The 109,846-nt window shown below is 68.2% G+C and carries 115 protein-coding genes, 4 tRNA genes and 1 other RNA gene (2 of these 120 running past the window's edge); 66 read left to right on the plus strand and 54 right to left on the minus strand.

The features are described 5' to 3' along the window. From gatA to clpX, 8 genes are all read left to right on the plus strand, one after another. Window positions 1–107, plus strand: partial view of an Asp-tRNA(Asn)/Glu-tRNA(Gln) amidotransferase subunit GatA gene (gene gatA, locus E4A53_RS02345; RefSeq protein ID WP_136161514.1) — the 3' portion only. 1,375 nt of this gene lie to the left of the window's left edge; 107 of the gene's 1,482 nt are visible here — the last part of the coding sequence; its start codon lies off the left edge, out of view; the stop codon is at window positions 105–107. 96 nt (window positions 108–203) lie between these two features. Continuing rightward, window positions 204–1,364, plus strand: a complete 1,161-nt coding sequence (locus E4A53_RS02350) for an acyltransferase family protein (protein WP_168694293.1) — start codon at window positions 204–206, stop codon at window positions 1,362–1,364. Window positions 1,365–1,402: 38 nt separating this feature from the next. Next, a complete protein-coding gene (gatB, locus tag E4A53_RS02355; RefSeq protein WP_136161516.1) occupies window positions 1,403–2,875 on the plus strand; it encodes an Asp-tRNA(Asn)/Glu-tRNA(Gln) amidotransferase subunit GatB in 1,473 nt (490 codons plus the stop codon). A gap of 162 nt (window positions 2,876–3,037) precedes the next feature. Next, window positions 3,038–3,122: transfer RNA gene (locus E4A53_RS02360), tRNA-Leu, on the plus strand. 59 nt (window positions 3,123–3,181) lie between these two features. Further along, entirely contained in the window at window positions 3,182–4,813 is a 1,632-nt protein-coding gene (tig, locus tag E4A53_RS02365) for a trigger factor (protein WP_136161517.1), read from the plus strand. A gap of 65 nt (window positions 4,814–4,878) precedes the next feature. Next, the gene (locus tag E4A53_RS02370; RefSeq protein WP_136161518.1) at window positions 4,879–5,853 is read left to right on the plus strand and encodes a glycosyltransferase family 2 protein; all 975 of its coding nucleotides are present in this window, start codon (window positions 4,879–4,881) and stop codon (window positions 5,851–5,853) included. Window positions 5,854–5,891: 38 nt separating this feature from the next. Continuing rightward, the gene (clpP, locus tag E4A53_RS02375) at window positions 5,892–6,542 is read left to right on the plus strand and encodes an ATP-dependent Clp endopeptidase proteolytic subunit ClpP (protein WP_136161519.1); all 651 of its coding nucleotides are present in this window, start codon (window positions 5,892–5,894) and stop codon (window positions 6,540–6,542) included. Window positions 6,543–6,650: 108 nt separating this feature from the next. Beyond that, window positions 6,651–7,922, plus strand: coding sequence for an ATP-dependent Clp protease ATP-binding subunit ClpX (clpX, locus tag E4A53_RS02380; RefSeq protein WP_136161520.1), 1,272 nt, complete (start codon window positions 6,651–6,653; stop codon window positions 7,920–7,922). Between the two features lie 1,303 nt (window positions 7,923–9,225). Here clpX and E4A53_RS02385 read toward each other — a convergent pair. Next, window positions 9,226–9,315: transfer RNA gene (locus tag E4A53_RS02385), tRNA-Ser, on the minus strand. 349 nt (window positions 9,316–9,664) lie between these two features. Between E4A53_RS02385 and E4A53_RS02390 the strand changes: the two genes are divergently transcribed. The 10 genes from E4A53_RS02390 to mazG are packed head-to-tail and all read left to right on the plus strand — an operon-like array spanning window position 9,665 to window position 18,824. Then, complete coding sequence (locus E4A53_RS02390; RefSeq protein ID WP_136161521.1) at window positions 9,665–10,687, plus strand: lytic murein transglycosylase; 1,023 nt, start codon at window positions 9,665–9,667, stop codon at window positions 10,685–10,687. Continuing rightward, window positions 10,671–11,486 (plus strand): septal ring lytic transglycosylase RlpA family protein, encoded by an 816-nt coding sequence (locus E4A53_RS02395; RefSeq protein ID WP_136161522.1) that lies wholly within the window; start codon window positions 10,671–10,673, stop codon window positions 11,484–11,486. The genes E4A53_RS02390 and E4A53_RS02395 overlap by 17 nt, the downstream gene beginning before the upstream one ends. Window positions 11,487–11,539: 53 nt before the next feature. Continuing rightward, on the plus strand, window positions 11,540–12,679 hold the full coding sequence (locus E4A53_RS02400; RefSeq protein WP_420822594.1) for a D-alanyl-D-alanine carboxypeptidase family protein: 1,140 nt from the start codon (window positions 11,540–11,542) through the stop codon (window positions 12,677–12,679). After that, a complete protein-coding gene (gene tmk / locus E4A53_RS02405; RefSeq protein WP_136161524.1) occupies window positions 12,676–13,302 on the plus strand; it encodes a dTMP kinase in 627 nt (208 codons plus the stop codon). Before E4A53_RS02400 ends, tmk begins: the two co-directional genes overlap by 4 nt. Beyond that, a complete protein-coding gene (locus tag E4A53_RS02410) occupies window positions 13,299–14,300 on the plus strand; it encodes an AAA family ATPase (RefSeq protein ID WP_136161525.1) in 1,002 nt (333 codons plus the stop codon). The genes tmk and E4A53_RS02410 overlap by 4 nt, the downstream gene beginning before the upstream one ends. Before the next feature lie 4 nt (window positions 14,301–14,304). Further along, window positions 14,305–15,870, plus strand: a complete 1,566-nt coding sequence (metG, locus tag E4A53_RS02415; RefSeq protein ID WP_136161526.1) for a methionine--tRNA ligase — start codon at window positions 14,305–14,307, stop codon at window positions 15,868–15,870. Continuing rightward, entirely contained in the window at window positions 15,870–16,646 is a 777-nt protein-coding gene (locus E4A53_RS02420; RefSeq protein ID WP_136161527.1) for a TatD family hydrolase, read from the plus strand. The genes metG and E4A53_RS02420 overlap by 1 nt, the downstream gene beginning before the upstream one ends. Continuing rightward, window positions 16,643–17,407 (plus strand): MBL fold metallo-hydrolase, encoded by a 765-nt coding sequence (locus tag E4A53_RS02425; RefSeq protein WP_136161528.1) that lies wholly within the window; start codon window positions 16,643–16,645, stop codon window positions 17,405–17,407. The genes E4A53_RS02420 and E4A53_RS02425 overlap by 4 nt, the downstream gene beginning before the upstream one ends. Further along, window positions 17,404–18,003: a retropepsin-like aspartic protease family protein gene (locus tag E4A53_RS02430; protein WP_136161529.1), complete on the plus strand. Its 600-nt coding sequence runs from the start codon at window positions 17,404–17,406 to the stop codon at window positions 18,001–18,003. The genes E4A53_RS02425 and E4A53_RS02430 overlap by 4 nt, the downstream gene beginning before the upstream one ends. Window positions 18,004–18,050: 47 nt before the next feature. Next, a complete protein-coding gene (gene mazG / locus E4A53_RS02435; RefSeq protein WP_136161530.1) occupies window positions 18,051–18,824 on the plus strand; it encodes a nucleoside triphosphate pyrophosphohydrolase in 774 nt (257 codons plus the stop codon). A gap of 85 nt (window positions 18,825–18,909) precedes the next feature. Here mazG and hflX read toward each other — a convergent pair whose 3' ends face one another. The 7 genes from hflX to dusB form a co-directional block, all read right to left on the minus strand. After that, complete coding sequence (gene hflX, locus E4A53_RS02440) at window positions 18,910–20,220, minus strand: GTPase HflX (RefSeq protein ID WP_136161531.1); 1,311 nt, start codon at window positions 20,218–20,220, stop codon at window positions 18,910–18,912. Next, window positions 20,217–20,702, minus strand: coding sequence for an RNA chaperone Hfq (gene hfq / locus E4A53_RS02445; RefSeq protein WP_136161532.1), 486 nt, complete (start codon window positions 20,700–20,702; stop codon window positions 20,217–20,219). Before hfq ends, hflX begins: the two co-directional genes overlap by 4 nt. A 140-nt stretch (window positions 20,703–20,842) precedes the next feature. Next, window positions 20,843–22,225, minus strand: a complete 1,383-nt coding sequence (gene ntrX, locus E4A53_RS02450; RefSeq protein WP_136161533.1) for a nitrogen assimilation response regulator NtrX — start codon at window positions 22,223–22,225, stop codon at window positions 20,843–20,845. A gap of 15 nt (window positions 22,226–22,240) precedes the next feature. Continuing rightward, window positions 22,241–24,490: a sensor histidine kinase gene (locus E4A53_RS02455; RefSeq protein ID WP_420822595.1), complete on the minus strand. Its 2,250-nt coding sequence runs from the start codon at window positions 24,488–24,490 to the stop codon at window positions 22,241–22,243. 69 nt (window positions 24,491–24,559) lie between these two features. Next, window positions 24,560–25,990: a nitrogen regulation protein NR(I) gene (gene ntrC, locus E4A53_RS02460; RefSeq protein WP_136161534.1), complete on the minus strand. Its 1,431-nt coding sequence runs from the start codon at window positions 25,988–25,990 to the stop codon at window positions 24,560–24,562. Between the two features lie 2 nt (window positions 25,991–25,992). Beyond that, window positions 25,993–27,087, minus strand: a complete 1,095-nt coding sequence (locus tag E4A53_RS02465) for a two-component system sensor histidine kinase NtrB (protein WP_136161535.1) — start codon at window positions 27,085–27,087, stop codon at window positions 25,993–25,995. Continuing rightward, window positions 27,063–28,061 (minus strand): tRNA dihydrouridine synthase DusB, encoded by a 999-nt coding sequence (dusB, locus tag E4A53_RS02470; RefSeq protein ID WP_136161536.1) that lies wholly within the window; start codon window positions 28,059–28,061, stop codon window positions 27,063–27,065. Before dusB ends, E4A53_RS02465 begins: the two co-directional genes overlap by 25 nt. 83 nt (window positions 28,062–28,144) lie before the next feature. Between dusB and E4A53_RS02475 the strand changes: the two genes are divergently transcribed. Together E4A53_RS02475 and E4A53_RS02480 are read left to right on the plus strand one after the other, a co-directional pair. Next, window positions 28,145–29,296, plus strand: a complete 1,152-nt coding sequence (locus tag E4A53_RS02475; protein ID WP_136161537.1) for a bifunctional 2-C-methyl-D-erythritol 4-phosphate cytidylyltransferase/2-C-methyl-D-erythritol 2,4-cyclodiphosphate synthase — start codon at window positions 28,145–28,147, stop codon at window positions 29,294–29,296. After that, window positions 29,293–29,820, plus strand: a complete 528-nt coding sequence (locus tag E4A53_RS02480) for a CinA family protein (RefSeq protein ID WP_136161538.1) — start codon at window positions 29,293–29,295, stop codon at window positions 29,818–29,820. The genes E4A53_RS02475 and E4A53_RS02480 overlap by 4 nt, the downstream gene beginning before the upstream one ends. Here E4A53_RS02480 and E4A53_RS02485 read toward each other — a convergent pair. Together E4A53_RS02485 and lipA are read right to left on the minus strand one after the other, a co-directional pair. Next, the gene (locus E4A53_RS02485) at window positions 29,766–30,242 is read right to left on the minus strand and encodes a type II toxin-antitoxin system RatA family toxin (protein ID WP_136161539.1); all 477 of its coding nucleotides are present in this window, start codon (window positions 30,240–30,242) and stop codon (window positions 29,766–29,768) included. The genes E4A53_RS02480 and E4A53_RS02485 overlap by 55 nt on opposite strands. 1 nt (window position 30,243) lies before the next feature. Beyond that, a complete protein-coding gene (gene lipA, locus E4A53_RS02490; protein ID WP_136161540.1) occupies window positions 30,244–31,161 on the minus strand; it encodes a lipoyl synthase in 918 nt (305 codons plus the stop codon). Window positions 31,162–31,258: 97 nt separating this feature from the next. On the opposite strand from lipA, the gene E4A53_RS02495 reads away from it, so the two are divergent. The 3 genes from E4A53_RS02495 to E4A53_RS02505 are packed head-to-tail and all read left to right on the plus strand — an operon-like array spanning window position 31,259 to window position 33,069. Continuing rightward, window positions 31,259–31,897 carry a carbonic anhydrase gene (locus E4A53_RS02495; RefSeq protein ID WP_136161541.1) on the plus strand — a complete coding sequence of 213 codons (639 nt, stop codon included), beginning with the start codon at window positions 31,259–31,261 and terminating at the stop codon, window positions 31,895–31,897. A gap of 27 nt (window positions 31,898–31,924) precedes the next feature. Continuing rightward, window positions 31,925–32,317 carry a DoxX family protein gene (locus E4A53_RS02500; protein WP_136161542.1) on the plus strand — a complete coding sequence of 131 codons (393 nt, stop codon included), beginning with the start codon at window positions 31,925–31,927 and terminating at the stop codon, window positions 32,315–32,317. Then, a complete protein-coding gene (locus E4A53_RS02505; protein WP_136161543.1) occupies window positions 32,314–33,069 on the plus strand; it encodes an NYN domain-containing protein in 756 nt (251 codons plus the stop codon). Before E4A53_RS02500 ends, E4A53_RS02505 begins: the two co-directional genes overlap by 4 nt. A 104-nt stretch (window positions 33,070–33,173) precedes the next feature. Here E4A53_RS02505 and ettA read toward each other — a convergent pair whose 3' ends face one another. Next, window positions 33,174–34,853: an energy-dependent translational throttle protein EttA gene (gene ettA / locus E4A53_RS02510; RefSeq protein WP_136161544.1), complete on the minus strand. Its 1,680-nt coding sequence runs from the start codon at window positions 34,851–34,853 to the stop codon at window positions 33,174–33,176. A 396-nt stretch (window positions 34,854–35,249) separates the two neighbouring features. Between ettA and E4A53_RS02515 the strand changes: the two genes are divergently transcribed. The 3 genes from E4A53_RS02515 to E4A53_RS02525 all read left to right on the plus strand — a co-directional run bounded on the left by E4A53_RS02515 (window position 35,250) and on the right by E4A53_RS02525 (window position 35,839). Then, window positions 35,250–35,522, plus strand: a complete 273-nt coding sequence (locus E4A53_RS02515) for a hypothetical protein (protein ID WP_136161545.1) — start codon at window positions 35,250–35,252, stop codon at window positions 35,520–35,522. 125 nt (window positions 35,523–35,647) lie between these two features. Then, a tRNA-Ile gene (locus E4A53_RS02520) sits at window positions 35,648–35,722 on the plus strand. Between the two features lie 40 nt (window positions 35,723–35,762). Next, window positions 35,763–35,839: transfer RNA gene (locus E4A53_RS02525), tRNA-Pro, on the plus strand. On the opposite strand, the gene E4A53_RS02530 is transcribed toward E4A53_RS02525, so the two are convergent. After that, complete coding sequence (locus E4A53_RS02530) at window positions 35,840–36,862, minus strand: polysaccharide deacetylase family protein (RefSeq protein ID WP_136161546.1); 1,023 nt, start codon at window positions 36,860–36,862, stop codon at window positions 35,840–35,842. It lies immediately after the preceding tRNA gene. A gap of 8 nt (window positions 36,863–36,870) precedes the next feature. Beyond that, window positions 36,871–38,505: a sensor histidine kinase gene (locus E4A53_RS02535; protein WP_239018095.1), complete on the minus strand. Its 1,635-nt coding sequence runs from the start codon at window positions 38,503–38,505 to the stop codon at window positions 36,871–36,873. 209 nt (window positions 38,506–38,714) lie between these two features. On the opposite strand from E4A53_RS02535, the gene E4A53_RS02540 reads away from it, so the two are divergent. Beyond that, entirely contained in the window at window positions 38,715–39,194 is a 480-nt protein-coding gene (locus E4A53_RS02540) for an Lrp/AsnC family transcriptional regulator (protein WP_136161548.1), read from the plus strand. A 36-nt stretch (window positions 39,195–39,230) separates the two neighbouring features. Here the strand turns inward: E4A53_RS02540 and E4A53_RS02545 are convergent, their stop codons facing one another. Continuing rightward, the gene (locus tag E4A53_RS02545) at window positions 39,231–40,493 is read right to left on the minus strand and encodes a tetratricopeptide repeat protein (RefSeq protein WP_136161549.1); all 1,263 of its coding nucleotides are present in this window, start codon (window positions 40,491–40,493) and stop codon (window positions 39,231–39,233) included. A gap of 349 nt (window positions 40,494–40,842) precedes the next feature. On the opposite strand from E4A53_RS02545, the gene gyrA reads away from it, so the two are divergent. Beyond that, window positions 40,843–43,557, plus strand: coding sequence for a DNA gyrase subunit A (gene gyrA / locus E4A53_RS02550; RefSeq protein ID WP_136161550.1), 2,715 nt, complete (start codon window positions 40,843–40,845; stop codon window positions 43,555–43,557). Window positions 43,558–43,569: 12 nt separating this feature from the next. Here the strand turns inward: gyrA and E4A53_RS02555 are convergent, their stop codons facing one another. Continuing rightward, complete coding sequence (locus E4A53_RS02555) at window positions 43,570–44,217, minus strand: lysoplasmalogenase family protein (protein ID WP_136161551.1); 648 nt, start codon at window positions 44,215–44,217, stop codon at window positions 43,570–43,572. Continuing rightward, window positions 44,214–44,651, minus strand: coding sequence for a DUF488 domain-containing protein (locus E4A53_RS02560; RefSeq protein ID WP_239018096.1), 438 nt, complete (start codon window positions 44,649–44,651; stop codon window positions 44,214–44,216). The genes E4A53_RS02555 and E4A53_RS02560 overlap by 4 nt, the downstream gene beginning before the upstream one ends. Window positions 44,652–44,694: 43 nt before the next feature. On the opposite strand from E4A53_RS02560, the gene trmFO reads away from it, so the two are divergent. Then, a complete protein-coding gene (trmFO, locus tag E4A53_RS02565) occupies window positions 44,695–46,005 on the plus strand; it encodes a methylenetetrahydrofolate--tRNA-(uracil(54)-C(5))-methyltransferase (FADH(2)-oxidizing) TrmFO (RefSeq protein ID WP_136161553.1) in 1,311 nt (436 codons plus the stop codon). A gap of 43 nt (window positions 46,006–46,048) precedes the next feature. On the opposite strand, the gene E4A53_RS02570 is transcribed toward trmFO, so the two are convergent. Together E4A53_RS02570 and E4A53_RS02575 are read right to left on the minus strand one after the other, a co-directional pair. After that, entirely contained in the window at window positions 46,049–46,507 is a 459-nt protein-coding gene (locus E4A53_RS02570; RefSeq protein ID WP_136161554.1) for an EF-hand domain-containing protein, read from the minus strand. Window positions 46,508–46,533: 26 nt separating this feature from the next. Then, window positions 46,534–47,211, minus strand: a complete 678-nt coding sequence (locus E4A53_RS02575) for a squalene/phytoene synthase family protein (protein ID WP_136161555.1) — start codon at window positions 47,209–47,211, stop codon at window positions 46,534–46,536. Between the two features lie 126 nt (window positions 47,212–47,337). Between E4A53_RS02575 and E4A53_RS02580 the strand changes: the two genes are divergently transcribed. From E4A53_RS02580 to E4A53_RS02590, 3 genes are read left to right on the plus strand one after another with little or no spacing between them, the layout of a single operon-like run. Next, window positions 47,338–49,254 carry a TadE/TadG family type IV pilus assembly protein gene (locus E4A53_RS02580; RefSeq protein ID WP_168694294.1) on the plus strand — a complete coding sequence of 639 codons (1,917 nt, stop codon included), beginning with the start codon at window positions 47,338–47,340 and terminating at the stop codon, window positions 49,252–49,254. Next, window positions 49,251–49,847, plus strand: a complete 597-nt coding sequence (locus E4A53_RS02585; RefSeq protein WP_168694295.1) for a TadE/TadG family type IV pilus assembly protein — start codon at window positions 49,251–49,253, stop codon at window positions 49,845–49,847. The genes E4A53_RS02580 and E4A53_RS02585 overlap by 4 nt, the downstream gene beginning before the upstream one ends. Continuing rightward, a complete protein-coding gene (locus E4A53_RS02590; protein ID WP_239018097.1) occupies window positions 49,844–50,515 on the plus strand; it encodes a TadE/TadG family type IV pilus assembly protein in 672 nt (223 codons plus the stop codon). Before E4A53_RS02585 ends, E4A53_RS02590 begins: the two co-directional genes overlap by 4 nt. Window positions 50,516–50,542: 27 nt before the next feature. On the opposite strand, the gene E4A53_RS02595 is transcribed toward E4A53_RS02590, so the two are convergent. The 4 genes from E4A53_RS02595 to eno all read right to left on the minus strand — a co-directional run bounded on the left by E4A53_RS02595 (window position 50,543) and on the right by eno (window position 54,702). Continuing rightward, window positions 50,543–51,913: a pyruvate dehydrogenase complex E1 component subunit beta gene (locus E4A53_RS02595; RefSeq protein WP_136161559.1), complete on the minus strand. Its 1,371-nt coding sequence runs from the start codon at window positions 51,911–51,913 to the stop codon at window positions 50,543–50,545. Then, window positions 51,913–52,971 (minus strand): pyruvate dehydrogenase (acetyl-transferring) E1 component subunit alpha, encoded by a 1,059-nt coding sequence (gene pdhA, locus E4A53_RS02600; protein WP_136161560.1) that lies wholly within the window; start codon window positions 52,969–52,971, stop codon window positions 51,913–51,915. Before pdhA ends, E4A53_RS02595 begins: the two co-directional genes overlap by 1 nt. 102 nt (window positions 52,972–53,073) lie before the next feature. Further along, entirely contained in the window at window positions 53,074–53,385 is a 312-nt protein-coding gene (locus tag E4A53_RS02605) for an FtsB family cell division protein (RefSeq protein WP_136161561.1), read from the minus strand. Window positions 53,386–53,415: 30 nt separating this feature from the next. Beyond that, window positions 53,416–54,702 (minus strand): phosphopyruvate hydratase, encoded by a 1,287-nt coding sequence (gene eno, locus E4A53_RS02610; protein ID WP_136161562.1) that lies wholly within the window; start codon window positions 54,700–54,702, stop codon window positions 53,416–53,418. Window positions 54,703–54,832: 130 nt separating this feature from the next. On the opposite strand from eno, the gene E4A53_RS02615 reads away from it, so the two are divergent. The 5 genes from E4A53_RS02615 to E4A53_RS02635 are packed head-to-tail and all read left to right on the plus strand — an operon-like array spanning window position 54,833 to window position 56,863. Then, entirely contained in the window at window positions 54,833–55,357 is a 525-nt protein-coding gene (locus E4A53_RS02615) for a hypothetical protein (protein ID WP_136161563.1), read from the plus strand. Window positions 55,358–55,374: 17 nt separating this feature from the next. After that, window positions 55,375–55,728, plus strand: a complete 354-nt coding sequence (locus E4A53_RS02620) for a phage holin family protein (RefSeq protein ID WP_168694296.1) — start codon at window positions 55,375–55,377, stop codon at window positions 55,726–55,728. Further along, the gene (locus tag E4A53_RS02625; RefSeq protein ID WP_136161565.1) at window positions 55,725–56,183 is read left to right on the plus strand and encodes a hypothetical protein; all 459 of its coding nucleotides are present in this window, start codon (window positions 55,725–55,727) and stop codon (window positions 56,181–56,183) included. The genes E4A53_RS02620 and E4A53_RS02625 overlap by 4 nt, the downstream gene beginning before the upstream one ends. Further along, window positions 56,104–56,589: a hypothetical protein gene (locus E4A53_RS02630; protein ID WP_136161566.1), complete on the plus strand. Its 486-nt coding sequence runs from the start codon at window positions 56,104–56,106 to the stop codon at window positions 56,587–56,589. Before E4A53_RS02625 ends, E4A53_RS02630 begins: the two co-directional genes overlap by 80 nt. 31 nt (window positions 56,590–56,620) lie before the next feature. Next, window positions 56,621–56,863: a DUF4170 domain-containing protein gene (locus E4A53_RS02635; RefSeq protein ID WP_136161567.1), complete on the plus strand. Its 243-nt coding sequence runs from the start codon at window positions 56,621–56,623 to the stop codon at window positions 56,861–56,863. 34 nt (window positions 56,864–56,897) lie between these two features. On the opposite strand, the gene proS is transcribed toward E4A53_RS02635, so the two are convergent. After that, entirely contained in the window at window positions 56,898–58,427 is a 1,530-nt protein-coding gene (proS, locus tag E4A53_RS02640) for a proline--tRNA ligase (RefSeq protein ID WP_136161568.1), read from the minus strand. Window positions 58,428–58,641: 214 nt separating this feature from the next. Here proS and E4A53_RS02645 point away from each other — a divergent pair, with 214 nt between their 5' ends. After that, window positions 58,642–59,541, plus strand: coding sequence for a DMT family transporter (locus tag E4A53_RS02645; RefSeq protein WP_136161569.1), 900 nt, complete (start codon window positions 58,642–58,644; stop codon window positions 59,539–59,541). 3 nt (window positions 59,542–59,544) lie between these two features. On the opposite strand, the gene E4A53_RS02650 is transcribed toward E4A53_RS02645, so the two are convergent. The 7 genes from E4A53_RS02650 to ffh form a co-directional block, all read right to left on the minus strand. Continuing rightward, a complete protein-coding gene (locus E4A53_RS02650; protein WP_136161570.1) occupies window positions 59,545–61,749 on the minus strand; it encodes a S9 family peptidase in 2,205 nt (734 codons plus the stop codon). Between the two features lie 30 nt (window positions 61,750–61,779). Then, the gene (locus E4A53_RS02655; protein ID WP_136161571.1) at window positions 61,780–62,463 is read right to left on the minus strand and encodes a GNAT family N-acetyltransferase; all 684 of its coding nucleotides are present in this window, start codon (window positions 62,461–62,463) and stop codon (window positions 61,780–61,782) included. Between the two features lie 110 nt (window positions 62,464–62,573). Then, window positions 62,574–62,954: a 50S ribosomal protein L19 gene (rplS, locus tag E4A53_RS02660; RefSeq protein ID WP_136161572.1), complete on the minus strand. Its 381-nt coding sequence runs from the start codon at window positions 62,952–62,954 to the stop codon at window positions 62,574–62,576. Next, window positions 62,954–63,688 (minus strand): tRNA (guanosine(37)-N1)-methyltransferase TrmD, encoded by a 735-nt coding sequence (gene trmD / locus E4A53_RS02665; protein ID WP_136161573.1) that lies wholly within the window; start codon window positions 63,686–63,688, stop codon window positions 62,954–62,956. Before trmD ends, rplS begins: the two co-directional genes overlap by 1 nt. Continuing rightward, a complete protein-coding gene (gene rimM / locus E4A53_RS02670) occupies window positions 63,685–64,197 on the minus strand; it encodes a ribosome maturation factor RimM (RefSeq protein ID WP_136161574.1) in 513 nt (170 codons plus the stop codon). Before rimM ends, trmD begins: the two co-directional genes overlap by 4 nt. Window positions 64,198–64,199: 2 nt before the next feature. Continuing rightward, on the minus strand, window positions 64,200–64,769 hold the full coding sequence (rpsP, locus tag E4A53_RS02675; RefSeq protein ID WP_136161575.1) for a 30S ribosomal protein S16: 570 nt from the start codon (window positions 64,767–64,769) through the stop codon (window positions 64,200–64,202). A 21-nt stretch (window positions 64,770–64,790) separates the two neighbouring features. Then, the gene (gene ffh / locus E4A53_RS02680) at window positions 64,791–66,257 is read right to left on the minus strand and encodes a signal recognition particle protein (protein ID WP_136161576.1); all 1,467 of its coding nucleotides are present in this window, start codon (window positions 66,255–66,257) and stop codon (window positions 64,791–64,793) included. Window positions 66,258–66,497: 240 nt separating this feature from the next. Here ffh and E4A53_RS02685 point away from each other — a divergent pair, with 240 nt between their 5' ends. The 5 genes from E4A53_RS02685 to E4A53_RS02705 all read left to right on the plus strand — a co-directional run bounded on the left by E4A53_RS02685 (window position 66,498) and on the right by E4A53_RS02705 (window position 71,872). Next, window positions 66,498–68,159 (plus strand): putative bifunctional diguanylate cyclase/phosphodiesterase, encoded by a 1,662-nt coding sequence (locus tag E4A53_RS02685; protein ID WP_136161577.1) that lies wholly within the window; start codon window positions 66,498–66,500, stop codon window positions 68,157–68,159. A 66-nt stretch (window positions 68,160–68,225) separates the two neighbouring features. Further along, window positions 68,226–69,032 carry a diaminopimelate epimerase gene (gene dapF / locus E4A53_RS02690; protein WP_136161578.1) on the plus strand — a complete coding sequence of 269 codons (807 nt, stop codon included), beginning with the start codon at window positions 68,226–68,228 and terminating at the stop codon, window positions 69,030–69,032. Next, window positions 69,029–70,237: a tRNA (N(6)-L-threonylcarbamoyladenosine(37)-C(2))-methylthiotransferase MtaB gene (gene mtaB / locus E4A53_RS02695; RefSeq protein ID WP_136161579.1), complete on the plus strand. Its 1,209-nt coding sequence runs from the start codon at window positions 69,029–69,031 to the stop codon at window positions 70,235–70,237. The genes dapF and mtaB overlap by 4 nt, the downstream gene beginning before the upstream one ends. Continuing rightward, window positions 70,234–71,184 (plus strand): signal recognition particle-docking protein FtsY, encoded by a 951-nt coding sequence (gene ftsY / locus E4A53_RS02700; protein ID WP_136161580.1) that lies wholly within the window; start codon window positions 70,234–70,236, stop codon window positions 71,182–71,184. The genes mtaB and ftsY overlap by 4 nt, the downstream gene beginning before the upstream one ends. 64 nt (window positions 71,185–71,248) lie before the next feature. Next, entirely contained in the window at window positions 71,249–71,872 is a 624-nt protein-coding gene (locus E4A53_RS02705; RefSeq protein ID WP_275401791.1) for a septation protein A, read from the plus strand. A gap of 59 nt (window positions 71,873–71,931) precedes the next feature. On the opposite strand, the gene E4A53_RS02710 is transcribed toward E4A53_RS02705, so the two are convergent. Both E4A53_RS02710 and pspF read right to left on the minus strand, forming a co-directional pair. Next, entirely contained in the window at window positions 71,932–72,552 is a 621-nt protein-coding gene (locus E4A53_RS02710; RefSeq protein WP_136161581.1) for a superoxide dismutase, read from the minus strand. A 117-nt stretch (window positions 72,553–72,669) separates the two neighbouring features. Then, entirely contained in the window at window positions 72,670–73,710 is a 1,041-nt protein-coding gene (pspF, locus tag E4A53_RS02715) for a phage shock protein operon transcriptional activator (protein ID WP_136161582.1), read from the minus strand. A gap of 173 nt (window positions 73,711–73,883) precedes the next feature. On the opposite strand from pspF, the gene E4A53_RS14585 reads away from it, so the two are divergent. The 9 genes from E4A53_RS14585 (at window position 73,884) to E4A53_RS02755 (ending at window position 77,615) form a co-directional block, all read left to right on the plus strand. Further along, window positions 73,884–74,045, plus strand: coding sequence for a hypothetical protein (locus E4A53_RS14585; protein WP_168694297.1), 162 nt, complete (start codon window positions 73,884–73,886; stop codon window positions 74,043–74,045). Between the two features lie 119 nt (window positions 74,046–74,164). Further along, window positions 74,165–74,842, plus strand: coding sequence for a phage shock protein PspA (gene pspA, locus E4A53_RS02720; RefSeq protein ID WP_136161583.1), 678 nt, complete (start codon window positions 74,165–74,167; stop codon window positions 74,840–74,842). A 4-nt stretch (window positions 74,843–74,846) separates the two neighbouring features. Continuing rightward, window positions 74,847–75,116 (plus strand): envelope stress response membrane protein PspB, encoded by a 270-nt coding sequence (pspB, locus tag E4A53_RS02725; RefSeq protein WP_136161584.1) that lies wholly within the window; start codon window positions 74,847–74,849, stop codon window positions 75,114–75,116. Further along, window positions 75,116–75,496 carry an envelope stress response membrane protein PspC gene (gene pspC / locus E4A53_RS02730; RefSeq protein ID WP_136161585.1) on the plus strand — a complete coding sequence of 127 codons (381 nt, stop codon included), beginning with the start codon at window positions 75,116–75,118 and terminating at the stop codon, window positions 75,494–75,496. Before pspB ends, pspC begins: the two co-directional genes overlap by 1 nt. 74 nt (window positions 75,497–75,570) lie before the next feature. Continuing rightward, window positions 75,571–75,912, plus strand: a complete 342-nt coding sequence (locus E4A53_RS02735; protein ID WP_136161586.1) for a hypothetical protein — start codon at window positions 75,571–75,573, stop codon at window positions 75,910–75,912. A 26-nt stretch (window positions 75,913–75,938) separates the two neighbouring features. Continuing rightward, the gene (locus tag E4A53_RS02740) at window positions 75,939–76,187 is read left to right on the plus strand and encodes a hypothetical protein (protein ID WP_136161587.1); all 249 of its coding nucleotides are present in this window, start codon (window positions 75,939–75,941) and stop codon (window positions 76,185–76,187) included. Between the two features lie 36 nt (window positions 76,188–76,223). Next, entirely contained in the window at window positions 76,224–76,457 is a 234-nt protein-coding gene (locus tag E4A53_RS02745) for a hypothetical protein (RefSeq protein ID WP_136161588.1), read from the plus strand. Window positions 76,458–76,533: 76 nt separating this feature from the next. Continuing rightward, complete coding sequence (locus E4A53_RS02750; RefSeq protein WP_239018098.1) at window positions 76,534–77,157, plus strand: YdeI/OmpD-associated family protein; 624 nt, start codon at window positions 76,534–76,536, stop codon at window positions 77,155–77,157. A 53-nt stretch (window positions 77,158–77,210) separates the two neighbouring features. After that, the gene (locus E4A53_RS02755; protein ID WP_136161589.1) at window positions 77,211–77,615 is read left to right on the plus strand and encodes a SufE family protein; all 405 of its coding nucleotides are present in this window, start codon (window positions 77,211–77,213) and stop codon (window positions 77,613–77,615) included. On the opposite strand, the gene E4A53_RS02760 is transcribed toward E4A53_RS02755, so the two are convergent. Genes E4A53_RS02760 through E4A53_RS02770 form a run of 3 tightly spaced genes read right to left on the minus strand, consistent with a single transcriptional unit; the run spans window position 77,606 to window position 79,294 of the window. Next, window positions 77,606–77,905 carry a hypothetical protein gene (locus E4A53_RS02760; protein WP_136161590.1) on the minus strand — a complete coding sequence of 100 codons (300 nt, stop codon included), beginning with the start codon at window positions 77,903–77,905 and terminating at the stop codon, window positions 77,606–77,608. The genes E4A53_RS02755 and E4A53_RS02760 overlap by 10 nt on opposite strands. After that, window positions 77,902–78,438, minus strand: coding sequence for a J domain-containing protein (locus E4A53_RS02765; protein ID WP_136161591.1), 537 nt, complete (start codon window positions 78,436–78,438; stop codon window positions 77,902–77,904). The genes E4A53_RS02760 and E4A53_RS02765 overlap by 4 nt, the downstream gene beginning before the upstream one ends. A 58-nt stretch (window positions 78,439–78,496) precedes the next feature. Then, window positions 78,497–79,294 (minus strand): LD-carboxypeptidase, encoded by a 798-nt coding sequence (locus E4A53_RS02770; RefSeq protein WP_136161592.1) that lies wholly within the window; start codon window positions 79,292–79,294, stop codon window positions 78,497–78,499. Window positions 79,295–79,343: 49 nt separating this feature from the next. Here E4A53_RS02770 and E4A53_RS02775 point away from each other — a divergent pair, with 49 nt between their 5' ends. Next, the gene (locus E4A53_RS02775) at window positions 79,344–80,753 is read left to right on the plus strand and encodes a glutamate ligase domain-containing protein (RefSeq protein WP_136161593.1); all 1,410 of its coding nucleotides are present in this window, start codon (window positions 79,344–79,346) and stop codon (window positions 80,751–80,753) included. Here E4A53_RS02775 and rnpB read toward each other — a convergent pair. From rnpB to E4A53_RS02820, 10 genes are all read right to left on the minus strand, one after another. Then, an RNA gene (gene rnpB / locus E4A53_RS02780) (RNase P RNA component class A) lies at window positions 80,751–81,117 on the minus strand. The two genes, E4A53_RS02775 and rnpB, sit on opposite strands and share 3 nt — an antisense overlap. Window positions 81,118–81,127: 10 nt before the next feature. Then, entirely contained in the window at window positions 81,128–81,760 is a 633-nt protein-coding gene (locus tag E4A53_RS02785; RefSeq protein ID WP_136161763.1) for an N-acetylmuramoyl-L-alanine amidase, read from the minus strand. A gap of 143 nt (window positions 81,761–81,903) precedes the next feature. Further along, the gene (locus tag E4A53_RS02790; RefSeq protein ID WP_136161594.1) at window positions 81,904–82,746 is read right to left on the minus strand and encodes a CheR family methyltransferase; all 843 of its coding nucleotides are present in this window, start codon (window positions 82,744–82,746) and stop codon (window positions 81,904–81,906) included. Continuing rightward, window positions 82,743–83,816: a chemotaxis-specific protein-glutamate methyltransferase CheB gene (cheB, locus tag E4A53_RS02795; RefSeq protein WP_239018099.1), complete on the minus strand. Its 1,074-nt coding sequence runs from the start codon at window positions 83,814–83,816 to the stop codon at window positions 82,743–82,745. Before cheB ends, E4A53_RS02790 begins: the two co-directional genes overlap by 4 nt. A gap of 46 nt (window positions 83,817–83,862) precedes the next feature. Then, window positions 83,863–84,231 (minus strand): response regulator, encoded by a 369-nt coding sequence (locus E4A53_RS02800; protein ID WP_136161596.1) that lies wholly within the window; start codon window positions 84,229–84,231, stop codon window positions 83,863–83,865. Window positions 84,232–84,294: 63 nt separating this feature from the next. After that, complete coding sequence (locus tag E4A53_RS02805) at window positions 84,295–84,738, minus strand: chemotaxis protein CheW (protein ID WP_136161597.1); 444 nt, start codon at window positions 84,736–84,738, stop codon at window positions 84,295–84,297. Then, the gene (locus tag E4A53_RS02810; protein ID WP_136161598.1) at window positions 84,738–87,083 is read right to left on the minus strand and encodes a chemotaxis protein CheA; all 2,346 of its coding nucleotides are present in this window, start codon (window positions 87,081–87,083) and stop codon (window positions 84,738–84,740) included. Before E4A53_RS02810 ends, E4A53_RS02805 begins: the two co-directional genes overlap by 1 nt. A 55-nt stretch (window positions 87,084–87,138) precedes the next feature. Next, window positions 87,139–87,798, minus strand: coding sequence for a histidine phosphotransferase family protein (locus E4A53_RS02815; protein ID WP_136161599.1), 660 nt, complete (start codon window positions 87,796–87,798; stop codon window positions 87,139–87,141). A gap of 72 nt (window positions 87,799–87,870) precedes the next feature. Then, a complete protein-coding gene (locus E4A53_RS14590) occupies window positions 87,871–88,017 on the minus strand; it encodes a hypothetical protein (RefSeq protein WP_168694284.1) in 147 nt (48 codons plus the stop codon). A gap of 41 nt (window positions 88,018–88,058) precedes the next feature. Continuing rightward, window positions 88,059–88,445: a M67 family metallopeptidase gene (locus E4A53_RS02820; RefSeq protein ID WP_136161600.1), complete on the minus strand. Its 387-nt coding sequence runs from the start codon at window positions 88,443–88,445 to the stop codon at window positions 88,059–88,061. Between the two features lie 17 nt (window positions 88,446–88,462). Here E4A53_RS02820 and E4A53_RS02825 point away from each other — a divergent pair, with 17 nt between their 5' ends. After that, on the plus strand, window positions 88,463–89,419 hold the full coding sequence (locus E4A53_RS02825; protein ID WP_136161601.1) for an RluA family pseudouridine synthase: 957 nt from the start codon (window positions 88,463–88,465) through the stop codon (window positions 89,417–89,419). A 55-nt stretch (window positions 89,420–89,474) separates the two neighbouring features. Beyond that, window positions 89,475–90,383: an RNA polymerase sigma factor RpoH gene (gene rpoH / locus E4A53_RS02830; protein ID WP_136161602.1), complete on the plus strand. Its 909-nt coding sequence runs from the start codon at window positions 89,475–89,477 to the stop codon at window positions 90,381–90,383. 49 nt (window positions 90,384–90,432) lie between these two features. On the opposite strand, the gene E4A53_RS02835 is transcribed toward rpoH, so the two are convergent. Genes E4A53_RS02835 through E4A53_RS14595 form a run of 4 tightly spaced genes read right to left on the minus strand, consistent with a single transcriptional unit; the run spans window position 90,433 to window position 94,223 of the window. Further along, entirely contained in the window at window positions 90,433–91,380 is a 948-nt protein-coding gene (locus E4A53_RS02835; protein WP_136161603.1) for an acetyl-CoA carboxylase carboxyltransferase subunit alpha, read from the minus strand. 14 nt (window positions 91,381–91,394) lie between these two features. Next, window positions 91,395–92,294 carry a tyrosine-type recombinase/integrase gene (locus E4A53_RS02840; protein WP_136161604.1) on the minus strand — a complete coding sequence of 300 codons (900 nt, stop codon included), beginning with the start codon at window positions 92,292–92,294 and terminating at the stop codon, window positions 91,395–91,397. Further along, entirely contained in the window at window positions 92,291–94,105 is a 1,815-nt protein-coding gene (locus E4A53_RS02845; protein ID WP_136161605.1) for a hypothetical protein, read from the minus strand. Before E4A53_RS02845 ends, E4A53_RS02840 begins: the two co-directional genes overlap by 4 nt. Then, window positions 94,086–94,223: a hypothetical protein gene (locus E4A53_RS14595; RefSeq protein WP_168694298.1), complete on the minus strand. Its 138-nt coding sequence runs from the start codon at window positions 94,221–94,223 to the stop codon at window positions 94,086–94,088. Before E4A53_RS14595 ends, E4A53_RS02845 begins: the two co-directional genes overlap by 20 nt. 94 nt (window positions 94,224–94,317) lie before the next feature. Between E4A53_RS14595 and E4A53_RS02850 the strand changes: the two genes are divergently transcribed. After that, on the plus strand, window positions 94,318–94,860 hold the full coding sequence (locus tag E4A53_RS02850) for a shikimate kinase (RefSeq protein ID WP_136161606.1): 543 nt from the start codon (window positions 94,318–94,320) through the stop codon (window positions 94,858–94,860). Further along, entirely contained in the window at window positions 94,857–95,936 is a 1,080-nt protein-coding gene (gene aroB / locus E4A53_RS02855; protein ID WP_136161607.1) for a 3-dehydroquinate synthase, read from the plus strand. Before E4A53_RS02850 ends, aroB begins: the two co-directional genes overlap by 4 nt. An 11-nt stretch (window positions 95,937–95,947) precedes the next feature. Here aroB and E4A53_RS02860 read toward each other — a convergent pair whose 3' ends face one another. The 5 genes from E4A53_RS02860 to radA form a co-directional block, all read right to left on the minus strand. Next, a complete protein-coding gene (locus tag E4A53_RS02860) occupies window positions 95,948–96,283 on the minus strand; it encodes a DUF423 domain-containing protein (RefSeq protein WP_136161608.1) in 336 nt (111 codons plus the stop codon). After that, window positions 96,280–98,016 (minus strand): cation:proton antiporter domain-containing protein, encoded by a 1,737-nt coding sequence (locus E4A53_RS02865; RefSeq protein ID WP_168694299.1) that lies wholly within the window; start codon window positions 98,014–98,016, stop codon window positions 96,280–96,282. Before E4A53_RS02865 ends, E4A53_RS02860 begins: the two co-directional genes overlap by 4 nt. Beyond that, entirely contained in the window at window positions 98,016–98,447 is a 432-nt protein-coding gene (locus E4A53_RS02870) for an iron-sulfur cluster assembly scaffold protein (protein ID WP_136161609.1), read from the minus strand. Before E4A53_RS02870 ends, E4A53_RS02865 begins: the two co-directional genes overlap by 1 nt. After that, a complete protein-coding gene (locus E4A53_RS02875; protein WP_136161610.1) occupies window positions 98,444–98,968 on the minus strand; it encodes a CvpA family protein in 525 nt (174 codons plus the stop codon). Before E4A53_RS02875 ends, E4A53_RS02870 begins: the two co-directional genes overlap by 4 nt. Window positions 98,969–99,048: 80 nt before the next feature. Continuing rightward, the gene (gene radA / locus E4A53_RS02880; protein WP_136161611.1) at window positions 99,049–100,422 is read right to left on the minus strand and encodes a DNA repair protein RadA; all 1,374 of its coding nucleotides are present in this window, start codon (window positions 100,420–100,422) and stop codon (window positions 99,049–99,051) included. Window positions 100,423–100,534: 112 nt separating this feature from the next. Between radA and E4A53_RS02885 the strand changes: the two genes are divergently transcribed. The 9 genes from E4A53_RS02885 to E4A53_RS02925 form a co-directional block, all read left to right on the plus strand. Further along, a complete protein-coding gene (locus E4A53_RS02885; RefSeq protein ID WP_136161612.1) occupies window positions 100,535–101,230 on the plus strand; it encodes an endonuclease/exonuclease/phosphatase family protein in 696 nt (231 codons plus the stop codon). Beyond that, the gene (locus E4A53_RS02890; protein ID WP_206366218.1) at window positions 101,230–103,506 is read left to right on the plus strand and encodes a patatin-like protein; all 2,277 of its coding nucleotides are present in this window, start codon (window positions 101,230–101,232) and stop codon (window positions 103,504–103,506) included. Before E4A53_RS02885 ends, E4A53_RS02890 begins: the two co-directional genes overlap by 1 nt. 74 nt (window positions 103,507–103,580) lie before the next feature. Further along, window positions 103,581–103,910, plus strand: a complete 330-nt coding sequence (locus E4A53_RS02895) for a lipopolysaccharide assembly protein LapA domain-containing protein (protein WP_136161614.1) — start codon at window positions 103,581–103,583, stop codon at window positions 103,908–103,910. Beyond that, complete coding sequence (gene pyrF / locus E4A53_RS02900) at window positions 103,907–104,581, plus strand: orotidine-5'-phosphate decarboxylase (protein ID WP_136161615.1); 675 nt, start codon at window positions 103,907–103,909, stop codon at window positions 104,579–104,581. Before E4A53_RS02895 ends, pyrF begins: the two co-directional genes overlap by 4 nt. Before the next feature lie 154 nt (window positions 104,582–104,735). Continuing rightward, the gene (locus E4A53_RS02905) at window positions 104,736–105,377 is read left to right on the plus strand and encodes a phosphoribosylanthranilate isomerase (RefSeq protein WP_136161616.1); all 642 of its coding nucleotides are present in this window, start codon (window positions 104,736–104,738) and stop codon (window positions 105,375–105,377) included. Further along, window positions 105,374–106,585 (plus strand): tryptophan synthase subunit beta, encoded by a 1,212-nt coding sequence (gene trpB, locus E4A53_RS02910; RefSeq protein ID WP_136161617.1) that lies wholly within the window; start codon window positions 105,374–105,376, stop codon window positions 106,583–106,585. Before E4A53_RS02905 ends, trpB begins: the two co-directional genes overlap by 4 nt. Further along, window positions 106,582–107,373 carry a tryptophan synthase subunit alpha gene (trpA, locus tag E4A53_RS02915; protein WP_136161618.1) on the plus strand — a complete coding sequence of 264 codons (792 nt, stop codon included), beginning with the start codon at window positions 106,582–106,584 and terminating at the stop codon, window positions 107,371–107,373. The genes trpB and trpA overlap by 4 nt, the downstream gene beginning before the upstream one ends. Before the next feature lie 12 nt (window positions 107,374–107,385). Further along, complete coding sequence (gene accD, locus E4A53_RS02920) at window positions 107,386–108,234, plus strand: acetyl-CoA carboxylase, carboxyltransferase subunit beta (protein WP_136161619.1); 849 nt, start codon at window positions 107,386–107,388, stop codon at window positions 108,232–108,234. A gap of 173 nt (window positions 108,235–108,407) precedes the next feature. Further along, a protein-coding gene (locus tag E4A53_RS02925; protein ID WP_136161620.1) for a bifunctional folylpolyglutamate synthase/dihydrofolate synthase crosses the window boundary here: on the plus strand, window positions 108,408–109,846 show its 5' portion. Its footprint extends 61 nt past the window's final position; 1,439 of the gene's 1,500 nt are visible here — the first part of the coding sequence; its start codon is at window positions 108,408–108,410; its stop codon lies beyond the right edge, outside the window.

Consider the following 109,846-nt stretch of genomic DNA (forward strand, 5'->3'; position numbering starts at 1 on the left):
GCCTGCAACTGATCGGCCGGCCGCTGGACGAGCAGACCGTGCTGAACGCCGGCCTGGCGATCGAGGCGCGGGCCGGCTTTGGTGAACGCCCTAGCGACTGGTGGTGACGAAATAGCGCCGTATTGCGGGAAAACATGCTAAATGCTCTCGCGCGGCCGTCGAAAAGCTGGGAGAAGCGCCGCCGGTTAGCAAGGGGACGCGTTTTGTCGCATCGTTTCGAGGTGCTCGACAGCCTTCGAGGACTTTGCGCCTGCGCCGTCGTGCTGTTCCATTTCCACACCAACGGCGTGCTGTGCAACCTGAGTATCGTCCGGCATAGCTGGCTGTTCGTCGATTTTTTCTTCGTTCTCAGTGGCTTCGTTATAGCCAATGCCTATCTGGGGCGCTTGCAGGCCGGTTTTTCGGGCTGGCGTTTCCTTGGCCTCCGGATGGGGCGGATCTATCCGTTGCACCTGTTCGTGCTGCTGGTGATGCTGGCAGTGGAATTGGTGCTGCTGCTGTGCGGTGCCGGCGGATTGTCGACCCGGGTGCCGTTCACCAACGGCCGCAGCCCGTTCGAATTTGTCGCGTCGCTGCTGCTGCTCAACACCTTCGGACTGACCGACACCCTGCAATGGAACGGCCCGGCGTGGAGCATCGCCGCCGAGATGTGGGCGTACGCACTGTTCGCTGTCGTCGTGCTTGTCGGCGGGCGGCGCGCTCTGCCGCTGTTCGGGCTGATCGCGGTCGCGGCGCTGACCGGGTTGTGGCTGTGGTCCGACCGTGGGCTGGATGCGACTTATGAGCTGGGCTGGCTGCGCTGCTTCTACGGGTTCAGCCTGGGCGTGCTGCTGCACAGCGCACTTGGCGTGGTGCGCTGGCGGCCGGCGACAGCCGGGGCCGCGACGCTGGCCGAGGCCGCCGTCGTTGCCGCCTGCATCGCCTTCGTCACGCTGATCGGGACCGGGCCGGCGACCTTCGCGGCACCGCTGCTGTTCGCGCTCACGATTTTCGTCTTTGCCGGGGAAGGGGGCGCGATCAGCAGCGCGCTCCGCCGGCCGCTGCCCCGGCTGCTCGGTACGCTGTCCTATTCGATCTACATGATCCACGTCTTCGTGCAGGCGCGGCTGATCGACGGATTGCAACTGATCGGCGGCGAGCGGTTCGCCCGACCCAACCCGGTGCTGGGCGGCGCCGACTGGATCGCGCTGCCCGCACCGTGGAGCGATGCGGTGACCGTGGCGATGGTGGTCATCGTCGTCGGCTGTTCCTGGCTGACCTATCGCTGGGTCGAGCAGCCGGCGCGGGTCTGGTCGCGACGGTTGCTGGCCGACGGGCGCAAGGCGGAGGTCCGCCGCGCTGAAAGCGAAGCGCCGACCTTCTGACGCTTGCGATAGCCGCCGATCCGATTAGAGACGGTGCGATGACGACCAGCAGCTACCGAATCCAGGGCGCCACCGGCGAATGGGAGGTGGTGATCGGGCTTGAGGTCCACGCCCAGATCACCTCAAACGCCAAGTTGTTTTCCGGCGCGGCCACCGCGTTCGGCGCGGAGCCGAACACGCAGGTGTCGTTGGTCGACGCGGCGATGCCGGGCATGCTGCCGGTGCCGAACCGCGAATGCATTCGCCAGGCGGTGCGCACCGGCATGGCGATCGAGGCGGAGATCAACCGCTGGTCACGGTTCGACCGCAAGAATTACTTCTATGCCGACTTGCCGCAGGGTTACCAGATTTCGCAGCTCTACCACCCGCTGGTCGGCGAGGGCTCGATCGCGATCGAGCCGGCCGAGGGTGAGGAGAAGGTCGTCGGGATCGAGCGCATCCATGTCGAGCAGGATGCCGGCAAGCTGATGCACGACCAGCACCCGACCCGGTCCTATGTCGACCTGAACCGGTCCGGCGTCGCGCTAATGGAAATCGTGTCGCGGCCGGACATGCGCTCCCCGGCGGAAGCGGGGGCCTATGTCCGCAAGCTGCGCTCCATCCTGCGCTATGTCGGGTCGTGCGACGGCAATATGGAAGAAGGGTCGATGCGTGCCGACGTCAACGTCAGCGTACGCCGCCCGGGCGAGGAATTCGGCACCCGGACGGAGACCAAGAACGTCAATTCCGTCCGCTTCGTGATGGCGGCGATCGAGCATGAGGCGCGGCGCCAGGTCGACGTGCTGGAAAGCGGCGGCCGCATCGTCCAGGAAACCCGCCTGTTCGACCCGGACCGGGGCGAGACGCGATCGATGCGCTCCAAGGAGGACGCGCACGATTATCGCTATTTCCCCGATCCCGACCTGCTGCCGCTGGAGCTGGACGAGGCGTTCATCGCCGAATGCCGCGCCAGCCTGCCGGAGCTGCCGGACACCAAGCGCGCGCGCTATCGCGACGTGCTGGGCATCACCGCCTACAACGCGGCGGTGCTGACCGCCGAGGTGGAGACGGCGCGCTGGTTCGAGCGGCTGCTCGCGGCGTGCGGCGACCGGGTGACGCCGAAGGCGGCGTCCAACTGGGTGATTTCCGACCTGTTCGGCGCCCTCCACCGGATCGGCAAGGATATCGACGCCAGCCCGGTCGGCCCGGAGCAGGGCGCCGAGCTGCTCGCGCTGGTTGCCGATGGCACCCTGTCCGGCACGCTGGCCAAGCAGGTGTTCGAGATCATGCTGGAAACCGGTGACGACCCCGCGAAGATCGTCGCGGAACGCGGGATGAAGCAGACCAGCGATACCGGCGCGATCGACGCGGTGATCGCCGATGTGCTGACCGCCAATGCCGACAAGGTCGCCCAGTACAGGGACGGCAAGGAAGCGCTGTTCGGCTTCTTCGTCGGCCAGACGATGAAGGCGATGGCCGGCAAGGCGAATCCGCAGGTGGTGAACGCGCAACTGAAGAAGGCGCTCGGCTAGAAATCTGTCCTGTTCAGGCGGCACCGCCCTCCAGCGCCATTCCAACGATGTTGCGCATCACCTGAAGCGGACGGGCTCCAGGCTTTTGGGGCGGCTGGTCGCCCGATCCGCTTGCTCTGGAGTGCCCTCCTGTTATAGACGCCGCCGACCGGCGGTCCTGACGCGGGCGTGGCGGAACTGGTAGACGCGCTGGATTTAGGTTCCAGTATCGCAAGATGTGGGGGTTCGAATCCCTTCGCCCGCACCAGTTTCGCCCATGCACGCTGCCGCCATCGCCATTCAGCTTGAAAAGGCATGTTGACCGAAATGCAGACTGTCGAGACGTTGAACGAAGGCCTGAAGCGCGCCTACACGCTCACCATCACCGCCAAGGACATCGACAAGCGCGTCGAGGCGGAGTTGAAGACGGTGGCCCCGCAGGTGCGGATGCCGGGGTTCCGCCCGGGCAAGGTGCCGGCCAACCTGGTCCGCAAGATGCACGGCCCGGCGTTGCAGCAGGATGCGCTGAACAGCTCGATCCAGGAAGGCGTGCAGAAGATCCTCGCCGACAACAAGCTGCGCCCGGCGATGCAGCCGGCGGTGGAACTGGCCGAAGGCTATGAGCCGGGCAAGGACGCCGAGATCACCGTCTCGCTCGAGGTGCTGCCGCAGGTGCCGACGCCGCAGATCGACGGGCTGAAGCTGGAGCGGCTGACCGCGCCGGTGACCGACGCCCAGATCGACGAGGCGGTGGCCCGTATCGCCGCGCAGAACAAGAGCTGGGACGACGCCAAACCGACCTACAAGGCGAAGACCGGCGACCTGGTGACGATGGATTTCGTCGGCAAGGTCGGCGGCGAGGAGTTCGCCGGGGGCAAGGGCGAGGGCATGGCGATCGAGATCGGTTCGGGGCAGTTGATCCCCGGTTTCGAGGACCAGCTTGTCGGCGTGAAGGCCAATGACGAGAAGACGATCGAGGTCGCCTTCCCCGAAAACTACAACGCCAAGCATCTGGCGGGGAAGCCGGCGACGTTCGACCTGGTGATCACCGCGGTCAAGACGCCGAAGGAAACCGTCGCCGACGAGGAATTCGCCAAGGCGCTGGGCCTGGAAGGGCTGGACCAGCTTCGCGAGCTGTTCAAGGGACAGATCGAGCAGGAGCACAACGGCCTGACCCGCACCCATATGAAGCGCCGGCTGCTCGACCAGCTGGCCGCCGCGCACGACTTCGACGTGCCGCCGTCGATGGTCGAGGCCGAGTTCAACCAGATCTGGGCGCAGCTTGAGCACGAGGCAAGCCACGAGGAGGACCCGGAGGCCGCGCGCGCCGAGATGGAGAAGGACCGCGAGGATTACCGCGCGATCGCCGTGCGCCGCGTCCGCCTGGGCCTGCTGCTGTCCGAGATCGGCCAGGCCAACGGCGTCGAGGTGACCCAGCAGGAGATGAACCGCCTCGTCCAACAGGCGGCGCAGCAGTACAACCCGCAGGACCGCGAGCGCTTCGTCCAGTATATCCAGCAGGAACCGATGGCCGCCGCCCAGCTGCGCGCGCCGCTCTATGAGGACAAGGTCGTCGACTTCCTGTTCTCCAAGGCGGAGATCAGCGAGCGTGAGGTCAGCCGTGCCGAGATCGAGGCGGAGATCGAGTCCGAGGACGATGCCGGCCATGTCCACGGCCCCGGTTGCGGCCATGACCACCACGATCACGACCATGCCAAGCCGAAGGCCGCCAAGAAGGCCGCGCCGAAAAAGGTGGTGAGCGAGGAGGCCAAGGCCGAGGACGCCGCCGCCAAGCCCGCGGCGAAGAAGGCAGCCCCGAAGAAGACCGCTGCTGCCGAGGAAGCGCCGGCCCCGGCCAAGAAGCCGGCGGCGAAGAAGGTCGCGGCGGCGAAGGACGAGGCCCCGGCCAAGCCGAAGCCGGTGGCGAAGAAGCCGGCCGCCAAGAAGGCGGAAGGCTGAGCATCGCCAAGGCCCGCCATTCCGGCCTTCGCCGGCGTGGCGGAACCGGCTAAGGGAAGGCGATGATGACCGATCCCGCTCGGTTGCCGCGAATCGCGGTGCTGTTGCCCTGCTATAACGAGGAGGCGGCGATCGGCCCGACCGTCGCCGCCTTTCGCGCCGCGCTGCCGCAGGCGGCGATCTACGTCTACGACAACAACAGCAGCGACCGCACCGCCGACGCCGCGCGCAAGGCCGGCGCCACCGTTCGTGACGAGCGGATGCAGGGCAAGGGCCATGTCGTCCGCCGGATGTTCGCCGACATCGAGGCCGACATCTACGTGATGGCCGACGGCGATGCGACTTACGACGCCGCCGCCGCCCCGGCGATGGTGCGGATGCTGGCCGAGGAACGGCTCGACATGGTCGTCGGCGCCCGGCAGAGCGAGGTGGAGGCGGCCTATCGCCGCGGCCACCGGCTGGGCAACCGGCTGTTCACCGGCATCCTCGCCTGGCTGTTCGGCCGCAGCTTCAGCGACATATTTTCCGGCTACCGCGTGTTTTCCCGCCGGTTCGTAAAGAGCTTTCCGGTGCTGTCGTCCGGCTTCGAGATCGAGACCGAGATCAGTGTCCACGCGCTCGAACTGCGGATGCCGGTGGCGGAGAAGCTGACATCCTATGCCGCCCGCCCGGAAGGATCGGCGTCGAAGCTGTCGACCTGGCGCGACGGCTGGCGCATCTTGCGCACGATCGCCACGCTGTTCCGCATCGAACGGCCGGTGCTGTTCTTCGGCGGGGTCGGCGCACTGCTGGCGCTGGCGGCGCTGGTCCTCGCCGCGCCGCTGGCCGTCACCTACAGCCAGACCGGGCTTGTCCCGCGCCTGCCGACGGCGGTGCTGGCGACCGGGCTGATGATCCTCGCCATCCTGAACGGGCTGTGCGGGTTGATCCTCGATACGGTGGTGCGCGGGCGGCTGGAAGTGCGGCGGCTGGCCTACCTGGCGCATCCGGCGCCGGGTGGGGTTGAACCCGGCTTGCCTTCACCCGATCTTAGCGCCTAGGCATTACCCCCCGACGAGCAGGAAATCAGGGATTCTTCATGAATAATCCGTTCGAAAACGGCCAGATCCACGACGCGCTGGTCCCGATTGTCATCGAGCAATCGAACCGCGGCGAGCGCAGCTTCGACATCTATTCGCGGCTGTTGCGCGAACGGATCATCTTCGTCACCGGGCAGGTGGAGGATCATATGGCCTCGCTGATCACCGCCCAGCTGCTCTTCCTCGAGTCCGAGAACCCGAAGAAGGACATCTACATGTACATCAACTCGCCGGGCGGGGTGGTGACGTCCGGCATGGCGATCCACGACACGATGCAGTATATCCGCCCGCGCGTCGGCACGGTGTGCATCGGCCAGGCGGCGTCGATGGGCAGCTTCCTGCTGGCCGCCGGCGAGCCGGGGATGCGCGTGGCGCTGACCAACGCGCGGATCATGATCCACCAGCCGTCGGGCGGCGCCCAGGGGCAGGCGACGGACATCGAGATCCAGGCCAAGGAAATCCTGCGCATCCGCCACCGGATGAACGAACTCTACGCCAAATATACCGGCCAGCCGATCGAGACGATCGAAAGCTCCATGGAACGCGACAAGTTCCTGAGCGCCGACGAGGCGAAGACGTTCGGCCTGATCGACGAGGTGTTCGACAAGCGCCCGCAGCCGGTGGAGGAACCGGCGGCGCCCGCCGCCTGACCGGCGCGGCGCGGCGAAACGGAAAATTCGGCATTGTCGGATAGAATGGGCGCGGTCTAGGATGCCCCGCCCGAACGGGCCCGCACGGCGGGCCGAAGGAAGGAACGGATGACCAAGTTGAGTGGCGGCGATTCGAAGAGCACGCTCTACTGCTCCTTCTGCGGCAAGTCGCAGCATGAGGTTCGCAAGCTGATTGCCGGGCCGACGGTGTTCATCTGCGATGAATGCGTCGAGCTGTGCAACGACATCATCCGCGAGGAAACCAAGTCGGCGCTGGTGTCGAAGCGCGACGGCGGCGTGCCGACCCCGCACGAGATCTGCGAGCATCTCGACCAGTATGTGATCGGCCAGACCCAGGCGAAGCGGGTCCTCTCCGTTGCGGTGCACAACCACTACAAGCGGCTGAACCACGGCGCCAAGGGCGGCGATGTCGAGCTGGCCAAGTCCAACATCCTGCTGATCGGGCCGACCGGTTCGGGCAAGACGCTGCTCGCCCAGACTATGGCGCGGCTGCTCGACGTGCCGTTCACCATGGCGGACGCGACGACGCTGACCGAGGCCGGCTATGTCGGCGAGGATGTCGAGAACATTATCCTGAAGCTGCTCCAGGCGTCCGACTATAATGTCGAGCGGGCGCAGCGCGGCATCGTCTACATCGACGAGATCGACAAGATCAGCCGCAAGGCCGAAAATCCGTCGATCACTCGAGACGTGTCCGGCGAGGGGGTGCAGCAGGCGTTGTTGAAGCTGATGGAGGGGACCACCGCCTCCGTGCCGCCGCAGGGCGGCCGCAAGCACCCGCAGCAGGAATTCCTGCAGGTCGACACCACCAATATCCTGTTCGTCTGCGGCGGCGCCTTTTCCGGCCTGGAAAAGATCATCGCCGACCGGTTGCAGGGCAAGTCGATCGGCTTCGGCGCCTATGTCGCCGCGCCCGAGGAGCGGCGCACCGGCGAGGTGCTGCGCCAGAGCGAGCCGGCGGACCTGCTGAAATTCGGCCTGATCCCCGAATTCGTCGGCCGGCTGCCGGTGATCGCGACGCTGGAGGACCTGGACGTCGACGCGCTGGTCAAGATCTTGTCCGAGCCGAAGAACGCGCTGGTCAAGCAGTATCAGAAGCTGTTCGAGATGGAGGCGGTGACCCTGTCCTTCACCGAGGACGCGCTGGTCGCGATCGCCAAGAAGGCGATCGAGCGCAAGACCGGCGCGCGCGGCCTGCGTTCGATCCTGGAGGGCATCTTGCTCGACACCATGTTCGACCTGCCGTCGATGGACGGCGTTGACGAGGTGATGATCGACCGCGACGTAGTGGAAGGCCGCAAGGAACCGATCCGCGTCTACGCCAAGAAGGAAAAGGAAAAGGCCGGCGACGCCGCCTGAGCGCGGGATCGCTGAATCATGAGGCGCGGGCGGGCAGCGATGCCTGCCCGCGTTTTTATTAGTGCGCGGTCTTTCCGATGCGGCGGAAGAATAGCGTTTCAGCTTTGGCAGGCCATGTGCGCCGAACACCTTTGCGAAGGTGAACAGGCCGACGCCATCGCCATTTGTGCAGCGGTAGACGTTTGACGCATCGACTGAGCAGGCAGCTTTGGAATCCGGGAAGGGCGCGGCGGACATTGAGGTGAGCAAGGCGCTCACCAGGAAGGGCTGACCGTAGTGTCGAGCCTCCGGGCACTTCAGCGCCGCGTGGTGAAGCTGGAGACCGCTCAAAAGCCGCGACCGTCATCTGCGCCCTTCAACGCCGCATCAAGCGGATAGAGGAAGCGGAGAAGCCGAAGCCGTCCCCGTTCACGACCCTGTTCGTCTCCTTCGACGCTTGGGTTGAGCGCGAAGTTCTGCTCAGCATTGAAGGCGGGGTGCTGGACCGGCGGGATATGGTAGCGGTCGTCGCTGCCCTCCGTGCATGGGAAGCTGACGGGACATGGGAGCAGGCACATGCTCACTGACGGTGCCCGCCAGTGCCAGCATAGGGTTGCGCGGGGCATTATTTGCCTGCCTGCGCCGAGGATCAGCGGACGGTCCCTCGTTAATCGAACATCCGCAGCAGCGGGGGTAGGCTACACTCCTTCCGCCTTGACGCTGCCAGCACCCTGCGCCTTTGGGCGGGGGTGCTGCTATGACGGACAAGTTGCAAAGGGCAGCGATCAATGGAATTGTAAAAAGATGGATCACAAAAAGTTTGTAGACGGTCAGCGAAAGGGTGTTAACGCAATTTGCGCTCTTTTCGTGGTCGTCATCGCGATAATGTGGCTCGCAACGCTTCTTGATTATGTTTTTGCTTTGGATTGGGGCTGGGACAGGAAAATCTTGTGGCTTGGGCCACCTATGGTGATTTTCGCTTTTTTCGTCCGCTTTTGTGCAAGGGCGATCTTCAAGTTCGTCGATTCAAATTACTAGCGCATTTCCTGCGCTCTCGGGCGTGAGGTGCTGCTAACCGCCGCGCGGTATCCAGCCTTTGGAGTTACGAGCCGGGATAGGGATGCCCTTGGACTCAAGTTTCTTGATGACCAAAGGCTCCAGCATCGGCCCCCATCCATCCCAGTTAGCGTTATAGCAGGTGTCGCAGGCCATCAGTCATAGGCGTGAAGCTTGTGACCTTCATAACGATGAGGCCCGTGCTGATATTGCTTACCGCAGGCATCGCAGGGAAACGTCAGTGCATCCATCAGCAATCTCCCAGCGGTGGCGGAAGCGGTGGGATTCGAACCCACGATACAGTTGCCCGTATGCCAGTTTTCAAGACTGGAGCCTTCAACCACTCGGCCACGCTTCCATGCCATTTCGGGGCTGGCAGCTTACGACAGGCTTATGGGTGATTACACCCGGTAAACCTGACCTATGCTAACCCCTTGTAAATATACTCCTAATTCCACGCTCAAGTCGCAAGCTCCGGTAGCTTTCAAGACCAGTGCCTTCAACCACTCGGCCACTCTTCCGTGCCGTTTGCCGGCTGTCAGCTTACGGCGGGCATAGCCGCTTATCCGGCCGGCGGGGGCTGGCAAAGCGAAAATCGTCGGTACGGCCTTTCGTGCATCCGGCGCGACGAAGGGAATGTCTTGTACGGGGCGGCTGTGGCACTGTGGCCGCGCGGCGCCGGGGTGCCGTGGTTGCAGGGGAGAATGATGCGGGGTTGGTTGGGGATTGCGGTGCTGGCGCTGGCGGGGGCGCCGGCCGTGGCGCAGGAGGACGCGGCGTTCCAGGCGTTCCTGGGCGAGTTGCGCGGGCAGGCGGCCCGTGACGGGGTGAGCCAGCGCACGCTGGACGCGGTGATGCCGACGCTGACCTTCAACCCGCGTGTCGTCACCCTCGACCGGGCGCAGCCGGGCGGCAACCCGAGCGCGCCGCCATCGGCGATCCCCGCCTTCGCGCCCTATCGCGCCCGCCATGTCGATGCGGCGCGGATCAACCGCGGGCGAGCCAAGTACCAGGCGCTGCGCCCGCGGCTGGAGCGGATCGAGACCGAAACCGGCGTGCCGGAATCGATCATGGTCGCGATCTGGGGCCATGAGACCAATTACGGCAGCTATACCGGCGATTTCGACCTACTGCGCTCGCTCGCCAGCCTGGCCTATGAAGGGCGGCGGCGGACGCTGTTCACCGGCGAGTTCATCGCCGCGCTGAAGATGATGGATCGGGGCATTTCGCGCGAGCAGCTGAAAGGCAGCTGGGCCGGGGCGACCGGCTATCCGCAGTTCCTGCCGAGCGTTTACCTGCGGGTGGCGCGCGACGGCGATGGCGACGGCAAGGCCGATATCTGGCGCAGCGAGCCGGATACACTGGCCTCCATCGCCAATTATTTCGTCGATGCCGGCTGGCGGCGGGGGCAGGGCTGGGGCGTGGCGGTGTCGGTGCCGGCGGGGCTGGACCGCGCCGCGATCGCCAACCGGACCAAATCACCGCGCTGCCCGCGCGTCCACGATCGGCACAGCCGCTGGCTGACCATCGCCGAATGGCGGGCACGGGGGATTGTGCCGGAAAGCGGCGCCTGGCCGCCGGACGGCCAGCTCGCGACGCTGATCGAGCCGGACGGGCCGGGCAAGACGGCCTATCTGCTGAGCGGCAATTACCGCGTCATCCTCGATTACAACTGCTCCAATTTCTACGGGTTGTCGGTGGGGTTGCTGGCGGATGCGGTGGCGCGCTGAACTGGCCGCCCTGCTGCTGCTCGGCGGGTGCGGCACCACCGGGGCGCTGAGCGACAGGCCGGTCAAGATCGGCCAACCCTACGCCGTCGGCGGCGTGCGCTACGTGCCGGAGGACCGGCGGGATTATGACGCGGTCGGCTATGCAAGCTGGTACGGCCGCGACCATGCCGGCAAGCCGACCGCCAACGGCGAGCGCTTCGACCCCGGCGCGTTGACCGCCGCCCACCCGACATTGCCGATGCCGTCCTATGTCGCGGTGACCGCGCTCGACAGCGGCCGGACGATCACCGTCCGCGTCAACGACCGGGGGCCGTTTTCGCGCGGCAAGCTGATCGACCTGTCGCGGGCGGCGGCGCGGATGCTGGGAACGGAAGCTGCGGGCGATGCGCCGGTCAGGGTCAGGCGGGTCTACCCGACCGCTGAACAGCAGCGGGCGGTGGCGCGCGGGCGCCGCGTCGCGATGCTGCCGGAGCCGACGCCGGGCGAGCGGGCGGAGCAGTTGCGCCGGCTAGCCGCGCAGCCGCATGGCGGGCTGGCCCCGGCCGGCGCCCCGGTGGCGGCGGATGCGGCGCCGGAGGGCGGACAGGGGGCGGCATTCATCCGCGTCGCGAGCTTTGCCAGCCGGGCCAATGCCGACGGGCTGGCGGCGGTGCTCGGCGGCAGCGTGGTCGCGGCCGGACGCTATTGGCAGGTGCGGCTTGGCCCCTATACCGATGGTGCGGCGGCCGCGCGGTCGCTGGCGAATGTCGTCGCAAAAGGCTATCGCGACGCATCGGTTGTCGCAGCCGAGAGTTGGTGATTGTAACGAGTCGCAGGTAGGTCATGAAAGCATTTGTAATTCCGCCTCTTTTTATGATCGCCCTCGCGGCGCCTTCGGGCGCGGCGGCCCCGCCTTTCGACACCACCGCGCCGGTCGCGTTCATGAAGGACCTGTCGTCCGGCGCCGTGCTCTACGCCAAGGATGCCGACCGGCGGATGCCGCCGGCGTCGATGGCGAAGATGATGACGGTCTACATCGCCTTCGACCTGATCCGGAAAGGCGAGCTGAAGCTGGACCAGCAGTTCACCGTGCGGCCGGAGACCTGGAAGCAGTGGCACGGCCCATCGGCGGGATCGACGATGTTCCTGTCGCCGGGCGAGCAGGTGAGCGTCAAGGACCTGCTGCACGGCATCGTTACCCTGTCCGGCAACGACGCCTGCGTCGTGCTGGCGGAAGGGATTCGCGGCACCGAGGCGGCATTCGCGGCGGAGATGAATCGCTACGCCGGCGCGCTGGGCATGACCAACAGCCATTTCGGCAATTCCAACGGCTGGCCGGACGAGGGGGTGACCTACACCACCGCGCGCGACCTGGCGACGCTGGCAGGAGCGACGGCGCAGAATTTCCCCGATCTCTACAAGACCTTCTATTCCCAGACCGAATTCACCTGGGGCAAGACGATGGGTGGTGGGCAGCCGATCACCCAGCCCAATCGCGACCCGCTGCTTGGCCGGGTCGACGGGGCCGACGGGCTGAAGACCGGCCACACGCAGGAGGCGGGTTACGGCTTCACCGGATCGGCGGAACAGAACGGCCGGCGGCTGGTGATGGTCGTCGCCGGGATCGACAGCTACAACAACCGGATCAGCGAATCCGTCAAGTTCATGCAGTGGGGTTTCCGCGCCTGGACGGCGAAGCCGCTGCTGAAGAAGGGCACCCAGATCGAGACGGCGGAGGTGCAACTGGGCGACAAGGGATCGGTCGGGCTGGTCGCGCCGCGCGACCTGTCGGTTACCCTGCCCGGCGGAGCGGCCGGGGCGATGCAGGTCAAGGTCGTCTATGACGGGCCGGTCAAGGCGCCGATCAAGGCCGGCCAGCACATCGCCGATCTGGTCGTCACCACCCCGGACATGCCGGCGCAGGTGCTGCCGCTGGTCGCCGCCAGCGATGTCGGCCCGGCCGGGTTCTTCGGCCGTGCCTGGGCCGGCCTCATGTCGTTCTTCGGGCGTTGAGCGGCCGGTTCATCTCACTGGAAGGCGGGGAGGGGGTCGGCAAGTCGACCCAGGCCCGGCGCCTCGCCGAGGCGCTGGCCCAGCGCGGCGTCGATGTCGTGTTGACCCGCGAGCCGGGCGGCTCGCCGGGGGCGGAGGCGATCCGCGCCCTGCTGCTGGAGGGAGAGGGCGAGCGCTGGACCCCGACGACGGAGGCGGTGCTGTTCGCGGCCGCCCGCGCCGACCATGTCGCCCGCACCATCCGCCCGGCGCTGGCGCGGGGCGCGACGGTGATCTGCGACCGTTTCATCGACAGTTCGCGCGCCTATCAGGGCGCCGCCGGCGTCGACGACGCGACGATCATGGCGCTGCATGCGATCGGCAGCGGCGGCCTGCTGCCCGACCGCACCCTGTTGCTGAGCCTGCCGCCCGGCGAGGCGGCGGCGCGGGCGATGGCGCGCGACGGCGGGGCGGCCGACCGGATCGGCGGGCGCGATGCCGCCTATCACGCCAAGGTCGCCGCGCTGCTCGTCGATTTCGCGCGGGCCGATCGCCGCCGCTTCCGCTTCGTCGACGCGGCGGGCGCGGAAGATGTGGTGACGCGGCGCCTGCTGATCGCCGCGCTCGACGGCACCGTCGGGTGAGTGCGCTGATCGGCCATGACGCGGCAATCGCCGCCTTTCGCGATGCGGCCGGCGACGGGCGGCTGCACCATGCCTGGCTGATCACCGGGCCGCGCGGCATCGGCAAGGCGCGCTTCGCCGCCGTCGTCGCCCGGCGCCTGCTGGCGGAAGCGGCGGGGCCGCCGCCGCCGGAAGCGGGATTGGAAGTTGCCGAGGATCACCCGGTCGCCCGGCTGATCGCCGCCGGCAGCCACCCGGATTTCCGCCGCCTGGAACGGCTGCCGCGCGAGGGAAGCGGCGCGGCGGGCGGCGAGTTGGCTCGCAATATATCGATCGCCCAGGTCCGCGCGTTGCAGGCGCTGTTCGCCACGACTCCATCGCTGTCGGCACGGCGAATCGTGGTGATCGATTCCGTCGACGACCTGGAACGCGCCGCCGCCAATGCGCTGCTCAAGAACCTGGAGGAGCCGCCGGCGGGCACCGTCTTCCTGCTGATCAGCCATGCGCCCGGCCGGTTGCTGCCGACGATCCGGTCGCGCTGCCGGCTGCTGGCGCTGCGCCGACTCGACGCGGCGGCGACGGCGCGGGTGATCCGCGCCGAACTGCCCGACGCGGCGGAGGCGGAGGTGGCGGCGCTGACCGAACTGGCCGACGGGGCGCCCGGCGCCGCGCTGCGCTTTGCCGGGCTTGACGTCGCCGGGCTCGATGCGGCGCTGGCGACGATCGCTGCGACCGGGGACCCGGACAACAGCGCGCGATCCGCGCTGGCGCGCTCGCTGGCGCTGAAGGCCGCGCAGCCGCGCTATGAGGCGTTTCTGGAACGGGCGCCGGCCTTCATCGCCGGCACGGCCGGAGCGCGGAGCGGCACGGCGCTGGCCGGTGCGATCGCCGCCTGGGAGGAGGCACGGGCGCTCGCCGCCTCCGCCGTGCCGCTGGTGCTTGACCCGCATGCCGTGACTTTCCAGATGGCGACGCTGGTTGCCGGCCTTGCCCCGGGGGCGCCAGCGGTTAAAGGCTGACCGCATGGCCGAACCATTCTACATCACAACCGCCATCAGCTACCCCAACGGCCGGCCGCATATCGGCCACGCCTATGAAGCGATCGCCACCGACGTCGTCGCGCGTTTCCAGCGGATGATGGGCCGCGATGTGCGTTTCCTGACCGGTACCGACGAGCACGGCCTGAAAATGGCGCAGACCGCGCGCGGACGCGGAGTGACGCCCAAGCAGCTTGCCGACGAGATGTCCGGATATTTCAAGGCAATGGATGATCGGCTGAACATCAGCTACGACCGGTTCATCCGCACCACCGATGCCGACCACCACGCCGCCAGCCAGGCGTTGTGGCGGGCGATGGCGGCCAATGGCGACATCTACCCCGGCCGGTATGAGGGCTGGTATTCGGTCCGCGACGAGGCGTTTTACGACGAGAAGGAACTGGTTGCCGGGGAAGGGGGCGAGAAACTGTCGCCGCAGGGCACGCCGGTCGAGTGGACGGTGGAGGAAAGCTGGTTCTTTCGCCTGTCCGCCTACCAGCAGAGGCTGCTCGACCATTACCGCGCCAACCCGGATTTCATCCGCCCGGAAAGCCGCCGCAACGAGATGATCGCCTTCGTTGAGGGCGGATTGTCCGACCTGTCGGTTTCCCGCACCAGTTTCGACTGGGGCGTGCAGGTGCCGGACAGCGACGACCATGTGATGTATGTCTGGGTCGACGCGCTGACCAACTACCTGACCGGTGCCGGCTACCCCGACGGTGACTGGGGGAAATGGTGGCCGGCGGACCTGCACGTCATCGGCAAGGACATCGTGCGGTTCCACACGGTCTACTGGCCGGCCTTCCTGCTGTCCGCCGGCATTGCGCTGCCGAAACAGGTGTTCGGCCACGGCTTCCTGCTCCATCGCGGCGAGAAGATGTCGAAATCGCTCGGCAACGTCGTCGATCCGCTGGCGCTGGCGGAGCATTTCGGCGTCGACGCGCTGCGCTATTTTCTGCTGCGCGAAGTGGTGTTCGGCCAGGACGGCAGCTACTCCGCCGAAGCGATCGTTACCCGGGTCAACGCCGATCTGGCCAACAGCTTCGGCAATCTGGCGCAGCGCACGCTGGCGTTCATCGCCAAAAATCTCGATGGCGCGGTTCCGGCTGGCGGGCGTGCCGACCCGGCCGACGCGGTGCTGATCGCGCAGGTTGAGGCTGCCTGCGCGAAGGAATTGCCCGATGCCTTCGCCGATCTGGCGCTGGCGCAGGGGATAGAGGCGTGGATGCACGCGGTGTTCGCGTGCAACCAGTATATCGATGCACAGGCGCCGTGGGCGCTGCGCAAGACCGACCCGGAGCGGATGACGGCGGTGCTCGCCACGCTGTACCGGGCGATCGCTGATCTGGCGATCGCGATTGCGCCGGTGGTGCCGGCCGCGTCGGCGACGCTGCTTGGCATGATGGGCGTAGCCGAGGAGGAGCGCAATTATGCCGCGCTGGCCGGCAGTGCCGCGCGCCATGCCCGGATCGCCGCATCCGGCTTCCGCCTTTCGCCGCCGACGCCGGTGTTCCCGCGGCTTGAACTGCCGGCGGAGGCAGGCGTCGCCTGATGTTCATCGATAGCCATTGCCACCTGAACTATAAGGGCCTGATCGAGCAGCAGGCGGCGGTGCTCGACAGGGCGCGGGCGGCCGGGGTCACCGGGATGCTGAACATCGCGACCCGGGAGTCGGAATGGGACGCGGTGCTCGCCACCGCCGAGCGCGAGGCGGACGTCTGGGCCACCGTCGGCATCCACCCGCACGAGGCGGACGACCATGGCCATATCGACACCGCCCGGCTCGTCGCGCGGGCGGCGCACCCACGCGTGGTCGGTATCGGCGAGACCGGGCTGGATTATTACTACGACCATAGCGACCGCGCCCGGCAGCAGGCGAATTTTCGCGCCCACATCGCCGCCGCGCGCGAAACCGGCCTGCCGCTGATCGTACACACCCGCGATGCCGAGGCGGATACCGCCGAGATCCTGTCCGATGAGATGGGGAAGGGGGCCTATCGCGGCGTCATCCACTGCTTCACCGCCAGCACGGATTTCGCCGACAAGGCATTGGCATTGGGCTTTTATATCTCGATATCAGGGATCGTGACTTTCAGGAACGCCAAGGCATTGCAGGAAACGGCGGCGCGGCTGCCCGCCGAGCGGCTGCTGATCGAGACGGATTCGCCCTTCCTTGCCCCGGTGCCGCACCGCGGCAAGCCGTGCGAGCCGGCCTTCGTCGCCGATACCGCACGTTTCCTGGCGGAGTTGCGCGGAGTGCCCGTTGCCGACTTGGGCGCGGAGACGGCGGACAATTTCAGGGCGTTGTTCACCAAGGCGGCGGCGTGAAGCTGCGCATCCTGGGCTGCGGTACATCGTCGGGCGTGCCCCGCATCGGCAACGACTGGGGCGCCTGTGACCCGACGGAGCCACGCAATCGCCGCCGACGCGCCTCGATATTGGTCGAAACGGCGCGGAGCCGAGTGCTGGTCGACACCACGCCGGACATGCGCGAGCAACTGCTCGACGCCGGCGTCGCCGACATCGACGCGGTGCTGTGGACCCATGACCACGCCGACCATTGTCATGGCATCGACGATCTGCGCCAGCTCTATCATGCGCGCGGGCGGCCGGTGACCGGCTATGCCCGGCCGCAGACGCTGGCGTCGCTTCGCCGGCGTTTTGCCTATGCGTTCGACGGCAAGGACGGCTATCCGCCGAGCGTCGACGGGCGGCCGCTGCCGGACAGGCTGACGATCGGCGATCTGGAGATCGCCATCGTCGACCAGCCGCATGGGCCGATCACCTCCGCTGGTATACGGTTCAGAAATGGTGGCAAGTCTATTGCCTACGCAACGGATTTCAATGAGCTGACGGACGATATGGCGGCGCTCTATGCCGGTGCCGACATCTGGGTCGTCGACGCCCTGCGCCACCGCCCGCACCCGACCCACCCGAACCTGACGGCGACGCTGGGCTGGATCGCGCGGTTGCGGCCGGGGCGAGCGATCCTGACCCATATGGACCAGTCGATGGACTATGCGACGCTGGTGGAGATGTTGCCGGCTGGGGTCGCGCCCGGTTACGACGGGCTGGAGGCGCAGACATGAACGAGGACCAATCGATCGAATTCGTCTGGCTGATCGGTGCGCTGATCCTGGTCGGCAGCAGCCTGATCGTCCGGCGGATGCCGATCGGCCAGACGCTGAAGATGGTCGCCGCCTGGGTCGGCATTTTCGGCGTCGGGCTGGTCATCGTCAGCTTCCGGGGCGAACTGACCAACCTGTGGTATCGGGTCGCCGGCGACCTGACCGGCAGCCAGACCGTCGGCAACACGCTGCGCCTGCCGATGAGCGACGACGGGCATTTCTGGGTCTCGGCCAGCGTCAACGGCCGCAGCCAGCGCTTCCTGATCGACAGCGGCGCGACGACGACCGCCTTGTCGGCCGCGACCGCGCGCGCCGCCGGCGTCGCGGTTGACGACGGTGCGCTGCCGGTGTTGCTGAACACCGCCAACGGCGTCGTGCGCGCGCGACGGGGCAAGATCGAGCGCTTCGACGTCGGGCCGATCACCGCGCGAGACCTGTCGGTGGTGATCGCGCCGGAGTTCGGCAACACCAACGTCATCGGCATGAACTTCCTGACCACGCTCAAATCCTGGCGCGTCGAGGGGCGGTCGCTGGTCCTTGAGCCGCGAGGGGGCTAAGGATCGCGACGATATATTTTACATAATGTATATTATCGGACTTTGATATGACGGATAAGGCGGCACCCCCTCTCGGCGATCTGGTGGCGATCATGGCGCGGTTGCGCGACCCGCAGAGCGGCTGTCCGTGGGACATGCAGCAGGATTTCGCGTCGATCGCGCCTTACACGATCGAGGAAGCCTATGAGGTCGCCGACGCGATCGCCCGCGATGACATGGCCGCGCTGAAGGACGAGCTTGGCGATCTGCTGCTTCAGGTCGTGTTCCACGCGCGCATGGCCGAGGAAGCCGGCCATTTTGCGATCGCCGACGTGATCGCCGCGATCTGCGCCAAGATGGTCCGCCGCCACCCGCATGTGTTCGACGAACGCCCGGGGGATGCGGCGGCGGTCCGGGAAAGCTGGGAAAGCATCAAGGCCGGCGAACGGCGCGCTACGTCCGACGACGGCAGCGCGCTGGCTGGTGTCGCCCTGGCCCTGCCGGCGCTGCTGCGCGCGGAAAAGCTGCAGAAGCGCGCCGCCCGTACCGGTTTCGATTGGCCGGACGCGGACGGCCCGCGCGCCAAGATCCTTGAAGAACTGGCTGAGGTCGACGCGGCGGAGGGCGACCCGGCGCGTGTCGACGAGGTCGGTGACCTGCTGTTCGCGGCGGTCAACTTCGCACGACATTTGAAGGTCGATCCGGAAGCAGCGCTACGGGCGGCCAACGCCAAGTTCGAGCGGCGGTTCCGGGCGATGGAAGCCAGTGCAGGAGGGGCATTTGGCGCCCTGCCGTTGGACGCCAAGGAACGGCTGTGGGTTGAAGCGAAGGCGGCGGAGTAAGCAGCGACAGCCGCGCGCCGCGAGGGTGGGAGACGCGGTGGACTGCCGCGCCCCTGCGGGGCTCGCAATGACGACGATATGGATTCTAGGATGCCTTCGCCACGCGGTGGGCGTTGAAGCGGCGCCAGTCGGCGTCGGACAGGCGGACGTCGATGCTGAGGCGCGCACCGCCAGCGGTGCTGGCCAGCACCTCGCCATGGGCGTGCAGCCAGGCGAGCGCGGCGCCGTCGGCGCTGTCGAGATCGACGTGGCGGACGCGGTTGGCGGCGGTCAGCCGGGCGCTGGCGGCGGCGCGGAGCGTGTCCACCCCCTCTCCGGTTAGCGCCGAGACGAGCACGACATCGTCGCGCCGCGCGGCGGTGTTGGCGAGCGCCTCCGCCTGTTCCGGCGGCAGCAGATCGATCTTGTTCCACGCCTCGATCCGGGGCGCGGCCCCCTCCCCGCCGGCGCCGATTTCCGCCAGCACCCGATCGACGTCGACGGCCTGCGCGTCGCTGTCCGGGTGCGCCAGGTCGCGGACATGGATGATCAGGTCGGCCGAAATCACCTCTTCCAGCGTCGCGCGGAAAGCAGCGACCAACTGGGTCGGCAGGTCGGAGACGAAACCGACGGTGTCCGACAGGATCGCCTTGTCGATGCCGGGCAACGCGATCTGCCGCATCGTCGGGTCGAGGGTAGCGAACAGCAGGTCTTCCGCCATGACGTCAGCGCCGGTCATCCGATTGAAAAGCGTTGATTTTCCGGCGTTGGTGTAGCCGACAAGCGCGATCACCGGCCAGGGCGCGCGCTGACGCCGGTCGCGGTGCAAGCCACGGGTGCGGGCGACGGTTTCCAGCTCGCGCCGCAGCCGCGCCATCCGGTCGCGGATCAGCCGGCGGTCGGCCTCGATCTGGGTTTCGCCCGGCCCGCCGAGGAAGCCGAAGCCGCCGCGCTGGCGCTCCAGGTGGGTCCAACTGCGTACCAGACGGCCAGCCTGATAGTCGAGATGGGCCAGTTCGACCTGGAGCCGCCCTTCGGCGGTCGCCGCCCGTTCCCCGAAAATCTCGAGGATCAGGCCGGTGCGGTCGATGACCTTGGCGGCGAACGCCTTTTCGAGGTTGCGCTGCTGGATCGGAGTGACGGCGCCGTCGACGATGACCAGTTCAGCCTCCGCCATGCGCGCCAGCGTCGCGATCTGTTCCACCTGGCCGCTGCCGAACAGCGTCGCCGCCTTGGGCGCGCGCAGCCTGAGCGCGATCCGGTCGCGCACGTCGATGCCGATCGCGGCGGCGAGGCCGGCCGCCTCGTCCAGCCGCGCCTCGGCGCTGCGCCCCCCGCCTCCCCCGAGATCGGGATAGGCGAGGATCGCGCGCGCGCCGCGGGCGAGGTCATCGGCCGGCCGGTCGAATCCGCTCAATCGGCGTCCTCGCCCTCCGCCGCCAGGTTCAGCGGGTGAGCCGGCTGCACGGTCGAGATCGCGTGCTTGTAGACAAGCTGGGTCATGCCGTCGCGCTGGAGCAGCATGCAGAACAGGTCGAACGCGGCGATCACGCCCTGGAGCATGACGCCGTTGACCAGGAACATCGTCACCGGCTCATCGGAGCGGCGGACGGCGCTCAGGAACACGTCCTGCAGCAGCACCGGCTTGCGCTGGCCGTCCTCGAACGCCTTTTCGATCGGCGCGAAGTCGAGCGGCTGCGCCGGCATCACCGTCGAGATCGCGTGCTTGTAGACAAGCTGGGCGTTGCCGTCGCGGCGCAGCAGCACCGAGAAATTGTCGAACCAGGTGATGATCCCCTGCAGCTTGACGCCCTTGACCAGGAACATCGTCACCGGGGTTTTGGATTTTCTGAGGGAGTTCAGGAAGATATCCTGAAGATTGTTGGTCTTTTCGGCCACTGCCGCTGCTCCGGTTGTTGGCGGACCTTTGGCCCGCTGGGTCGCGTTTTCGTCAACGTCTTTGCCGGGCGGAACCGCCCGGCCGCCCCTAGATAGGACGGCCGGCCGGGTTCGTCACCCCGCCTTGCCATTCGCTGCCGCTATTCGTCGTCGCGCGGATCGGACAGGCCGAGGACCTTCAGCTTGCGGTGGAGGGCGGAGCGTTCCATGCCGATGAAATGCGCGGTCCGCGAGATGTTGCCGGAAAAGCGGCGGATCTGGATGCGCAGATATTCCCGTTCGAACGTTTCCCGCGCTTCGCGCAGCGGCGCGCCCATGATCGCGCTGGTCGTCGCGCCGCCGCTGATCTGCGGCTGGTCGCCCATGATTTCCGGCGGCAGCATGTCGATTTCGATCCGGCCGATCCGGTCGCCCGGCGCCATGATGATCGTCCGTTCGACGATGTTGCGCAGCTGGCGGACATTGCCGGGCCAGTCATACGCCTGGAGCGCCGCGATCGCGTCGTCGGCGATGCCCGGCGTCGGCACCCGCCGTTCCGATGCGTAGCGGGCGACGAAATGGTCGACCAGCGGCGGTATGTCCTCGCGCCGTTCGGTCAACGGCGGCAGGCGGATCGGCACGACGTTCAGCCGGTAGTAGAGATCCTCGCGGAAACGACCGGCGCTGATCTCCTCCGCCAGGCCGCGGGCGGTGGACGAGACGACGCGAACGTCGACCTTGACCATCCGCTGCCCGCCGACGCGCATGAAGCTCTGGTCGGTCAGCACGCGCAGGATCTTGCCCTGCGTCGGCAACGGCATGTCGGCGATCTCGTCGAGGAACAGGGTGCCGCCATGCGCCTGCTCGAGCAGGCCGGGGCGGGCCAGCTCCCCCCCCTCCTCGACGCCGAACAGTTCCTCCTCCACCCGTTCCGGGGTCATCCGCGCCGCGCTGACGACGATGAACGGCGCCTCCGCCCGCGTACTCCACGAATGGAGGAGCCGGGCGGCGACCTCCTTGCCGACGCCGGCCGGGCCGGTGATCAGCACCCGGCTGCCGGTCTGCGCCACCCGCTTCAGCGTCGCGCGGACGCTGTTGATCAGCGACGAGCTGCCGGTCAGTTCCTCTCCGAAGCCGATCTGCGCTTTCAGCGCCGCGTTCTCTCGCTGCAGCCTTTCGGTTTCGGTGGCGCGGCGGACCAGGTGGAGCAGGCGCTCGGCCTCGAACGGCTTTTCGATGAAGTCGGCGGCGCCCCGGCCGACGGCGGCGACGGCGGTATCGATATTGCCATGGCCGGAGATGACCAGCACCGGGATGGTCGGGTCGCGGCGCTTGATCTCTTCAAGCAAGTCCAGCCCGTCGAGCCGCGAGCCTTGCAGCCAGACGTCGAGCAGCGCCAGCGACGGCCGTCGTTCGTCGATCGCGGCGAGCGCTGCGTCGCTGTCGGCGGCCACGCGGGTGCTGTACCCTTCGTCTTCCAGCACGCCGGCCACAAGTTCGCGAATATCGCGCTCGTCATCGACTATGAGGATATCCAGGGCCATGGTCTCAATCCGCCTTCATACGCTGGTGACAGGGGTGTGATCGGGGGCGTCGTCGTCCGCCTGGGCGTTCGGCCCCGGTTCGGTGAGCGGCGCGAGCGTCGCCGGATCGAGCGAGATGACGACGATGGTGCCGCCCCCGTCGCGATCGGCGAAGGCGATCGTGCCGAAATGTTCCTCGACGATCTTCTTGACGATGGCGAGGCCGAGCCCGGTGCCGCGCGCACGCGTCGTCACGTAAGGCTCGACCAGCCGGTCGCGCTCGCTGGGCAGGCCGATGCCGTCGTCGGCGACGGTGACCTCCAGCCGGTGCTGCGCGGTTTCGGCGATGGTCATCGCCACCATGCCGCTGGCCGGCGCCGCCTTCTGCTCGATCGCTTCGACCGCGTTCTTGACGATGTTGGTCAGCGCCTGGCCGAGTTGGCGCCGGTCGCAGACCAGCGTCGGGTGGACGATGGGCGCGTCGAGAGAGAAGCGGACGCCGGGATGGGCGACCTCGTGCAGGAACAGCGCCTGCCGGGCGATGTCGACGATCGATTCCGGCCGGAACACCGGCTTGGGCATCCGCGCGAAGGACGAGAATTCGTCGACCATCCGGCGCAGGTCGCCGACCTGGCGCACAATCGTCTCGGTCAGCCGACCGAAAGTCGCCGGGTCGCTCTCCACTTCCTTGCCATAGCGGCGCTGGAGGCGCTCTGCGGCAAGCTGGATCGGGGTCAACGGGTTCTTGATCTCGTGCGCGATGCGCCGCGCCACGTCCGACCAGGCTGCGCGGCGTTGGTCAAGCAACTGCTGGGTGATGTCGTCGAAAGTCAGGACGTGGCCGCCCTTGTTGGCGACGCGCTTCACCGCCAGCGTGCGCGGTTCGCCACGGCTGACGAGCTGGACGATCGCGTCGCGTTCCGGCGCTTCCAGCACCTCCCCCAATTCCGGCGCGACATCGGCGAGCGGCAGGCCGACCAGTGAATCGTCCTCGGTATCGAGCAGGGCACGGGCCGAGCGGTTCATCAGCCGGATCCGGTGTTCGCCGTCGACCGCGACGACGCCGGCGGAAACACCGGACAGCACCGCCTCGGTCAACGCGCGGCGGCTGTCGAGCTGGCTGTTGGCGGCGACCAGCGCGCCGGTCTGCTCCTCCAGCCGGCTGGTCATGCGATTGAACGCGTTGGCGAGCGTGCCGACCTCGTCGCGCGCCCGGGGTTCCGCCACCCGCGCCGACAGGTCGCCATTCGCCACCTGCCGGGCCGCGCGGACCAATTCGCCGACCGGCCGGACCAGTCGGTCTGCGACCTTCAGCGCGATCCACACCGCCGCGCCGACGATCAGCAGCGACATCAGCAGCAGCGCCGCGTTGAAGCGCAGTTGCAGCAGCCGCGATCGTTTGAGCAGCGCATCATAGTCGGCGATCACCGCGTTGGCACGGGTCAACCCCTTCGGGTCGTACAGGCGCGAGGCGTAGAGATAGGTGCCGCTTTGCGCGTCGAGCCGGGTCACCGCCTCCACCCGGTCCTTGGTCTCGCTGATCACCACCGGGTGTTCGCGCAGGCGCGCGATGATCGCCGGGGTCACCCGCTGCTCGATCTCCCGCTCCTCGGGGTTGATGATCGCCAGGGTCAGCGGCGCTTCGCCAGGGCGGACGGAGACGATCGCCGATTCGTTCAGCTTGCGGCCGACGACCTGATAGGCATAGCCTTCGCGGAACTGGATGCTGTCCGACCGCCACTGCGACAGGTAGCTGCGCAGGTCGGATGCCATGGTCACGGTTTCGTCGGCGACCTCGCGCTGCTGTTCGCTGTAGAATTCGCGGGCCAGCTCGCCGGCGTTTTCGAGCATGCCGCGCGCCCGGTCGGAGAACCAGAATTCGACGCCGTACTGGAACAGCAGCGACGCGAAAATCACGACCAGCAGCATCGGCACCGCCGCGATCAGCGAGAACAGCGCGACCAGCCGGACGTGGAGCCGCCCGTTGCCGCCGACCGGCGAGCGGGCGGCGCGGCCGTGGGCGACGCGGCGGCCAAGCAGCACCAGAAGCGCCATCGTCGGTACCAGATTGGCGACGAGCAGCAGCGCCACCACCGGCGGGCTGAGCAGCCGCTGCGCGTCGCCGGTGTTGGCGATGGTATGATAGCTGACCGTGGCGATGATGATCGCCGCCAGAAACGTCACGATCTCCACCGCAGGCATGTAGCGCCCGCGCCGGTAGATGACGGTCAGCGCGCGGCGCCAGCGCGGCTGGCTATGGGCAGGACTGGCGGTCTGGGCATCCATCGTTGCATCGATACAACAAACTCGTTGCAAGCAAAACACAGCTTTCGATCGATGACGTCATGCCGTCGATCAGCGTCGTCGCCACTGCCCCGGTTCGATCGCGTGCTCGGTCAGCTTCTTGCGCAGCGTGTTGCGATTGAGGCCGAGAAGCTGTGCGGCGCGCAACTGGTTGCCGCGCGTCGCCTGCAATGCGAGCCGCAGCAGCGGCGCTTCGATCTGGGCGAGGACACGGTCGTACAGCCCGTCTTCCGGCAGGCGGCCGCCATGGCTGGCGAAATAGCGGGCCAGGTGGAACTCCGCCGCCTCCGCCAGACCGCCGTGAGCGGCGCTGCCCCCTTCCCCGCCGACATCGCGGCCACGACCGGCCAACTGCCCGGCCACTTCCGCGGCGTCGATCAGGTCGTCGCGGCCAAGCGCGGCCAGCCGCCGCATCAGGTTTTCCAGCTCGCGGACGTTGCCCGGCCAGTCATGGCTCGCCAGCCGCTCGACCGCCCCCGCGTCGAGCCGCCGCCGGGGCAGCCCCTCCTGCGCGGCGCGGTCGAGGAAGTGGCGGGCGAGCGCGCCGACGTCGGCCAGCCGTTCGCGCAGCGGCGGCAGCGAGACAGGGACGACGGCGAGCCGGTAATACAGATCCTCGCGAAAGCCGCCGGCGGCGACCAGCGCTGGCAGATCCTTATGGGTGGCGGCGACGATGCGGACGTCGCTGCGGATGGCGCGCGCGCCGCCGACCGGGGTGAATTCGCCGTTCTGCAGCACGCGCAGCAGCCGGGTCTGCGCCTCCAGCGGCATGTCGCCGATCTCGTCGAGGAACAGGGTGCCGCCCTGCGCCTGCTCGAAGCGGCCGGCGACGCGCGCCTGAGCGCCGGTGAAGGCGCCTCGCTCATGGCCGAACAGGTCCGATTCGATCAGCTCGCGCGGGATCGCCGCCATGTTGACCGCGACGAATGGCGCGGCGCGGCGCGGGCCCAGGTCGTGTACGGCGCGAGCGACCAGTTCCTTGCCGGTGCCGGATTCGCCGAGGATCAGCACGGTCAGGTCGTTGCCGACCAGCCGGGCGATGGTGCGGTAGACGCGCTGCATCGCCGGCGAGCGGCCGATCAGCGGCAGGCCGTCGGTGACGTCTTCCCCGTCAGGCGCGGCACCGCCGCCTCCGGTGCGCAGTGCGGCGGCGACCGCGCCGGTCAGCTCGTCGAGGTCGAACGGCTTGGGCAGATAGTCGAACGCGCCGCGCTCGGTCGCGTGGACGGCGGTGGTCAGCGTGTTCTGCGCCGACAGCACGATGAACGGCACGGCGAGCGGCGCCGCCGCCAGCCGGTCCAGCGCATTGCCGTCGGGCAAAATGACGTCGGTCACCACCGCTTCCGGCACGAAGCCGGCGAGCAGTTGCTCGGCGGCGGCGATGGTCCCGGCGGTGCGAACTTCGTGGCCGGCGCGGCGCAGCGCGGTGGCGACGACCGTGCAGATCGCGGCATCGTCATCGACGACAAGGATGCGCGCCATGGCTAACCCTCCGCCGCGCGCGGCAGCAACAGGCGGAACACCGTGCGTTCCGGCGTGCCTTCCCGGGCATATTGAACAAGGCCGCCCATGTCGCGGACCAGCTTGTCGACCAGCGCGAGGCCGAGACCCCTGCCCTCCGGCCGTCCGGACACGAACGGATCGAACATATGCTCGGCCAACTCGACCGGCGCGCCGGGGCCGTCGTCGATTACGCATAGCTCGATCGGCAGCGGCAGCCGGCCGGGACTGTGGCCGATGCTGACCGATACACCGTGGCGATAGGCGGTTGTCAACGTAATCAATCCATTTTTCCCAGCGGCTTCAGCGGCATTCTTTATTAGATTTATCAAAATCTGGATCATCGCGGCGCGGTTCAACATTGCTGGCGGTAACGACGGATCGTAGCGTTCGTGGACCGCGACGCCGGCGGCGAAGCCGCGCGCGGCAAGTTGCCGGACATGGTCGAGGATCGGATAGATGTTCTCCGCCGCCACCGGCAATGGGCGGGTGTCGGTGAAGCCTTCCATCTGGTCGATCAACGCGGCGATGCGGTCGACCTCGGCCTGGATCAGCCGGGTCAGGCCCTGCGCGTCGGCCGGCACGTCCTGTTCGAGCAGTTGTGCCGCGCCCCGGATGCCGGACAGCGGGTTCTTGATCTCGTGCGCCAGCATGCCGGCGGCACCGATCGCCGTGCGGATGCCGCCGCTGCGCTCAAGCCGATGACCCATGCTGTGTCCGGCGCCGCCGTGATGCAGCGTCAGCAGAGTCCAGCCCGGCCGGTCCGGCAAGGTGGTGACGATGAAGTCGGCGCGGAAACGCTGGCCGCGCACCGTCATCAGCGGCACGTCGTAAAGCGCGATCGCCGCCCCCGGCTCGCCGCGTTCGAGATAATCGAGCGGCAGCACCAGCGTATCGGCCAGCATCCGGCCGCACAGCGCGGCGCGGCTGTGGTTCAGCAGGTTTTCGGCGGCGGCGTTGGCATCGCGGACCAGCCCGTCCGGATCGATGACGATCAGCGCCGCCGGCAGGGCGTTCAGAAGCTCGCCGGGCGCGGGCAGCCCCGGCCGCGCGGTCAGGCGGCGGCGCGCGACAACCACGGCGCGTAGAACTCGGCGAGCATCGCCAGCACCGTCCTCGCTTCCGGCACCTGGGTCACGCGATTGCGGAACTCGGCCGATCCGGGCAGGCCCTTGGTGTACCAGCCGATATGCTTGCGGGCCATGTTGACACCGGTCATTTCGCCATAGTGGCTGAGCATCGCCTCATAATGCTCTACGATAACGCGATATTGTTCGTCGATCGATGGATCGGGCAGGCGCGTGCCGGTGGCGAACCAGTGCATCATCTGGCGCAGTAGCCAAGGCCGGCCATAGGCGCCCCGGCCGATCATGATTCCGTCGGCGCCGGACAGCGCCAGTGCCAGTTCGGCATCGTCGATCGTGCAGATGTCGCCATTGGCGATGACCGGGATCGCCACCGCGTCCTTGACCGAGCGGATGAACGCCCAGTCCGCCTCGCCCTTGTACATCTGGCAGCGGGTACGGCCGTGGACGGTAATCATCCGGACGCCGATATCCTCGGCGATCCGGGCCAGTTCCGGCGCGTTCAGGCTGGCATGGTCCCAGCCCATCCGCATCTTCAGGGTGACGGGAACCGACACCGCCTTGACCGTCGCCGCGACGATGTCCGTCGCCAGCTTCAGGTCACGCATCAGCGCCGATCCGGCATCGCCGTTCACCACCTTGCGCACCGGGCAGCCCATATTGATGTCGATGATCGCGGCGCCGCGATCCTCGTTCAGCTTCGCCGCCTCGCCCATTTCCCGGGGCGTGCAGCCGACGAGCTGCATCGACACCGGTTCCTCGATCGGGTCCCACGCCGCCTTTTGCAGCGACTGGCGGGTCTCGCGGATGGCCGCCTGGCTGGCGATCATCTCGGTGACGTTCAGGCCCGAACCATAGCGCCGCACCAGCCGTCGGAACGGCAGGTCGCTGACGCCGGTCATCGGCGCGAGCAGCACGGGGCTGTCGATCCTGAGCGGACCGATCTGGATCGGAGAAAGCGTCGCCATCGAGAATATGCCTGAAATTTAGGCAGCGCCTTAACCGCAAAGCCGCTGGCGGGCAAGCGCGCGCTGGTCTAGGGCGCCCGGCGATGAGGGACAGACGGGTCATCGGGCTGGTCGTTGCCGCCGGGGCGGGCGAACGTGCCGGGGGCGGCGTGCCGAAGCAGTACCGGCGGCTGGCCGGCCGCGCCGTGGTCGCCCGCGCTTGCGACGCGCTGGCCGCGCACCCTGCGATCGACGCGGTGCATATCGTGATCGGCGCCGGGCAGGAGGACCTGCTCGCGGAAGCGTTCGACGGCAACCCGCCGGCGTGGACGATCGGCGGCGCGACCCGCCGGGACTCGGTCCGCGCCGGGCTGGCGGCGATCGACGGTGCTATCGTGCTGATCCACGATGCGGCGCGGCCGTTCCTGCCGGCGGCGGTCGTCGATCGGCTGCTCGCCGCGCTCGACGGGGCGGACGGCGCCGTCCCCGCCCTGCCCGTTGCTGACACGCTGGCGCGCGGCGGCGCGGTGCTGGGCGATACCGTGGCGCGCGAGGACCTCAACCGTATCCAGACGCCGCAGGCCTTTCCGCTTGCGCTGATCGGCGCCGCCCATGCCGCCTGGCCGACGGACGAAGAGGCGACCGATGACGCGCAGGTCGCCCGTGCCGCCGGGCATAGCGTCGCGCTGGTCGCGGGGGATGCCGCGCTCGACAAGCTGACCACCGCAGACGACCTTGCCCGCGCCGAGGCGCGGTTGGCGGCGGCGCTGGTCAGCCGCACCGGCACCGGCTTCGACGTCCACCGGCTGGAGGCAGGGGCGGAGTTGTGGCTGGGCGGGGTGCGGATCGCCCATGACAAGGGGTTGTCCGGCCATTCCGACGCCGACGTCGCGCTCCACGCGCTGACCGACGCGATCCTCGGTGCGATCGGCGACGGCGATATCGGCAGCCATTTCCCGCCCAGCGACCCGCAATGGCGCGGCGCACCGTCGCGGCTGTTCGTCGAACACGCGGCGGCGCTGGTCGCGGCGCGTGGCGGCGTGATCGACCATGTCGACGTGACGATCATCTGCGAAGCGCCGCGCATCGGCCCGTATCGGGACAGCATGCGCGCGGCTATCGCGGCGCTGTTGCGGCTGCCCGAGCGCAGGGTTAGCATCAAGGCGACGACGACGGAGAGGCTGGGTTTCACCGGCCGGGGCGAAGGGATCGCGGCACAGGCGATCGCCACGGTCAGACTGTCGGAGGATCAGTGAGCGAGAAACAGGACAGCCTGCTGCCGGCCGTGCTCGTCGAGCGGGCGCGGGCGGTGATTGCCGCCAACCGCAGCGCCGGGTTGCGCGTCGCGGTGGCGGAAAGCTGCACCGGCGGGCTGGTCAGCGCGGCGCTAACCGAGATTCCCGGATCGTCCGACGTGCTGGAGGCTGGCTGGGTGGTCTACGCCAATGAGGCGAAAACCGGTATCCTTGGCCTCAGCCTCGACGTGCTGGAGACGTTCGGCGCGGTATCCATCGCTACCGCCTGGGGCATGGCGCAGCACGCGCTGGCGAAAAGCGGCGCTGACGTCGCCGTCGCGATCACCGGCATTGCCGGGCCGGGCGGCGGCGAAGAGAAGAAGCCGGTCGGCACTGTCGTCTTCGCCCGCGCCGAGAAGAACGCCAACCCGGACAAGATCGTCGCCGACCGCAAGGAATTCGGCGACCTCGGGCGCGGCGGCGTCAGGCTTCAAGCGGCGCTGTGCGCGCTCGATTTGCTGATGCCGGAATCGCCGGCGCCGTAGAGCGCGGCCGCCCGCGCCTCGAACGCGCCGATCATCCGCCGGAGCGCCACGTCGAACACCTGCCCGGCCAGCGCCTCGAACAGCCGATTGCGGAACGCGAAATCGACCGAGAAGTCGACGAATGTGCCCCCTGCCCCGTCCGGCCGGAAGACCCAGTCGTTGCGCAGGTGCTTCAGCGGTCCGTCGACATAGTCGACATGCACCTCGTCCGGGCGCCGCTTGACGACGCGTGAGGTGAAGGTCTCGCGCAAGCCCTTGAAGCCGACGATCAGGTCGGCGAGCATTTCGGTGTCGCTGTCCGACCGCACGCGCACCGCCGCCACCCACGGCAGGAATTCGCCGTAGCGGGCGACATCGGCGACCAGATCGAACATCTGCTCCGGCGACCAGGGCAGGTGCCGGGTTTCGGCGTGACGCGGCATGTCAGCCGGCCAGCTTCGCCTCGCGCGCCGCGCGCAGCCGGGCGAAATCGGCATCGGCATGATAGCTCGACCGGGTCAGCGGCGACGAGGCGACGAGCAGGAAGCCCTTGGCCCGCGCGATCGCCGCATAGGCGCCGAAGCTTTGCGGAGTGACGAATTCCGCCACCTTGGCATGGCGCGGCGTCGGCTGCAGATACTGGCCCATCGTCATGAAATCGATGTCGGCGGAGCGCATGTCGTCCATCACCTGATGGACCTCCAGCCGTTCCTCGCCCAGCCCGAGCATGATGCCGGACTTGGTGAAGATCGACGGATCGTGGCGCTTGACGCTTTCCAGCAGGCGCAGCGACGCATAATAGCGCGCGCCCGGCCGGATCGTCGGATAGAGGCGCGGCACCGTTTCCAGATTGTGGTTGTAGACGTCCGGCCGGGCGGCGACGATCGACTCGATCGCGCTTTCCGCCTTGTTGCGGAAATCCGGCGTCAGGATCTCGATCGTCGTCTGCGGCGTCGTCCGCCGGAGCGCCTCGATCACCTTGACGAACTGCGAGGCGCCGCCGTCGGGCAGGTCGTCACGATCGACGGAGGTGACGACGATGTGCTGCAGGCCAAGCTCGGCCGCCGCGTCGGCGACATGCTGCGGCTCCTGCGGGTCGACCATGCGCGGCATGCCGGTCTTGACGTTGCAGAACGCGCAGGCCCGGGTGCAGGTGTCGCCCAGGATCATCACCGTCGCGTGCTTCTTGGTCCAGCACTCGCCGATATTCGGACAGGCCGCCTCCTCGCACACCGTCGCCAGATTGAGTCGGCGCATCAGTGCCTTGGTCTCGGCGAAGCCGGTGGAAGTCGGCGCCTTGACGCGAATCCAGTCTGGTTTGCGGGTCCGTGGCGGACGGAGAACGGAGTCTGCTTCGCTCATCGCCTGCAGATAGCGTCGATGAGCGGGACTTGCCACCCCCGCCCTTTCGGAGTCATGCGGGCGCCCGACACCAAAAACAAGGAATGGGGCGCGACTCATGACGGACTACACCAACCTGCTTGCCGGCTATCGCCGTTTCCGCGCCAACGGCTGGGCGACGCAGCGCAACCGCTGGGCGGAACTGTCGGAAGGGCAGCACCCGCGCTCGATGATCATCGCCTGTTCGGACAGTCGCTGCGATCCGGCGGAAATCTTCGACACCTCGCCCGGCGAGATCTTCGTCGTCCGCAACGTCGCCAACCTGGTGCCGCCCTACGAGGTCGGCGGCGGGCGCCACGGCGTGTCGGCGGCGCTGGAATTCGCGGTGATGGAGTTGGAGGTGCGCGACATTGTCGTGATGGGCCACGGCATGTGCGGCGGCTGCGGCGCCTCGCTCAGCCAGTCGTTCAAGGACGCGAAGCCTGGCGAAGGCGGCTTCATCGCCCACTGGATCGAAATGCTCGACGAGGCGCGCGAACGGATCGTCGCCGAGCATGGCGACGACGTTCACGGTCCGGCCCGCCGCGCGATGGAGCATGAGACGGTGCGCGTCGGCCTGGCCAATCTGCGCACCTTTCCCAACATCGCCCGGCGCGAGTCGCTGGGGCTGGTGACGCTGCACGGCGCCTATTTCGCCATTGCCGACGGCATTCTGCACCTGCTTGACGAACAGACCGGCGCGTTCGAACCTGCCTGAGCTTGAAACCAAGCGCGGAGGGGAAAGATGCCGAGTCAATTCCAGGCCTGGGCGCCCAGGCTGCTGAGTATCCTGCGTATCGTCGCCGCGTTGCTGTTCATCGAACATGGCACCCAGAAACTGTTCGGCTTTCCGGCGTCGGAGATGATGCCGCCGCCCGGCAGCCTGCTGTGGTTCGCCGCGATCCTTGAGGTTGGCGGCGGCGCGTTGCTGCTCGTCGGGCTGTTCACGCGACCGGTTGCCTTCCTGCTGTCCGGCCAGATGGCGTTCGCCTACTGGATCGCCCACGCCCCCGGATCGCCGTTCCCGGCGCTGAACGGCGGCGACGCGGCGATCCTGTTCTGCTTCCTGTTCCTCTACATCGCGGCCGCCGGCCCGGGGCCGTGGAGCATCGACGAAGGGCGAAGGCGCCAAGGATGACCAACGGACGCAATGCGCCGAGCCGCAATATCGCGCTTCTGATCGACGCCGATAACGCATCGCCGGACGCCCTCGACCCGGTTTTGACCGTTCTGGTTGAACTGGGGACGGTGAACGTCCGGCGCGCCTACGGGAACTGGAGCAAGCCGCAACTGAAGCGCTGGTCGGAAATGACCCATCGCTACGCCATCGAACCGCAGCAGCAGTTCGACATCACCAAGGGCAAGAACGCCACGGACATGAAGATGACCATCGATGCGATGGACCTGCTGTTCCGCGGCCGGGTCGATGGTTTCGGGATCATGTCGAGCGACAGCGATTTCATGCCGCTCGCCATGCGGATTCGGCAGGAAGGCCTGCCGGTCTATGGCTTTGGCAGCCAGAAGACGCCCGAGGGATTCCGCCAGGCCTGCACCCGCTTCATTGACGTTGACGCCTTGTCGAAGGCGATAGAGCCTGATGATGTGGATCAGGCGGAAGACGGTGGCGCCGAAGCAGGCGCGACAGCCGTGGTCAGCTCTCGCTTCGACGACGATCTGATCAACCTGCTCGGCGCCGCGTTCAAGGCATCCAAGCGGGACGAACGCGGCTATGCCAGCCTGTCCGAGCTTGGGCAGCGCGTCGGCAACCGGTCATCCTTCGATGCGCGGAACTACGGTTACTCGCGTCTGTCCGATCTTATCGCGGCCATTCCGAATTTCGCGGTCGAAAGGCGCGAGGGCGGAACGGTCTACGTAAAAAGAGTGCGGTAAAGCCCGCCCTCGTTCGAAGGGCGGGCGCTACCTGCGCTGACCGGGCCGGTTCCAGACCCCTTTTCCCAGGTCCGCGCACGCGCGGAGTCATTAGGAATGGGGAATCAGCGCGTCAGTTTCTTGTAGCTGACGCGGGTCGGCCGGTCGGCGGCGTCGCCGAGGCGGCGGCGCTTGTCTTCTTCATAGGCCTCGAAATTGCCTTCGAACCACTCGACATGGCTGTCGCCCTCGAACGCGAGGATATGGGTGGCGAGGCGGTCGAGGAAGAAGCGGTCGTGGCTGATGACCACGGCGCAGCCGGCGAAATTCTCCAGCGCATCTTCCAGCGCGCGCAGCGTTTCGACGTCGAGGTCGTTGGTCGGTTCGTCAAGCAGCAGCACGTTGCCGCCCTTGCGCAGCATCTTCGCCATGTGGACGCGGTTGCGTTCACCGCCGGAGAGCTGGCCGACCTTCTTCTGCTGGTCGGTGCCCTTGAAGTTGAACGCACCGACATAGGCGCGCGATGCGACTTCGTGCTTGCCGAAGCGGAAGATATCGAGTTCGTCCGATACTTCCTGCCAGACATTCTTGTTCGGATCGAGGTGGTCGCGGCTCTGGTCGACATAGCCGAGCTGGACGGTCTCGCCGACCTTGATCTCGCCGGCGTCAGGCTGTTCCTGGCCGGTGATCAGCTTGAACAGCGTCGTCTTGCCGGCACCGTTCGGGCCGATCACGCCGACGATGCCACCCGGCGGAAGGTTGAAGCTCAGATCCTCGAACAGCAGCTTGTCGCCGAAGCTCTTGGTCAGGCCCTTCGCCTCGATGACGCTGCTGCCCAGCCGTTCCGGTATCTGGATCAGGATCTGCGCCGCGCCGGGGCGGCGGTCCGCCTGCTTCTCGACCAGTTCGTCAAACGCCCGGATACGCGCCTTGGACTTGGTCTGGCGCGCCTTGGGCGATTTGCGGATCCACTCCAGCTCTTCCTTGATCGCCTTCTGGCGGCCTTCCTCCTCGCGGTCTTCCTGCTCAAGCCGCTTGGCCTTCTGCTCCAGCCAGTTGGAGTAATTGCCTTCGAACGGAATGCCGCGGCCACGGTCCAGTTCCAGCACCCATCCGACGACATTGTCGAGGAAGTAGCGGTCGTGGGTGACGAGGATGACGTTGCCCGGATAGTCGATCAGGTGCCGTTCCAGCCAGGCGACACTCTCGGCATCCAGGTGGTTGGTCGGCTCGTCGAGCAGCAGGATGTCCGGCTTTTCGAGCAGCAGGCGGCACAGTGCCACCCGGCGCTTCTCGCCGCCGGACAGATTCTCGACGCCGGCGTCGCCGGGCGGGCAGCGCAGCGCCTCCATCGCGATTTCAAGCTGGTTGTCGAGCGTCCAGCCGTCGACCGCGTCGATCTTCTCCTGAAGCTCGCCCATCTCGGTCATCAGCGCGTCGAAATCGGCGTCTTCGGGCGGGTCGGCCATCAGCATGCTGATCTCGTTGAAGCGATCGAGCATGTCGGCGACCGGACGGACGCCGTCCATGACGTTTTCCCTGACCGTCTTCTTCGGGTCGAGCTGCGGCTCCTGCGCCAGATAGCCGACGCGGATGCCCTCGGCCGCCCACGCCTCCCCACTGTAATCCGTGTCCAGCCCGCCCATGATCTTCATCAGCGTCGACTTGCCAGCGCCGTTGACGCCGATAATCGCGATCTTGGTGCCCGGCAGGAACTGAAGATGGATGTTGTTGAGCACCGGTTTCTGGGCACCGGGGAAGGTCTTGGTCAGGCCCTTCATGACGAAGCTGTACTGGACGGCCACTTGGTCGGCTCCACTTGAAAAGATTATGATCGGAAATCCGCGCCGCCACTAGCCGGTTGGCGGCACGTTGGCAAACGGGCAGCGTGAGGTTGCCGTCAATCGACTCGGCACCGGCTTCGCGCCGGAAGATGGCCGGCGAACGCGCCGCCGCGCACTTTTCGATGCTTTTGACGGCGGCGTGTGGATGCGATCGTTGGCGATGGACCGATTGGCTGGCGCGGCCCGGAATGGCGCGGCGCACGCGCCGTCGGTGGCGGCCGCAAAGCGCCGCTTGCGACGCGCCGAGGCATCCGTTACAGCGGTTTTGCGTTGACCGTATTGCAAATCCCTTTATTGGGGGCCGCTCGCGACGGCATTTCGGGCCGGCGTGAATTTTGAATTTTGGGAGCAACACGAATGAAGAAGATCACCTTTGTTCTGGCTGCCGCCGGCCTGATGACCCTGGCCGCGTGCAACAGTTCGCCGGAAGCCGCCAACGTTGAAGCCGAAGGCGACAACGCTGCCGCGCTGGTCGAGAACGCTGCCGACAGCCTTGACGCGCTGGCCGACAACGCCGCCAATGCGTCGACCGAAGCGACCCTCGACAACGCCGCCGCCAACCTGCACGACGCCGCCAGCAACGTTGCTGACGTTGCGTCGGACGCGGCTGACGCGGTCGCCAACAAGTAATTCCAACCGGCTGCGAAACGCGGCCGGCAGGAAACGGGAAAGGGGCGGTCCGTCGGGTCGCCCCTTTTGCTTTGCCCGCTGGACAGCGGCCGAGCCTCTCCGCTATCGGCGGGCCGCGCATGGCGGGGCCTGTAGCTCAATGGTAGAGCCGGCCGCTCATAACGGCTTGGTTGCGGGTTCGAATCCTGCCGGGCCCACCAGCGCAATGCCGCATGGCCGGTCGGTAGCCGGCAATGCCGTCGGGGAGTAGCGCAGTCTGGTAGCGCATCTGCTTTGGGAGCAGAGGGTCGCAGGTTCGAATCCTGTCTCCCCGACCATCAGTCCGCCTCGCCGCCGCGAACGAAGGCGGCCAGCGCGTCCGTCGACACCGGCTCCACGCCTTCGCGGGCGAGAAAGGCGAATATCGCGTCCCACCAGCGCCAGAAATCGGCGAGTGCTGCCGCATCGCGGACATAGGGAGTATTGCCGGGGACGAGCGACGGCGAGTGGAAGGATAGGCTGAGCAGTGGAACCCCTTCGCCCAGTAGGGCGCGCGCCGCCTCCAGCGCGTCGGCGATCGGCATGCCTTCCGGGGTCAGCGCTACCCGCGCCAGCAGCTTCAGCCGCGCCAGCACGGCCAGTGCCGGCGGCACCCGGCCGAACCGGCGATACCAGCCGCCGCCCAGCCGCCGCCAGTGCCCGGTCAAAGCGCTACCGAGCGGCACCGCCAGCAGGCGCCGGCCCTCCCCCGCCCAAAACGGTTGGCCGCCGAAGTCGGTGAAGTCCGGGCCGCCTTCCGCAGCATAGTCGAACAGCGGCCGCACCGACAAGTCGAGCGCGAAGCCCTGGCGGACGAGCGCGGCGGCGCTGCGCGGCCCGACGCCGTAACGGCCGGCACGATAGGCGAGCGGCCGAACGCCGAACGCCGTGGCGATCCGCGCCGCGAGGGCGGCGAGCTTTGCCTCCTCCAATTCCGGCGGCAGCGCGCCTGCGAAGCTGCTGTCGGCAGTGTCCGGCGGCAGCGGCGGATTGACCCAGGGGTGCAACTGGGCGCCGATCGTCGCACCGCCGGCTGCGATCGTCTCGCCGAGCGCGCCGACCGCCGCATCGTCGGCGACGATCGGGTAGTCGGCCAGATAGGTGACGGCCGCTCCCGCCGCGCGGAAACGGCGGTGGGCCGCCGGTATCGCCGCCGCCGCGCTGACCCCGGACAGGTGCCAGCGGCGCCGGTCCGCCCAGTCGAACTCCTCCTCGGTATCGACGCAGAGCAGGTAGCGGCGGCGCAGACTGGACGGCAGCGTCGCGATCCGATCCGGCGAAGGCGGACGGTCGAGCCGGCCGGTGGAGGCGGGATCGGCCACGCCCGGCGTCAGCCCCGGTCCTCGCGCTCCAGTGCCTCGCGCGTCGCGGTCGGCAGGATCAGGGCGAAACGGTCGGCCGCGATGTCGAGCCGCCCGCCGGCCGCCTCCGCCAGGTTGCGGACCAGCCGCAGGGTGAAGCCAAGGCCGAGCGTCGGCGCGTCCGGCCAGTCGCCGTCGGGGCTGTAGCCGGGGTCGAGCAGAGCCCGTTCGTTCTGCCCGGCGATCGCCGCCGGACGGTCGACGCACAAGCACAGGCGGGACGGATCGGTGTCGACGTCGAGCGTCGCCGCGATCCGTTCGCCCTCCATGGCCAGCCCGACGGTCGCCGCGAGCAGGCGCGACACCATTCGGTCGAGCGGCGCCTGGTCGACTGCAATCGGTGCCAGCCCCGGCGCGATGCGCAGGGCAAGGGCGACGCCGCGAGCCTCGGTCAACTGGTCCAGTTCCTCGCCGATCGCGGTGATACGCGCGGCGACGTCCGTGCTGCTGCCTTGAACCGGGGCCTGGCGCTGCGCGCTTTCGACCCGCGCGGCGACGTCGAGATCGTTGACGGTATCGAGCAGCCGGCGCGCGTCGCCCAGGATCGCCCCCGCCCGCCCGCGATAGTCGGCCGCCGCCGGCCCCAGGACCTGCTGGTCGATCATTTCGGCGAAGCCGATGATCGCGTTCAACGGCGTGCGAATTTCATGGACGAGTTGGCGCAGCGATTCCCCGCCGAGCGCCGAGCCGTGGAGACCGTGGCCCGCCGCTTCCGCCCGTTCGTCAGCGCGCGGGCGTCGGGCGCTGCCGCGAAAGCCGAGGAAGCGGCCGGCGCGCGGATCGAAACATGGAACCGCCGAGATCCGCCAGTCGCCGGCGGCGCCAGCATCGCCCGATATTCGCAGCCGCGCGTCACGAAATGGCGCGCGGCGCCTGAACGCTCCGGCGGCATGGCCGTCGACGCCATGGTCCCCCTCACCCGCTTCGGCGATCGACAGGCCGACAAGCTGGGTGCGCGGCGCCCCAGCGCAGAAAGCGATCGTGCCGTCGGCATCGGTTTCGAAGGTGAAGGCGTGGCACTCCGGCAGCGGAGCCACCGTTTCCGGTTGCGGCTCCGGCGGGCGGCGGTCACGGCGGAACGCCTCGATCCGGGCAACGAGTTCGGCCAGTTCGCTGCCGGCCGAGGCGGGCGTGGCACCATGAGGAGCAATGCCGATCGGCGACACCTGCGCCGGCGAAACGGCTGGAGCGACGGCGCCCGGCAGCACGAAATCGGTGGTGCCATAGCTGGCGAGCGCCCGACCGACGGCGGCGCCGAGATCGCGGCGATGGCGCAGCAGGGCGCGCGCAACCGGAGACAGGCGGGGCACCAGCGCGATCCATTCGGCATCGGCGAGGCGCGCGCCGCCGATCACCGGCGCAGTGATCGCGGCATCGTCTTCGGCGAAGAAGGCGACGAGACGCGGTGGTACCCGGCGGCCGGCGAGCGCCGCCGCCGCCGCCTGACGTCGATCACGCGACACGTCGGGGCGCCATTCGCGCAGCATCGCATAGGCATCGTCGAGGCAGGACAGCGAATCGTCCCCGGCGGTCTGAGCGACGAGGTCGACGAGCTGGCACCACATAGCGATCCGCGCCGCCGCATCAGCGGGCGGTTGGGCCATCACGGTCGCCAGCCTGTCATCGAAGCGCAACCGAATCCCTCCACTTTCCGCGCACCCGGCGCGCTACCACGCCATAGGTTCACGGTCCTTAAACCCGCGGTGATTGTCGCGACAGTGTTCTTTTCGGCACGTTGCAATGTGGGACAATTGCTTTTGCCTGCAACTTTATTATGTTACTCAGCGGAACATGGATGGAAAAATACAGAAATATGGCCGCCCCGCTGCTTGACTCGATCGACCTGCAGATTCTCGCGGCGCTCCAGCGCGATGGACGAATGACCAATGTCGACCTGGCGGCAGAAGTCGGCTTGACTGCGCCGCCCTGCCTGCGGCGCGTAAGGGCGCTGGAACAGCGCGGAGTGATCCGGGGATATCACGCGGCGCTCGATCCGATCGTTCTTGGCTATGGCATCAGCGTGTTCGCGTTGGTCAGCCTCCGGAGCCAGGCGGAGTCGGACCTGCGTGCGTTCGAGGAACATGTCGCGACACTGCCCAGCGTGCGCGAATGCCACATGCTGAACGGCGAAATCGACTTTATCCTGAAGGTCGTCGCGGAGGACCTTCAGGCGTTTCAGAATTTTCTGACCTCGTCGCTGACGACCGCGCCGAACGTCGCCAGTGTCAAGACGTCATTGACCATCCGCACGTCGAAGGACGAGCCGGGCGTTCCGATACCCGACCGGGGCTGACTCCGGCGGAGCCAGCCCCGATGCGGGCGGATGGCGTCAGGCGCCGGTGATCGGCTGATCCAGCCATTCGACCCAGAATTTGGCGAGGTCGGTTCGCGCGCCATTGACTGCGGCGAACGCGGTCTTCGCTTCTTCCTTGTTGCCGGACAGCGCCAGCGCGATGCCGAGGCGGGTGTTGACGACGTTGGTGTCGACACTCCCCTTGGTCAGCGCCATTTTGTACAGTTCCGCCGCCTTCGCATAGTCGCCGTAGCTGAGGAACGCCTCGGCCGTGCTCTGGGCGATCCGGCCGTCCTTGCCGGTGGCCGATGCCTTTTCCGACGCCGGCAGCGATGCCTTGTCGGCCGCCAGCTTCTCGCTCGACGACTTGTAAACGTCGGAGATGCCGGGCGTGGCCTTGTTGAGCTTGCCGGCCGAGACGCCTTCGTCGATCACCGCGACCGCTTCGCCGGGGAGGCCGCGATCGGATGCCAGCTGAGCATATTCGTAGAAGTCGCGCTCGCTGGTGATCGCCTTGCTCGCGCGCATCAGGCGGTAGAGGTCGAGCGTCGCCGGGCTGTCGAGCGTGCCGGTATCACGATAGATCAGCAGCGCGCTGCGCCAGTTCTCCGCCGTTGGATAGGCGGCGACCTGAAGCCGGGTCCACTTCGCCACTTCCGGCATCTGCTTGGCGGAATAGGCGACCGACGCCGCCCGCTTGTACCAGTCCTCCGGCGCCTTGCGGCCGGCGGCGGTTTCCAACTGCACCGCACGCTCGACATAGCCGAGCCCGGTCGGGATCTGTTCCTGCTTGAAATAGGATTCGGCGAGCAGCAGGTAGACGTCGACATTCTGGTTGCCGGCCTGTTCCGCTTCGGTCAGCCGGCTGATCGCGGTCGGATAATCCTTGTTCGAATAGGCAGCCTGGCCGGAATAGAACAGCAACTTCGCCCGGTTCGGCGCGGCGGCCTGCGAACCGGATTCGAGCATGCCTTCGATGCCCTTGAACTGCAGCGCCTGATCCTTGATCTCCTGGCCGATCTGCAGCTGGAAATTGGCGACGTAGAATTTCTCGTCGGGCAGCTTGGCGACCGCCGCCGCCTCGGTCAGCTTGGCCTGGGCGGTAGCGAAATCCTTGTCCTTCACCGCCTTGTCGACCGGAGCGATCGCCGCGCGGAACTCTTTGCTGAGTTCGGGCTTGAACGTGTTGGTGTCCTTCGGCTCTTCCTTCTTCTTGGCGAAGGCCGGGGACAGGAGCGGGCTGCTGACCATGCCGAGCGTCAGAGCGGCGCCAAGCAGCAGGGTTGAAATCTTCTTCATCATGCCTCCTCAAGCGATCCCGTGGCCGATCGTCTTGGCCCGGTCATCGTCCTATGGTTCTGTCCCAAAGCGCGCAAGGCGGAACCGGTTCCACCTTCGGCGTTCGGGCATGAACCGCTATTGAATAGCGTGTTTCTACGGATTCCGGCCTAACCCGGTCGTTCCGGCGCCGCTATCTCAACCTGCCGCAAACCGTCGCTTGCTTCGACCGGTTCGTCGCTCGCCGGGCCCTCGCATCGGCAAAGGCGGTGGTGCGTTCTCGCGCGCGCACGCACCCGCGCGGGGTGGTCATAAGCATGGCGATCCGCTAATGCCGTGCATTCCGCATCACAGTCCGAAAGCCCTTACGTTGACCGACGACGCGACCTTGCTCGCCGACCCTTCCGATATCTCCCCCGTCAACATCGTTGACGAGATGAAGACCAGCTACCTCGACTATGCCATGTCGGTCATAGTTTCGCGCGCGCTGCCCGACGTGCGCGACGGGTTGAAGCCGGTTCACCGCCGCATCCTCTACGGCGCGCACGAGGCCGGGTTCGTCGCCGGCAAGCCTTATCGCAAGTCCGCCCGCCTGGTCGGTGACGTGATGGGTAAATACCACCCGCACGGCGACTCCTCGATCTACGACGCGCTGGTCCGCATGGCGCAGGACTGGTCGATGCGGGTGCCGCTGATCGACGGCCAGGGCAATTTCGGCTCGATGGACCCGGACGAAGCGGCGGCGATGCGCTATACCGAGGCGCGGCTGGCCAAGGTCGCCAACGTGCTGCTCGACGACATCGATCGGGACACCGTCGACTTCCAGCCCAACTATGACGGGTCGGAGCGCGAGCCGCAGGTGCTGCCGGCGCGCTTCCCCAACCTGCTGGTCAACGGCGCCGGCGGCATCGCCGTCGGCATGGCGACCAACGTGCCGCCGCACAACCTGGGCGAGGTGCTGAGCGCCTGCATCGCCTATATCGACAATCCGGCGATCACCATCGACGAACTGATCGAGCATGTTCCCGGCCCCGATTTCCCGACCGGCGCGCTGATCCTCGGCCAGGGCGGCGCGCGGGCAGCCTATAACAGCGGGCGCGGATCGATCATGATGCGCAGCCGCCACACGATCGAGGAAGGACGCGGCGACCGCCGGTCGATCGTGCTGACCGAAATTCCGTTCCAGGTCGGCAAGAACCGGCTGGTCGAGAGCATCGCCGAGGCCGCGAAGGACAAGCGGATCGAAGGCGTCAGCGACATTCGCGACGAATCGAACCGCGAAGGCGTCCGCATCGTCATCGACCTGCGCCGCGACGCGACGGCGGAAGTGGTGCTGAACCAGCTGTGGCGGCACACCCCGGCGCAGACCAGCTTCCCGGCGAACATGCTCGCCATCCGTGGCGGGCGGCCGGAAACGCTGACCCTGCTCGACATCGTCAGCGCCTTCATCGGTTTCCGCGAGGAGGTCATCACCCGCCGCTCGAAGTTCGAGCTGGCCAAGGCGCGCGATCGCGCCCACCTGTTGTTGGGCCTGGTCATCGCGGTCACCAACCTGGACGAAGTGGTGCGGATCATCCGCGGGTCGGCCAGCCCGGCGGAAGCGCGCGCCGCCCTGCTGGCCCGCGAATGGCCGGTCGATGAGATCGCGCCCTACATCCGGCTGGTCGAGGCGGTCGAGGACGTAGCCGGTGGCGACAGCTACCGCCTGTCGGAAGCGCAGGTCCGCGCGATCCTCGACCTGCGCCTGCACCGGCTGACCGCGCTCGGCCGCGACGAGATCGGCGACGAACTGAAGCAACTGGCGGACAGCATCGGCCACCTGCTCGCCATCCTCGGCGACCGCGCCAAGCTCTATGCAGTGATGCGCGAGGAGCTGGAGGCGGTGCGCGACGAATTCGCCACGCCGCGCCGTACCCTGATCGCTCCGGCCGCCGACGGCATCGACGACGAGGACCTGATCGAGCGCGAGGAGATGGTCGTCACCGTCACCCTCGACGGCTATATCAAGCGCACGTCGCTCGACACCTTCCGCGCCCAGCGGCGCGGCGGCAAGGGCCGCGCCGGTATGTCGACCAAGGACGAGGACGTCGTCACCGAACTGTTCGTCACCTCGACGCACACGCCGGTGCTGTTCTTCTCCACCGCCGGCAAGGTCTACCGGATGAAAGTGTGGCGCCTGCCGGAAGGCGGGCCGGCCACGCGCGGGCGGCCGATGATCAATCTGCTGCCGCTCGACAAGGACGAGACGATCTCGACCGTGCTGCCGCTGCCGGAGGACGAGGCGGAATGGGGCAAACTGCACGTCATGTTCGCGACGGCGAAGGGCAGCGTGCGCCGCAACAGCATGGACGCGTTCACCAACGTGCCGTCGAACGGCAAGATCGCGATGAAGTTCGAGGGCGAGGATATCGACGACCGGCTGATCGGCGTCGCGCTGCTCAACGAGCAGGACGATGTCCTGCTGGCCACACGCCACGGCAAGGCGATCCGCTTCGCCGGCGACGACGTCCGCGAGTTCCAGAGCCGCAACTCCACCGGCGTGCGTGGCATGCGGCTGGCCGATGGCGACGAGGTGATCTCGCTGTCGATCCTCCACCGTGGCGGCATGCGCGACCAGGACGAGCGCGAGGATTACCTGCGCCACGCGCCGTGGAAGGCGGAAAAGGACAGCGCGCCGCAGATGACCGCCGAACGCTTCGCCGAATTGCAGGCGAAGGAGCAGTTCGTCCTCACCGTTTGCGCCAATGGTTACGGCAAACTGTCCTCCGCCTATGAATATCGCCGCACCGGGCGCGGCGGCCAGGGCATCACCAACATCGACAACATCGCCCGCAACGGCCTGGTCGTCGCCAGTTTCCCGGCGACGCAGACCGACCAGCTGATGCTGGTCACTGATCAGGCCAAGCTGATCCGCATGGGGCTGGACAGCCTGCGTGTCATCGGGCGCGGATCGGCCGGGGTTCGGCTGTTCGACGTCGCCGATGCCGAACAGGTCGTCTCAGCCGCGCGGATCGGCGACAGCCAGGACGATGAGGATGGGGACGGTGAGGCGGACACGGCGGCGGACGGCGGCGCGGTGGCATGACCGCCGCCGCCGCTACGTCCCGGCCCGCCGGTCCAGCGTTGATCGGACGCCGACGGCGATCAGGGTCTGCCCGACGAAATAGCTGAGCCAGATGGCTAGGCCGAGTGCGCCTCCGCCGCCGGAGAGCGGCCCCATGCGCGCGAAGATCAGCAGGTCCGACGCAAGGAACAGCATCGCGCCGATGCCGGTGCGATAGCGCGGGAAGCGGCTGGCCCAGGCACAAGCGGCCATCACCGCGACGAACAGCGTATAGGCGGCGGCGGTCGTTGCCGCCGTCCGGTCGGCGGGCAGCAGGAAGGCGACCAGCACCGCGACCGGGACGGTCAGCAGCGCCAATGTCCGCTGGCTGACGGTCAGCGCCGGCCGGCGGTTGCGCCAGTATAGCCGGATCGCGACGCAATGGCCGGCGACGAAAGCAGTCGCGCCAAGCACCATGTCCCGTTCCAGCAGCACATCGCCGAGCGCGCCGAACGCCAGCACCACCACTAGCAGCCAGCCGTCCAGGCTCCGTGCCTGCGTCGCTGCCCACAGCGCGAGCAGGCCGACGCCCGCCCCTTTCCACGCCAGGTTGGCCGCCGCCGGCAGGCCCAGTGTCCAGCCGAGCGGGTAGCTGAGCCCGGCGATCACCGCCGCGACCAGCAGCAGCCGCACGCCGTTCACGGATAAAGGTCCACGACGGTGGCGTCGGGCACCGCCGCCTGGAGCAGGAACGTGCGGTGGCACCCGGCCGGTTCGCGCTCGTAGCAGAGCAGCGCCGCCCGGTGGCCGGCGACAAGGTCGCGCAGGATCGCCGCCTCGGCCTGCGCCTCGGGCAACGCAAGCTGCTGGTCGTAGATGGCGTGCATCGTCGCGACATCCCCCTTGTGTGCGGCATCGCGTCCGGCCTTCGGCGTGCCGAGCGCGCGCAGGTGGCGGTAGCCGATGCCGGCTTCGGCCAGTTCGGCGGCCAGGGCGTTCTTGGAAAAACCGGGTTTGCGCGAGCTGGTGATCGCCCGCACGTCGACGACCAGATCGACGTCGGCGGCGGCAAGCGCGCCGATCAGGTCCGGCACGGTTGCCTTTTCATAGCCGATTGTGAAGACCGTTTGCGCCAAAGCCCCTCGCCTCTCCCCGATCCACCCTCTATCGCCTTTTGCCATGACCGACAAAATTGAAATTATCGGCGGCGGCCTCGCCGGCTCGGAAGCGGCGTGGCAGCTCGCCGAAGCCGGGGTGCCGGTGCGCCTGTTCGAGATGCGTGGCGGCGGCGAAGGCACTCCCGCCCACCAGACCGACCACCTCGCCGAGCTGGTCTGCTCCAACAGCTTTCGCTCCGACGACGCGGAGCGCAACGCCGTCGGCCTGCTCCATGCCGAGATGCGCGCGCTCGGCTCGCTGATCCTGCGCGAGGCGGACCGGCACCGGGTGCCGGCCGGGTCGGCGCTGGCGGTCGATCGCGACGGCTTTTCCGCCGGCGTTACCGGCGCGCTCGCCGCCCACCCGAATGTCGAGATCATCCGTCGCCGGGTCGACGCGCTGCCGGACAGCGGCGCGACCATTGTCGCCACCGGCCCGCTGACCGCCGCGCGGCTGGCGGAGTCGATCGGCGCGCATACCGGCGCCGACGCCCTCGCCTTCTTCGACGCGATCGCGCCGATCATCCACAGCGACAGCATCGACATGTCGGTCGCCTGGTTCCAGTCGCGCTGGAACAAGGGCGACGGCAAGGATTACATCAACTGCCCGCTCGACCGCGACCAGTATGCGGCATTCCATCAAGGGCTGATCGACGGCGAAAAGACCGCGTTCAAGGAATGGGAGCGCGACACCCCCTATTTCGACGGCTGCATGCCGATCGAGGTGATGGCCGAACGCGGTTTCGACACGCTGCGCTTCGGCCCGATGAAGCCGGTCGGCCTCGACGATCCGCGTACCGGCCGCTGGCCCTATGCCGTCGTTCAGCTGCGCCAGGACAACGCGCTCGGCACGCTGTGGAACATCGTCGGCTTCCAGACCAAGCTGAAGCATGCCGAGCAGGTCCGGCTGTTCCGCACCATTCCAGGGCTGGAGAAGGCGGAGTTCGCCCGGCTCGGCGGGCTGCACCGCAACACCTTCATCAACGCGCCGGCGCTGCTCGACCCCTGGCTGCGGCTGAAAAGCCACCCGCATATCCGCTTCGCCGGGCAGATCACCGGCTGCGAAGGCTATGTCGAATCCGCCGCGATCGGCCTGCTCGCCGGCCGCTTCGCGCTAGCCGAGGCCGATGGGCGTGAAGCCGCCCTGCCCCCGCGCGAAACCGCACTCGGCGCGCTGCTCGGCCATATCACCGGCGGCGCCGATGCTGCGACCTACCAGCCGATGAACATCAATTTCGGCCTGTTCCCGCCGCTTGACGAACGCGCGCGGAAGGCCGACCGCAAGGGCCTGATCGCCGCCCGCGCCCGCGCCGCCCTCTCCGCCTGGAACTGACGCTTCCATCCTTGTGCTCCTGCTTGCGGAGCACGGTTGGATATCAGCCTTCGTCGTCCTCCGCCGCGCGCGGTGGGGGGCAGGTGCACCGGGCCGGCGTCTTGCGGACCACCCGAGTGGTCAGGAACTCGGCGCGGGTCAGGGTGCCGGAACGATCGGCGTCGGTGTGGGCGAATTTGTCGGTTGTCTTCTTCGCCCATTCGTCGAAATCGAGCCGGCCGTCATGGTTCAGGTCGAGCCGGGCGAAGGCCTTGTGGCGGCTGACGAGATATTCCTCGCGGCTGATCGCCTCGTTGCGGTCCTTGTCGTAACGGTCGAAGCGCTTCTGCTCGCGCGTCCGCTCGTCGGCTTGCGGTGGAGCAACCGGCGGTTCGGCCGCCAGCGCGGCCGCTGGTGATATCTGCATATCCGCCGCATTGCGGTTCGCCGAGCCCTGCCACCAGAAAAATCCGGCAGCGACCAGCAGCAATGCCGATCCCACCCCTGCCAGAAATCGCCCCATGCCGAACGCCTCCGTCGCCGACTCCGCTAAACGCCTGACATAGCATGCCAAAGACCGCGAAGCACCCTTCCGGGCGCCCCCCGCCTTGGTCGTCGGGCCAGTCCGGCGCGGGCATCGCGGCGGGCGAGCACGGTCAGCAGGCCGAGCGCGCGCAGCGCCGGCGGCCAGCGGCGGGGCACCTGGCCGGCAACGGCGCGCGCGGCGGCGATCGCCCGCTCCGCGGTGACCGGGTCGCTGATGTGGAAGGCCAGGTCGACCAGCGCCCACAGCCGCCCGGCCGCGTCGATCGCCTCCGGCGGATCGACACCGATCAGCGCGGCGGCGGCGCGAAACTGCCCGGCCCCACGGCCGCGCGCATAGTCGTCGATCGCGTCCGGCTTCAACGGCAACGGATCGAGCAGCGCTTCCCACCCGTCGATCAACGGGGTCAGCCGCGCCGGGGGAATGCCGCGCTCCGGCAGGATGTCGGCGAATGCGGCAAGCAGCGGCTCGGCCGGCGGCGGCCCGTCATCCAGCGCTAGCAGCGCGTCGTACCACCATGTCAGCCGCATCCGACCGATCGTCGGTTCGGTCGTAGTGCGGACGACATCGGCCAGCGTCGCGTCCAGCCGCCACAGCGCCAGCAGCGCGCCGCGCGCCCGCTCCGGCGCGTAGGCGACGGCGAGGCGACGTTCCGGATCGACGGCCGCGGCTTCTGCGCTCATTTCGCGGTTTGCGGGAAATGTGGAAAATGCGGCATTAACCGTCCCATTTCAGCCGTCATTAGCCGTGCATAGGGCATGGGGGCCCATTCCGGAAGAATTGCCTTCCCAGGGGTGGGGCCTATTCGCATGGCGTATGAACGGACAAATGCACGGACGAAGCGTCGGCTCGGCAGGCTGATCTTCGACACCAGTGGCAATACCCTCGCGATCATGGCGGCGGCGATCTTTCCGGTTATGGGGATCGTCGGGTCGGCCTTCGATATCAGCCGCATGTATATGGTCAAGAGCCGCCTGCAACAGGCGTGCGACGCTGGCGCGCTGGCCGCCCGCCGGGCAATGACCAAGACGACGCTGGATGGCGACGCAGAAACCCAGGCCCATAATTTCTTCAATTTCAACTATCCGACCGACAGCTTCGGCACGACCGGCATTGTGTTCACGCCGCAAGCGACGAGCGAGGGCCAGGTCACTGCGGTCGCCGCCGCCAACGTGCCGATGACGCTGATGCGAATGTTCGGTGCCCCGACCAAGACCATCCAGGTCAGCTGCGACGCCAAGCTGGAAGTGCCGAATGCCGACGTGATGTTCGTGCTCGACGTAACCGGATCGATGGACGGCACGATGCCGGGCGACAGCCGATCGAAGCTGGCGGCGCTGCAATCGGCGGTGGTCGGGTTCTACGACATCCTGAACAACGCGGTCACGTCCAACGCGCGGCTGCGCTTCGGCATCGTCCCCTATTCCGCCGGGGTCAATGTCGGCGGGCTGCTGCCGGCGGAATATCTGGCGGATTCCTGGACCTATCAGTCGCGCCGGCGCATCCCGAACGGCACATACACGACCTCGATCTCGCCGGACGGCTGGCCCGCCCTTCCCATCCCGAGCGGGTCGTGGACGACCTACTCCACCACCTCCAACGTACGTGAGAATAACTGCAGCGCGCCGAGCCCGAACCCGTCGACGTCGGAAAGCAATAATTCGACCAACTGGGGCGCACCCAACGAGGATGCCGACGGCGTCCGCGTATCGAACGGTACAGAAACGCGGACGGTGACGGTCACCGAATATCGCGACAACTGGACGCAGACCGGCACGGACAGTCGTGGCCGCAAGATTGGCACCTGCGACCTTCAGCGTCGCAGCGCCACCGCCACCCAGCAGCGGTCCACGACCAAGACCGAAACGCCCAACTATACCTGGTCCTACGAGCCGGTGACTTTAGATACCAGCCGCTTCAAGCTGGGCGAGACGGTCCAGACTCGGACCGGCAATAGTTTCACGATGCGGAGCAGCACATGGAACGGCTGCATCGAGGAACGCCAGTGGGTGACGCAGGCGACCTTCTCCAGCCCGGTGGAATCGACCGCACCGGACGCGTTCGACCTGAACATCGACTTCGTGCCGAATTCGGAGGAAACGCGGTGGAAGCCGTCCTGGCCGGACATCATCTACACCCGTTCCGGCACGCCGCAGGTGACCAACAGCAACAACAGCCGGCCGTCGACGATCTGCCCGAAGGCAGCGATCAACCTGGACGTGATGACCCACGCGCAGATTTCAAATTACGTCAACGCGTCGGATTTCGTCGCAACCGGCAACACCTATCACGACCTCGGCATGATCTGGGGCGCGCGGCTGATCTCGCCGACCGGCATCTTCGGAAGCCGCAACGCGACGGCGCCGAACGGTCGACCGATCAACCGCCACATCGTGTTCATGACCGACGGCAAGATGGAGCCGAATTCCTCGCTCTACAACACCTATGGCTATGAGGCGCTCGACCAGCGCGTGTCCGGCGGCGACCTGAATTCCAGCCGGTTGGCCGATCGCCATACATCGCGCTTCCTGGCGGTATGCGCGGCGGCGCGGGCGCGCAACATCACGGTGTGGACGGTCGGCTTCGGCACGGCCAGCGCCGACAACGCGAAGCTGGCCCAGTGCGCCGACCCCGGCAAGGCGTTGACCGCGAAGAGCGACGAGGACCTCCAGATCACCTTCCGGCAGATCGCCACCAAGATCGCCGAGTTGAGGTTGTCGCGGTGATCGCCCGGCTGCGCGCCCTGCTGCGTCGTGGCGGCGATGACCGCGGCGTGACGATCATCGAGTTCGCGGTGATCCTGCCGGTGATGCTGCTACTGCTGATGGGCATCGTCGAACTGACCTACCAGGCCTATGTTCGATCGACCCTGCAGGGGGCGCTGAACAAGGCGGGCCGCGATTCGACGCTGGAGAACGCGGCGGCAGACGCCGACCAGATCGACGGCAAGGTGATCGCGATGGTTCGACAGATCGCGCCGAGCGCGACCTTCCAGACGACCCGGATGAGCTATGCGAGCTTCAGCGACGTCGGCAAGCCGGAGGCGTTCAACGACGCCAACGGCAACGGTGTGCGCGACAGCGACGAATGCTTCGAGGACGTCAACGGCAACGGCAGCTGGGACACCGACCGCGGCAAGCAGGGGCTGGGCGGCGCCGACGACATCGTCAGCTACACCACTACCGCGACCTATCCAACGCTGTTTCCGTTCATGGTTGCCGCCGGCTTCCCGGAACTGCAGCAGGTGACCGCGACTACCGTGCTGCGCAACCAGCCGTTCGGCCAGCAGCAGGTTTCATCGAAAGTGATCTGTCCATGATGGCTTCCCTCACCCGTCTGCGCCGGCGCGCCGCGGAGGTACGGCGCTGCGAATCCGGCGTAGCCCTGATCGAGTTCGCCTTCTCGATGCCGATCATACTCGGCATGGGAATGTACGGGCTGGAAGTGACCAACTACGCGATGACCCACATGCAGGTCAGCCAGATCGCGCTGGCGCTGGCGGACAATGCGTCGCGGATCGGCCAGGACAGCGCGCTGTCGCTGACCCAGTTTCGCGAATCCGACGTCAACGACACGTTCGAGGCGGCGAAGAAGCAGGCCGGCAGAATGGACATCACCACCCATGGCCGGATCATCTTGTCCAGCCTCGAGCGCAACGCCGACGGCGGCCAGTGGATTCACTGGCAACGCTGCGTCGGCCTGCGTCGGTACGATTCGAGCTACGGCGTCGAAGGGGACGGCGTGACCGGCACGTCGTTGTCTGGCATGGGGCCGGCATCGGAGCGGATCACCGCGCCGGACAAGAATGCGGTAATGTTCGTCGAGATCAACTACGACTATCAGCCGCTGATCAGCGACACGCTGATCGGCAAGCCGAAAATCCACTACACCGCCGCCTTCATCGTCCGCGACGAGCGCGACCTGACGATGATCTACAACCCGTCGCCGGCGGCACCGCGAGCAACCTGCAACAATTACACCACCTGATCCGGCGCTTCGGCCGGATCAGCGCTATCAACGATAGCAGACGGCCTTCGCCGCGGCGACGACGCGCGCCGGGTTGACCAGCGTCAGCTTCTCCAGATTGGCGGCGTAGGGCATCGGCACGTCCTCGTTGGTGACGCGCAGCACCGGGGCGTCGAGGTCGTCGAAACCCTCGGTCATCGCGATCGCGATAATTTCGGACGCAATCGAGCAGACCGGCCAGCCTTCCTCGACGACGACCATGCGGTTGGTTCGCGCCAACGAGCCGAGCACCGCCGCCTTGTCGAGCGGGCGCAGCGTGCGCAGGTCGACGACTTCCGCCTCGATCCCTTCCGCCGCGAGCGTTTCCGCTGCCTCCAGCGCCATGCCGACGCCGATCGAGTAGCTGACCAGTGTCACGTCGCGGCCGGAGCGGACGATCCGCGCCTTGCCGATCGGCTCGACATGGTCGTCCAGCTTGGGCACGTCGAAGCTGCGCCCGTAGAGCAGCTCGTTCTCCAGGAACACCACCGGGTCGGTGCTACGGATCGCCGCCTTCAGCAGGCCCTTGGCGTCCGCCGCGTCATAGGGCGCGATGACGATCAGGCCGGGAACGCTGGCATACCAGGGCGCGTAATTCTGGCTGTGCTGAGCAGCGACGCGGGCGGCGGCGCCGTTGGGGCCGCGGAACACGATCGGGCAGCGCATCTGGCCGCCGGACATGTAATTGGTCTTGGCCGCCGAGTTGACGATGTGGTCGATCGCCTGCATCGCGAAGTTGAAGGTCATGAACTCGATGATCGGGCGCAGGCCGCCCATCGCCGCGCCGGTGCCGACGCCGGCGAAGCCGTATTCGGTGATCGGCGTGTCGATCACCCGCTGCGGGCCGAATTCGTCGAGCAGGCCCTGGGTGACCTTGTAGGCGCCCTGATACTCGGCGACTTCCTCGCCCATCACGAACACGCGGTCGTCGGCGCGCATTTCCTCCGCCATCGCGTCGCGCAGGGCCTCGCGCACCGTCAGCCGGACCATTTCTGTCCCTTCCGGGATCGGTTGCGCTGCCGGCGCCGATGTCGGCGCGGGCCGGGCCGGCGGCGTGGCGGGTTCCGCCTTCGACGTTTCCACCGCGGGCTGCTCCGCCGGGGCTGGGGCCGGCGAGGCGGCGTCGCCCGCCGCGTCGCCTTCGCCGGCGATCGTCGCGATCACGGTTCCGACCTTCACGTTGTCGGTACCGGCGGGAACCAGGATCTTGGCGATCGTGCCTTCGTCGACCGCCTCGAATTCCATCGTTGCCTTGTCGGTCTCGATCTCGGCGAGGATGTCGCCGGACTGGACGGCATCGCCCTCCTTGACCAACCATTTGGCGAGGGTGCCCTCCTCCATCGTCGGCGAAAGGGCAGGCATCTTGAGCTCGATCGGCATCAGTAGGTATCCACCAAAACGTCGGTGTAGAGTTCGCTCTCGGGCGGCTCGGGCGTGGATTCGGCGAAATCGGCGGCCTCGGCGACGATCGCGCGGATCTCCTTGTCGATTTCCTTCAGCGCCTCTTCCTTCACGCCCATGCCTTCAAGCTCGCGCTTGGCATGTTCGATCGGGTCGGACTTGTCGCGCACCGCCTGCACTTCCTCGCGCGAGCGGTATTTGGCCGGATCCGACATCGAATGGCCGCGATAGCGGTATGTCTTCAGTTCCAGCAGCACCGGGCCCTTGCCGGCCTTCACCCATTCGCGTGCGGTTTCCGCCGCGCCACGCACCGCCAGCACGTCCATCCCGTCGACCTGCAGGCCGGGGATGCGGAAGCTTTCCCCGCGCCGGTAGAGCTGATCCTCCGCCGACGAACGATTGACGCTGGTGCCCATCGCATACTGGTTGTTCTCGATCACGAAAATGATCGGCAGCTTCCACAGCTCGGCCATGTTGAAGCTTTCGTAGACCTGCCCCTGATTGGCGGCGCCGTCGCCGAAATAGGCCAGGCAAAGGCCACCGTCGCCATTGTATTTGTGGGTGAAGGCCAGGCCGGTGCCGAGCGGCACCTGCGCGCCGACGATGCCGTGGCCACCGTAGAATTTATGCTCGGTCGAGAACATGTGCATCGACCCGCCCTTGCCGTGGCTGATCCCCGCCTGCCGGCCGGTCAGTTCCGCCATGATGATCTTCGGGTCGATGCCGTAGGCGAGCATATGGCCATGATCGCGATAGCCGGTGATGACCGAATCCTTGCCGGGCTCCAGCGCCGACTGCAGGCCGACGGCCACCGCTTCCTGCCCGATATAGAGGTGACAGAAACCGCCGATCAGGCCGAGGCCGTACAGCTGCCCCGCTCGCTCCTCGAACCGCCGGATCAGCAGCATCTGGCGATAGAATTCCAGAAGCTGCTCCTTGCTGGCCTTGAACCGTTGCGGCTCGGGCGGCCGCTCGCGGTTGGGGGTGGCCGGCGCGGCGGCTCCCTTGGCGGCCTTGGCGGTCGGTGCTCTTGCCAAGCTCGGCTCTCCATTCAGAAATGCGGATTGGAACGTCCCCCTGCCTATAGGCGCTCGCCGTTCCTTGAAGCAACATGCTGGGCGTGGGAGCGGGCCCGGCGGTCAGTCGAGCGGAACGATGATCTCGTCGGGGTGGGCGACGCCAAGTTCCTTGCGGACCAACTCGTCGACCATGTCGGGGTTGGCCTTCCTGGGGTCGAGCAGTGCAACCTTCTTGGCCAGCGCGTCGTGGCGCGCCTTGGTCTGGGAGAGCACCGCCTGCCGCTCGGTCAACGCGCGGCTGTAATCCCCGTAGGCCAGCACCCCGTTGGGGCCGACCAGCGCATAGCCACCGAAAAACGCGATCACCAGCGTACCGACCGCCGGGCCGGCGGCCGATCGCAGCAGGGAACGGATTTTCGATTTCTGCGCCACGCCCCGTTGAATCACAGCGGAGTCGCCGAATCAAGCGCGATTTTGGCGGAAGATCGCGCGCCCGGCATAGCGGGCGACATCGCCGAGCTCCTCCTCGATCCGGATCAACTGGTTGTACTTGGCCAGCCGGTCGGACCGCGCCAGGCTGCCGGTCTTGATCTGCCCGCAATTGGTGGCGACGGCGAGGTCGGCGATCGTCGCGTCCTCGGTCTCGCCGGAACGGTGCGACATAACCGCCGTGTAGCCGGCGCGCTGGGCGATGCCGACCGCCTCCAGCGTTTCGGTCAGGGTGCCGATCTGGTTGACCTTGACCAGCAGCGAGTTGGCGAGGCCGCCGGCGATGCCGTCGCTCAACCGCTTGGGGTTAGTGACGAACAAGTCGTCGCCGACCAGCTGGACCTTGCCGCCGATCCGGTCGGTCAGCAGCTTCCAGCCCTCATAATCCTCCTCGGCCATGCCGTCCTCGATCGACGCGATCGGGTAGCGGGCGACGAGGTCGGCGAGGTAGTCGACCATGTCGGCGGAGGAGCGGACCTTGCCCTCCCCGGTCATGTGGTAGGCGCCGTCGCGGAAAAATTCGGTCGACGCGCAGTCGAGGGCGAGCAGCACGTCGTCGCCCGGCGTGTAGCCGGCGGCCGAAATCGCGTCCATCACGAAGTCGAGCGCATCGGTGGTCGAGCCGAGATTGGGCGCGAAGCCGCCCTCGTCGCCAACCGCCGTCGCCAGCCCCTTGGCATGGAGCGCCGCCTTCAGCGTGTGGAAGATCTCGGCGCCGCAGCGCACCGCCTCCGCCAGCGTCGGCGCGCCGACCGGCATCACCATGAATTCCTGGAAGTCGATCGGGTTGTCGGCATGAACACCGCCGTTGACGATGTTCATCATCGGCACCGGCAGGACATGCGCCGACACCCCGCCAACATAGCGGTAGAGCGGCAAGCCGCGCGCATCCGCCGCCGCCTTCGCCACCGCGAGGCTGACGCCGAGGATCGCGTTGGCGCCCAGCCGGCCCTTGTTGTCGGTGCCGTCGAGCGCGATCAGCGTCGCGTCCACCTCGCACTGGTCCTCCGCATCGAAGCCGAGCAGCGCGTCAGCGATCTCGCCGTTGACCGCGTCGACCGCCGCCTGCACACCCTTGCCCAGCCACCGCGCCTTGTCGCCGTCGCGCTTCTCGACCGCCTCGAACACGCCGGTCGACGCGCCGGACGGCACCGCCGCGCGGCCGAAGCTGCCATCCTCCAGCGAAACGTCGACCTCGACGGTGGGATTGCCCCGGCTGTCGATGATCTGGCGGCCGTGGATGTCGAGAATCGCGGTCATGGAGGAGGCTTCCCTTGTGGACGGAACGTGGCTCGCGCTCTATCGAGGGGAGGCGCGCGAGGCAATGGAACCCGCGCGCCGCGGTGATTGTTCATGACGCGTAACAGCACGTGTCTGAGGAAGGACTGGCATGACCGACGAAACCAGCAAGCAGGATGCTGCCCGACCGGCCCCGCCGGTCAAGAAGGCGGCGACGCGCAAGGCGCCGACGGCCAAGCCGGCCGCCAAGCGGGCGGCGGGCGCGGCAACCAGGGCCGCCGCCAAGCCCCGCAAGGCCGCCGCCAAGGCGACGGGCAAGGTGCGGGCCGAGGCCGCACGGCTGACCGGCGAGGCCGGCAGCAAGGCGCGCAGCTATGCTAATCAGGGCAAGGACAGGGCGACCGACGCGCTCGACAATGTCGCGCGGATGATGACCGACGCCGCGGCCCAGGTCGATGACCGGATGGGCGAGCAGTACGGCCGCTACGCCCGCACCGCCGCCGACGCCATCGCCGGACTGGCCGGCAACCTGCGCAAGAAGGATGTCGACGAGCTGATGGATGAGGCGCGCGACATGGTGCGCAACAGCCCGGCCGTCGCGATCGGCGCCGCCGCCGCGATCGGCTTCGTGCTTGCCCGGCTGATCAAGGCCGGTGGCCCGGACCAGTCGGCCTGAACGATACGGAGCCGGGGGTGAGCGAAAACGAGCCGGATACCGAAAGGCCGCCGATCGGCGAACTCTTTGCCGGGTTGATCGAGGATACGGAGCGTTACGTCCGCGCCGAGCTGACGCTGCAGCGCGCGAAGCTGGTCGACCGGCTGCTGATGTCGCGCGCCGCGCTGGCGATGGCCGTCGGCGCGATCATTCTCGTCCAGGCGGCGATCAGCGCGCTGCTCGTCGGCATTGTGCTGGCGCTTGCGCCACGGCTCGGCGCGTTTGGCGCGGCAGTGCTCGTTACGCTGATCGCGCTGGCGATCGCCGCCGCGCTGCTCGCCGCCGCCTTCCGCTGGTTCGATCGAGCGACGCAGATCGCGGAGGAACCATGATCGACCGCAAGCAGGTGCTGGATCGGGCAGAACGCCGCGCCCACGCGGCGCGTGAAAGGCTGACCGGCCGACTGGTCGACATCCAGCAGCGCCTCGACCCTCAGACGTTGATGATCGAGGCCGGGCGCGAACTGCGCCAGCGCGCCGGCGAATGGATCAGCGACAGCGTCGACGCCGCCCGGCGCAACCCGGCCGCCACGCTCGCCACTGGCGCGACCACCATCGCCTGGCTACTGCGCAAGCCGATCGCGCGGTGGATCATCGGGTTTTTCACCGAGGACAGGACCGTCCCGTCGGCAGAGGCGTTGACCGCGCAGGCGATCCGCGCCGCGGCGATCCGCGCCCCTGCCCCGCCATCATCGAGGAGCGAACAGCATGACGACCAACCCCAGCGACAGCGAAAGCCCGCGCGCCGCCGCCCAGCGTCTGAAGGACAAGGCGGCAACAGTGCGTGACACCGCCGAAGGCGCGGTCGAGGAAGCGCGCCACAAGGTAGCGGCCGCCTATTCAACCACGCGTGACAAGGCCGCTCGTGCCGGCACCCGCGCAGCCGACGGCATAGAGAAGAGCCCCCTGTCGATGCTGGTCGGCGGGCTGGCGATCGGCGCGGCGATCGGCGCGCTGCTGCCCCGCACCCGCAAGGAGGCGGACACGCTCGGCGGCGTCGGCCGGCGCATCCGCGATGCTGCCGGGGAGGCAGCCAAGGCCGCGAAGCGCGCGGGTACCGAAACGCTCGACTCGCTTGGCGTCAACAGCGAGGCGGCGCGCGAACAGGCGCGCAAGCTGCTCGACAACGCGGTCAGCGCCGCAACCAACGCCGGCGAAGCGGCGGTCAAGACCGTGCGCCGCAAGCAGGATTGACGCTGCGGCGCGGCTCGGCTGAAAGGGCGCCATGAGCAAGCTTCATCTCGTGTTCGGCGGCCGTGTCCGCGACCCGCAAACCCTGGAATTCAAGGATCTCGACACGATCGACATCGTCGGCCTGTTCCCCGACTACACGTCGGCGGAAGAAGCCTGGCGCGCCGCCGCGCAACGCACGGTGGACGATGCGGAGATGAAATATGTCGTCGTCCACCTCCACCGCCTGCTGGAACCGGAAATCCCGCTCGCAACCGATGGCAAGAAAGGCGGATGATCCGCTGATCGTTCAGTAGACCGCGCGCCGCCCCTCAATAGGCGCGCCCGATCAGCACTCGTTCGACCGCGGGAGTGCCGGTGAATACGCAGGTACCAGTCGCCGCTGCGGCGTCGAGCGGCACGTTGCGCAGAGTCAGCTTCAGCGTCTTCAGCCGCTCGACCACCCGCTCCAGTTCGACCCCGGTCGGCCGCGCCCATTCGACTTCCAGCCAGCCCGGCTTGGCGACACCCTCGGCAAAGAACGCCTCGACCCCGGCGAAGTCGGTGACATCGCGGCGGATCGCCGCCTCCAGCCGCGCTTTGGCCTCACCGTGCAGGCTGGCCTGGATCTCCTCCAGCGTTGCGGGGACCCCGGCGACGAACGCGTCGCGGGCGACAATGGTCGAGGCCAGCTTGCCTTCCGGGGTGTACAGTCGGTCGCGGCGGAGCGCCGAGACATTGCCGGCCGCCAGATCGCGTCCGCCGACCTCGACGATGATCGGCGCGCCTTTCTTCACCCAGCCCCAGCGTTTGCCCGCCGCCTTGGTCGCCTTGGTGTCGACCAGCACGCGAACCGGCTCGCCGAACGCGCTCTGCCGCGCCACGTCGGCCGCGATCGCCTTGCAGTAATCGAGGATCGCCGCGTCCTCGTCATTGTCGCGCAGCATCGGCACGATCACCACCTGGCGCGGCGCGACCACCGGCGGCAGGCGCAACCCGTCGTCGTCGCCGTGCACCATGATGATGCCGCCGATCATCCGCGTCGACAGGCCCCAGCTTGTCGTCCAGGCGAAGGCGGTCTGGCCGTCCTTGTCCTGAAAGCGGATATTCTGCGCGGTCGCGAAATTCTGGCCGAGGAAGTGCGAGGTGCCGGCCTGCAATGCCTTGCCGTCCTGCATCATCGCTTCGATCGAATAGGTGGCGACGGCGCCGGGGAAGCGCTCATTCTCCGGCTTCTCGCCGGCGACGACCGGCATCGCCAGCGCCTCCTCGGCAAAGCTGCGGTACATTTCCAGCGCCAGCCGGGTCTCTGCCTCCGCCTCCTCGCGGGTAGCGTGGGCGGTATGCCCCTCCTGCCACAGGAATTCGGAGGTGCGCAGGAACATCCGCGTCCGCATTTCCCAGCGGACGACATTGGCCCACTGATTGATCATCAGCGGCAGGTCGCGCCACGACTGGGTCCAGCGGGCAAAAGCGGTGCCGATCACCGTTTCCGATGTCGGCCGCACGACCAGCGGCTCTTCCAGCTTCGCTTCGGGGTCGACGACCAGCCGGCCCGCTTCCCCCTTCAGCCGGTGATGGGTGACGACCGCCATCTCCTTGGCAAAGCCCTCGACATGCTCCGCTTCCTTTTCGAAATAGGACAGCGGGATGAAGATCGGGAAATAGCAGTTTTCGTGCCCGCTCGCCTTGATCCGCGCGTCGAGCAGGGCCTGGATGCGCTCCCAGATCCCGTAGCCCCACGGCCGGATGATCATGCAGCCGCGCACGCCTGAATCCTCCGCCATGTCGGCTTCGGTGATGACGGCCTGATACCAGGCGGCGAAATCCTGCTCGCGGGTGACGGAAAGTGCGTGTTTCATGGCTACTCCCCCCTTCCGTCGGGCGGAAGGGGCCGGGGGTGGTCGGAACCGGGGCGCGGCGCTGCCTTGCCCCGCGCCTCCTTGAAAGCGCCGGGCGCCGTCCGTCAACCCTTCCGGCCCGGCAGGCCGCCGTTTACTCCCCGCGCCAATGCCGCGATAAGCCGCGCATGAATCGGCGGGCGCATCCGGCAGAGGCACGAACGGCGGCAGGCGCATGAGCCGGGACACGCGCCTGGCCGGGATCGCCGCGCGCCTGTTTTCCGTCCTCTGCCTGTCGATCATGCTGGCGCTGGTCAAGCTTCTCGCGCTACGCGGCGTGACGCTGTTCGAAAGCGTGTTCTATCGCCAGGCCCTTGCCCTGCCGCTGGTGCTGGGCTGGATTGTCGCCGGCCCCGGCATCGCCTCCGTCCGGACCAGCCGGATCGGCGCCCACGCCTGGCGCACCGGTCTCGGCATGGTCGGCATGGTGCTCAACTTCGCGACCTTCGTCCTCTTGCCGCTGGCGGAGGCGACGACGATCCTGTTCTCGGTACCGATCTTCGCGACCATCCTGTCGGCGCTGGTCCTGCGCGAACCGACCGGCACCCACCGCTGGCTGGCGGTCGTCGTCGGTTTCGCCGGTGTCGTCATCGTCGCCCAGCCCGCCGGCACGCACCTGTCGCCGCTCGGTATTGGCATCGGTCTGCTCGCTTCTATCGCGATTGCCGGGGTCAGCATCACCCTGCGCCAGATCGGGCGGACGGAGGATGCGACGACGACGGTGTTCTGGTTCACCGTCCTGTCGACCGTCCCGCTCGCCTTCGCCCTGCCATTCGCCGGTCACGCCCATGACGCGGGCACCTGGGCGATGCTGCTCGCGCTGGGGCTTACCGGGGGGCTGGCCCAGTTTGCCCTGACAACCTCGTTGAAACTCGCGCCGGTGTCGGTGGTGCTGCCGATGGACTATTCCAACCTGCTGTGGGCGACGCTGCTCGGCTTCCTGCTGTTCGACACCCTGCCGACGACGGCGATGTGGCTGGGCGCGCCGCTGATCATCGCCAGCGGCCTCTACATCGTCTACCGCGAACGCATCCGCCACCAGCAGAACACCGCCGCCGCTGGGGCGGAAATCTGATCCTCACTCCGTCTTGTCGCGCACCTTCACGTTCAGGAAATTCTCGATCGTCTTGTAGAGGTGGACGCTGATCCCCGGCCCGGCGACGCGGTGCCCCTGCCCCGGATAGACCATCGTCTCGAACGGGATCGCCGCTGCCTGCAGCTTCGCCATCAGCGCGGTCGAATTGTCGAACACGACATTGTCGTCGGACATGCCGTGGATCAGCAGCAGCGGATCGGCGATCCTGTCCGCATTGCTCAGCGCGTCAGACCGCTGGTAGGGCGCCGGGTCGGTCGCCGGATTGCCCATGTAGCGCTCGGTATAATGGGTGTCGTAAAGTTCCCACTTCGTCGGCGGCGCGCCGGAAACGCCGGCAGCGAAGGTGCCCGGCGCCGCCGCCAGCAGCTTCAGCGTCATATAGCCGCCATAGGACCAGCCGAACACGGCGATCCGTTTCGGATCGACATCCGCCCGCGCCTTCAGCCAGGCGGCGCCCGCAAGCTGGTCGGCAACCTCGACGCCGCCCATCGCGCGGTGGATCTGGTCCTCGAACGCCTTGCCACGGTCCGGCGTCCCGCGATTGTCGAGCGAAAAGACGATCCAGCCCTTCGAGACGAAATATTCTTGTAGCGGATTGACCCAGTCATGGGTGACCTGCCGCCCCGCCCCCGGCCCGCCATAGACCTGAAGCAAGACTGGTCGCGGCCCGCTAAACCCGGTCGGCCGCATCAGCTTGTAATGGAGCGCCGACCCGTCCGCCGCCGCGATCGTGCCGAATTCCGGGACGACATGCGCCGCCTTATAAGGTGCGTAGGGGTGGTCGCCCGCTACCCGGTTCTCCTCGATCCACGCAATCCGCTGGCCATCGGCCCCCGCCAGATAGGATTGCTGCGGCTGGCTTGGGCTGGAGCGGGTGACGATCAGCCGGCTGGCCGCCCGGTCCATCACCGCGGCGTTGGTGTAGCCCGGCTCCGTCAAACGCGAGACCTGCCCCGGCCGCGCGATGTCGACGCTATAGAGCTGCCATTCCAACGGCGTGTCGCGGTTGGCGGTGAACCACAGTCGTCCCTTCGCTTCGTCAACGCCGACCAGGTCCTTCACCTGCCACGGCCCCTTGGTGAGCTGGGTCCATTTGCCCGTTTTCCACAAATAGAGATGGCTGTAGCCGTCGCGCTCGGACGACCAGATCAGCCGTCCGTCCTTCAGCGGGCGCAGATTGTCGTTGAGGTTGATCCAGCTTTTCGCCGTCTCGCTGAACAGCACCGTCGCCTTTCCGCTTGCCGGGTCGATGCGCAGCAGGTCCAGCCGGGTCTGGGCGCGGTTCTGGCGCTGGACGAGCAGCGCGGACCCATCGGGCAGCCAGTCGACCCGCGCCAGATAGATGTCGGGGTCGGCGCCCAGATCGACCTTGACCGGCGCAGCGCCGTCCAGCGTCATTACATACAGGTCGACCCGGGCGTTGGCGGTTCCTGCCTTCGGATAGCGCTGGGCGTATACCTTGGTGCCATCAGCGCCGATCGCCGCGCGGGTGACGACGGCGACCGGACTTTCGTCGACCCGCGCCACTGCGATCCGCCGGTCGTCCGGCGACCACCAATGGCCGCGCCGCCGATCCATCTCCTCCTGCGCGACGAATTCGGCGACGCCCCAACTCAGCGTGTCGCCGCCGTCGCTGGTCAGTTGCCGTTCCGCGCCGGTTGCCAGATCGAGCACTATCAGATTCTGGTCACGTACGAACGAGACATAGCCGCCCTTGGGGCTGGTGGTGCCGTCCAGCTCGCTGGTCGGCGTATCGGTCAGCCGCCTGACCGAACCGTTGAGCGCGGCCAGGTAGAGGTCGCCGTCCAGCGGCACGAGCAGGGTCTTGCCGTCGGCGCTCCAGCTATAGGAGACGATGCCCTTGAAGTCGGCGATGCGCGCCCGCTCGCGCTGCATCTTTTCCGCTTCCGACAATTCCGCGCCGCTGCCCAGCTTGCTGGAATCGACCAGCATGTGCGCGGCGCCGCTGGCGGTATCGACCGCCCACAGGTCGTAGCGCTCCTTCTCGTCCGCGCGGTTGCGCAGCGAGGTCAGCCATTTGCCGTCGGGCGACAGGGCAACGGCGCGCGGCGTCGGGCCGGACAGCGCCGGATTGCCGAAGATGCGTTCAAGGGTGAGCGGGGTCTGGGCTGTGGCTGGCATGGCGGAGGCGAGCAGCGCGGCTGCGGCAAGAAAGCGAAGGGTCATGGCCACTTATGTTGCCGCCGCCGCGGCAGATCAAGCGCGGACGATCACCCGATGGATCAGCGTGCGGCGGAAGGCGAAGCCGAGCGAGGCATAGAGCGCAACGGTCGGGCGATTGTCGGTATAGACATGCAGGAACGGTTGCTCTCCCCGCGCCAGGATGCGCGTCGCGACCAGCCGCGACAGCGCGCTGGCATGGCCCCGCCCGCGATGATCGGGATGGGTACAGACGCCGCTCACCTCGACGAAGCCGGGCACGCGCAGCCGTTCCCCAGCCATTGCCACCAGCCGCCCGTTGTCACGTACGCCGACGAAGCCGCCCAATCGGTTGGTCCGCCGGGCGAATGGGCCCGGCTCGGTCAGCCGCGCCAGCGCCAGCATCTCTGCCGCGTCGGCATCGGTCAGCGCGACGGTCTCGAATGCTGGCACGCCGCCCTGGACCGCCTCGGCGATCATCTGGTCACAGCTCGCCTCGAAGGCGACGGCGGTGCCCGGCGGCAGCGGCCATGGATCGCTCTCCAGCATCGACAGGCGCTCGCCCGGGGCGACCAATGCCGCTGCGGCGGCAAGGCATTCGGCGGACGGTTCGGCGGCAGCGAGGAATACGCCGTAATCGGCGTTCAGCCGCATGGCCCGCCCGTCCCCTTCCGCGAAAGCGGCGAGCCCGGTGTTAAGCGCCGTCCAGAGCGGGCGATCGAGCGGGTGTGGTCCGGTCATGCCGCGCCCTACGGCGCTACGGCGGTGAAACACCAGCCCTTTGTGCATGAAAAAGGGCGCGGAAGCCGTTGCTTCCACGCCCTTCCTTGCCTGTTGGCGGGCAGAGCCGGTCAGTCGGCCTGCGTCTCGCGGGTCTCGCGCCGCTCGGCGATACGGGCGGACTTGCCGCGCCGGCCGCGCAGATAATAGAGCTTGGCACGCCGGACGACGCCTTTGCGGACGACCTCGATCGAATCGATGTTCGGCGAATAGAGCGGGAAAACGCGCTCGACGCCTTCACCGAATGAAATCTTGCGCACGGTGAACGACGAACCCATGCCGCGATTGGACCGCGCGATGCACACGCCCTCATAGGCCTGCACGCGGGTGCGCTCGCCTTCGACCACCTTCACGCCGACGCGCAGCGTATCACCGGGCCGGAAATCGGGAATCGTCTTGCCGCTTTTGATTTGCTCGATCGCCTCGGCCTCGAGCGTCTGGATGAGGTTCATTACCTCTCGTCCTTCTTCTTCGCCTGCGCGCCAGAGGGCGACTGGTCCCGAGCGCCACTGTAGCGCTCCCAAAGGTCCGGCCGCCGTGACCGTGTATCGTCCTCCGCCTGCCGTTTCCGCCAGGCGGCGATCTTCGCATGATCCCCCGATCGCAGCACTTCAGGGATCGTGCGCCCTTCCCATTCAGCAGGTCGGGTATAATGCGGATATTCGAGGAGGCCGCTTTCGAAGCTTTCCTCGTCTCCGCTGGAAGCCGCGCCCATTACGCCGGGCAGCAGGCGAATGCAAGCGTCGAGCAGCACGATCGCCGCCGTTTCTCCGCCCGACAGCACATAGTCGCCGATCGACAGCGGCTCGACCGGCCGGGCGGCGAACAGCCGTTCATCGATCCCCTCGAAACGGCCGCACAGGATGATGGCGCCCGGCCCCGCCGCCAGCGACCGCACCCGCGCCTGGGTGAGCGGCGCCCCGCGCGGCGTCATCGCCAGGATCGGCCGCGCGTCGGCAACGCTGTCGATCGCCGCCGCCAGCACGTCGGCGCGCATCACCATCCCCGCCCCGCCGCCCGCTGGGGTGTCGTCGACGGAACGGTGCTTGTCAGTCGCGAAATCGCGGATCTGGACAGCGTTGCATGACCAGCGCCCGTCACCCAATGCCCGCCCCGCCAGCGACATTCCAAGCGGTCCCGGGAACATTTCGGGATAGAGCGTCAGCACGGTTGCGGCGAAAGTCACCGGACGAACGCCGGATCGACGACGATGCGGCCGTCCCATTCGGGCACTGCTTCCGGCCGCATCGGCACCATGAAGCGCTTTCCGTCGGGCCGTTCGATCTCGATGACGTCCCCGGCCCCGAAATTCTCGACCGCCACACAGGTGCCAAGCGCCTCGCCCCCGGTCGATACCGCCGGCAGGCCGATCAGGTCGGCATGGTAATATTCGCCTTCACCGAGCGGCGGCAGGGCGGAACGCGGCACGGTCAATGCCACGCCCCGCAGCGCCTCCGCCGCATCGCGGTCAGCGATCTCGGCGAAGCGGGCGATTGCGCCGTTGCTGCCCGGGCGCACCGCCTTCAGGGTCAATGCCCGCCCGCCGGCGTCGAAGGCCGGATAGGCCTTCAGATTGTCCGGCGCGTCGGTGAACAGCTTCAGGCGGACCTCACCCGTCACCCCGTGCGCGCCGATCACGGCGGCCAGGGTCACGGGCCTGTCCGCCCCTCCCGCGGGCGGGAGGGGCTTGGCCATGCTCAGCCCTCGGCCGGGGCCGGGGCGGCATCGCCCTCGGCGGCAGGGGCTTCCTCAGCCGCCGGAGCTTCGGCAGCCTCAGCCGGTGCGGCCTCGACTTCCGGTGCAGCTTCCGCTTCCGGAGCAGCGTCCGCTGCTGGCGCGGCTTCCACTTCAGTGGCGACCTCGACCTCAGGGGCAGCCTCGGCTTCCGGCTCCGGCTGGGCTTCGGCGGCCTTCTGTGCTTCCTCGGCATCGGCGGCCTTCTTGGCGCGCTCCTCGATGCGCTCCTTGGCCTTTTCGCCCATCTCGCCCTTCTTGGGGTTGTTGCGCGCGGCGCGCTCCTTGACGCCCAGCGCGTCGAGGAAGCGGGCGACCCGGTCGGTCGGCTGCGCGCCGAAGCCCAGCCAATGCTTGGCGCGATCGGCGTCGAGCTTCACCCGATCCGGCGAATCCTTGGCGAGCAGCGGGTTATAGGTGCCGATCTTCTCGATGAAGCTGCCGTCGCGTGGCGAACGCGCGTCGGCAACGACGATCCGGTAATAGGGGCGCTTCTTGGAACCGCTGCGCGACAGGCGAATGGAAACTGCCATATTCTCTTCCTTTGCTTGAACCTATTTCTTCTTCAAAAAATTCTGGAAACCGGGCGGCAGCTTGGGCACCCCCGGGCCGCCGGGCAGGCCCGGCAAGTCCGGCATGCCGCCGGGTAGGCCACCCATGCCGGCGGTGCCGGCGCCGGGCATGCCCTTGCCGAACATCGCCACCAGCCCCTTCAACCCGCCCATCTTGCGGATTTTCTTCATCGTCGTCGCCGTTTCCTGATGCATCTTCATCAGGCGATTGACGTCCTGCACCGTGGTGCCGCTGCCCTTGGCGACGCGGATCTTGCGCTTGGCGTTCATCAATTCCGGGCGGGCGCGTTCCTTCGGCGTCATCGACGAGATCATCGCGTCCATGCGCAGCAGCACCTTGTCGTCGACCGCGCCGGCGGCCATCGCCGCCTGCGCCTTCTTCATGCCGGGGATCATCCCGGCCAGCGCGCCCAGCCCGCCCATTCGCCGCATCTGGTTCAACTGACTGCGCAGGTCGTCCATATCGAACTGGCCCTTGGCCATCTTGGCGGCCAGTTTTTCCGCCTCGTCCTGCTGGATCGTTTCGGCGGCGCGCTCGACCAGGCCGACAACGTCGCCCATGCCGAGGATGCGCCCGGCGACCCGGCCGGGGTGGAACGGTTCGATCGCATCCAGCTTCTCGCCGACGCCGGCGAACTTGATCGGCTGTCCGGTGACCGCGCGCATCGACAGCGCCGCGCCCCCGCGCGCATCGCCGTCCATCCGGGTCAGCACGACGCCGGTCAGCGGCACCTGCTCGGAAAAGCTCTTGGCGACGTTGACCGCGTCCTGGCCGGTCAGCGAGTCGACGACGAGCAGGATTTCCTGCGGCTGCGTTACGTCGGCGACGGCGCGCATCTCGTCCATCAGCGCCTGGTCGACGTGCAGTCGCCCGGCGGTGTCGAGCAGCAGCACGTCGTAACCCTGCAGCTTCGCCGCGTTCAGCGCCCGCCGGGCAATGTCGACCGGCTGCTGGCCGGCAACGATCGGCAGCGTCGCGACGCCGGTCTGGGTGCCGAGCGTCGCCAGCTGCTCCTGCGCCGCCGGGCGATTGACGTCGAGCGACGCCATCAGCACCTTCCTGCGCTCCTTGTCGGCCAGCCGCTTGGCGATCTTGGCGGTCGTCGTCGTCTTGCCGGAACCCTGCAGGCCGACCATCATCACGATGGCGGGCGGCGCGACATCCAGGTGAAGCTCGCTCGCCTCGGCACCAAGCATCGCGACCAGCGCGTCGTTGACGATCTTGACGACCTGCTGGCCGGGCGTGACCGATTTCAGCACCTGGGCGCCGACCGCCTGCTCGGTCACCGTGTCGATGAACTCGCGGACCACCGGCAGCGCGACGTCCGCCTCCAGCAGCGCGATGCGGACCTCGCGCATCGCAGCGCGCACGTCCGCCTCGTTCAGCGCGCCACGGCCGCGCAAGCGGTCGAAAACGCCCCCAAGCCGATCGCTCAGACTGTCGAACATCCACGCACTCCATCGTTTCCCGGCGGGGCGACCGTAACGCAAAAAACGCCGGTGGGCGAAACCTCGCCGACCGGCGGGCACCCGGCGGGTGCGCCTGCATCAGACCGCTTCCGAATGAAACGTGCTCGCGCCCGTAGCGGATCGGCGGCCGCCGCGCAACACCCGCCCGGTCCATTAACAGGTTGTAGAGCGGTTGCTGCGATAACCGTTGCACCATCCTGGAGGAAAACGGGGCCATTTATGCACGACGACGACCTGCCCGAACGGGCCGCCGGCTGGACGTCGGTCACCTCGGCCAAGCGCGACATCATCGCCGGCGGCATCGTCGTCGCGGCGATCCTGATGTTCGTCGGTACCGGCAGCGCTGTCGTTCCATCGGTCATCGGCTTCATCGGCGGCACCGGCGCCAATGCCGACCATGTGCTGACCACTGCGCTGATCCTCAACATTGCTCTGCTGCTGTTCGGCTGGCGGCGCTATGCCGACCTGTCGCGCGAAGTACGCGAACGGGTGGTGGCGGAAGCGCTGGCCCAGCGGCTGGCGGCCAGCGACACGCTGACCGGCCTGCCCAACCGGCGCAGCTTCCTTGATCGCGCCGCGGCGCTGATCGAAAAAGCGGACAAGCGCGGCCGTTCCGTCGCGGTGATGGTGCTCGACCTCGACCACTTCAAGACGGTCAACGACGTCAACGGCCATGCGATCGGCGACGCGGTGCTGTGCGCCGCCGCCCGGCTGATAAGCGAGGCGATGCCGGGGGATTCGGTGACGGCGCGGCTCGGCGGCGACGAATTCGCCTGCGCGATGCCGTTCGACGCCGCGGCGCCGGAAGCGGTTGATATCGTCGCCGAAGGCATTGTCGCCCGCTTCGCCCGGCCGGTAGAGGCCGGCGGCATTCAGACCCATGTCAGTATTTCCGTCGGCGTCGCGCGCATCGAAAGCGACTGCGCGACCGTCGATGCGCTCGTTCGGCGCGCGGACATCGCCATGTACGTGTCCAAGAACCAGGGACGCGGCCGTTACAACTGGTTCGACGGGTCGATGGAGCGGGAACTGCAGACCCGCAACGCGATCGAACTCGGCATCCGCAACGGCATTCCTCAGGGCGAATTCGTGCCCTATTACGAGCAGCAGATCGACCTGACCAGCGGCCGGCTCCACGGTTTCGAGATGCTGGCGCGCTGGAACCACCCGACCAAGGGGCTGGTGCCGCCGGATATCTTTATCCCGATCGCCGAGGAAGCGGGGATGATCGGCGTGCTGTCGCTGGCGGTCATGCGCCAGGCGTTCGTCGAGGCGCGCAACTGGGATCCCTCGCTCACCCTGTCGGTCAACATCTCACCGACCCAATTGAAGGACCCGTGGCTGGCGCAGAAGATCGTCAAGCTGCTGGTCGAAACCGGCTTCCCGCCGCAGCGGTTGGAGGTGGAGATCACCGAAAGCTCGCTGTTCGAGAATCTCGGCCTTGCCCAGTCGATCGTCGGCAGCCTGAAGAATCAGGGCATCCGCATTGCGCTCGACGATTTCGGCACCGGCTATTCCAGCCTCGCCCATCTGCGGGCGCTGCCGTTCGACCGGATCAAGATCGACCGCAGCTTCGTTTCGTCGATCAACGACAATTCGGAAAGCGCCGCGATCGTCAACGCGATCGCCAAGCTCGGCGAAAGCCTGAACCTGCCGATCACCGCCGAAGGGATCGAGGACGAGATGATCGGCGAGCGCCTGCGCGCGCTCGGTTGCAACGAGGGCCAGGGCTGGCATTTCGGCCGCCCGATGGCGATCACCGAAGTCCGCTCGCTGCTTGCCGGCAAAGGGCTGCTGCCGTCGGCGCGGGCGACCGATCCGTCGGCGGAGCCGGCCGTGACGCCACCCGTCGCCAAGGACCGCACGCGCCTCGCCGGCTGACCGTCTGGCTGCACGGGGCGCAGCGGCCGATGGACTTCCGGCCCCGCCGCTCCTAGATCGCGCGCCATGCGCTTCGCGTTCCACAAGATGCACGGTCTGGGCAACGACTTCGTTGTCGTCGACGCGCGCGCGACCGCGTTTCCGGTCGACGCAGTGCTGGCCCGCGGCATCGCCGACCGCCATCGCGGTATCGGCTGCGACCAGCTGATCCTGCTCGAACCGGCCGGCGACGCCGATCTGACGATGCGGATATTCAACGCCGATGGCGGCGAGGTCGAGGCATGCGGCAACGCCACACGCTGCGTCGCCGCGCTGCTCGGTGGCGAGGTCGCGATCGCAACCGCCGGCGGCCTGCTGCATGCCAGCGCGAAGGATGGCGGCGCCAGCGTCGACATGGGCGAGCCCCGCTTCGACTGGCGCGCGATTCCGCTCGCCTACGCGATGGACACGCTCGCCATGCCGGTCGGCTGGGAAGATCTGGAGCGGCCGGCGGCGGTCAATGTCGGCAATCCGCACGTCATCTTCTTCGTGCCCGATCTGGACGCGGTCGACCTGGCGCGGCTCGGCCCGCTGATCGAACATGACCCACTGTTTCCGCAGCGGATCAACGTCAACGTCGCGCAGATGCTCGCCCCCGATCATATCCGGCTGGCGGTGTGGGAACGCGGTGCCGGGCTGACCCGCGCCTGCGGCACCGGTGCCTGCGCCACCGCGGTCGCCATCATCCGGCGGGGGCTGGCTGCCGGGCCGTTGACCGTCACTCTGCCCGGCGGGCCGCTGGTTATCGATTGGGCGCCGGGCGCGCGCGTCCTGATGCAGGGGCCCGCCACCCACGTCTTTTCCGGTGAGGCGGACACGGACGCGTTTCGATGAGCGTCGAGACGATCACCCTCGGTTGCCGGCTGAATATCGCCGAGAGCGAGGCGATGCGCGCGCTTGCCGCCGATGCCGACGATCTGATCATCGTCAATAGCTGCGCCGTCACCCAGGAAGCGGTGCGCCAGACCCGCAAAGCGATCCGCCGGGCACGGCGCGACCGCCCCGCCGCCCGGCTGTTCGTCACCGGTTGCGCCGCGGAGCTGGACCCGCAAGGCTTCGCCGCGATGCCGGAGGTGACGCGTGTGCTGGGACTGGCCGACAAGTTCCGGCGCGAGAGCTACGGCGCTGCGCCCATGCCGGCAGCCCCCGCCCCCACCGTGCCCGCCGACAGCAGTCATGCTCGCGCCTTCGTCGCAGTGCAGAATGGCTGCGACCATCGCTGCACCTTCTGCATCATTCCCCATGCGCGCGGAGCGGCGCGGTCCTTGCCCGCCGGGGCGGCGATCGACATGATCCGGCGCCTGGTCGCCGCCGGGCGGCGGGAAGTGGTGCTGACCGGCGTCGACCTGACCAGCTACGGCGGCGACCTGCCCGGTCAGCCGACGCTCGGTGCGCTGGTCGCCCGCATCCTGAAACTGGTGCCGGAATTGCCGCGCCTGCGCCTGTCGTCGCTCGATCCGGTCGAGATCGACCCGTTGCTGCTAGAGCTGATCACCGGCGAGCCACGGCTGATGCCGCACCTCCATCTGTCGCTGCAGGCCGGCGACGACCTGATCCTGAAGCGGATGAAGCGGCGCCACGCCCGCGCCGACGCCGTCGCGTTGGTCGCGCGAGTCAAGGCCGCCCGGCCGGACGTGGCGATCGGCGCCGACATCATCGCCGGCTTCCCGACCGAGAACGAGGCGATGTTCGCCAACAGCCTGGCGCTGGTCGCCGATTGCGCCATCGTCTTCGGCCATGTCTTCCCCTATTCGCCGCGCGCCGGCACCCCCGCGGCGCGGATGCCGCAGGTCGCGCCGGAAGTGGCACGCGCCCGTGCCGTACGGCTGCGCGCCGCCTGCGACGGCCAGCGCGATCGCTGGCTGGACGGGCTGATCGGGACGAAGCAGGCGGTGTTGGTCGAATGCGACGGACTGACCGGGCACGCCGGAAATTTCGCTAAGGTCCGGCTTGCCCGCCCGGCTGTACCCGGTACCGTCGTTACCGCCGTAGCCGAGGACCGCGAAGGAGATACGCTGTTGGCACGGGAAGCGGCATGAGCGGATTGCGCTGGCACGAGAAGCTGATCGGCGGGTTCAGGCGCACGTCCGACCGGCTGGGCGAGAACCTGACCGGCCTGTTCGCCCGCACGACGCTGGACAAGGACATGCTCGACGAGATCGAGGAAGCGCTGATCGTCTCCGACCTCGGCCCGGCGACCGCCGGCCGCATCCGCGAGCGGCTGGCCGATGGCCGGTTCGAGCGCGGGCTGGACGAAGCCGGCGTGCGCCAGGTCGTCGCCGACGAGATCGCCAAAGTGCTGCGTCCGGTCGCCGAGCCGCTGGAGGTGGACGCCTTTCCCCGGCCGCAGGTGATTCTGGTCATCGGCGTCAATGGATCGGGCAAGACGACGACGATCGCCAAGCTCGCCCATCTGTTCCTGGAACAGGATTACGGCGTGATGCTGGCCGCCGGCGACACCTTCCGCGCCGCCGCGATCGGCCAGCTCAAGGTCTGGGCGGAACGGATCGGGGTATCGATCGTCACCGGGCCGGAAGGCGGCGACGCCGCCGGGCTGGTGTGGGACGCGGTCAAGCAGGCAACGGCAACCGGCATTGATGTGCTGATCGTCGACACCGCCGGCCGGCTGCAGAACAAGCGTGAGCTGATGGACGAACTGGCGAAGATCCGCCGCGTCCTCGGCCGCATCAACCCGGAGGCGCCGCACGACGTCGTGCTCGTCCTCGACGCGACGACGGGCCAGAACGCGCTGTCGCAGATCGAGGTGTTCCGCGAGGTCGCGGGCGTCACCGGGCTGGTGATGACCAAGCTCGACGGCACCGCGCGCGGCGGCGTGCTGGTCGCGGCGGCGGAGAAATTCCAGTTGCCGATCCACGCGATCGGCGTCGGCGAGGGCATGGACGACCTGCGGCCGTTCGACGCCGACGAACTGGCCCGCGCGATCGCCGGCGCGGATCCGCTGCCATCCGGCGAAGGCAGCGGCTGATGCGCGCGGAGCTTTCGGCCGCCTCGGCGGTTGCCGCCCCATTCCCCCGTTCAAGGAGCCAGCCGTGACCACGCCCACCCAGAGGGATCCGATCTCGCCCGGCCTGCGCATGGCGCTCGATTTCGGGCCGCTGGCGACATTCTTCATCGCCAACGCGCTGGCGCCGGAGCCGAAGATCCTGAAGGTGCTGATCGCGACCAGCGCGTTCATGATCGCGACGGTGGCGGCGATGCTGATATCGTGGATGAAGGCCGGCCGGATATCGCCGATGCTGTGGATCACCGGCGCGCTGGTCGTCGTGTTCGGCGGGCTGACCGTGTGGTTCCACGACGAGACGTTCATCAAGGTCAAGCCGACGATCGTCTACACGATGTTCGCCGTCATCCTCGGCTACGGCCTCGCCACCGGTCGGCCGCTGCTGCGGATGCTGCTGGAAAGCGCCTATCCGGGGCTGGACGATACCGGCTGGGGCAAGCTGACCGTCAATTGGGCGCTGTTCTTCCTCGGCATGGCAGTGCTGAACGAAGCAGTGTGGCGCACCCAGAGCTGGGATTTCTGGGTGGCGTTCAAGCTGTGGGGCGCGGTGCCGCTGACCCTGCTGTTCGCCGTCGCCAATATCCCGATGCTGCTGAAGCACGGCCTGCGCGAACCGGATGCGAAGGCGCCGCCGCTGCCGCCGGAAGGCTGAACGGCACAAAAAAGGCCGGGGAAGGCGGACGCCCGCCCTCCCCGGCCCGTCGATCTGGCTCAGCCCTGCTGGTCGGCGCGGCTGACGCCCTTGCCATCCAGATTCTCGGCGACAAAATCCCAGTTGATCGCGTTGGCGAGCAGCGCGTCGACATAGCCCGGCCGGGCATTCTGGTAATCGAGATAATAGGCGTGCTCCCACACATCGAGGGTGAGCAGCGGGGTCAGGCCGTGGACCAGCGGCGTGTCGGCGTCGTGCAGCGACGTGATCTTCAGCGTGTCTCCATCAAGCACCAGCCAGGCCCAGCCGCTGGCGAAATGGCCAACCGCCTCGTCCTTCAGCGCGGCGCACAGCTTCTCGGTCGAGCCGAACGACGCGTCGATCTTCTTCTGCAGGTCAGTGCCCGGCGTCTTCTTCTCAGGGCTCAGGCCCAGCCAGTAGAAGCTGTGGTTCCAGATCTGCGCCGCATTGTTGAACAGGCCCTTGTTGCCCTTGTCCTTCGCCGCCTTGATCACCTCCGACAGCGAAGCGCCGGCCAGCCCGGCATCGCCGACCAGGCTGTTGGTCTTGTCGACATAGGCCTTGTGGTGCTTGCCGTGATGGAAATCGAAGGTCTTCTCCGAAATCACATCGCCGAAAGCGGTCTTGGCGTAAGGAAGGTCGGGAAGAATGAAAGCCATCGTCTGATCTCCTGTCATCTGGCTGGCGGGCGAGTCCGCATTCGTCATCGCTGCTAACGCATCGCGGCGCGAAATGTCCCGTCCTATCTTTGCGAACCAGTCGCAGGTACGGTGGCGTTACGATGCCGGTTCGCCGCTGCTCAGCGCGTGCTTTCGCATTGCGTGCCGCAGCTGGTCGTAGGTTAGCGCCAGCGTCTTGGCGGTCAGCCGCTGGTTGTACCTGCAGCGCTGCAATGCCTCGCTCAAGATTTTCTTCTCATAAGCGTCGCAGGCGGCGCGAAAGTCGCTGACCTCCTCGATCGAGAGAGTAACCTCAACCGCCGGCGCAGCCCTGTCAGCCGCCGGGCCGCCGCCTTGCGGACGGGCGGCGGCACCCTGCGGCGCCCACGGCGAGTCGAACGGGTCGAACTGGATCGCGTCGATCGCCCGGTCCGGGTGATCCCAGCGATAGGCGGCACGCTCGACGACGTTGCGTAACTCGCGGACGTTGCCGGGCCAGCGATGCGCCTGCAATGTCGCCACCGCCATGTCGGAGAAACCCGGCCAGCGCGACCACCCAAGCTCCGCCGCCATCCGCCGCCCGAAATGTTCGGCCAGCACCGGTACGTCGCCCTCGCGGGCGCGCAGCGGCGGCAGCGTCACCACCTCGAACGATAGCCGATCAAGCAGGTCGGCACGAAACCGGTTCTGGGCGACCAGTGCCGGCAGATTCTCATTGGTCGCGGCGACGATGCGCACGTCGACCCGCACGGGCCGCGACGACCCGATCCGCGTCACCTCGCCATATTCGACCGCGCGCAGCAGCCGCTCCTGCGCTGCCGCAGACAGCGTGCCCAGTTCGTCCAGGAACAGCGTGCCGCCGTCCGCTTCCTCGAACCGGCCGGCCCGCGCCCGCGTCGCGCCGGTGAATGCGCCGGCCTCGTGCCCGAACAGTTCCGCCTCGATCAGCGTTTCCGGCAGCGCGGCGCAGTTCATCACCACCAGCGGCCCGTCCCAGCGCGGGCTGAGTCGGTGGAGCCGCTCAGCAACCAGTTCCTTGCCGGTGCCGCGCTCGCCGATCACCAGCACCGGCCGGTTGAGCGCGGCTGCCCGGCTCGCCCGTTCGACGGAATCGAGGAAAGCCAGCGACTGACCGATGAATGCGTCGTTTCGATCCATGCCGGGATATGGCGATATTTCCCAACTATTGGCAACGAAAATTCACCGGCTGGAGAAGCGCACAAGCAAAAAATGGCGAAAATCCGAGCATGCCGAATTCTGGCATAGCCGATGCTTAGGACAGGACGAACCGTTCGGGCGACCGGCGGCACCACACATAAGGGAGACCGACAATGTTCAAGGGTTATGAAATCGGCAAGACCGCATCCGTCCTGCTCTGCACCGTCCTGTTCAGTGCCACCTGCGTGCTGAGTGCGGTCGGCCCGGCTGGTGCCGCCGGCGCGGTGGCGGTCACCGCCGCCCATTCGTCCCCCGTCGTCGCGCCATTGGCATGACGACACGCCCCGCCGGGATGAGCACGATGCCCCCCTCACGCGCGCTCATTCCGGCACCCCGCCTGCACAGGGTGGATACCCCGCAACCCCAACCGCGTTTCAGTTTCAGGAGCCAACCGATGGGAATCTTCTCGCGCACCCGTGATATCATCGCCGCCAACGTGACCGATCTGCTCGATCGGGCGGAGGACCCGGCGAAGATGGTCCGCATGATCATCCTCGAAATGGAGGAGACGCTGGTCGAGGTCCGCGCCTCCGCCGCGCGAACGATCGCCGACCAGAAGGAAATGCGCCGCCACATCGCCAAGCTGGAGAAGCTCCAGGATAATTGGACCGAGAAGGCGGAACTCGCATTGTCGAAGGACCGCGAAGACCTTGCCAAGGCGGCGCTAGTCGAAAAGCAGAAGGCGCGCGACATGGCGGAGCAGCTGGAGACGGAGATCACCGTGCTCGACGATGCGCTGCGCGCGTCGGAAGCGGATATCGCTAAGCTTCAGGCCAAGCTGCGCGAGGCGCGCGCCCGCCAGAACGCGATCGTCACCCGCATGGAAAGCGCCCATAACCGGCTGAAGCTGCGCGAGGCCTATGCCGGGCCGAAGATCGACGAGGCGTTTAGCCGCTTCGAGCTGCTCGAGCGCCGCGCCGACCTGGCCGAGGGGCGCGCCGATGCTGCCGGTTTCGGCGCCGCGCCGAAGAGCCTGGAGGAGGAAATCTCCGAGCTGCGCTCCAACGACAAGGTCGAGGCAGAGCTGGCCGCGCTGAAGGCCAAGGCCGCCGGCCAGCCGCAGGAGGGCTGATCCGATGGAGGATATCCTCGTCCCGATCTTCGTCTGCGGCTTCCTGTTCGTGGCGATGCCCTGGCTGATCCTCCACTACGTGACGCAGTGGAAAAAAGCCGGCGGCATCACCCGCGAGGACGAGCAGTTGCTCGACGAACTGCACGAAATGGCCCGCCGGCTCGATGAGCGGATGAACTCGATCGAGCGGATCGTCGCCGCCGACAATCCCGGCATCGACCTCCGCCGGCCCGCGCCGGATTATCTCGAAACCAAGATCAGGGGAGACCTGTGATGAGCGCCAGCCGCACCAAATTCTATCTCGACAAGCAGAACGCCAAATGGCTGGGCGTGTGCGCCGGGATCGCCGACTATACCGGCATAGACGTGATGTGGGTGCGTATCGGCACCGTGCTGCTGACCCTGATGGGCGGTTTCCCGTGGACGCTGCTCGCCTACTGGCTCGCCGCATGGATGGGCACGCCGAAGCCGCTCGGTCTCTACAGCACGGCGGAGGACGAGAAGTTCTGGCAGGGCGTCCGCACCTCGCCGGCCCGCTCCACCCGCGACGTTCGCGCCCGCTTCCGCGACATCGACCGGCGGCTGGCCGACATGGAGCTGTTCTACACCAGCCGCAACAGCCGGCTCGCCGACGAGATCGACAGCCTGCGCTGATCGAACCGGCGCGGCCGTTCGTCGAAACCGGATCGCCGCGGCCGGGCGGCGGCCAGCAAGAACAGGACGGAATCATGGATCACAATCTCGCTGCCACGACCGTTATCCCAAACCTGCCCTGGATTATCGGCGGCGGCATGCTGATCGCGATGGCCGCGATCGCCGGCTGGGTATTCACCACCTGGCTGCGGGTCCGCAACGGCTATCCGCTGGAAAACAGCTGGGGCAAGGCGGTCTATCCGCGCAAGAATGACGAGACGGTCGAGCGCGTGCGCCTGCTGACCCAGGAGAATGCCCAACTCCGCGCCGAGTTGGGCGCGATCAAGGATCGGCTCGCCAATGTCGAGCAGATCGTCACCGATAGCGCCCACAGCCTTGAGCATGAGATCGAGGCGTTGCGCGGCATCGCCAACTGATCCGCGAACCGACAGGGAGAAGAACCATGAATCCGTTTGAAATGGTCGTGCTGATCGTCGCGATCACCGCCGTCGCCAGCGTGTTGCGCGCCAGATACGGCATCAGCCGAGCGCGCGGCGGCCGGCAGGAGATGGCCGTGCCGGACGTGGAGGCCGGCCGGATGCGCGACGAGATTCGCGCGTTGAAGGAGCGGGTCGCCGTGCTGGAACGGCTGGCGACCGACGACAGCAGCAGCCTGGAGCGCGAGATCGAACGCCTGCGCGACAAGGCCTGAACCCGCAGCCCCGCATCACGAGAAAGGGACGCCAAGATGAACGACCCCGTGATCATTGCCACCATCGCCGCCAGCAGCCTTGCCGCGTTGGCGCTGGTCGCCGTCGCCGCCCTGCGCGGCTGGCGCGGCTGGCTTGAGCTGAAGCGGATGGAGATCCAGCATCGCAACGATGCCGCCGCCCCGCCGACCGCCGGATCGCGCATCGAGATCGCCGACCTGAAGGAACGCATCCGCAAGCTGGAGGCGATCGCCGCCGGCGTCGACCTCTGACTACCCGCGCCGGAAAAGCGCATAGCCGACGACGAACGCTTGATAATATCGGCTGTCCGGCGCGAGATAAACCAAGATGATGATCACCGATATCGAGGATTATTTCACCCGGGGCTGCGGGCGGTGCGAGCTGTTCGACACCCCCGATTGTTCGACGCGGCGATGGAACGCGGGCTTGAAGATGTTGCGGGAGATTTGTCGAAGCACGGGGCTGGACGAAACGGTGAAGTGGGCGCACCCGTGCTACCGGCACGCGAACCGCAATATCGCCATCATCGGCGCCCTGCGTAATGACTTCCGCCTGAGCTTCATGAATGCGGCCCTGTTGAAGGACCCGCAAGGTGTACTCGAACGCCAGGGGCCGAATACCCGGCACGCCGACATGATCCGCTTCACGTCCGACGACGCCGTCGAGCGGATGGAGCCGGTCATCCGCTCCTATCTGAGCGAGGCGATGGATTACGCCGAAAAAGGCGTGAAGCCGCCCAAGGACGACAGCGAGCCCGATCTGCCGCGCGAATTGTCGGACGCCTTGGATGCCGACCCTGAACTGGCGGAAGCATTCTACGCCCTGACGGTTGGGCGCCGGCGGAGCTACGCCATCGCCCTCAACGCCGCAAAGCAAGTGGAAACTCGCGTGAAGCGGATTGCCCGGTTTCGCGACAAAATCATTGCCGGCAAGGGTGCGAAGGAGCGCTGACATCGCCATCGCCGGGGGTGACGGCGCCGCCGGCCAGCGCTAAACGCGCCGGCATGACTACCCTGCCCGATGTGCTCGCCGACTACGAACTGCTCGAACCGGACGACCGTTACCGCCAGCTTATCGACCTCGGCCGCGCGCTGGAGCCAATGCCGGACCCGCTGAAGACCGACGCGACGCTGGTGCGCGGCTGCTCGGCGGCGGTGTGGGTCTATCCGACCCGCCTTGCCGACGGGCGGCTGCATTTCCTGGCGGACAGCAACGCGGCGATCACCAAGGGCATCATCGCCCTCGTCCTGCTGACCGTGCAGGACCGCACGCCGGTGAAGATCGCTGCGACCGACATCGCCGCCGAACTCGCGCCGTTCGACCTGCGCAACCAGCTCAGCTCGAACCGGACGCAGGGCATTCCCAACATGATCACGCTGATCCAGGCGACGGCGAAGCGCTACCTCTGATCGCCCGGTTCGGCGACAAGCGCGGCGATATCCGCGCCAGGCCCGATCAGCAGCCATTCGCCCGGCCGGCGCGTGTCGATCACCGTCACCGCGTCCTTCGGGCAAACGTCAAGGCAGCCGACCTCGACCACGCCCAGCCTGGCCTTGCGCCCCTCGCCGCCGATGGCTTTACGCAACGCCTTGGCGAGCCGCGTCTTGCCGCGCGGGCCGAAGCCGCCGCCCAGCCGCTTCGAGCATTTTCGACAGACCAGCAGCGCGCCCTGCCAGTCGGAACGGACCGCTGTCTTCACGCCGGTCGGCGCTCTTCTGCCCGACGCAACACTTCGTAGGCCGCCTGGATCGCCTGAAACCGCACCGCCGCCTCGGCATCGCCGGGACGGATATCGGGGTGATTCTCCTTGGCCAGCCGCCGCCAGGCGGCTTTCACCGCCTCGAAATCGGCATCCACCTCCAGATCAAGCGTGTCGAGCGCGCGCATCTCGTCGCGGGACCGGCTGCCGTCGCCCGGCCCGGCCCAACCGTGATGTGCGCTCTGCCGGTATCCGCCAGCGTCGCGCCGCTCGTCGGCCTCGCGCGCTGCCGCTTCCTCTGCACTCAGGCCCTGGAAATAATCCCAGCCGGCATTGTACTCTGCAGCGTGGCGCTCGCAGAAATACCAGCGTTCGCGGCTGTTCGGCGCCTTGGGGGCCGGCCGGTCGCCCGGTTCGTCGCAACCGACCCTGTCGCATAGCCGCACTGTCGCTGCTTCGCGTTCGGAGCCATAGGCGCGCCAACGGGGGAAGCCCCAGTCGAGGGATCGGGTTGAGCGTGGAGAACGGGCCATGACCCGCAAATAGGTGCCACGCCGCGTCGCGCAAGCCAAGGGCTGTGCCAACTCCCGGCTATCGCCCGAACGGCACTACCTTGTTGGCGCTGTCATGGCCGATATCGGCGCGCCCGAGGAATGGGATGCCGGAGATGCGACACCAATGCTCGGCGATCGCCACTTCGTCCATGCCGAAATCGACGTCGTTCTCTGGAATCTGGCTGCACCGGCCGAGCCGGATTCCGGCGACGCGGCGGATGCCGGGGTGGGCAGTGATCTGCGCCAGCGCCCGATCGATCCGGTAATGATATTCGCTCACCTCCTCCAGCATCAGGACATGACCGTTCAGGTCCGGCTGCCAGGGCAGGCCGATCAGATGAGCGAGGATCGTGATGTTAAACGCCGCCTTACGGCCCGGAGACGCTTCGCACGCGCTCTCGCGACCGTCGACCAGCCAGTCGAGCGCGCGGTTGACCGCCGCGTCGCCGCCCCGCCGGTTCAGGTCCGCCGGCATCGGCCCGTGGGCGACCCGCCTATACCCTTCTGCATAGAGCGCGCCGAGCAGGGTGCCGGCGTCGCTATAGCCCATCCATTGCTTGTCGCCGGCGGCGCCGGACAGGCGGGGCAGCACCGCCTCGACGATCCGGCAGGCGCCATAGCCGCCGCGTGCGAACCAAACCGCGTCCAGATCCGGATCGTTGGCATATTCGACCAGCGCGTCGGCCCGCGCCGCATCCGGCCCAGCGAAATGGCCGTGGGTCAGGTAGCATTGCGGGTGAATGCGCAATTCCGCCCTGCCGCCGGCCAGTTGATGGAGCCGCCTCGCCAGTTCCGGTGTGATCGGGCAACTGGGTGCCACAATTCCGATCCGCATCGCCGCTCCCGTGCTTGTCTGCTTCCGCGAAATCCGTGATAGCGCGGCGATGAGCGCGCACAAATCCTACTTTTTCTGCGGTATCGGCGGCAGCGGTATGCTGCCCCTGGCACTGATCCTCAAGGCGGCCGGCCACCGGGTCTGCGGTTCGGACCGGGCGCTCGACCAGGGCCGCACCGCGCCGAAATTCGACTTTCTCCGCGCCCAGGGCATCGGCCTGTTCCCGCAGGACGGCAGCGGCGTCACCGACGCCGGGCAGATCGTCGTCGCCTCGGCCGCGGTCGAGGATACGGTGCCCGATATTGCTCGCGCCGTCGCGCTCGGCTGCCCGCGCCTGTCCCGCGCCGCCCTGCTGTCCGAGCTGTTCAATGCCAGCCCGCAGGGCATCGCCGTCGGCGGTACCAGCGGCAAGTCGACGACGACCGGGATGATCGGTTGGATCTTCCACGCCCTCGGTCGGCGGCCGACGGTGATGAATGGCGCGGTGATGAAGAATTTCGTCACCGCCGACGCGCCCTTCGCCAGCGCCCTTGTCGGCGACGGCGACGCCTTCATTAGCGAGGTCGACGAAAGCGATGGCTCGATCGCCCTCTACAACCCGGCGATCGCGGTGCTGAACAACATCTCGCTCGATCATAAATCGCTTGATGAACTGCACGTGCTGTTCGGCAATTTCACTCGCCGGGCCGGCCGGGCGGTCGTCAATCTCGACGATGCGGAAGCCTCAGTGGTTGCCGCGGAGATTCACGCCGATGCGCTGATAGGCGTCGGCTTCAACGCCCCCGCCGCCCGCCTAGCGGGCAGCGCGCTGGTCGAGGAGCCGACCGCCGTCAGCTTCACCGTCACCGACCGGGAGACCGGCGCCAGCGCCGCCGTCCGCCTTGCCGTGCCCGGCCGCCACAACGCCCAGAACGGCCTTAGCGCGCTTGGCGCCGCCGTCGCCGCTGGCATCCCGCTGGCCGACGCCGCCGGGGCGATCGCCGGCTTCACCGGCCTCAGCCGTCGGATGGACATCGTCGGCACCATGGGCGGCGTCACCGTCATCGACGATTTCGGGCATAATCCCGACAAGATCGCCGCCACCCTGTCGGCGCTCCACGCTTTTCCCGGCCGGCTGCTGCTGTTTTTCCAGCCGCACGGTTACGGGCCGCTTCGCCTGATGGGCGACGCGCTGGTCGACACCTTTGTCGGCCATATGGGTGGCGACGACGTGCTGCTGCTGTGCGACCCAGTCTATTTCGGCGGCACCGTCAGCCGCGATGTCGGCAGCGGAGCGATCGTCGCCGCCGTCGCCGCCGGCGGCCGCGCCGCCGAATACCATCCAAGCCGCGCCGCCTGCGGCGACCGCCTCGTCGCCCGTGCCCGCCCCGGCGACCGCATCGTGGTGATGGGCGCGCGCGACGACACGCTGTCCGCCTTCGCCGCCGACTTGCTGCGGCGGGTCGGTGGGGATGGATAGGCCAGAGGGTCTGTAAGCCGGGTTCTGTCCACCCCTTGCGGGGATAGGCGACCATTCCTCTAGGACCGGCATTGCTGCCGGCCTCCAGCAACCAACCCGGACGGCGGGCCGGAACAGGCCCATATGCCATCCCTATTCGGTCTTGCTCCCGGTGGGGTTTGCCCTGCCGTTCCCGTTGCCGGGTCCGCGGTGCGCTCTTACCGCACCCTTTCACCTTCGCGTGGCCGAAGCCGTCGCGACCTGCTCTCTGTGGCACTGTCCCTGGGGTCGCCCCCGCCGGGCGTTACCCGGCACCGTCATTCCGTGGAGCCCGGACTTTCCTCCCGCGCACAAGAAGCACGCCGGCGGTCGCCCGACCCTCTGGCCCAGCCCTTCTAGTCGTCGCCGCGCGGCTTGGGAAGCAGCAAGGCGAGCAGGATGGCGCGGCATTCGCCGTCGATCTCGCCGTCGATAAGCTCGGGGCGGAAACGCCGCTGAAATGCCACCACCGCTGCCAGCTTGTCGGTCACGTCATAGCCGAACCGCTCCAGCGCCAGCAGGAAGCCGGCCTCCGTCCAGTTCGGGTCCATCAAGTTCTTTGTCGGCCTCGGCAGCGCCAGCCGCAGCTTCGCCAGCCGCGCCCATGGGAACAGCTCGCCGGGATCCTGCTTGCGCGTCGGCGCGATATCGGAATGGCCGACGATATTGCCGCGCGTGATCGCGTGCCGGTCCTTGATCTCGGCGACCAGCGGGATCAGCGCGTCGATCTGCTCGTCGGGAAACGGACGATAGCCGAATTCGTGACCGGGGTTGACCAGCTCGATGCCGACGGATGCGCTGTTGATGTTGGACAGGCCACGCCAATGCGACGCGCCGGCGTGCCAGGCGCGCTTATCCTCGGCGACCATACGCAGCACCTGTCCATCCTCGGTTACGAGATAATGTGCAGACACCTTTGCCGCCGGATCGCACAGCCGCGCGATCGCCGAGGCGGCATCGACCATACCGGTATAGTGCAGCACGATCATCGAAACAGGCAGCGTGCGATCGTCGAAATTCGGTGACGGCGTCTCGATCACGTCAACCACGCCCCCTGTTCCCCTTCGTCTGTTTTCACCCCCGGGGCACCCGCCGCACAAACGGGTGCCGCGTCAAGTCTTTCCTGCGCCAGTCAAGCCGCACGGGTCGCCACCTGGAGGGTGGATGGGCGATACAACCCCCTGATTTCCGGGTCAGAAACGAACGCGTCGGTCTGGCCGACCACCGTTTCGCCGGCGCCCAGCATCAGCAGGCCGTCGCACGTAATGGCGGCATGCAGCCGGCCGAATGCCGCGCGCCGCCGTTCCGCAGCAAAATAGAGTAGCAGATTGCGGCACAGGATGACGTCCGCCTTGCCGGCGAACGGCGTCGGGTCGAGCAGGTTGTGCTGGCGAAAGCGGATGCGCCCGGCCAGTTCGCGCCTGACCCGCCAATGTGCCCCGTCCTGCTCGAACCAGCGCAGCATTTGGCCGACCGGCAGGCCGCGCTGGATCTCGAACTGGCTGAAAAGGCCATCGCGGGCCTGGGTGATCGCGGCGCGCGAGATGTCGGTCGCCAGCAGGTCGATCCGCCACCCGTCCCAGCGGGCCCGCGCCTCGGCGAACTGGATAGCCAGCGAATAGGCTTCCTGTCCGGTCGAGCAGCCCGCGCACCAGATCGTCAGCCGTCGTTCGTCCGCCCGCCGCGCCCGCATTCGCTCCAGCCCGTCTGTAGCCAGCAGTTCGAACACGGCGCGGTCGCGGAAGAAGGACGTCTCGTTGTTCAGCAGTGCCTCGACGACCAGCCCGGCCAGCCGCTCATCCCTGCGGCCGATCAGCGCCGTTACCAGTTCGGCCAGGCTGGCAAGGCCGCGGTCCCGCAGCAGTGGCTTCAACGCCGTCTCCACGCGCCACAGCCGGCTTTCGGCCATCTGCTGCCCGCTATGCTGCTCCAGCAGGTTGGCGAGGAAACGCAGCGTGGCCGGGTCCGCGCTCATGCGGCGCCCGCCGCCGCCCGGGCGCGCCGGGCCAGCGTATCGGCAATCTGCGCCGGCGGCAGGATCGCGCACGCCAGCCCCGCCCCGGCGGCGGCGCCCGGCATACCCCAGACGACGGCGGTATCGCGGTTCTGGACCAGCAGGTCGGCGCCGGCATCGGCCAGAGCGCGGCCGCCGATGACCCCGTCGCGGCCCATGCCGGACAGCACGATGCCGACGGCGGCGGGGCCGTAGGCGGCTGCGACCGATTCGAACATCGGGTCGACCGACGGCATGCAACCGCTGTCGGCAGCACCATCGACGATATGCGCGGCAGCCCGGCCGGATGTTAGCCGGACCCCCAGATGGCCTTCGCCCGGCGCGACGAGGATTTCGCCCCGGCGCAAGCGCCGCCCCTCGGCGGCGACGGCGGCGGGCCGTCCGGCGATCTCCTCGATCTGGGCGGCGAAGAAGCTCATGAACACCGGCGGCAGATGCTGGGTGATCAGGATCGGCGCGTCGAAATCCGCCGGCAGCGCCCGCAGCAGGTCCGACAGAGCGTGCAACCCGCCGGTCGATGCCCCGATCGCGACGCAGGCGATCGGCCCGCGCGACAGCGGCCGCATGGCCAGCGGCACTTCCGCCACCCCGTCGGTCAGCCCGTGGCCGGTCCGCGCCGGTGGCTTCGCGTGACCGATGCGGATCAACCGTTCCGCCAGCACCTCGGCGAAGCGCCCGCCGAACGACCCGGCGCCGGGCTTGGCCAGTGTATCGGCGGCGCCCAGGGTCAGCGCTCGCATCGTCGCCACCGCGCCTTCCTCGGCCGACGACGAAACGATCAGCACGCGCGCGCCGTTGCTGGCGGCGAGCACGGCGGGAAGTGCGGTCAGCCCGTCCATGCCTGGCATCTCGATGTCGAGCAGGATGATGTCGACCCAGGCGCCGGACAGATAGGCGAGCGCGGCGTCGGCGCTCGACACGGTGGCGACGATCTCGAATTCCGGGCGTGCCGCGATCATCCGGCTGAACACCGCGCGGGCCACCGCCGAATCGTCGACGATCAGCAGGCGGATCGGCCGTTGGCCGCGCAAACCGGGGGTTCCGGCGCCTGGTGCTGCTGCAAGCGCCATGTCCGGCTCAGGCCAGGCCGACGATCTGCAGCTTGCTGGCCAGCGTGTCGCGGTCGAACGGCTTCATCACATATTCGTCTGCACCGGCCTCGATCGCGGCCTTGATATGGGCGATGCCGTTTTCGGTGGTGCAGAAGACGACCTTGGGTCGGCGTGCGATGACGTTGCTCCGGCCCAGCGCCTGCAGGAACTCCATGCCGCTCATCACCGGCATGTTCCAGTCGAGCAGCACGACGTCCGGCGGCGTCGCCTCGCAATGGATCAGCGCCTGCTGCCCGTCTTCCGCCTCGGCAACCTCGAAGGACAGCGTTTCGAGGATGTGGCGGGCGACCTTCCGGATCACCTTCGAATCATCGACAACCAGACATGTCTTCATGGTATCAGCCTGCGCCCCGTCTTCTTTGTGCCTTCCATTTAAACGGCTTGTGTAAGCGTGACGTTAAGACGCCTGGGCAAGCGCATGCTCCTCCGGGCCGGCGATCAGCCGCTCCGGATCGACGAGCAACAGCGCCTCGCCTTCGAAATCCACCATACCGGTCGCCACCCGTGCCCAGCCGGCCTCGAGCCGGGCGCGGATCGGCACCGGCTCCTGCTCGATCACCCGCGCGTCGTCGATTGCGCCGACCAGCAAGCCGTAGGGATGGCCGTCCACGGTGACGACGACGGCGCGCGACGACGGCTTGGCCGGTGCCGGCAGGCCGAGCGCGCGGTTGCAGCAGATGACGGTCAGCAGCCGGCTGCGCAGCGCCGCCAGCCCGACGACATGCGCCGGCGCCAGCGGTACCGGCGCGATCGCCCCGATATCGACGACCGAATCGACCTGGGCGGCGCGGATCGCGACCGGCTGTCCGGCAATGGTGCAGAGCAGGAAAAGCTTGTCCATCACGCCCTCCGTGCGGCCGAAATACTGGTCTGGAGCGCCGCGAGCAGCCCCGGGCGATCGTACCGGTAGATGCTGTCGTCCCCCGCCCCGGCGATGGCCGGGCTGGCGCGCAGCCGGACGATCGGCGCCGACTGGCCGGTTGGCGCCGGTCCTTCCGCCTCGGCGATCACCACGTCGGCGCTGGCAGCGTCTGCATCGCCGGCCAGCGCGACGCGATAACCGGCCGCCTCGACCAGCGGACGCAATATCTCTCGCATCCATGGGTTGTCGGCATCGGCGAGCACGCAGAGCGGCGCCGCCCCTGCCGCCTTTTCCCCGCCGTCGATCCCGGCGAACAGCCAGTGCGGATCGAGCAACTCGACCGGTTCGCCGTCGACCAGCGCCGCTCCGGCGACCGGCCCGGCACTCGCTGCTGCCTCGACCCGTGCCGGCAGCGCGACGATGTCGAGCACGTCGCCAATCGCGTAGGCCAGTTCGGCGGACCCGTCGTTCAGCCGCAGCAGCTTGAGCCACGGCTCGTCCGGCAGCGTGTCCAGCCCGGCAAGCGGCAGCAGCCGCCCGTCCAGCGCAACCCGCATCCGCCCGGCAGAAAAACGCACATGCTCGCCGGCGACATCCTCGACCCGCTCGACTACCGCGAGCCGGATACCGCGTCGCGCCCCGTCGGTACCGATGAACAGCAGGGTCGGCACGGTTTCGGTCGCGTCCGCCACGGCGACCGGCTGCTCTGCCGTCTGGACGGCGCCCTCTTCCGCTGCAACGCCGGCGGCGGCGGCGATGCCGCCGACATCGAGCAGCAGCATCGGCACGCCATTGTCGGGCAATGATTTTCCGGCATAGACACCGGTCGCCGCCACCGGTGGCGACGCCGGCTTGATCACCAGTTCCTCATGGTCGTGGACCGCCGCCACGCCTAGCGCATAGGTTCTGCCGCTGACCCCGCACAGCACGACCAGCGTGCGGCCACGCGACGCGACCGGCCCGTCCAGGCACAGCACATCCTCCAGGTTGACCAGCGGCAGGGCGCGACCGCGGATCGTTGCCACCGCCGCGCTGCCGATCCGGTCGATGCGGATCGTCTCGTTGCTGTCGTGGACGATTTCCTCGATCGCCGAGCGGGGAATGGCGAAGGTCTGGCCGCCCGCCGTCACCGTCAGCGCCGCGATGATCGTCAGAGTCAGCGGTACGTGGATGGTCAGCTTCAGGCCGTGCCCCGGGTGATTGTCCAGCTCGATCACCCCGCCGATCCGCTCGATATTGGCGCGGACGACGTCCATGCCGACACCCCGGCCGGAAATCTCGGTTACCGTCTCGGCGGTAGACAGGCCGGCGGTGAACACCAGCGCGCAGCGCTGCGCCGGTGCCATCGCTTCAACCGCCTCCGCTGTAACCACGCCGAGCGCGATTGCCCGCGCGGCGAGCCGCACCTCGTCGATGCCGCGCCCATCGTCGGCCACCTCGATGACGATCTGGTTGCCGGACTGGCGGGCGGTGACCGTCAGTCGCCCGGTCACCGGCTTGCCGGCGGTGCGGCGGCGCTCCGGCGCCTCGATGCCGTGGTCGATCGCGTTGCGGACGATATGGGTCAGCGGATCGCGGATCAGCTCGATCATCTCGCGGTCCAGCTCGACGTCGCTGCCTTCGATCCTGAGGTCGACCGCCTTGCCCAGTTCGGCGGCGGTGTCGCGCACCATGCGCGGCAGCGCGGAGAACAGCCGGTCGATCCGCTGCATGCGGGTGCGGGTAATCGAATCCCGCATCTCGGCCACGCAGCCGGACAGCCGCTCGAACGCCCCTTCCAGCGCCGGACCGCCATCCACTTCGCGCAGCCGGCGCGCCAGTTCGTTGCGCGCAAGCACCATGTCGGACACGCCGCTCATCATCCGGTCGAGCAGGTCGAGCGGCACGCGGATGCTGCGGGCAGGCGCATGGGGCACGGCGGCGGCGATCGGGGTGGGCGCGAGCGCGGCCCGCGCCGCCATGCCGTCAAGCGCGGCGATCAGCACCGCGTCGTCGCCGTCCGGCTCTGCTTCGCCGCTGTCGAGCGCCTCGACCAGTTCGCCGATCCGGTCGATGATCCCCAGCACCGCGCTGACCAGCGCCGCGTCGGCAACCCGGCTGCCGGACCGGACGGTGGCGAGCGCATCTTCCGCCGCATGGCTGAGCCGCGCGAAACGCGGCAGGTCGAGGAAGCCGCAACTGCCCTTCACCGTGTGGACGAAGCGGAAGATCGAATCCAGCCGCGCCCGGTCGCCCGGCTCGGCTTCCCATGCCACGATCTCTCCCGACAGCGCTTCCAGCGTTTCGCGGGTCTCGGCAATGAATTCAACGAGAAGGTCGTCCATGCGGTCCGTCCAGGAAGAACGGCCCGTTGTCTGTCACAACCGGTTAAGGCGAAGTTTACCCGGCCACCGGCGCTCCGGCGCGCAGTAGCGCGCCGAACAGCAATACCGGCTCGGCCGCGTCCGATACCTGGACATGGCCGCCGCTGGCGGTCGCCAGCCTGTGGACCAGCCAGGCGGCGGCGGCGCGCGGGGTCAGCGCGTTCTCGTCGACATCGCCCTGCAGGGCGGTGCGCAATTCCGGGTCCAGAACCAGGCGCGGCCCTTCCGCGCGCACGACGATCTCGGTACCGTCAGGGCTGTTCTCCGCGCCGACATCCAGCCGCCCGCCGCGGACCAGCGCATCGCCGCCGATCAGCGCCAGGTTGAGCAGGATCTTGATCGCGGTCTTGCTCAGCGTCGGCTCGCCAACCATCCAGCCGATCTCGACCCGCCCCTCCTTGCCGAACAGCCCCTCGATCGCGGTCCGCGCCTCGCGCGTGTCAACCATTTCACCAAAGCCGCCGGCAGCGCCGAAGGCGAGGCGAAAGAATTTCAGCTTGTTGGCCGACGCGCGCGCGCTTTCGCCCAGCAGGTCCAGGCAGCGTGCCCGCATTTCCGGGTCATGCTCGTCGGCGAGCAGTTCGATGCCGTTGTTGAGCGCGCCGACCGGGCTCAGCAGGTCATGGCACAGGCGCGAACACAGCAGGCCGGCGAAATCGACTGGGTTGATGTTCATTCTGATCCCGATAATCCCGCTCGTTGGCCGCTCTTCTGACGAATACGAGCGCGACATGCAAGGCGGCGGCGCTCAGCCTTTCGGCGCCAGCCAATCGGCGCGAAGCACGCCCTTCCGCACCTTTCCCATGCTGTTGCGCGGCAGGGCGTCGACGAACAGCACCGTCTTGGGCAGCTTGAACCGTGCCAATCGGGCGGCCAGCGCCACCGCGGCAGCCATCTGCCGCGCCCACGACGCCCCGGACAGATCGCCACCTGTTGTTATACGATGGCCAGCGCCACTGCCACGAAGCCGTCGGCCTCTGCTCGCCACAGCCGGGCTTCTCCGGTACCGACGATCAGCCATAACCGGCCGTCACCGGCCGCCTCCGCCTGGTCTCGCGCCGACGGTTCCGCCCTTCCCGACGGGTGCGAATGGTAATAGCCGGCGATTGGCGGCCCACCGGCCCGCTCGACGCGGATCGCAGCGAACAGCGCCGTTGGATCGATCTCGAAGCTGTCGCGCGGATCGGCGGCGACATTGGCGGCCGGGACATGGGAGGATATGCCGCCCGCGCCCAGCAGAATGCCGCAGACCTCGCGCTCCGGCGAGGCCGCCGCCCGCGCGAGGATGTCGGCCAGAACAGCGCTTGAAATCGTCACCGCCATGCCCACCTACATGGACGATGGTTCCGGGGGTTTCCACGCTGAAAGCGGTGATCGCGCACGATGCCGACGGATGGCGGCTGGACCGCGCGCTTGCCCATGCGCTCCCCACCCTGTCGCGCGAGCGGCTGAAGGTGCTGATCGCGTCCGGCCAGGTCACGCGAGGCGATTCGGACATCGTCAGAGATCCCGCGGCCAAGGCGCTCGGCGGGCAGAGTTTTTTGGTCGACGTGCCGCTCCCCACGCCCGCCCATAACGAGCCGCAGGCGATCGCGCTTACTGTCGCCTATGAGGACGACCATCTGATCGTCGTCGACAAGCCCGCCGGGCTGGTCGTCCACCCGGCGGCCGGCAATCTCGACGGCACGCTGGTCAACGCGCTGCTTCACCACTGCGCGGGGAATCTGTCCGGCATTGGCGGCGTCGCCCGGCCCGGCATCGTTCACCGGATCGACAAGGGCACGTCGGGCCTGATCGTCGCCGCCAAGACCGATCGCGCCCACGAAGGGCTGGCGAAGCAGTTCGCCGCCCACAGCATCGAGCGCCGCTACAAGGCGATCGTCGCCGGACTGCCCAACCCGACATCCGGCGCGGTCGACGCCCCGCTTGCCCGCAGCCCGCACGACCGCAAGAAGATGGCGGTGGTCCGCGCGGATCGCGGCAAGCGGGCCGTGACGCATTATCGCCTCATTCAGCCGCTAAGACAGGCAGCGATGGTGGAATGCCGGCTGGAAACCGGCCGCACCCATCAGGTGCGGGTCCATATGGCGTCGATCGGCCATCCGCTGCTCGGCGATCCGGTCTATGGCCGGGCGGGCACCACGCACCGCCCGGTGCTGAAACAGCTTGGCTTCGCCCGGCAGGCCTTGCATGCCGCAAGGCTTGGCTTCGTTCACCCGGTCAGTAGCGAAACTTTGACCTTTGATAGCGAATTACCTGGCGACATGCAGGAACTGTTCAGGGCACTTGTCGTATAGACTATGGAAAGAACCGGGGCTCCCCTCGCCCCGGTCAGGGAGATAACCGACGATCATGGCAAAAGGCAGCAATGTCCCGGCGACTATCCCCGCGCTGGGCGGCGAGGCGAGCCTCAATCGCTATCTCGCCGAGATCAAGAAATTCCCGATCCTGGCGCCCGAGCAGGAATATATGCTCGCAAAGCGTTTCCAGGAGCATCAGGATCCGGAGGCGGCGGCCCAGTTGGTCACCAGCCACCTGCGCCTCGTCGCGAAGATCGCGATGGGCTATCGCGGCTACGGCCTGCCGGTGTCGGAACTGATTTCCGAAGGCAATATCGGCCTGATGCAGGGCGTGAAGAAATTCGAGCCGGACCGCGGCTTCCGCCTTGCCACCTATGCGATGTGGTGGATTCGCGCCTCGATCCAGGAATTCATCCTGCGGTCGTGGAGCCTGGTGAAGATGGGCACCACCGCGGCGCAGAAGAAGCTGTTCTTCAACCTGCGGCGGATGAAGAACCGCCTCAATGCGTTCGAGGACGGCGACCTCAGCCCGGAGAATCTGAAGAAGATTGCCGACGACCTCGGCGTGACCGAGGATGAAGTGACGTCGATGAACCGGCGCATGGCGATGGGCGGCGACACGTCACTCAACGTGCCGATGCGCGAGGACGGCGACGGCCAATGGCAGGACTGGCTAGCCGATGAAGGACCGTTGCAGGACGAACGCATCGCCGAGGCGGAAGAGCGTGACGTGCGCCACGCCTTGCTGATGGAGGCGATGGACGACCTGAACGACCGCGAGAAGCACATTCTCTCGGAACGTCGCCTCGCCGACGAGCCAAAGACACTGGAGGAGCTGAGCCAGGTCTACGGCGTCTCGCGCGAACGCGTCCGCCAGATCGAGGTCCGCGCCTTCGAGAAGCTGCAGCGCGCGATGCTCCGCATCGCCGGCGCCCGTCGCCTGCTGCCGTCGCCGGCCTGACCACCGTTTTGAACTGCCCGTCCCGCGCCGCCGCGCGGGGCGGGCAGCCTTACAATTCCCCCATAGCCAGGAATTTGCGGCGGCGGTCGGCGCGCAATTGCCCCGCGCTCAGCCCGGCCAGCGAATCGAGTGCGCCGCCGATCGCCTCGCCCAGCGCCGCGATCGCCGCCGCCGGGTCGCGGTGCGCGCCGCCGATCGGCTCCGGCACGATCTGGTCGATAACCTTCAGCCGCATCAGGTCAGCCGCCGTCACCTTCATTGCCTCGGCCGCGTCGGGCGCCTTGTCCGCCGTCCGCCACAGGATCGACGCGCAGCCTTCCGGCGAGATCACCGAATAGACGGCGTGTTCGAACATCAGCACCCGGTTGGCGGCGGCGATGCCGACCGCCCCGCCGGACCCGCCTTCGCCGACGATCGCGGCGACCATCGGTACGCCGAGCGCCAGGCACGCCTCTGTCGACCGGGCGATGGCCTCGGCCTGGCCCCGCTCCTCGGCCTGCACGCCGGGAAAGGCGCCAGACGTGTCGACCAGGCTGACGACCGGCAGGCCGAACCGGTCGGCAAGCTGCATCAGCCGAATCGCCTTGCGATAGCCCTCCGGCTTGCCCATGCCGAAATTGTGCTTCAGCCGGCTGGCGGTATCGTCGCCTTTCTCATGGCCGATGACCAGCACCCGCCGTCCGCCGAGCCGCCCCAGCCCGCCGAGGATCGCTTGATCGTCGCCGAACGCGCGGTCGCCGGCCAGCGGCATGAAATCCTCGACCAGCCCGGCGACGTAATCCTTGAAATGCGGGCGCTGCGGGTGGCGGGCGACTTGCGTCTTCTGCCAGGGCGTCAGCTTAGCATAGGCGTCGCGCAGCATCCTGTCCGACTTGGCCTGGAGCTTGGCGACTTCCGGCTCGATGTCGATGGTGCTGCCGTTCGCGGTCTCGCGCAGCTCGGCGATCCGCGCCTGAAGCTCGGCGACCGGCTTCTCGAAATCCAGATAGGTTCTCATCAGGGTTAGGGGGGTTAGGCGCGGCGCCGGGCGGCGTCAACGAGGGGATGGCGGCTGTTGACCAGCTCGACCAGCCGCCGCGCGTCGACATGGGTGTAGATCTGCGTCGTCGCGATGTCGGCATGGCCCAGCATCGCCTGCAAGGCGCGCAAGTCCGCCCCGCCTTCCAGCAGGTGGGTGGCGAAGGCGTGGCGCAGCACATGCGGGCCAACCCGATCGGGCGGCACCCCGGCCTCCGCCGCCAGCGCCTTCAGCAGCTGATAGAGTCTGATCCGGCTGAGATGCTTTTCGCCGGACGGGAACAGCCAGGCGCTGGCGTCCGGCACATGCGCGCGCCAGCGGGCGACGGCGGCGCGCGCCTTGTCGGAAATCGGCACCAGCCGCTCGCGCCCGCCCTTCCCCTTCAGGATCAGGAACGGCCGGTCCCCGGCAATCGCGGCGCGCGGCAGCGACACTAGCTCGGTCGCGCGCAGCCCGGACCCGTAAAGCAGCTCGATCAGCGCCGACAGCCGCAGGTCGAGCGGGCGTGGCACCGCGACGGCGACGCGCGCATCCACCGCCGCGAACAGCCGGTCGACATCAGCATGGCTCAATATCTTCGGCAGCGGCCGCGCCTGCGCCGGGCGGGGCAGCGCCTTGCCGGGGTCGTCCGCCCGCAGCCCTTCGTCGGCCAGGAAGGCGTAGAATCGCCGCAGCGCCGCCGCCTTGCGCGCCACCGTAGTCCGCGCCAGCGGCAGCCAGGCCGCGCCAAGCTTCGCCAGCTCTGCCTCGCCAGCCACCGTCAGCCGTCCGCCAAGCAGCGCAGACGCGCCGTGCAGGTCGGTGCCATAGGCGATGATGGTGTTGCGCGCCGCTCCCGCCTCCGCCGCCAGCATTTCGAGGAATCGCTCGATCAGCCGGCGGTCGTCGCTCATGCGCGGGTGATCGCCTCGGCCGCGATCATCCGCGCTTCCGGCGCCCGTCCGACCGCGTTCAGCGCCGCGACGATGTGGTAGAGATAAGCTGGCGGCACCGCGCGCCATTCGCGCGTCTGCATGCCGACGGCGGCGAGCAGCGCCACGGTCCCCGGCTGGCGCGCCCGCGCCGCCCGGTCGATCGCGCGGGTCCAATTGTCCTGACGGCCGACCGGCACGTCGAAATCGCGCGCCAGCGCCTCGGCATCGGCGGCGGGCAGGCGACCCAGCCCGGCCAGCGCGGCGATCAGGAATCGCGCCTTGGCGGTCTCCGCGCCACGCAGCGTCCCGGCATAGTCGCGCACCCGCGCCGCCGTCACCGGCACCGCCGCGCTCGGCGCGCCGACGGCCAGCAATGCCCAGGCATCGCCGCCGGTGCGGCTGGCGATCTCGCCCCAGCGCGCGGCGGTGCTGTCATATCCGGCGGTCAGCATCGATGCGATCAGCCGCCCGGCATCGTCCTCGAACGCCCGGTCGGGCGCGATGAACGCCGCCGCGCGCGCGGTCAGGATCAGCCGGGCGAAGCGCTCGCGCGGGTCACCCGCCTCGTCCCACAGGCCGCGCAGCGCCGTCATCCGCGCCGATGCCTCATCGGCGGCGGCAGCGCGGCTCAGCGCCTCGGCCACCGCGACCGGCGCGGAGCCGACATCGCCGCTGTCCAGCACCGCGCCATACAGGTCGGCATAGGCAGCGGCGGAAAACACGCCGAGCGTCGCCGCCCAGGAAGCCGAGCCGACCCGCGCCGCCGGTTCCAGCATCGGCAATCGGGCCTGCCAGGCGCGGACGTGCGGGCCGACGCTGGCGATCAGCGGCTCCGGCACTGCCACCCCGGTCGCCCCGGCGAGGCCGAACCGCCAGGCAGTCAGTTGGTTGACGCCGTCCCACTGGATGTTGACCGCGCGCCGGCCGTTGACCCCGGCGCCGACGACCTTCTCGGCCAGCAGCAGGTCGATACCCCGCGCCCGGCCGCTGCGTCGCGTCGCGTCGATGATCGCGCCCGCCGGCCCCGGCTCCGCCTGCAACGCGGCGCACATCGCCCGCGTCAGGTCCCAGGACACCGTCTTGCCATAGGCGGAACCCGGCTCGACCACCGGGCAGAGCGCCGCCGGGTCGGCATTGGCGAGCGCCGCCTGCATCGCGATTTCGTAGAGTTTCGGCGTGTATTTGCCGGAATCGATCCCGGCGACCAGCATCCGTGCCGGGTCCGCCTCGCCCATGCGCAGCAGCAGCCAGGCGCGCTCCGCCACCCAGTCGGCGCCGTCGACGCCGATCGGCGCCGGGGTTCGGCTCAGCAGCGCCCGCCGCAGGGTGATCGACGCCCAGCGCGACGCGACCGGCGCGCGGGTGCCGCGCATCAGCCGTGATAGAAACACCCCGTCCGCCCGCCCCCAGGCGTTTGGGCCGAAACCGCCGTCCGCGCGGCCGAGCGGCCCAACGAAGGCTGGGTTGCGCTGCGCCTCCGGCGGCATGTCGTAGGCGATCGCGGTATTGGCTTCACCCTCTTCCGCCAGCGGGTCGGTGGCGTTGGCCAGCGCGTCCGCAGCGGCCGCCTGCTGCACCGACGGCGGCAGCAGATCGGCGGGCGGCGGCGCGGCCGGGGTCGGCGCGCCGGCCGGTGCAGGGGCCGGCGTCGGGGCGGGAAGCGGGTCGCCGAACCCGGACGGCAGAATCGATTCGGGCGCCTTCTGGCCGAGTGCGGGGAGCGCCAGTGCGGCCAGGCCGACCGTCGCCAGCAATGCTGCCGCGACGCGGCTAGCGCGCCAGCTTGTCATTGGCCACCGGCTTCTCAACCCGGGTCAACGGCTTCTCGCTATCGACTCGCGACAGGGCGAACATCGTCGCGCCGACAACGGCGAGGAGGATGAGGAGGGTAAGGGCGTAACGGGACATGACCTGACGCAAACCTTCTTGCTTCGCCGCTGGACTGCTGCGGCTCGTTGGCCTTTTGCCCGATGGCGGACCATTCTGTATAGCCCCGGCCCACATGAACCGGCCCACACCCTCCCCTGATCCCCGCCCGACCCTGCCGATCGTGCTGGTCGGCCTGATGGGCGTCGGCAAGTCGACGGTGGGCAGGCGCCTTGCCTACCGGCTGCGCTTGCCGTTCATCGATGCCGACCACGAGATCGAGCGCGCCGCCGGCATGACCATCGCCGAGATGTTCGACCGCTATGGCGAGGCGCATTTCCGCGATGGCGAACGGCGGGTGATCGCCCGGCTGATCGACGGCCGGCCGAAGGTGGTGGCAACCGGCGGCGGCGCATTCATGAACGAAGAAACCCGCGCGCTGATCCTCGGTCACGCGATCGCGGTCTGGCTGGACGCCGACGTCAACGTTTTGGCGGATCGGGTATCGCGCCGCGCCGGCACCCGGCCGCTGCTGCGCGGCGGTAACCCGGGCAGCAAGCTGGCGGCGCTGGCGGCGGAGCGCAACCCGGTCTATGCGCTGGCCCCCATCCATGTGCGGAGCAACCCGGCGCCGCACGAAACCACCGTCAACGCGATCATCGAGGCTTTGAAGGCATGATCAGCATCCCGGTCGCGCTAGGGGCGCGCAGCTACGACGTGCTGATCGAGGACGGCGCGCTCGACAACGCGGCCGACCATCTCGGCCCCTGGCTGCACGGGCCGGCAGTCGTCGTCACCGACGAGCATGTTGCCGCGCGCCAGTTGCCGCGCCTCGCCGCCGCGCTCGACATCCGCCCCGTCATCCTGCCCGCCGGCGAAGGCACCAAGAGCTGGGCCGGGCTGGAAAGCCTGCTCGACCAGTTGCTCGCCCTCGGCCTCGAACGCGGCGACCATGTCATCGCGCTCGGCGGTGGGGTGATCGGTGACCTTGTCGGCTTCGCCGCATCGATCCTGAAGCGCGGTTGCAACTTCATCCAGATACCGACCAGTCTGCTCGCCCAGGTCGACAGTTCAGTCGGCGGCAAGACCGCGATCAACACCGTTGCCGGCAAGAATCTGGTCGGCAGCTTCCACCAGCCATCCTTCGTGCTGATCGACCCGACGGTGCTCGACACGCTGCCGCCGCGTGAACTGCGCGCTGGTTATGCGGAAGTGGTCAAATACGGGCTGATCGACGATTTCCCCTTCTTCGAGTGGTGTGAAGCCAACGCCGCCGCGCTGCTCGCCGGCGATTCCACCGCCCGCGCAGAAGCGATCGGGCGCAGCATCGCCGCCAAGGCGGCGATCGTCGCCGCTGACGAACGCGAGACGCTTGACCGGCGTGCTTTGCTCAACCTCGGCCATACCTTCGGCCATGCGCTCGAAGCGGAAACCGGCTTCTCCGATCGGCTGCTGCATGGTGAGGCGGTCGCCGCCGGTATCGCCCTCGCCTTCGCCTTCTCCGCCGAACGCGGGCTGTGCGCGGGGCAGGAAGCTAAGCGCGTCGCCGCCCATCTTGCCGCCGCCGGTCTGCCGACGACGCTGGCCGCCGCCGGTATCTCGGCCAACGGCGCGGCGCTCGTCGCCCATATGGCGCACGACAAGAAGATGAGCGGCGGCCGCCTGCCCTTCCTCCTCACCCGCGGTATCGGGCGCACCTATGTCGACAAGACCGTCGATCTGGCCGACGTCGCCGCTTTCCTCGACCAGGCGTAGCCGCTGCCCGGTCAGCGCCGGACGGCCACCCACAGCCAGCCGGCGATCATCGCCGCGCCGCCGATCGGGGTGACGGCGCCCAGCCAGCGGGGCGCGCCGAACGCCATCGCATAGAGCGTCGCCGCGAACAGGGTCGCTCCGGCGAGCAGCAGCGCGCCGGCGCCCCGCGCCCGCCCGGCCAGCGCGATCACCGCGACCGCGTGGATCAACTGGTAGAAAGCGCCGGTCTTCAGCCATTCCGCCGCCGCACCCTGGGCAGCGTGGGCGCCATAGGCTCCGGCCGCCACCGCAACCGCCGCAGACAGCGCCGCCAGCGGGATCAGCCCGCTACCGCCCCGCCGCCTCATGCGCTACGTGGTCGGAACATCATTTCCGCTCCTGCATAAAGATCCCCAGTCGCCGCCTGCGCCTGCATCCGCGCCACATCGCCCTCGCGGTATTTCACTTCGGCGCGGTCGATCTCATCCTCGTCGACCTCCAGGGCGGCGAGCGCCAGCCGCGCCATGCGGATCGCCGAATCATGCACCTCACGCACGACGCCGGCAACCGGGGCGCCGTGCAGCCGCAGCACCATCCGCCGGTCGAACGCGCGCACGAAGATTCGCGCATCGGGAAACGCCTCCGCCACCTCGGCGATCTGCGCGGCGTCGGTCTCACGGTCGTCGTGGCAGAACAGGATCAGCTGCGCGTCCGCCGCTCCGGCCAGTCGTAGCAGGTCGACGCGCCGGCCGTCGCCGAAATAGACCTTGACCGCGAATGCCGCCGATACGTCGATCTGCTCCGCTTCCCAGTCGATCAGCGTCACGGTCAGGCCCTGCGCGGTCAGCATCTGCGCGACCGTCTGGCCGAACCGGCCATAGCCGACGACGATCGCCGCCGCCCCGTCCGATCCGCTGGGTCCTTCGCGGGTGTCGCTGTTCGGCGGGGCGTTGCGTAGCCGCTTGCTCGCCATCATCAGGAACGGCGTCGCCGCCATCGACAGGGTGACGACCGCGCCGAACAGGCTGGCGGCGCGCGGTTCGATCAGTAGAGCGCCCTGCGCCTGCGCGAACAGCACGAACGCGAATTCTCCGCCCTGGCTGAGCAGCAGCCCAAGCCCCAGCGCCGGCCGCCACGCCATGCCGAACAGCCGGGTCAGACCGAAGATGATCGATGTCTTGGTGACGATCAGCGCCGCCGCCATGCCGAGCACGAACAGCGGCCGCTCAAACACGACATGCAGGTCGAGCATCATGCCGACGGCGACGAAGAACAGGCCGAGCAGCACCGCGCGGAAAGGGTCGATATCCGCCTCCAGCTCATGCCGGTAGGGCGAATCGGCCAGCATCACGCCGGCGATAAACGCGCCGAGCGCGGTCGACAGGTGCAGCGCCTGCATCACCGTCGCGCTCGCCAGCACGCAGAACAGGCCGGCGGCGATGAACAGCTCGCGCTCGCCCATCCTGCCGATCAGCCGGAACAGCGGGTTGAGCAGATAGCGCCCGGCCAGTACCAGCCCGACAACCGCGATCACCGTATAAACTGCCAGCACCCAGCCGGGCGGAGCACCCGGGTCCGGCGGCGCCCGCGACAGCGCCGCGATCACGGTGATCATCGGGATCAGCGACAGATCCTGCAGCAGCAGGATGGAAAAGGCCCGCTCGCCGACCGGCGTGTGCAGCCGTCCGGCCGATTGCAGCATCGGCAGCACCTGCGCGGTCGACGACAGCGCCAGCGGCATGCCGAGTGCGATCGCCGCCGCCAGCGTGAATTCCGAACCACCCCAGACGACCATGCTCAGCGCCACGCCGCACAGCACCACCTGCGCCACGCCCAGCCCGAATATGTCGCGCCGCAGCCGCCACAGCCGCGCCGGGCTCAGTTCCAGCCCGATCAGGAACAACAGCAGGGTGATGCCCAGTTCGGCGATGCCCAGCTTGCCCTGCGGGTCGCCGACCAGGCCCAGCGCATGCGGGCCGATCGCCGCGCCGGCGACGATATAGCCCAGCGTCGCGCCCAGCCCAAGCCGGCGGAACAGGATGACACAGGCCAGCGCGGCGGTCAGCATGACCACTCCGTCGATGATCGCGCCGCCGTGCATCAATCCGCCTTTGCCGCCAGCCGCGCCGCCTCCGCCGCCGCCTCGAACGCCAGCCGGATCGACGCGTGGCGCGCGCTATGCGGCCGCGCCGGGGCGAGCACCGCCATGCCCGGCCAGTCCGGCGGCGCAGCGCGCTCCCCCGCCAGCCAGGCGCCGAGCGCGTCGCGCGCCACGGCCAGCGCCGCCGCGTCCCGGCCGATCGCGTGGCTGGCCATCAGGTTGGCGGCGGCCTGCCCCAGCGCGCAGGCGTTGACCACCAGGCCCAGCCGCACCACCCGCCCGGCATCGTCCAGGGCAAGGTCCACGGTCACCCGGCTTCCGCAGACCGGCGAATATTTTTCGCTCGTCGCCTGTGGATCCGTGAGCCGCCCGGCATGCGGAATGGTCGCGGCGAGCCGCAGGATATCGGCATTGTAGAGCGGCGCGTTCACGCCCGGTCCACCGGTGGGTCGGGCGGTGCCAGCCGCCGCTGGTTCATGTAATCGACCAGCGCCTTGCCCGACGCGTTGAGCAGCGGGTAGCTGTGCGAGCTGCGCACCCATTCCGGCCGCCGCGTCGCGCCGCCGTTGATCGTGTCGAGCACCATCACCGCGGCGAGGAAGATCAGCGTCGCGAAGATCAGCCCCTTCAGCGCGCCGAAACCGATGCCGAGCAGCCGGTCGAACGCGCCAAGCACCGATTGCCGCGTCCGCGCGCCGATCGCCCGCGCCAGATACCTGCCGACCAGAAAGGTCACGCCGAACAGCAGCGCAAAGGCCAGGGTCGCTGCCCCGGCGCTGGTCCCGACCCGGTCGAGCAGCATGTCGGTCACCGGGGTGTGGAAGAATTTCACCGCCAGGATCGCCAGCACCCAGGCGAACAGCGACAGCGCCTCGGTGACGAAGCCGCGCAGTCCGCCGAGCACGGCCCCGCCGCCGACGAGGAGGATGACGATAATATCGAGCGCGGTCATCGGCGTTTCACCTGTGCTGCTGCGGGGGTCGGCCCCATAGCCGCCCATCCCGCGCCAAGTCGAGGGACCGGCATCCCCACCTAACCGCGCCCCAGCATATGATCGACCAGCCCGCCCAGCGTCGCGAAGCGGGACAGCGCAATGCCGCCCTTCTCCGCTTCCACCCCGGCGGGCACCAGCGCGCGGGAAAAGCCCAGCTTCGCCGCCTCGCGCAGCCGCAGCCCGGCGTGGGCGACCGGGCGAATCTCGCCGGACAGCGCGACTTCGCCGAACGCCACCGCGTCGGACGGTAGCGGCCGTTCGGCCAGCGCGGACACCAGTGCCGCCGCCACCGCCAGATCGGCCGCTGGGTCGGACAGGCGATACCCGCCGGCGACGTTCAGATAGACCTCGGCGGTGGAAAAGCTCAGGCCGCACCGCGCCTCCAGCACCGCCAGCACCATCGCCAGCCGCCCGGAATCCCAGCCGACGACCCCGCGCCGGGGCGTCGCCCCGCTCGCCAGCCGCACGGTCAGCGCCTGGATCTCGACCAGCACCGGCCGCGTCCCCTCCAGCGCCGGGAACACCACCGCGCCGGTCACCGCCTCGCCCCGGTCGGTCAGGAACAGAGTCGACGGGTTGGTCACCTCCTCCAGTCCGCCGGCGGCCATTGCGAACACGCCGATCTCCTCGGTGCCGCCGAACCGGTTCTTGATCGCGCGGAGGATGCGGTACTGGTGGCTGCGCTCGCCTTCGAAGGAGAGGACGGTATCGACCATATGCTCCAGCACGCGCGGGCCAGCGATCGTCCCGTCCTTGGTGACATGGCCGACCAGCACCAGCGCGGTGCCGCTTTCCTTGGCATAGCGGATCAGTTCCTGGGCGGAGGCGCGGACCTGGCTGACCGTGCCCGGCGCGCCTTCGATCAGGTCGCTGTGCATGGTCTGGATCGAATCGATGACGAGCAACGCCGGCGCCGTCCCCTGCCCCAGCGTCGTCAATATGTCGCGCACCGACGTCGCCGCCGCCAGCGCCACCGGCGCCTTGCCCAGCCCCAGCCGCCGCGCGCGCAGCCGCACCTGGTCGGTCGCTTCCTCGCCGGAAACATAGGCGACAGGCCGCCCGGCCAGCGCCAGCTTGGCCGCCGCCTGCAACAGCAAAGTCGATTTGCCGATGCCGGGGTCGCCCCCGATCAGCGTCGCCGATCCGCTGACGAAACCGCCGCCCAGCGCCCGGTCTAGTTCCGCGATGCCGGTCACCATCCGCTCCGGCAGGGCGATCTCCGCATCCAGCCCGACCAGCGCGAACGGCCTGCCGCCGGATTGCAGATTATGACGCGCCTGAAACGGCGTCACCACCGCGCCCATGTCCTCAACCAGCGTGTTCCATTCGCCGCAATCGACGCATTGCCCCGCCCATTTGGGCGATACCGATCCGCACGCCTGGCAGACATAACGCTTCTGGGGCTTGGCCATATTCGCGATGTATGCCGTCCGGCGGCGAAGCCCAAGCCCCTTCGCGCCGGCGCGAAGGAAACTCCGCCCGGCCGTTGCGTTCCTTGGCCATGACCCTATGCATCCTTGTCGCATGATCCGCGTCGCCAGCTATAATATGCGCAAGGCCATCGGCACCGATCGGCGCCGCCTGCCGACGCGGACGATCGACGTGCTGCGCGAAATTGGCGCCGATGTCGTGGCGCTGCAAGAGGCCGACCGCCGTTTCGGCGCGCGGCTCAGCGCGATTCCCCACTACCTGCTCGACGACCAGAGCGATCTGCGCGCCGTCGATTTCGGCGTTCGGCCGGACGGAATGGGCTGGCACGGCAATGCGATACTGGTGCGCAAGTCGGTCGAGGTCCTCGACCGGGCCGTCATCCATATCCCGACGCTGGAACCGCGCGGGGCGGTGCGCGCCGACCTGCGCGTGCGCGGCCAGCGCATACGCGTCGTCGGCATGCATCTCGACCTGTCCGGCCTGCGCCGCCGCCGCCAGGCACGGGCGATCATCGCCCATCTCGAATCGCTCGACGATTCGCTGCCGACGGTGCTGATGGGCGACCTCAACGAATGGAGCCCGGAAGGCGGCTGCCTGCGCGACTTCGCCGATCATTACGGCTTCGTGCCCTGCGGCCGCAGCTTCCATGCCCGCCGCCCGGTGGCGGCGCTCGACCGGATCATGGTCAGCCCCGACGTCGCGGTCGAGGCGTGCGGCGTCCACCGTTCGCCGGCGGCGCGCATCGCGTCGGACCATCTGCCGATCTGGGCCACGGTGGAGCCGCAATGATCCGCGAAAAGGAATTGCGGCTGGCGCTGGTCTGCTACGGCGGGATCAGCCTTGCCGTCTACATGCACGGCGTCACCAAGGAAATCTGGCGCCTCGCCCGCGCCAGCCGCGCCTTCCACGATGGCGAGGCCGCCGCCGGGGGCAGCCAGGGCGTCTATCGCGCGCTGCTCGAACGGATAGAGGCGGAGGCGGGCCTGCGGCTGACCGTATTCACGGATATCGTCACCGGCGCCAGCGCCGGTGGCATCAACGGCGTGTTCCTTGCCCGGGCGGTCGATACCGGCCAGTCGCTCGACCCGCTGACCGACCTGTGGCTGGAGGTCGCCGACGTCGAACGGCTGCTCGATCCGGAAGCGCGGGCCGCCTCGCGGCTCAGCAAGATCTGGGCGGCGCCGCTGGCGATCATGGCCGCCCGGCGCGGCGCCTCGGTCTACGATGTCGACCCCGAGGTGCATGACGAGGTCCGTGCGAAGCTCAGCGCTTTCGTCCGTTCCCGCTGGTTCGAGCCGCCGTTCGGCGGACCGGGCTTCACCGGCCTGCTGCTCGATGCCCTGCAGGCGATGGCGGAAACGCCAGCCGGCCCGCGCCTGCTGCCTCCGGCCCAGCCGCTCGACCTGACCGTCACCGTCACCGATTTTCACGGCCATCCGGAACGGGTGCGGTTGAACAGCCCGGCGGAGATCGTCGAGACCGAACACCGACTGACCATCGGCTTTACCTGCCCGGCCGGCGGCGGCAGCTTCGCGGCGATCCCCGACCTCGCTTTCGCCTGCCGCGCAACCGCTAGCTTCCCCGGCGCCTTTCCCGCGTTCACCGTCGTCGAGCTTGACGGCGTGCTGGCCGAACGGGGCATCGCCTGGCCGGGGCGCGATGCCTTCCTTGCCCGCGCACTTCCCGCGCACAGCGCGGCGGATGCCGCCGAGCAGGCGGTGCTGATCGACGGGTCGGTGTTGGCCAACGCGCCGTTCCGCCCGGCCTTCGACGCGCTGAAACGTCGCCCGGCGCGCCGCGAGGTTGACCGCCGTTTCGTCTATATCGACCCGAAGCCTGGCATCCGCAGCGTCAAGCTGCTTGGCGGCGCCGGCAAGGCTCCCGGCTTCTTCACCACCATCCTCGGCGCGCTGTCCGACATCCCGCGCGAACAGCCGATTCGCGATACGCTGGAGGCGATCGCCGGCCGTTCGGCCCGGGTCACCCGCACGCGCCGGATCATCGATTCCCTGCAGGGAGAAGTGGAGGAAGCGATCGAGGCGCTCTATGGCCGCACCTTCTTCCTCGACCGGCCGACGCCGGCACGGCTGGCGGCGTGGCGCGCTAAGGCGCAGACCGCCGCCGCCAGGCAGGCCGGTTCCGCCTATGCCGCATACGGCCATCTGAAGGTCGCGAGCATCATCGAGGAAATCGCCTCGCTGTTCGAACGGGTCGGCTGGCGCGGCGACCGCACCGCACTGCGCGATTCGCTGTGGGATCATTGTCAGGCCGCCGGCCTCGATCGGGTGACCGGCTCGGCCGGCGGGGCGACGGCGGCGGCGATCACCTTCTTCCGCGCCCACGACCTCGGCTTCCGCATCCGCCGGCTGCGTTCGCTGGCCCTCCGGCTCGCCGCTCTGTCGGAAGGCGGGGACGACGCGATCGAAGCGATGCGGAAGGAAGTCTATACCCTGCTGTCGCCCTATCTCGACCGTGAGACGCCGCAATTCTACCCGCCGGCGCTCGCCGAGTTGCTGGCGGTGAACGACCTGCCCGCCGCGCTCGACAGCCTCGCCGGCCTGCGCGCGCTCAGCGCCGTCGACATGGAAACCGATGCCCGGCTGGCGGCGGCGATGGCCGGCCTGCCGCGCGGCCAGCGGCGGGAAATGCTGCTCACCTATCTCGGCTTCCCTTTCTACGACATTGCCACGCTGTCGCTGACCCAGGGCGAGACCGGCGGGGAGTTCGATCCGGTCAAGGTCGATCGGATCGCGCCGGACGATTGCACCTCGATCCGTGCCGGCGGGGCGGAGGCGACGTTGAAGGGCATCCGCTTCAACAGCTTCGGCGCCTTCTTCAGCCGCGCCTATCGCGAGAACGACTATCTGTGGGGCCGGCTCCACGGCGCGGAGCGGGTGATCGACCTGCTCGTCTCGACATTGCCGGAGGGGGTGACGTTGCCGCCCGGCGCCGTCACCACCTGCAAACGAGAGGCGTTCCTCGCCATCCTCGATGAAGAGGAGCCGCGCCTCTCCGCCGTTCCGCAGCTATTCGCGCAGCTCCGCCAGGAAATCGGCAGCGCCTGACCGCCCGGCCCTGACTCGCCTTTCCGCGCCATTCTGCATAGAGTGGGCCCGACCGGAAGCAGACGGAAACGACCATGCAATTCCTGAAAACCCTGTTCTGGGCTGTGCTTGCCGTGCTCATCGCCCTGTTCTGCTACAACAACTGGGTGGTGGTGCCGGTGAACCTGTGGGACGGGCTGATCCTCGAAACCAAGCTGCCGATGCTGCTGCTCGTCGCCTTCCTCGTCGGCCTGCTGCCGGCGCTGCTGCTCCACGGCGCCGCGCGCTGGCGCTGGCGCCGCCGGCTGGAGGCGAGCGAGCGCGCCTTGGCCGACGAACGCGCCGCCAACGCCCCGCCGGTTCCCCCGGCCCCGGCGCAGACGATCGCCCCAGGCGCCGCCGCCGACATGGCGCCGTTGCCGTGAGCAGCTGCATCTACGTCGCGCTCGACACGCCCGACCTCGACCGGGCGATGGCGATTGCCCAGCGCGTCGCCAGCCATATCGGCGGCATCAAGCTCGGCCTCGAATTCTTCTCCGCCAACGGCCGCGCCGGGGTGCGCGACATGGCGTCGCTCGGCCTGCCGATCTTCCTCGACCTGAAGCTGCACGACATCCCCAACACCGTCGCCAAGGCGATCCAGGCGCTGCGCCCGCTAAAGCCGGCGATCCTGACCGTCCACGCCGCCGGCGGCAGGGCAATGATGGAGGATGCGAAGGCCGCCGCCCCCGCCGGCACCAAGGTCGTCGCGGTCACCGTGCTGACCAGCCTCGACAACCGCGACCTCGGCCGGATCGGCGTACCCGACGGTTCCGCCGCGCAAGTCGAGCGGCTGACCCTGCTCGCTCGCGACGCCGGTCTGGACGGTGTCGTCTGCTCCGGCGCGGAGGTTGCGGCGGCGAAGGCGCTGTGGCCCGACGGCTTCTTCGTCGTCCCCGGCGTCCGCCCGGCCGACGGCAACAGCGGCGACCAGAAGCGGGTGGCGACGCCGCGCGCCGCGCTTGATGCCGGCGCCTCGATCCTGGTCATCGGCCGCCCGATCACCCAGGCCGCCGACCCGGACCAGGCCGCCCGCGCGATCAAGGCGACGCTGTAGGGGGTGGGTGCCTCCCTCGACTGCGCTCGGGATGGACGGAAGTTAAGAAGTGGGTGCGTCTCCCTCTGCGTCTATTCCGAGCGCAGTCGAGGGACGCACGCCCCCCGGAAGCCACCCGGTTCCCTTCTACCCCCATACCGCCTAAAGCCTCCCGATGCCCGCCACCGCGAAAATCTGCGGCCTGACCACGCCGGACACCGTCGATGCCGCCATCGCCGGGGGCGCCAGCCATGTCGGCTTCGTGTTCTTCCCGCCCAGCCCACGCCATTTGCCGCTGGACCGGGCATCGGCGCTGGCCGCGCGGGTGCCCGATCGCACGCGCCGCGTCGGCGTGTTCGTCGACCCTGACGACGCGCTGCTCGATGCCACCCTAGCCGCCGTCCGGCCGGCGGTGCTGCAACTGCACAAGACCGCGCCCGCCCGCATCGCCGCCATTCGTGCCCGCTTCCCCACCGTCGCGCTATGGCCGGTCGTCGCCGTCCGCACCCGTGCCGACCTCGACGGCGCCCGCCCCTTCGCTCCGCTCGCCGAACGCATCCTCTACGACGCCAAGACGCCGGCCAGCGCCGCCTTGCCCGGCGGCATGGGCCTGCGTTTCGACTGGCGGCTGCTCGACGGCTTTGTCCATCCGTGCCGCTGGCTGCTGTCGGGCGGGCTGGATGCCGGCAATGTCGGCGAGGCGATCGCCGCGACCGGCGCCGATCTCGTCGATGTCTCCTCCGGCGTCGAAACCGCGCCGGGCATCAAGGATGTGGACAAGATCGCCGCATTCCTTAAAGCCATTCGCCTGTCATGACCCTGCCCAACACGCTTAAAAGCCAGCCCGACGAAACCGGGCATTTCGGCCAGTTCGGCGGCCGCTACGTCGCCGAGACGCTGATGCCGCTGATCCTTGATCTGGAACGCGAATACCGCTCCGCCAAGGCCGATCCCGCCTTCGACGCCGAATTCCGCGATCTGCTGCGCCAGTATGTCGGCCGCCCCAATCCGCTCTACTTCGCCCGGCGGCTGACCGAGGAACTGGGCGGCGCGAAAATCTACCTGAAGCGCGAGGAGCTGAACCACACCGGCGCGCACAAGATCAACAATTGCATCGGCCAGATCCTGCTTGCCCGGCGAATGGGCAAGGGGCGGATCATCGCGGAAACCGGCGCCGGCCAGCATGGCGTGGCGACGGCGACGGTCGCGGCGCTGTTCGGTCTGCCCTGTACCATCTTCATGGGCGCGGTCGACGTCGCCCGCCAGCGGCCCAACGTATTCCGCATGAAGCTACTCGGCGCCGATGTCGTCGCGGTCGAAAGCGGCGCACAGACGCTGAAGGACGCGATGAACGAGGCGCTGCGCCATTGGGTCGCGAACGTCCGCGACACCTTCTACATCATCGGCACGGCCGCCGGCCCCCACCCCTATCCGGAGCTGGTCCGCGATTTCCAGTCGGTCATCGGCCGCGAGGCGCGCGAACAGATCCTGGCGACGGAAGGCCGCCTGCCCGACATGCTGATCGCCCCGGTCGGCGGCGGGTCGAACGCGATCGGCCTGTTCCACCCGTTCCTGGATGACGAAGGCGTCGAGATCGTCGGCGTCGAGGCGGCGGGCGACGGTCTGTCGACGAACCGCCACGCCGCCAGCATCGCCGGCGGTAGCCCTGGTATCCTCCACGGCAACCGTACCTACCTGCTCCAGGACGCGGACGGCCAGATCACCGAGGCGCACAGCATCTCCGCCGGGCTCGACTATCCCGGCATCGGCCCGGAACACAGCTGGCTGCATAGCATCGGCCGAGTCCGCTACGAACCGGCTACGGACGCGGAGGCGCTCGCCTCGTTCCAGCGGCTGTGCCGGCTGGAAGGGATCATTCCCGCGCTTGAATCCGCCCATGCGCTTGTCGCGGCGGAACGGCTGGCGCCGGCGATGGCGAAGGACAAGATCATCATCGTCAACCTGTCCGGGCGGGGCGACAAGGATATCTTCACTGTCGCCGACGCGCTCGGGGTAAAGCTGTGACCGCCCGCCTCTCCGCCGCTTTCGCCAAAGGGCGCCCGGCGCTCGTCACCTTCATCACCGGTGGCGATCCAACCCCGGCGGATACCGGCGCGATCCTCGACGCGCTGGTCGCTGGGGGCGCCGACGTGGTCGAACTCGGCATGCCGTTCACCGATCCGATGGCGGACGGCCCGGCGATCCAGAAGGCCAATCTGCGCGCGCTCGCCGCCGGCACCACCACCGCGGGCCTGCTGGCGATCGTCGCCGCCTTTCGCGGCCGCCACCCGGAGGTGCCGCTGGTGCTGATGGGCTATGCCAACCCGATGCTGCGTCGGGGCGCGGACTGGTTCGCCGAACAGGCCGCCGCCGCCGGGGTCGACGGGGTGATCTGCGTCGACATCCCGCCAGAAGAAGACGCCGTTCTCGGCCCGGCGCTGCGCGCCGCCGGAGTCGCGCCGATCCGGCTGGCGACGCCGACCACCGACGCCGCCCGCCTGCCCGCCGTCCTCGCCGGCGCCGGCGGCTTCCTCTATTATGTCTCGGTCGCTGGCATCACCGGCCTGCAACAGGCCGCGCAGGCCAGCATCGATGCAGCCGTCACCCGGTTGAAGGCCGAAACCGGCCTGCCGGTCGCCGTCGGCTTCGGCATCCGCACGCCGGAACAGGCAGCCGCCGTCGCGCGGGTCGCCGACGGCGTCGTCGTCGGCTCGGCGCTGGTCGACATCATCGCGCGCGACGGCGCCCAAGCGCCCGCCGCCATTACCGCCTATACCGCCGATCTCGCCCGCGCGATCGCTGGAGCTGCCTGAGGAGACCGCCGCATGAGCTGGCTCAACCGCGTCCGCAACGCCCTGCCCTTCATCGCCAAGCGCGAGACGCCCGACAATCTGTGGCACAAATGCGCGTCCTGCGGGCAGCTGATCTTCGCGCGCGAGTGGGAAGAAAATCTCAGCGTCTGTCCGAAATGCGGCCGGCATGACCGGATCGGCGCGCGCGCGCGCTTCCGCCAGGTCTTCGACGAAGGCAGCTATACGCTGTTGCCCAACCCGAAGGTGGTGGAAGACCCACTGAAATTCCGCGATTCCAAACGCTATGCCGACCGGCTGAAACAGGCCCGCGCCGACACCCAGGAACCGGACGCGCTGCTTAATGCGCGCGGCACTATCGGCGGCGAACGCGCGGTCGTCGGCGTGCAGGATTTCGGCTTCATGGGCGGGTCGATGGGGCTTGGCGTTGGCGCTGCCTTCGTCACCGGCGCCCAGGCGGCGATCGCCGACCGCTGCCCCTACATCATCTTCACCGCTGCCGGTGGCGCCCGGATGCAGGAGGGCATATTGTCGCTGATGCAGATGCCCAAGACCACCGTCGCCATCGCCGAATTGCGCGAGGCCGGCCTGCCCTACATCGTCGTAATGACCGATCCGACGACCGGCGGTGTCACCGCCAGCTACGCGATGCTCGGTGACGTCCATATCGCCGAACCGAACGCCCTGATCGGCTTCGCCGGCCAGCGGGTGATCGAAAGCACGATCCGCGAGAAACTGCCGGAGGGGTTCCAGCGCGCCGAGTATCTGCTCGACCATGGCATGCTCGACATGGTTGTCGCCCGCAAGGACATGAAGACCACCCTCGCCCGCCTGATCGCCTACCTCGCCCCCGTCCCGGCCTGATCCAGGCGCCTGCCCTTCCCCGTCATTCCCGCGTAGGCGGGAATCTCCCTTCTCCCACACGGACGCACGCCCTATGCGAGCCAACAGCGAGCTGCCCACCACGGGGATTCCCGCCTACGCGGGAATGACGGGATAAAAAGTTCATAGATCTGAGATCCGAGCCGCCACCGAACATGGATTTCGCCCATTCCGCCGACCCGGCCGTCCAGCGCCAGCTCGACCGCCTGACCCTGTTGTCGCCGGGGCGCGACATCCTCGGTCTGAACCGCATCGCCACCCTGCTCGCCCGCCTCGGCGACCCGCAACTGCAACTGCCGCCGGTGTTCCATGTCGCCGGCACCAACGGCAAGGGATCGACCTGTGCGTTCCTGCGCGCGATGCAGGAGGCGGCGGGCAAGCGCGTCCACGTCTATTCAAGCCCCCATCTCGTCCGCTTCAATGAACGAATCCGCCTCGCCGGGCGGCTGATCGACGACGCGCTGCTGGCGCCGCTTTTGGAGGAGGTGCTGGCCGTCGCCGGTGATCTTCAGGCGAGCTTTTTCGAGGTGACGACCGCCGCCGCCTTCCTCGCCTTCGCCCGCGTGCCGGCGGACGCCTGCGTGATCGAGGTTGGGCTTGGCGGCCGGCTCGACGCGACCAACGTCATCCCGGCGCCGGTCGTCTGCGGCATCGCCCAGCTCGGCATCGATCATCAGGCCTTCCTCGGCGACAAGGCGGAACAGATCGCGGCGGAAAAGGCGGGGATCGCCCGTGCCGGGGTGCCGCTCGTCACCCTCGCCTATTCCGCCAGCGTCGCCGAATCGGTCCGCGCCGTCGCGGCGGTCGCCGGCGCGCCGGTCCACAGCCTTGGTGAGGGCTGGACCATAGACGAGCATCCGTTCGCCTATCGCGACGCGTTTGGCACTGTCGCCCTGCCCGAACCCGGCCTCGCCGGCGCCCACCAGCATCTGAACGCCGCCCTTGCGGTTGCCATGCTGCGCCACCAGCAGGCGATCGTGGTTTCCGAGTCGGACATCGCCGCCGGCATTGCCGCGACCCGCTGGCCGGCGCGCCTCCAGCCGCTCCACCACGGCGTCCTCGTCGCCACGCTGCCGCCCGGCACCACGTTGCTGCTCGACGGCGGCCATAACCCCGCCGCTGCCGAGGCGCTGGCGATCCATCTCGGCGGCCAGCGGATCACGATGATCCTCGGCATGCTCGCCAACAAAGATATCGAAGGCTTCCTCCGCCTGCTTGCGCCGATGGTCGCCCGCCTGGTCGCGGTGCCGGTGCCCGGTCACGACCATCACCCCCCGGCCACCATCGCCGCCACCGCCGCCGCGTTCGGCATTTCAGCGACGACCGCCGCCGACATCCCCACCGCCCTCACCATCGCCGCAACACCGGTCCTGGCACCCCCGCCGCCCTCCGCCGTTGGAACCGACGCTCCCCCCGCTATGACGCCAGCTACGGACAGCCACACCCCCGCCGTACCGACGGGCGCCTCTGGCACCACGGTAGCTCCCGACCTCCACGCCCCCGGCATGGCGGCGGCCGCAGACGCTTCCAACGCTTCGCAGCACGCCTCCGGCGCGCCGGCGGGATCGCCCGGTCGCCCCGGCACGATCCTGAT

It is taken from the genome of Sphingomonas flavalba, assembly GCF_004796535.1.
GTDB lineage: Bacteria > Pseudomonadota > Alphaproteobacteria > Sphingomonadales > Sphingomonadaceae > Sphingomonas_L > Sphingomonas_L flavalba.

What these genes read in the sequence shown, in the direction of transcription:
- gatB (WP_136161516.1), top strand. Translation starts at nt 1,403, where the DNA reads ATGACGACCAGCAGCTACCGAATCCAGGGCGCCACCGGCGAATGGGAG.
- tig (WP_136161517.1), top strand. Translation starts at nt 3,182, where the DNA reads ATGCAGACTGTCGAGACGTTGAACGAAGGCCTGAAGCGCGCCTACACG.
- E4A53_RS02370 (WP_136161518.1), top strand. Translation starts at nt 4,879, where the DNA reads ATGACCGATCCCGCTCGGTTGCCGCGAATCGCGGTGCTGTTGCCCTGC.
- clpP (WP_136161519.1), top strand. Translation starts at nt 5,892, where the DNA reads ATGAATAATCCGTTCGAAAACGGCCAGATCCACGACGCGCTGGTCCCG.
- clpX (WP_136161520.1), top strand. Translation starts at nt 6,651, where the DNA reads ATGACCAAGTTGAGTGGCGGCGATTCGAAGAGCACGCTCTACTGCTCC.
- E4A53_RS02390 (WP_136161521.1), top strand. Translation starts at nt 9,665, where the DNA reads ATGCGGGGTTGGTTGGGGATTGCGGTGCTGGCGCTGGCGGGGGCGCCG.
- E4A53_RS02395 (WP_136161522.1), top strand. Translation starts at nt 10,671, where the DNA reads ATGCGGTGGCGCGCTGAACTGGCCGCCCTGCTGCTGCTCGGCGGGTGC.
- E4A53_RS02400 (WP_420822594.1), top strand. Translation starts at nt 11,540, where the DNA reads ATGATCGCCCTCGCGGCGCCTTCGGGCGCGGCGGCCCCGCCTTTCGAC.
- metG (WP_136161526.1), top strand. Translation starts at nt 14,305, where the DNA reads ATGGCCGAACCATTCTACATCACAACCGCCATCAGCTACCCCAACGGC.
- E4A53_RS02420 (WP_136161527.1), top strand. Translation starts at nt 15,870, where the DNA reads ATGTTCATCGATAGCCATTGCCACCTGAACTATAAGGGCCTGATCGAG.
- E4A53_RS02430 (WP_136161529.1), top strand. Translation starts at nt 17,404, where the DNA reads ATGAACGAGGACCAATCGATCGAATTCGTCTGGCTGATCGGTGCGCTG.
- mazG (WP_136161530.1), top strand. Translation starts at nt 18,051, where the DNA reads ATGACGGATAAGGCGGCACCCCCTCTCGGCGATCTGGTGGCGATCATG.
- ntrX (WP_136161533.1), bottom strand. Translation starts at nt 22,225, where the DNA reads ATGGCCCTGGATATCCTCATAGTCGATGACGAGCGCGATATTCGCGAA.
- E4A53_RS02455 (WP_420822595.1), bottom strand. Translation starts at nt 24,490, where the DNA reads ATGGATGCCCAGACCGCCAGTCCTGCCCATAGCCAGCCGCGCTGGCGC.
- ntrC (WP_136161534.1), bottom strand. Translation starts at nt 25,990, where the DNA reads ATGGCGCGCATCCTTGTCGTCGATGACGATGCCGCGATCTGCACGGTC.
- dusB (WP_136161536.1), bottom strand. Translation starts at nt 28,061, where the DNA reads ATGGCGACGCTTTCTCCGATCCAGATCGGTCCGCTCAGGATCGACAGC.
- E4A53_RS02475 (WP_136161537.1), top strand. Translation starts at nt 28,145, where the DNA reads ATGAGGGACAGACGGGTCATCGGGCTGGTCGTTGCCGCCGGGGCGGGC.
- E4A53_RS02485 (WP_136161539.1), bottom strand. Translation starts at nt 30,242, where the DNA reads ATGCCGCGTCACGCCGAAACCCGGCACCTGCCCTGGTCGCCGGAGCAG.
- lipA (WP_136161540.1), bottom strand. Translation starts at nt 31,161, where the DNA reads ATGAGCGAAGCAGACTCCGTTCTCCGTCCGCCACGGACCCGCAAACCA.
- E4A53_RS02495 (WP_136161541.1), top strand. Translation starts at nt 31,259, where the DNA reads ATGACGGACTACACCAACCTGCTTGCCGGCTATCGCCGTTTCCGCGCC.
- E4A53_RS02500 (WP_136161542.1), top strand. Translation starts at nt 31,925, where the DNA reads ATGCCGAGTCAATTCCAGGCCTGGGCGCCCAGGCTGCTGAGTATCCTG.
- E4A53_RS02505 (WP_136161543.1), top strand. Translation starts at nt 32,314, where the DNA reads ATGACCAACGGACGCAATGCGCCGAGCCGCAATATCGCGCTTCTGATC.
- E4A53_RS02515 (WP_136161545.1), top strand. Translation starts at nt 35,250, where the DNA reads ATGAAGAAGATCACCTTTGTTCTGGCTGCCGCCGGCCTGATGACCCTG.
- E4A53_RS02535 (WP_239018095.1), bottom strand. Translation starts at nt 38,505, where the DNA reads ATGGCCCAACCGCCCGCTGATGCGGCGGCGCGGATCGCTATGTGGTGC.
- E4A53_RS02540 (WP_136161548.1), top strand. Translation starts at nt 38,715, where the DNA reads ATGGCCGCCCCGCTGCTTGACTCGATCGACCTGCAGATTCTCGCGGCG.
- E4A53_RS02545 (WP_136161549.1), bottom strand. Translation starts at nt 40,493, where the DNA reads ATGAAGAAGATTTCAACCCTGCTGCTTGGCGCCGCTCTGACGCTCGGC.
- trmFO (WP_136161553.1), top strand. Translation starts at nt 44,695, where the DNA reads ATGACCGACAAAATTGAAATTATCGGCGGCGGCCTCGCCGGCTCGGAA.
- E4A53_RS02570 (WP_136161554.1), bottom strand. Translation starts at nt 46,507, where the DNA reads ATGGGGCGATTTCTGGCAGGGGTGGGATCGGCATTGCTGCTGGTCGCT.
- E4A53_RS02575 (WP_136161555.1), bottom strand. Translation starts at nt 47,211, where the DNA reads ATGAGCGCAGAAGCCGCGGCCGTCGATCCGGAACGTCGCCTCGCCGTC.
- E4A53_RS02580 (WP_168694294.1), top strand. Translation starts at nt 47,338, where the DNA reads ATGGCGTATGAACGGACAAATGCACGGACGAAGCGTCGGCTCGGCAGG.
- E4A53_RS02590 (WP_239018097.1), top strand. Translation starts at nt 49,844, where the DNA reads ATGATGGCTTCCCTCACCCGTCTGCGCCGGCGCGCCGCGGAGGTACGG.
- E4A53_RS02595 (WP_136161559.1), bottom strand. Translation starts at nt 51,913, where the DNA reads ATGCCGATCGAGCTCAAGATGCCTGCCCTTTCGCCGACGATGGAGGAG.
- eno (WP_136161562.1), bottom strand. Translation starts at nt 54,702, where the DNA reads ATGACCGCGATTCTCGACATCCACGGCCGCCAGATCATCGACAGCCGG.
- E4A53_RS02615 (WP_136161563.1), top strand. Translation starts at nt 54,833, where the DNA reads ATGACCGACGAAACCAGCAAGCAGGATGCTGCCCGACCGGCCCCGCCG.
- E4A53_RS02625 (WP_136161565.1), top strand. Translation starts at nt 55,725, where the DNA reads ATGATCGACCGCAAGCAGGTGCTGGATCGGGCAGAACGCCGCGCCCAC.
- E4A53_RS02630 (WP_136161566.1), top strand. Translation starts at nt 56,104, where the DNA reads ATGACGACCAACCCCAGCGACAGCGAAAGCCCGCGCGCCGCCGCCCAG.
- E4A53_RS02635 (WP_136161567.1), top strand. Translation starts at nt 56,621, where the DNA reads ATGAGCAAGCTTCATCTCGTGTTCGGCGGCCGTGTCCGCGACCCGCAA.
- proS (WP_136161568.1), bottom strand. Translation starts at nt 58,427, where the DNA reads ATGAAACACGCACTTTCCGTCACCCGCGAGCAGGATTTCGCCGCCTGG.
- E4A53_RS02645 (WP_136161569.1), top strand. Translation starts at nt 58,642, where the DNA reads ATGAGCCGGGACACGCGCCTGGCCGGGATCGCCGCGCGCCTGTTTTCC.
- E4A53_RS02650 (WP_136161570.1), bottom strand. Translation starts at nt 61,749, where the DNA reads ATGACCCTTCGCTTTCTTGCCGCAGCCGCGCTGCTCGCCTCCGCCATG.
- E4A53_RS02655 (WP_136161571.1), bottom strand. Translation starts at nt 62,463, where the DNA reads ATGACCGGACCACACCCGCTCGATCGCCCGCTCTGGACGGCGCTTAAC.
- rplS (WP_136161572.1), bottom strand. Translation starts at nt 62,954, where the DNA reads ATGAACCTCATCCAGACGCTCGAGGCCGAGGCGATCGAGCAAATCAAA.
- rimM (WP_136161574.1), bottom strand. Translation starts at nt 64,197, where the DNA reads ATGGCCAAGCCCCTCCCGCCCGCGGGAGGGGCGGACAGGCCCGTGACC.
- rpsP (WP_136161575.1), bottom strand. Translation starts at nt 64,769, where the DNA reads ATGGCAGTTTCCATTCGCCTGTCGCGCAGCGGTTCCAAGAAGCGCCCC.
- ffh (WP_136161576.1), bottom strand. Translation starts at nt 66,257, where the DNA reads ATGTTCGACAGTCTGAGCGATCGGCTTGGGGGCGTTTTCGACCGCTTG.
- E4A53_RS02685 (WP_136161577.1), top strand. Translation starts at nt 66,498, where the DNA reads ATGCACGACGACGACCTGCCCGAACGGGCCGCCGGCTGGACGTCGGTC.
- dapF (WP_136161578.1), top strand. Translation starts at nt 68,226, where the DNA reads ATGCGCTTCGCGTTCCACAAGATGCACGGTCTGGGCAACGACTTCGTT.
- mtaB (WP_136161579.1), top strand. Translation starts at nt 69,029, where the DNA reads ATGAGCGTCGAGACGATCACCCTCGGTTGCCGGCTGAATATCGCCGAG.
- ftsY (WP_136161580.1), top strand. Translation starts at nt 70,234, where the DNA reads ATGAGCGGATTGCGCTGGCACGAGAAGCTGATCGGCGGGTTCAGGCGC.
- E4A53_RS02710 (WP_136161581.1), bottom strand. Translation starts at nt 72,552, where the DNA reads ATGGCTTTCATTCTTCCCGACCTTCCTTACGCCAAGACCGCTTTCGGC.
- pspF (WP_136161582.1), bottom strand. Translation starts at nt 73,710, where the DNA reads ATGGATCGAAACGACGCATTCATCGGTCAGTCGCTGGCTTTCCTCGAT.
- E4A53_RS14585 (WP_168694297.1), top strand. Translation starts at nt 73,884, where the DNA reads ATGTTCAAGGGTTATGAAATCGGCAAGACCGCATCCGTCCTGCTCTGC.
- pspA (WP_136161583.1), top strand. Translation starts at nt 74,165, where the DNA reads ATGGGAATCTTCTCGCGCACCCGTGATATCATCGCCGCCAACGTGACC.
- pspB (WP_136161584.1), top strand. Translation starts at nt 74,847, where the DNA reads ATGGAGGATATCCTCGTCCCGATCTTCGTCTGCGGCTTCCTGTTCGTG.
- pspC (WP_136161585.1), top strand. Translation starts at nt 75,116, where the DNA reads ATGAGCGCCAGCCGCACCAAATTCTATCTCGACAAGCAGAACGCCAAA.
- E4A53_RS02735 (WP_136161586.1), top strand. Translation starts at nt 75,571, where the DNA reads ATGGATCACAATCTCGCTGCCACGACCGTTATCCCAAACCTGCCCTGG.
- E4A53_RS02740 (WP_136161587.1), top strand. Translation starts at nt 75,939, where the DNA reads ATGAATCCGTTTGAAATGGTCGTGCTGATCGTCGCGATCACCGCCGTC.
- E4A53_RS02745 (WP_136161588.1), top strand. Translation starts at nt 76,224, where the DNA reads ATGAACGACCCCGTGATCATTGCCACCATCGCCGCCAGCAGCCTTGCC.
- E4A53_RS02750 (WP_239018098.1), top strand. Translation starts at nt 76,534, where the DNA reads ATGATGATCACCGATATCGAGGATTATTTCACCCGGGGCTGCGGGCGG.
- E4A53_RS02755 (WP_136161589.1), top strand. Translation starts at nt 77,211, where the DNA reads ATGACTACCCTGCCCGATGTGCTCGCCGACTACGAACTGCTCGAACCG.
- E4A53_RS02765 (WP_136161591.1), bottom strand. Translation starts at nt 78,438, where the DNA reads ATGGCCCGTTCTCCACGCTCAACCCGATCCCTCGACTGGGGCTTCCCC.
- E4A53_RS02770 (WP_136161592.1), bottom strand. Translation starts at nt 79,294, where the DNA reads ATGCGGATCGGAATTGTGGCACCCAGTTGCCCGATCACACCGGAACTG.
- E4A53_RS02775 (WP_136161593.1), top strand. Translation starts at nt 79,344, where the DNA reads ATGAGCGCGCACAAATCCTACTTTTTCTGCGGTATCGGCGGCAGCGGT.
- E4A53_RS02785 (WP_136161763.1), bottom strand. Translation starts at nt 81,760, where the DNA reads ATGATCGTGCTGCACTATACCGGTATGGTCGATGCCGCCTCGGCGATC.
- E4A53_RS02790 (WP_136161594.1), bottom strand. Translation starts at nt 82,746, where the DNA reads ATGAGCGCGGACCCGGCCACGCTGCGTTTCCTCGCCAACCTGCTGGAG.
- E4A53_RS02800 (WP_136161596.1), bottom strand. Translation starts at nt 84,231, where the DNA reads ATGAAGACATGTCTGGTTGTCGATGATTCGAAGGTGATCCGGAAGGTC.
- E4A53_RS02805 (WP_136161597.1), bottom strand. Translation starts at nt 84,738, where the DNA reads ATGGACAAGCTTTTCCTGCTCTGCACCATTGCCGGACAGCCGGTCGCG.
- E4A53_RS02810 (WP_136161598.1), bottom strand. Translation starts at nt 87,083, where the DNA reads ATGGACGACCTTCTCGTTGAATTCATTGCCGAGACCCGCGAAACGCTG.
- E4A53_RS02815 (WP_136161599.1), bottom strand. Translation starts at nt 87,798, where the DNA reads ATGAACATCAACCCAGTCGATTTCGCCGGCCTGCTGTGTTCGCGCCTG.
- E4A53_RS14590 (WP_168694284.1), bottom strand. Translation starts at nt 88,017, where the DNA reads ATGGCTGCCGCGGTGGCGCTGGCCGCCCGATTGGCACGGTTCAAGCTG.
- E4A53_RS02820 (WP_136161600.1), bottom strand. Translation starts at nt 88,445, where the DNA reads ATGGCGGTGACGATTTCAAGCGCTGTTCTGGCCGACATCCTCGCGCGG.
- E4A53_RS02825 (WP_136161601.1), top strand. Translation starts at nt 88,463, where the DNA reads ATGGTTCCGGGGGTTTCCACGCTGAAAGCGGTGATCGCGCACGATGCC.
- rpoH (WP_136161602.1), top strand. Translation starts at nt 89,475, where the DNA reads ATGGCAAAAGGCAGCAATGTCCCGGCGACTATCCCCGCGCTGGGCGGC.
- E4A53_RS02835 (WP_136161603.1), bottom strand. Translation starts at nt 91,380, where the DNA reads ATGAGAACCTATCTGGATTTCGAGAAGCCGGTCGCCGAGCTTCAGGCG.
- E4A53_RS02840 (WP_136161604.1), bottom strand. Translation starts at nt 92,294, where the DNA reads ATGAGCGACGACCGCCGGCTGATCGAGCGATTCCTCGAAATGCTGGCG.
- E4A53_RS02845 (WP_136161605.1), bottom strand. Translation starts at nt 94,105, where the DNA reads ATGACAAGCTGGCGCGCTAGCCGCGTCGCGGCAGCATTGCTGGCGACG.
- E4A53_RS14595 (WP_168694298.1), bottom strand. Translation starts at nt 94,223, where the DNA reads ATGTCCCGTTACGCCCTTACCCTCCTCATCCTCCTCGCCGTTGTCGGC.
- E4A53_RS02850 (WP_136161606.1), top strand. Translation starts at nt 94,318, where the DNA reads ATGAACCGGCCCACACCCTCCCCTGATCCCCGCCCGACCCTGCCGATC.
- aroB (WP_136161607.1), top strand. Translation starts at nt 94,857, where the DNA reads ATGATCAGCATCCCGGTCGCGCTAGGGGCGCGCAGCTACGACGTGCTG.
- E4A53_RS02860 (WP_136161608.1), bottom strand. Translation starts at nt 96,283, where the DNA reads ATGAGGCGGCGGGGCGGTAGCGGGCTGATCCCGCTGGCGGCGCTGTCT.
- E4A53_RS02865 (WP_168694299.1), bottom strand. Translation starts at nt 98,016, where the DNA reads ATGCACGGCGGCGCGATCATCGACGGAGTGGTCATGCTGACCGCCGCG.
- E4A53_RS02875 (WP_136161610.1), bottom strand. Translation starts at nt 98,968, where the DNA reads ATGACCGCGCTCGATATTATCGTCATCCTCCTCGTCGGCGGCGGGGCC.
- radA (WP_136161611.1), bottom strand. Translation starts at nt 100,422, where the DNA reads ATGGCCAAGCCCCAGAAGCGTTATGTCTGCCAGGCGTGCGGATCGGTA.
- E4A53_RS02885 (WP_136161612.1), top strand. Translation starts at nt 100,535, where the DNA reads ATGATCCGCGTCGCCAGCTATAATATGCGCAAGGCCATCGGCACCGAT.
- E4A53_RS02895 (WP_136161614.1), top strand. Translation starts at nt 103,581, where the DNA reads ATGCAATTCCTGAAAACCCTGTTCTGGGCTGTGCTTGCCGTGCTCATC.
- E4A53_RS02905 (WP_136161616.1), top strand. Translation starts at nt 104,736, where the DNA reads ATGCCCGCCACCGCGAAAATCTGCGGCCTGACCACGCCGGACACCGTC.
- trpB (WP_136161617.1), top strand. Translation starts at nt 105,374, where the DNA reads ATGACCCTGCCCAACACGCTTAAAAGCCAGCCCGACGAAACCGGGCAT.
- accD (WP_136161619.1), top strand. Translation starts at nt 107,386, where the DNA reads ATGAGCTGGCTCAACCGCGTCCGCAACGCCCTGCCCTTCATCGCCAAG.